Here is a 114,508-nt window from a genome sequence, read left to right as displayed (position 1 = left end):
CTCAACGCGGCGACCAAATCCCTGGCCATCGAATACGCCAAGCGTGGCATCCGTGTGAACGCGGTCAGCCCCGGCATCATCAAAACTCCGATGCATGGCGAAGAAACCCATGAAGCGCTGGGGAATTTGCACCCGGTCGGGCACATGGGTGAGATCAGCGATATCGCCCAGGCCGTGGTGTATCTGGACTCTGCCGGATTCGTTACTGGCGAAATCCTGCACGTCGATGGCGGTCAGAGCGCCGGTCACTAAGACCTGTGCGCAGCGTCGTCGATCAACATCGACGGCGCTGCGATAGTGGAGCGCGCACCATGAACACTCTGGTACACAAGGTTTTCCTGATCACCGGCGTCAGTTCGGGCTTGGGCCTTGCCTTTTCGCAAGCGGCGCTGGCGGCGGGGCATACGGTGGTTGGCACGGTGCGGCGCGAGGCCGAGCGTAGCGCGTTCGAAGCGCTGCACACCCATCGCGCCAAGGCGTTCGTGCTCGACGTCACCGATTATCCGGCGATCGAGCCGCTGGTGGCCGATATCCTGCGTGATGTGGGGCGGATCGACGTGTTGGTGAACAACGCCGGCTATGGTCATGAGGGCATTCTTGAGGAGTCGCCGCTGACTGACATACAGCGCCAGTTCGACGTCAATGTGTTTGGCGGGGTGGCAATGATCAAAGCAGTACTGCCCGGCATGCGTGAGCGGCGCAGCGGGCATATCGTCAATATCACCTCCATGGCCGGCTTCATCACCTTGCCAGGCATCGCTTACTACTGCGGCAGTAAATTCGCCCTCGAAGGCGTCAGCGAAGCGCTGGCCAAAGAAGTGGAAGTTTTGGGTATCAAGGTGACCGCCATGGCACCTGGCTCGTTTCGTACCGAATGGGCGGGTCGCTCAATGATCCGTTCGGCTCGCACCGTGAGCGACTACGACCCGGTTTTCGATCCGGTCCGCAAGGCGCGTGAAGAGAAGAGTGGCAAGCAGGCCGGCGATCCGCACAAGGCGGCGCAGGCGTTGTTGACCCTGGTCGCCGCTGAAAAGCCACCCGTTCATCTGTTGCTCGGCAAAGATGCGGTGAGGCTGGTGCGCGAAAAAATCGCGGGTCTTCAAGCGAAAATCGATGCTTGGGAACATCTGTCGGGATCGACGGATTTCGACTGATCGAACACGCTGCCGCATGATGATTCAGACGCCGATGGCGGGGATTTCCTCAATCGTGGCGAGGTGGTACACGTGTCATTTACTACAACACGCTTTCTGAAGGCTCTATCTGGTTGCTAATCGCCTATACCAAGGCGAAGTTCGACAATTTACCCGCAGCCTTCCTCAAGCAGCTGAAGGAGGAAATCAGCAATGGACAATGAACTGGAACAGTTCCAAAAGGACTTGCTGGGCTCTGTGCGTCAAATGAAAGCCGGTAAAGGCGCTCGCGTAACGGAAGTGCAGCTGTCCGCTGCTGCCGAAGCGCGGGCCAAAGTAGGCGTATCTCAAAATGCGTTCGCCAAGCTGCTTGGAGTCAGCTTGCGTACGTTGCAGGACTGGGAGCAAGGGCGTCGACAACCTACTGGAGCTGCGCAGACGCTGCTGCGCGTGGCAAGCCAACATCCTGAAGCATTGCGTGACTTACACGCGCTGTGAGATTGGAACAGGGAAGCATTATTGTCAGCTCGCTATAAACCCCATCTATCGGTAGGTGGGGTTGTAACGCACTTACAAATAGATGGTATCGATTTCAGTCTGAAAAAAACCTCGACTTGTTCGTAATGCCGTGGTTAAGGCGACGACGCGATCCGTAGCAGCTGGCGAAGCCTGCGTTCGGCTGCGCAGCAGTCGCAAATCATGCAACCACGGTCAACCTGTAACACCACAGAGCCTGATTTTACGACCGCTACGCAGCCGAACGCAGCCTTCGGCAGCTGCTACGGGAAATATGCGGAGCCAGAAATTCCTTAACTGAACAGCATTGCGACTTGTTCGAGGTTTTTTATGGGACGCAGGATCTGGCGAGCACAAATTTTCCAGCCAATAGAGACAACAAAGGCCTCGCATTTCTGCGAGCCTTTGCATCCGCTGTCAACAGCGAAGCTGCATGCCGTTCAGCGCCAATTCCACTGCGTGGGAACGACTAACTGCCTTTCTTTTGCGCGGGTGCGAGCGGAAGGCTGAGCACCTTCACCACGTCATCGATCACCGCCTTGCTCATCTCCTGCAAATAATGCGACGCCCAGGCATAGCGGTCCGAACCTCGCTCCATCGCCGCATCCTCCGCCAGCATCTTCGCGACATGGAGCAAGTCGGACACGTGGGACAGGGCTTCTCGAATCGGTACGCCGCCGTTGACGCAGAACAGGGCCTGATCCGAATGGATGGAGAAGGGTGTGAGGCCGATGGTTTTTAGGTCTTGTGGGTTGGTCATTGGGCATCTCCGGGGGATGGGAGATAGCGGATGAGGGGGATGCAGATTTCGGACGGATTTATGGTGTGCATGGTGGGGTCTAGCTCCTTGACTTGAGGAACTGCCACGAACCTTCTCACAGGTTTGGGTGGCAGCCGTGCGCGGGGTGAGAAACCGGCAATCAAGGCAACCGGTAGACCCGAAGGTCTCCCACGCACAGCCGCCATAAAACGATATCGCGGGCGAAAAAAAACGCCGCAATAGGTCTTTTGGCGCTTTTGCGCCTTGATTTTCTCGGGTTCTCACACCCGGTCGCTGAATTTGCAACGACGGGGCAAGGTTAGCGTGGTGGTGGGATAGCTGCAACCGCGTGTTGGCCAAAGCGGCAGAAACAGCGGGGAGAGATCAAGGTTTCCTGGAGGAAGCGCGGTTCACCGCTGCTCAAGAACCTTGATCAAGGTTGACTGACTTCCTCAGGGCATGAAGCAGTCACTCGATTTGTGGGGCTTTATCCAAATTAAATCACTACGCCCCGTATGTCTCTGAGCCCCCCGTCAATTTTGATAACTCCAAGTACTTAGTGGTACGTCACTGCGCCAAAAGAATCTAAATCCATCCTGTTGTTTCTACGATGTTTAAGAATTCATTGCTGGAGTCGTCCTGCTGCCGACTCTGGCATGGCTGCCAGCGAACTAAACTACTAGTTGTATCTCTGGAGCAGATACCTCCAGAGAAGCAAGGAGGTGTCAAATGGCCATTCGTGATACTTATCGGGAAATTGAACAGACCCTCGGTCAGGTACCGGAGTGGATTAAACAGATGCCGGAAGGCGGAGCGAGCGGATTTTGGGGCGTGGCCCGGGACTTCTGGCTGGCGGATACCAAGATTCCTAATAAGTACAAGGAGTTGATAGGTCTGGCGGTTTCCGGGGCGACCCGTTGTAAGTATTGCGCCCTGTTCCATACCGAAGCCGCGCGCTTGTTTGGCGCGAGCGACGAGGAAATTTCCGAAGCCAGCTTTATGGGCGCGCTGACCATGATGGGCAGCACCTTTATTAACGCCCAGCAGATCGACTACGAGCAGTTCCGGCAGGAGACGCTGAGTATCGTCCGGTATGTCAAAGATCACTCGCAAGCCAAGGCCGCTTAAGCCGTTGCGCGAACCTGCCCTTCGCCAGCTGACGAAGGATAAGTTGATTGCAATCACCAGCGATGGTCCAAGGACCACCGCTCGGTGGCAAGGGGCTGTGCTGCGAGCCATCGGCGAACTAATGCAATACAGCGATACCGCCCGCGAAGAAAACCAGGACCTGCGCATTCCCTTCGCCAAAGCACTCCATGACCTCTATGCGGGACAGAAGTCCGACGCCGAGTTGACGGAAATGGTGTTGCTGATGCTGGAAGTGGAAACCGCCCCCTTTCTCGGCAAAGGGCCCCAGGCGGGAGCAGCATCTGGGAGCAATGACCTCTGAGAAAACCTCTGAGAAGTGGACTTTTCCAGAATTTCCCTAGGATTTTTTTGGATAGTCGAGCGCCACTTGTGCGGGCTCGATCTCGCCGATTTCTGACCATGACTTGGCTTTGAACCTGAACTCGGCGACGGCGCACGTTGGCATGTCGGTGATCTCGCTGGAGAGCCGCTGCGCGAGTTCGACCAACGCGGGGTTATGACCAAAGATCATCACTGACTTCAGCCGGTCGCCCAGTGTGCGGATGACCTCGAGCAAGTCATTCGCCTCGGCGGTATACAGCCGATCGTCCACGACGATGTCCTTGCGCCGGTAATCGAGCTTCCTGGCGATAATCTGCGCCGTCTCAAGCGCACGCACGGCCGGGCTCGACAGGATCAGATCGGGCCTCAGATCGCGCTTGGCCAAGCGCTCACCGATCTTGGGCGCGTCGCGTCTACCGCGATCGTTCAATGGGCGGTCTTTGTCGGGCTGCGCAGCGTCATCCCAACTCGACTTGGCATGGCGAATGAGAAATAACATTTTCATACCGCCTCCGGTATCTGCGGAAAGTCCGACCAAAGGGGTCGTAGTGATTAATCTAAATTAAATCACCACACGGCCTTATCGGGGCGCTCCCTTTGGTGTGCCGACTCAGAAATATTGACTCGATGGCATGGACTCTGTGCGTCAAATGAAAGGTTCTTCACGGAATCCCGGGAAACACAGAAACAAGAACGCCGATTTGATTGCTGATGGTCGCTCGTATGGCGACTTCGACACGTTCGATGGCATCCATGGATATGCGTCGCAACGAACCATCGAAGCGGTAGATGTCGACGACGGCCTTCAGAAAAAACGGGGACAGACCACGATTAATTTAGCGTCTGCATATTCATTTAAGCCAGGAATTGTGGTCTGTCCCCGAATTACGAATTATCCCGGGTGGGAAAGGTCTGTCAGTCCGTAGAGGGTTCAGCCAGGTCCACAGGACTTGCTCTATAAGCCTGCTTCTCATGGGTGGGTTTGGAAGGGAATGCCAACTGAATTTTTCGGCTTTTAGCCATACCATTCAGGTACTGCTGGCGAAGGGCATCGGGATTGCGCCCTACCAGGCTCGCTAATGCACTCAAGGTCATGAATTGATCCCTGCACAATGTCAGCAAGATCTGTTGCATATGCCCTGCGGGTAGCTTGCGTTTTTGCCTGGGTTCTATCGCCATCTCTTCCAGTTGAGAAAGGAACTGAGGGTCCAATTGCTCCAGCGAGTCGATCAGTGGTGCCTGTAGATGCGAGCTGATAAGGCAACCACGTGCGTCGCGATAACCGTCGGTTTCTGAAATCGTCTCGACTGCTGAAGAACCCGGTTCCGTATTCTCCGTCGAGTCATTTGCATTCCATGGCAAATGTTCGGAGCTCAGTACCAAGTGTTCGGAGGTCGGACTCAAATGTGCGGAGCTCAATGCCATCTGTTCGGAGGTTGGCAGCAAATGTTCGGAGCTCGAAAGCAGGGGAGACGGCTCCTGAAAGACTTGTTCTGGAGTGGGAAGAAGCTCGCCAGGCAGGTGATAGACCATGCCGCGTGAGCGTCCTTCTGAGGCGAGTAGCCCGTCTTTGACCATCCTGGCCAATAGCAATGTCAAATCGCGGGGGTGGGCATCGCATATTTCCAGCAATCGGGTATGGCTAACTACACGTTCAATAGCAGCAGTGGCCAGTACCAACCTGCCAGTGTGGTCCAACGTATCGAATGCCGAACCGAAAAGTGCTCGCAGCTTTTGCACGACCGCCTCGGGAAGCAGGTCGAGCATGCGTAGCTCAAGCAATGTCTGCTCTGGATCAAGCTTTTCGTAGAGCGCAGGTGGTCGCCAATGCTGGCTTTTCCAGCCGCTATAGATCTTCGGAATTCCCGAGCCGGCTCGTTCGCCGAGACCAATGAGGAGAAACATTTGATGCAGGATCCGATTGCGGCAATCGCTTTCGCCGCCACGGGTGACTTGCTCTATAGGCAAACGCAAGCCACCTGGGTTGCGGAAGCCGAACATGTCTGGCCGTTTGACCACAAGTACTGAAAGTCGCCCTGTGTAATCGGCATGGACCAGCGTATTGACTAGTGCTTCTCGAAGAGCAACGTGAATAGGCGTGTCTTCCTGACGTTGTCCATCTTTAAGGGCGAATGGGACCTTGAGGTCAGTGACGAGTTTGCGGTAAACGCGCCGGTAAAAATCAAAGAGATTTCCAGACCATGTGCCATCAGGAACGATGCGATCAACCCAGCGCAGCTCTGTTTTTGCTTCTGGCCGTTCCTGATAGTCGACAAAGTAATGAGGCAGGCTTTCCTGTATGGCAGCCCAATTGCCGAACATTAGCAGGCCGGCTAGAGTCAGCCCGCTATCGCCGCTTTGTCGGTCACGCCGCCATCCCCTCAAGCTTTCCAGAAGGCCAAGGTCATCTTTCTCTAAATAGGGATGAGCCGGCTTCTCTGCTTTGAGTATTTGTCGATAGATTTGCAGGCTCTGCAGATCAATATCGTCGATGCCAAAACCAGGAAGAATGCGTGCATCGCGTTCATCCTCGACTTGTTCGGCGAGCATGCGTCGAACCGACTCATTATCGAGTCGAACATCGCCCTCATTTAGCCTGCGGTAGGTTTTCCCCAAGGGATTGCCGTCAAGGTAAACCGGCTTTTGTTTGCGCGTTGCAGCAGGGATTTGTATCTGCAAAACCGTCTTTCCATCCAGTTCGATGGCGTTGACATGGCTATCGTTCAGCAAGTTGATGCTTACTTTGCCTGGGTCATTAAGGGTACTGAATAGATCCTTGCGGACCTTCTCGATATTCTCGATGCCGGCCACGGAAAACACGCCATCTTTCTCGGCGATACCGAGCATGACGATGCCGCCTTGAGTGTTGGCAAAGGCAGAGTAGGTCGGCCAGAAGTCTTTCGGCAGTTCGCCTTTGCCGTCTCGGCCTTGAGCCAATTTGCATTCAAGCTCAACGGTTTCAGCGAGTTGAGAAAGAATCTCGACTGATGGCAGGTTGCTCATTAGGCGCAGTACCAGAGAAAGAAGAAAGCACGGGTTCGAACAGGCATCGTTTTTCGTAAAGATGAATGGTGAGTCTCGACCACGAATATTTACCTTTTTCCTGATCTGCCGGTAGGCGGTGCGAGCATTCAAAGAAATGCCAGGATAAGGACTTTCTAGTGAGCTGTGGAATATGGCGTAATTTTGGGCTTGGCGACAACCATGGAGATTTGCTGCTCAGATATTGCGCAGAAAGACTCGTATCCCCAGACTTTTTTAAGGCAAAAAAAAAGCCTCGCATTGCTGCGAGGCTTTTTAATATGGTGCCGGCACCAGGAGTCGAACCCGGGACCTACTGATTACAAGTCAGTTGCTCTACCAACTGAGCTATACCGGCGTGTTGGGCGACGATTATAGCGATTGGTTTGGTTCTGTAAACCCCTGAAATCTGACTATTTTTGCGTAGGGTGTGCTGACGCTTTGTGCTTGGGTGTGTGTGGGTTCTCCGCGCCCTCGAATAGTCGACTTTAAAAGCCTCTGGAACGCCCCTTGGCCTGTCTTCACAGGCCAGGGGGTCGTGTGAACCTAAGCCTCCCAGCCCGCCCCACTGACCGCCGCCTGCGCCAGTGGGTGCAAGTCTGCCCCCTGATGCTCCGTCTGCCAGGCCAGCAACTCCTTGCGCATGCCGGGCGTCCAGTACATCTGCAGGTGATTACGCACGCCGAGCACGGCCTGTTGCTGGTCCGGTTCGCCGGCGAAGTACTGGGCGATCTGGTTGGCCATTTTGATCAGGTTGGCGGTGCTCATCGGCGTACCTCGGCTTTTGTTCCGGCGGTGCGTGCCTGGCGGCGTTCGTCGAGCAGGCGTTGTTGATCGTCGCTGAATGCCTGGTAGCGTTTTTGCCACTCGGAAGGGTGGTAGACGCGGCTGACTTCCACGGCGGTGACCTTGTACTCCGGACAGTTGGTGGCCCAGTCGGAGTTGTCGGTGGTGATGACGTTGGCCCCCGATTCAGGGAAGTGGAAGGTGGTGTACACCACGCCCGGGGCTACCCGTTCGCTGACCCGCGCACGCAGTACGGTCTGTCCGGCGCGGCTGCCGATGCCGACCCAGTCACCTTCGTTGATGCCACGGCTCTCGGCGTCGGTCGGGTGGATTTCCAGGCGGTCTTCGTCGTGCCAGGCGACGTTCTCGGTACGCCGGGTCTGGGCGCCGACGTTGTACTGGCTGAGGATGCGTCCGGTGGTCAGCAGAAGGGGATAGCGACTGTTGACCTTTTCCTCGGTGGGCACGTAGCCGGTGAGCATGAAGCGCCCCTTGCCGCGCACGAATTCCTCGATGTGCATGGTCGGCGTGCCGTCCGGTGCTGCGGCGTTGCACGGCCATTGCAGGCTGCCGTGGCGCTCCAGTGAGTCGTAGCTGACGTTGCTGAAGGTTGGCGTCAGGCTGGCGATTTCATCCATGATTTCTGACGGGTGCTGGTAGTTCATGGGGTAACCCAAGGCGTTGGCCAGGGCCACTGTGCCTTCCCAGTCGGCCTTGCCGCCCAGTGGCTCCATGACCTTGCGCACCCGGGAGATGCGCCGCTCGGCGTTGGTGAAGGTGCCGTCTTTTTCCAGGAACGAGCAGCCCGGCAGGAACACATGGGCGAACTTGGCGGTTTCATTGAGGAAAATGTCCTGCACCACAATGCATTCCATGGCCGACAGCGCCGCGGTGACGTGCTGGGTATTGGGGTCGCTCTGGGCGATGTCTTCGCCCTGGCAATACAGGCCCTTGAAGCTGCCGCCCAGGGCTGCCTCGAACATGTTGGGGATGCGCAGGCCCGGGTCGGGTTGCAGGGTGACGTTCCAGGCCTGTTCGAATTGCGTGCGTACCACCTCGTTGGAGATATGTCGGTAGCCGGGCAGCTCGTGGGGAAAGGAGCCCATGTCGCAGGAGCCCTGAACGTTGTTCTGCCCACGCAGCGGGTTCACGCCCACGCCTTCGCGGCCGATGTTGCCGGTGGCCATGGCCAGGTTGGCGATGCCCATGACCGCGGTGCTGCCCTGGCTGTGCTCGGTGACGCCCAGACCGTAGTAGATCGCCGCATTGCCGCCGGTGGCATACAGACGGGCGGCGGCACGGATGTCGGCAGCGGCTACGCCGCAGATGGCGCCAAGGACTTCTGGCGAGTTTTCCGCGCGGCTGACGAACTCGCGCCAGTGGGCGAAATCGCTGTCCTCGCAACGGGCGTCGATAAAGGCCTGGTTGAGCAGGCCTTCGGTGACGATGACGTGGGCCAGGGCGTTGAGCATGGCGACGTTGGTGCCCGGGCGCAGGGCCAGGTGCAGTTCGGCGCGGGCATGCACCGTGTCCACCAGATCAATACGTCGTGGGTCGATGACGATCAGCCGCGCGCCTTCACGCAGGCGGCGTTTGAGCTGGGAGGCAAACACCGGGTGGGCGTCGCTGGGGTTGGCGCCCATTACCAGGATCACGTCGGCCTGCATCACCGAGTCGAAACTCTGGGTGCCGGCGGACTCGCCCAGGGTTTGTTTCAGGCCATAGCCGGTAGGCGAGTGGCAGACCCGCGCACAGGTGTCGACGTTGTTGTTGCCGAAGGCGGCGCGCACCAGCTTTTGCACCAGGTAGGTTTCTTCGTTGGTGCAGCGGCTGGAGGTGATGCCACCAATGGAGTCGCGGCCGTATTTTTGCTGCAGCCGGCGGAATTCGCTGGCGGCGTAGGTCACCGCTTCATCCCAGCTGACTTCCTGCCAAGGGTCGTTGATGTGCTTGCGGATCATCGGCTTGGTGATGCGATCCGGGTGGGTGGCGTAGCCCCAGGCAAAGCGCCCTTTGACGCAGGAGTGGCCGTGGTTGGCCTGGCCGTTCTTGTCTGGAACCATGCGCACCAGCTGGTCGCCTTTCATCTCGGCGCGGAACGAGCAGCCCACGCCGCAATAGGCACAGGTGGTGATCACGCTGCGTTCGGGCTGACCCAGTTCGACCACGCTTTTTTCCATCAGGGTCGCGGTAGGGCAGGCTTGCACACAGGCGCCGCAGGACACGCATTCCGAGTCGAGGAAGTCCTCGCCACCGGCGGCCGCGACCCGGGATTCGAAACCGCGCCCGGTAATGGTCAGGGCAAAGGTGCCCTGGGTTTCTTCGCAGGCACGCACGCAGCGGTTGCAGACGATGCACTTGCTCGGGTCATAGTCGAAGTAGGGGTTGGAGGTGTCCTTCTGGTCGGCCAGATGGTTGTCGCCTTCATAGCCGTAACGCACCTCCCGCAGGCCGACCTGGCCGGCGACGGTTTGCAGCTCGCAGTTGCCGTTGGCCGAGCAGGTCAGGCAGTCCAGCGGGTGATCGGAGATGTACAGCTCCATGACGTTGCGGCGCAGGGTCGCGAGCTTCGGCGTCTGGGTGTGCACGCTCATGCCTTCGCTGACCGGCGTGGTGCAGGACGCCGGGTAGCCGCGCATGCCGTCGATCTCCACCAGGCACATGCGACAGGAGCCGAAGGCTTCCAGGCTGTCGGTGGCGCACAGTTTGGGAATGGTGGTGCCCAGCAGCGCGGCGGCACGCATCACCGAGGTCCCTTCGGGCACACTGATGCTGCGGCCGTCGATGTTCAGGGTGACTTGCACCTCGCTGTTGCGAGCAGGGGTGCCCAGATCGATATCGGTGTTCGGGTCGAAGAGAGTGATCATTGCTCAGCCTCCGAAGGCTGCAGACCGAAGTCGGCGGGGAAGTGCTTGAGGGCGCTGGCTACCGGATAGGAGACCATGCCGCCCAACGCGCACAGCGAACCGTATTGCAGGGTGTCGCACAGGTCCTTGAGGATGATCACCTGCTCATCACGACCGCTCTGGTCAGGCGCGGCCAGCAGGCGGTCGATCACCTCCACGCCCCGGGTCGAGCCGATGCGGCATGGGGTGCATTTGCCACAGGATTCCTCGGCGCAGAACTGCATGGCGAAACGCGCCATGCGGGCCATGTCGAGGCTGTCGTCAGCCACCACTACACCACCGTGACCGAGCATGGCGCCGATGGCGGCGAAGGCTTCGTAATCCAGCGGCGTGTCGAATTGCCCTGGCGGCACCCAGGCGCCGAGAGGGCCGCCAACCTGGGCGGCTTTCAGCGGTCGGCCACTGGCGGTACCGCCGCCGTAGTCTTCCACCAGTTCCCGCAGGGTCAGGCCAAAGGCCCGTTCCACCAGGCCGCCGTGACGAATATTGCCCGCCAGTTGGAAGGGCATGGTGCCCAGCGAGCGGCCCATGCCGTAATCGCGATAGAACTGCGCGCCCTTGGCCAAAATCAGCGGCACCGAGGCCAGGGTCAGCACGTTGTGCACCAGGGTCGGCAGGCCGAACAGGCCCTGCAAGGCCGGGATGGGCGGCTTGGCGCGGACGATCCCGCGCTTGCCTTCGAGCGAGTCGAGCAGCGCGGTTTCCTCACCGCAGATATAAGCGCCGGCACCGACTCGCACTTCCATGTCGAAGGCCTGGCCGCTGCCGCCGACATTGGCGCCGAGGTAACCGGCGGACCGGGCGATCTCCAGCGCCTCGCGCAGGGTGGCCACGGCCTGTGGATATTCCGAGCGCACATAGATGTAGCCGTAGCTGGCCCCGACGGTGATTCCGGCAATGGCCATGCCTTCGATCAGCAGGAAGGGGTCGCCTTCCATCAACATGCGGTCGGCGAAAGTGCCGGAGTCGCCTTCGTCGGCGTTGCACACAATGTATTTCTGCGCAGCCTGAGTGCCGCGCACCGTGCGCCATTTGATCCCGGCCGGGAAGGCCGCGCCGCCACGGCCACGCAGACCTGAATCGAACACGGCGGTCGCAGTCTGCTCGCCGCCCAGGGCGATGGCCCGGGTCAAGCCCTCGAAGCCGCCGTGGGCCCGGTAATCCTCCAGGGACAGCGGCCGGGTAATGCCAGCGCGGGCGAACAGCAGGCGTTGTTGCGTCTTCAGATAAGGCAGCTGCTCCACCAGGCCCAAGGCCAGTGGATGAGCGGACGGCTCGCCTTGCAACGCATCGAGCAGCGACGGCACATCGGCAGCGGTCAGCGGGCCGAAGCCGATACGGCCTTGCGGGCTGTCCACTTCCAGCAGCGGTTCCAGCCAGTACAGGCCGCGAGAGCTGGTGCGTTGCAGGTCCAGCGGCAAATTGCGTTCCCGGGCCTGAGTGGCCAGGGCCACGGCCACCTCATCGGCACCCACGGCACGGGCAAGAGAATCACAGGGCAGATAGAGACTCGGCATCATGCGTCCTCCAGGCAAGCATCGAGCAGGGCATCCAGGCGCTCGGCGCTGAGCCGCGCATGCACCTGACCATCCAGCTCCAGGGCGGGCGAACAGGCGCAGGCGCCGAGGCAATACACCGGGCGCAGACTGATGTTGCCGTCGGCACTGCTGCCGTGGTCGTCCAGTTGCAGGCGTTCACGCAATTGCGCCGCGAGCTGCTCGGCGCCGCGGCTCTGGCAGGACTCGGCCCGGCACAGACGCAGGATATGCCGCGCCGGGGGCGCGGTGCGGAAGTCATGGTAGAAGCTGATCACCCCGCGAACCTCGGCCTGACTCAGGTTGAGGGCATGGGCAATCTCGGGGACGGCGGCATCGGGGATGTAACCGATGCCCTCCTGAATCTCATGAAGGATCGGCAACAGTGCGCCGGGGGAGCCCTTGTGGCGCTCCAGCAGGCTGTTGACCATAGGCAGGTGCAACATCTCATCAGGCATACAGCATTCCTCACGGTCACGGGCAAACCAGGCGGTTGTCGGTTGTCCGAAAGTGTCGGCTGCGGCACTCACACCACGTCACGGTATCGTGGCATTTTCAGGCCGTTGGCCAGGCACCCTGAGCGGGCATCTTGTTGGGCCCGGTGCGATCTTCGCCGCACCTGTTCAGGGCATAACAGGCAGCTTGCCACGCTGCCTTTGATTCATCTGCACCAAAGCGACGTGTTTGGTTCTTTCTGCGACTACCGGTTGAGTCTAGAAGAGTGGAGCCCAAGTGCCTCATCCCTGAAGGGGTGTTATGCCTTTTCGCTTGAAGGTTTATGCACAATGGATTGCCGTTGGGGGGGACGGTTGAGTTCACCGGGAGGATTTGGATGGTGGAGATTTTGAAACGGATTTCTCAGCATTTGCTTTTAGTAATTAAAAGCCCCGAAAACCTCGGGGCTAATCCAAAATTCCAGTCAGCACGCACAACCCCTGTGGGAGCGAGCCTGCTCGCGAAAGCGCCAGGTCAGCCAACATCAATGCTGAATGTACCGCTGCCATCGCAAGCAGTTCGCTCCCACAGGCTTCATTCCTTACCGACTGGCATCAGAACCACAATTTTCCAGCCACTACCCTTCAGACTTCGCCGCCGCCCGCTTAGGTGTCGGTGCTGAAGTACGATCCCGCGTAAGCACCTTCACCGCATCATCAACCACCGCCTTACTCATCGTCGTCAAATAATGCGCGGCCCAGGCGTGGCGGTCGGTGTCTTTGGCGTAGGCAGCATCTTCGGTAAGCGCCTTGGCGAGAAACAGAAAATCAGAAGCCATGGCTAACGCATCGCCGAGGGGGACGCCGTGAGTGACATGGAACAGTGCTTGATCTGAGCAGTAGACGGCGGGTGTTAAGCCGATGGTTTTCAGCTCTGTTTGTTCGGTCATTTGCCACCTCCGATGACGGAGAGGCGGTGGGAGAGAGGGGATGCTGAGGTGTTACTCGATTGGGAATTGCGTTGAGGGTAAAGCCAGGTTTTGTACGGATTTATGCTGCGCATTATCAGACTCCTTGATATGAGGAGCTGCCACGTTCGTTACCACACGAATGGGTGACAGCTGTGCGCAGGGTGGTAAACCGGGAATCAAGGAAACCGGCACCTCCGAAGACGTCCCACGCACAGCCGCCATAACTCAGATTGCAGGCGAAAAAAAAGGTGTACTTGCGTCATGAAGCGCATTGAAACAGGGCAATGCCATCTGTCTGCGGGTTACATATTTGCGCTTCGGGTCATTGCGAATTTACCTCATAATCGCGCTTCTACCGTCGGTAGCTCTGCTTCTCTACTAATCTGTAGTCGCTGCAACCAGACCTTTAATAGCCAAGGAGAAAGGCAATGCCAGATAACTGGAACCAGCGTCAGACGGATGCATCTACCAAGGATGCTCTCGAACGTTTACTGGCCCCATCTGATTTGCCTGCGACCCTATGAGCCAAGCCGCCTTCGTCAATCCAAGCCTGCTCACATGGTCTCGTGAGCGCGCGGGTCTCTCTACTGAGCAGGTTGCTAAAAAGCTGCCAGTGAAACCTGATCGAGTAGAGGAATGGGAGGCTGGCGAGACCAAACCAACATTCCTTCAGGCTCAAAAGTGGGCGAATGTCGCTCACATCCCTTTTGGCTTCTTGTTTCTTCAGCACCCTCCAGTCGAACAACTGCCTTTACCTGATCTACGGACAGTGGGAGGGATTGCTCCTCAACGCCCCAGCCTGGAACTGTTGGACACCGTAAGGGATGCCATACGTAAGCAGGACTGGTACTTGGAGTATCTGCAACGCCAGGAGCATCAGCCGCTGGCATTTGTAGGTCGTTTCAATAGCCGATCTCAAGTCAGAGAGGTGGTGGACGATATCCGCCGGATCCTCGGCGTGAACCCTGACATTGCTCGATTGGATTACGAAAAATACAGCCGTGCCTTGATTGAGGCTGCAGAAGCGGCTGGCATTTTGGTTATGCGCAGTGGCATTGCTCTAGGGAATACTCATCGCAAACTTGAAGTGAGCGAGTTTCGGGGTTTTGCCATCAGTAATGCCTATGCCCCCGTTGTATTTATCAACAGTTCCGACGCACCCACCGCCAGGCTGTTCACCTTACTTCACGAGCTGGCTCATATCTGGATCGGTCGCAGTGGAGTGTCTGACGGAAATACCCCAAATGGCCGAGATGAGGAACGTTTCTGCAATGCAGTTGCAGGTGAGTTTCTGGCTCCCGAAGCCCAATTCCGCGCCCTATGGAACGCAGATGTTAACTGGGAAGACAATTTAACTCCGCTAGCCACTCGGTTTCACATCAGTAAATTAGCTATCGGTCGCCGCGCATTGGATCTTGGTTATATAAGCCAAGCGCATTACAGCGCTTACTATCGAATGATCCTCAAGGCTTTCCAGGATGAAAAAGGTGGTGCTGGTGACTATTACCGTAACGCCACCGCGAAAAACAGCTCTCGCCTAAGCAAGGTAGTGCTGACCGAAGCAATGAGTGGCCGGATGCTCCTGCGAGATGCGGGACACTTGCTCGGTGTGCAACCTGCCAAATTAAGGACTCTCGCCAGCAAGATTACGGAATGAATCATTTACTCGACGCTAACACACTGATCGAAGCAAAGAACCGTTACTACGGGATGGCTATCTGTCCCGGATTTTGGCAATGGTTATTACTTAAAAATAAAGCATTAGCTTTAGCCAGTATTACACCTGTAATGGATGAGCTAACAAAAGGGCATGACGATCTGGCGGGTTGGGCGAAGGATAATTCTGATTTCTTTCACTCCATCGCCGATCAGGATGCGCAACTGGCATTCGCCCAGGTTGCGGGGCTTGTGGCTGGTCAAGCGCCTAAGATGAGAATAGGTGCTATGGAAGAGTTTTTAGCGGGTGCTGACCCTTGGTTAATTGCGAAAGCGATGACTACAGGGGCTACAGTCGTTACTCATGAAGTGCTGAATCTCGACGCTAAACGAAAATTCATCATTCCCAATATTTGCCAGGTACTTAATGTTCCTTTTTTGAATACGTTTGAGTTGTTGCATAGACTTGAAGCAAGATTTGTGTTGCCCGAATGAAAATAAGATGGCTTGCTCAAATCGCCCGGGGGTTGGAGTTTTTAGCAGAGTGCACTATGCGCTTTCCGTCTGATTTTCAACGGGTTTCTTCAAGAAAAAAATGGGGACACCCCCCTAATGCCAGTCAGTTAAGACATTACGCGAACCGTAGCAGCTGCCGAAGGCTGCGTCCGGCTGCGCAGCAGTCGTAAAACAGTCACTGCGGTATTCCAGACAAATCGTGGAAGCAGGATTTGCGACGGCTTCGCCGCCGGACGCAGCCTTCGGCAGCTGCTACGGGGGACAGTGCTGAACCTGAAATTCCTTAACTGACTGGCATTAGGGACACCCCCACGTTTTTCCTGAGCAGGCATTGGCTCTGGAAAGGGGGCAGATTTATTTTCGATTTCTCAGAAAGGCACTAGGGGAAGCTGCACGGCAAGCTCAATCAGGGCGAGGCCTCTGGGGCACAAGTGCAATCACATCAAACCCCAGAAACAACAAAGGCCCGCATTTCTGCGAGCCTTCGTTTTGTATGGTGCGGCACCAGGAGTCGACCCCGGGACCTACTGATTACAAGTCAGTTGCTCTACCAACTGAGCTATACCGGCGTGTCAGGGCGACGATTGTAACGATTGGTTTGGCTCTGTACCGCCCTGAAAACAGGCTATTTTTACACGAGGCTCAAGCGCGGCTGCGAACCAGCACATTCTTGAGTTTTTGAATAGCTCGCCATGACCGGCTGTTTCTCATGGCGTGCAGTTCTGCCTCGGCTTTTTCGGCCCGGCGCCGTTCGGCGATCAGGTCTTTTTCGGTGCCGGATACGGGGTGGCTGAATTTATGCCCGTAGCAAAACTGGAAGTCGTCCAGGTTGCATGGCGGGATGTCGAATGCCGGTTTGAGGTTCAGGTGTTCTTCGGCCAGGTAGAAGGTGTTGATGCCGTCGAACTGCACGGGGTGGTAGCGGGCGTCGGTGACGATTTTTTCCCAGGTCTGGTCGCGGTTCCATGGGGTTTCGATGAGGATGATCCAGGGCCGCCATTTGTTGAAGTCCATGCCGCGCAGGACGGTTTCTTCATGGCCTTCGACGTCGATTTTCAGAAAGTGGATCGGGCCGTTTACGTGTTCTTCGCAGATCGAGGCCAAGGTCCGCGACTGGACGGTTTGGCTGCGCACGTCCATGCCGGCGTCTTTGTGTTGCCTGGCGATGTTTGCATCCAGGGTCGAAAGCCCGGTGCCGGCGATCCCGTAGAAGGTGAGGTCTTGTACGGTTTCTCCGGCCACGCATTGAAGGTTTGTGTCCAAGGGCCGTTGCTGGCAAAGGGCGTCATAGTAGCCCTGGAGCGGCTCGATGTTGATGCCGTTCCAGCCGTGGTCGTAGAACGCCCGGGTGACCGAGTCCAGGGTGGGATCATTGGCCCCGACGTCAATGTAGAAACCGTTTTCGATGTACTTCAGCGCGCGCCACAACCGTATATCTTCGAAATTTTGTGCGTAAGAAATGAACGTCACTGTCTCTTCCTGATAGTCCGAACTGCGTTGGGATGGTGGCGCGCGCGCCAATCGCTTCAGTGCCTGTGTTGCAGGCCCGATGTCAGAGTTTAGCTATCTTGAGGCGGAACGTGTGGTGGCGAAGCGGCCAAATACGGGTGCGGGGCCGCAGGCCCGTTGATCGCACAACGGGCCTGGCCTTTGCAGGTTACTTCAGCGTGCTACACGCCGTTCTTGACCGCATTGATCAAGTCCTGGCTCAGGACCTGGGCCGGAGCCACTTGCACGCTTTGGGTGTAGAACGGTGGAAGGTCCTGGGCCAGTATCGACAGCGCCTGAGGCGTGACATTACCCGGCAGCAGTACGTATTGCAGGTTCGACGGGTAACTCTGGGGAACCGGGCCTTCCATGGTCGAACCGTAGGCACCGAGGGTCATCACCGCTTGCGCGGTGGTGGGGTCGGGAGCGTAGAGGAACACGAAGGTGCCGTATTTTGGGTGCGTCAGGTATTGCTCGGCTTGTTCGCGTACCAGTGGGTCCGGGTCATTCATCAAGGTCCAGCGCATGACGGCGTAGCCGCGGGTGGTTTCCATGAACGCGGTTCTAATCGGTGACTCGTTCTCTACCCCGCCCAGGCACACCAGCAAGTTGCCGAAGGGGTCGAGCAGGGCCACGGAGTTGAAGACCTCGGCTTGCTGTGCGGTCTTGAGCAGTGGCGGCGCCAGTTCGGCACCGGGGTCTCGCGGGTTGGTCGATTGAACGGTCAAGGCGTACGGGCTCAGCCTGGACAGCGCCTTGCGCACCGGGCTGTTGGCCGGGAGTGTCGCGGGGTTCTTCAGCTTTGAAGGTTCCACGCCACTGTTGTTGCTCGCTTCGCGCACTGTGTTGACGCTGGCGTCGAAGATCGAGCCGGTGAGGTAATAGGCTCGCGAATTGATGGTCTGGCCGGCGAACACCGGGCTTTTTGATCCTTGATAGGCACGATTGACCGGATCGCCGACGGCGTAATAGCCCCAGGTGTCTTGCGCCTGCTGACGAATCTGCGGCGGCAGGGACGGGAAGTTGAACTCGCTGTTGTAGTTGACCCCGGCATAGGTATCGATCGCGCTGACGGCGACGTTGAAACCGGCAGTGAGCAGGGCGCCGGCACACATGGCGCAAGGGTCCAGGGTGGTGACGATGGTCAGTTGGCCGGGCGTGGGAAGGTTCAGCGCCGCGACGTTTTCGTAGTACCAGTCGACCAGCTGCCGCTCGCCGTGGGCGGTCGGGTCGTGAGGCAGGAAGTAGGTGGTGCCGCTGCCCGGGAAAGGCATCAGTACGTTGTTGTGTAGTGCGGCGATGACCTCGCCGGTGGCGTTATCGATGATGGCGCCACCGACGGCGAAGGTTTTCTGCATGGCGGCGAGAATGGCCTGATCGGCGACGGTATCTACAGCTTCCTGCGCACTGTTCACTGTGCTCATGGTGTGCGAGCTCCTTGCTGTCCTCTCGCCAGACCATTCTGGCGTTTGAAGACGATAGCTCAGCTTTTCGAGCGCGTTTATGCCCTTTGGCTTGAACGTTTATGCACAACTGAGTGGTTGCAAGTCTGGACAATGCGCCATTTTGTGATCTGGTTCTCATTTGTGCGCAACTGGCTGTTTTTTCGGTTTTTTATTGGCTGGACGAAAATTGAACAGTTGTTGTTTCAGCTCTGAAATGGCTCTGGAATTGGATCCGCGAAAGTTTCATCAACAGAGTTATCCACAGGCTTGGGAGTAAAAGGGGGGGCTATTTGCGTTCGGCCAGCAGCATCAGGTTGCGGGGTGTCAGTGGGGTTTCGCAGAACACTCCGAGGCGCACGCGGTAGTTTTGCTCTTGCAGAAAAAGTGCCCGATCAAGCACCAGCCAGAGTTCCAGTGGCCGACGAAACAGGCCGCGTAGCAACTCCAGGTTGCGCACCTGCGCCAGGCGTTGCCAGCCAGCGGTTTCCAGTGCCGACCAATCCTGCTCGACGGTGGATAAATCTTTGAGTGCGGCGAGATCACGGCAGTAGTCGGCGAACGGCTTGTCCAGCCAGGCGCTGGGCAGTGAGGGTGTTGCCAGATACTCGTCGCACCCGCGCAGTTGCCGTTGCAGCAGGTCGAAGGCCAGCCGTCGGGCCATTGAGGTATCACGCTGGCGCCGTACGCGAGCGCCAGCAGTGACGGTTTCGCTGAGGGGCAGCGCCAGATCATCGAGCGATAGCTGTAGGCCAGATGCCTTGGCCGCGCCTGAAAGTGCCTGGTACTCGCTGCTCTGGATGCGGTTGTAGCAGCAAGGCGCGATTGCCAGTTGCTTGCAGCCCGCTCCGCTGGCCAGTTGCATCAGACGCACGTGCAGGTCGCCGCAGGCATGCAGCGCGACCGGGGTGTGTTCGGCGGTCAGGCGAGCAGCAGCGTCCGTTGCCAGGACGTCTTGCTGGACATGGGTAACCGGTAGCTGATGTCGCTGGCTGAGCTGTTCACCGGCATCGATCAACGCCGGGTCGTATTCCAGGCAGGTCAGCTGTTGTCCGGCGTGCAGCAGGCGGCGCCCCAAATGGCCTTTACCCGAGCACCAGTCGAGCCAGTGTCTGGGCTCCTCGGCAAATTGCAGGCACTGGGCAAAGGCCTCGATCTGCTGCCACTTGCGTCCGGGAACATCGACGTTCAAGCGTCGGGCGGCAGGATCGAGCGGATGGCTGGGCAGTTCGCCGACAGCGCTGAGTGCGGCGGACGTGGCGGCTAACGCTGAAAACGGAGCGGGGGCATCGAGGTGTTGTGGCTGGTTGTGGCTGGCTTCGGCGTCGTCCAGCGAACGTTGCCGTAGCCAGTTGGCCAGCTCGGGATGCTGCGCTTCCCACGGCAGCTGCCGATGGGTAAAAGGACGCGGTCGCCACAGCGCCTGATGCTCGATCAGAAACGCGTCCAGTGCCTTGAAACGGGCGAGCAGTTGCTCGCCCGTAAGCAGCGGCGGCAGATCAGCGTCCCTGAGAGGCATCGACGCGCAACCAGCGCTCCAGCAGCTTGAAGCCGCGCACCAGCACATAGGCCATCAGCAGGTAGAACATCCCTGCAGCGAAGAAAATCTCCACTGGCAGATAAGTCCGCGCAATGATGGTTCGGGCCATGCCGGTCAGTTCCAGCAAGGTCACGGTGCTGGCCAGCGCGCTGGCCTTGAGCATCAGGATCACTTCGTTGCTGTAGGCCGGTAAACCGATCCGCGCTGCACGCGGCAGCATGATGTAGAACAGCGCCTTGGGGCGCGACATGCCCAGAGCACGCGCCGCTTCGATTTCGCCGGGTGGAATGGCCTGGATCGCGCCGCGCAGGATCTCGGCGATGTAGGCCGCCGTGTGCAGGGTCATGGTGGCGGTGGCGCACCAGAACGGATTGCGCAGGTAAGGCCACATGGCGCTTTCACGCACCGCGTCGAACTGCGCCAGGCCGTAGTAGACCAGGAACAACTGCACCAGCAGCGGCGTACCACGGAAGAAGAAAATGTAGGCGTAAGGCAGGGCGCGTACGTACCTGCTCCGCGACGAGCGGGCGATACCCAGCGGAATAGCCAGCAGCAACCCGAGGATGACGGCGATAGCGACCAGTTCCAGGGTCAGGGTCGCGCCCTGCGCCAGTTTAGGCAGCCACTTGATGATCACTTCCCAGTTCATTGCGTGCTCCTGGCGAAACCGCGAGCGGCGCGTTTTTCCAAAAAGTGCATGCCGGTCATGGCAAGAATCGTCAGGCCCAGGTACATGAAGGCGGCAACCATATAGAAGGTGAACGGCTGCTTGGACACGGTTACGCCGATTTGCGCGTGGCGCATGATTTCTTCCAGGCCGATGACCGACACCAGCGCGGTGTCCTTCATCAGGATCATGAACAGGTTGCCCAGCCCTGGCAGGGCAATGCGCCACATTTGCGGCATGATCAGCCGGGTGAAAATCCGAAACTTCGACAGGCCAAGGGCCACGCCGGCTTCACGATGGCCTTTGGGGATCGCCAGAATCGCACCGCGAAAGACTTCGGTGGCATAGGCGCCAAAGCACAAGCCAAGGGCGATCACGCCGGCAGCGAAGGCATTGAGTTCCAGATCGGGGTTGCCGAAAAACTCACCCAGCGCCCGCATCAGGTTGACCGTGCCGAAGTAAATCAGCAGCACCCAAAGCAGTTCCGGGATGCCTCGAACCAGCGTCGAGTAAGTACCGCCAAGCCATTGCAACGGCTTGTACGGGGAAGTCTTGGCCAAGGCGCCGAGCAGACCGAGAACCAGCCCCAGGCACAATGCCGAGAGAGCCAGTTTGACGGTCATCAGCGCGCCGGCGGCGAGCGCCGGGCCGAATCCGTAGAGATCGATATTCATGGATTTTTATTCAAATCGCAGCAGGCTTTGCTAAGGACCGGCAACCGCCTGAGGCGGTGCCGGTCGGGCGCGTCAGTATCAATAGATGCTGAACGGGAAGTACTTGTCGTTGATCTTCTTGTAGGTGCCGTCAGCCACGATTTCTTTCAGCGCAGCGTTCAGCTTCTCGCGAATCGGGTCGCCTTTGCGTACAGCGATACCGATCTTGTCGCTTTCTTCCACCGGGTCGCCCTTGAACTCATAAGGCTTGCCGGCATCGCTTTTGAGCCACTCATAGTTGACGTACTTGTCTGCCAGGATCGCGTCGACGCGGCCGGAAGTCAGGTCCAGGTAGGCGTTTTCCTGGGTGTCGTAGAGTTTGATCTCGACCGCGTCACCCAGGTGGTCTTCCAGCCAGGTACCGGCCAGGGTCGCGCGTTGGGCACCGATGACTTTGCCTTTCAGAGAGTCTTTGTCGGTCTTGAAGTCGGTTTTGTCTTTGGCCGCGATGAATTGCAGCTTGTTCGAGTAGTACGGATCGCTGAAGTCGACGGCTTGCTTGCGTTCTTCAGTGATAGACATCGAAGAGATCAGGAAGTCGAACTTCTTCGCGTTCAAGGCCGGGATGATGCCGTCCCAATCGGAGGTGACAATGGTGCACTCGGCTTTCATCTTGGCGCACAGGGCGTTGCCGATTTCGACGTCGAAACCGACGACCTGGCCGCTGGCATCTTTATTGTTGAACGGCGGGTAGGCCGCTTCGATGCCCATCTTCAAAGTTTCGGCAGCCGCGGTGGCGCTGAAAGCCAGGGTAACGGCAGCGGCCAGGAGGAATTTTTTATAGCTCTGCATTGGGTGTTGCTCCGTTAGCGGTTGCTGGACATGAATTGTTTGCAGCGCGCCGAAAGCGGGTTTTCGAACACCTGCTGTGGCGATCCTTGCTCTTCGATCAGACCCTGATGAAGGAATACCACTTCACTGGAAACCTGTCGGGCAAAGCCCATTTCATGCGTGACCAGAAGCATGGTGCGGCCTTCTTCGGCCAGCGCGCGGATCACATTAAGTACTTCCTGGACCATTTCCGGGTCAAGGGCCGAAGTCGGCTCATCGAACAGAATGACTTTGGGTTGCATCGCCAGGGTGCGGGCGATGGCCGCGCGTTGTTGCTGACCGCCGGAGAGTTGCGCGGGGTAGGCGTGGCGTTTGTCGGCGATGCCGACCTTGGCCAGCAGGGCTTCAGCGATTTCGGTGGCTTCGGCCTTGCTCTGCCCGAGTACGCGGCGCGGCGCTTCGATGATGTTGTCGAGCACGCTCATGTGTGGCCAGAGGTTGAAGTTCTGGAACACGAAACCGATTTCGCTGCGCATGCGGTTGATCTGCCGGCCATCGGCAGCGATCAGCTCGCCGTTTTTCGCGGCTTTGAGCTTGAGCTCTTCGCCAGCCACCAGAATCTGGCCCTGGTGCGGGTTTTCCAGCAGGTTGATGCAACGAAGGAACGTGGACTTGCCGGAACCGGAGGAACCCAGGATCGAGATCACATCGCCGTCGCGTGCGGTCAGCGAGATACCTTTGAGTACCTCAAGCGTACCGTAGCGTTTATGCAAGTTGCGGATTTCAAGCGCGGGCGTGGCCTCAGCCATGTGCGGTCCTCATGTGTTCTATTGCGCTCCTGCTGTAGGCGGCCGTCCTGGCGAGGCGGCCAAGCTAGCATAGCGTTTGAATGACAGCCAACAGCGCTACGGGGCGCAAACGGGGGGCGTGTGGGGGGTTGTCGCATCGGTGCAGCAGACTGTCGCGCCATCAACAACCGAACACTCGTTTGAACCTTCATCCCGGCGGGTGTCGCGTAAAAAAGGGCGCGATGGTGCCAGCTTTGGCCGGGTGTTGGAAGCGCTATGCAACCAAACGGCCCCACATCCGCCCCTTAATTGTGCGTGGCGTGCTTTGAGAGTGTGTTTTTGGTGCGCCCATTCATTCTTTAAGTGGGTGGACAGGTAACGTTCTGGCTAAATGCCATTAATCTCAATGGGTTGTGATGATTGTCCGATTGCTCTACAGCTCCCGGAAACTGGCGCAATGAAACATTTTGGCGCAGAACTTGCGTAAAAAATAAGGAACGCTCCGTTGGATTCTTTTTACGAGAAAGTCTGCAGACGGAGTGGACTGAATCGCTCTTCATCGCAAAGGTAGTTTCAATGAGCAATACCCAAAGCTCTAATGGCCTCGAACAGGGGCTTAAACCGCGGCATGTGACCATGCTGTCGATCGCCGGAGTCATCGGCGCCGGCCTGTTTGTCGGCTCCGGACACGCCATCGCAGCCGCCGGTCCTGCGGTACTGCTGGCTTATGCAGCCGCCGGTACTCTGGTGGTATTGGTGATGCGCATGCTGGCCGAAATGGCCATTGCTTCGCCGGACACCGGCTCGTTCTCGACGTATGCCGATCGGGCGATCGGTCACTGGGCCGGCTTCACTATCGGCTGGCTGTACTGGTGGTTCTGGGTGTTGGTGATCCCGCTGGAAGCCAACGCTGCGGCAACTATTCTGCACGCCTGGTTTCCCGGCATGGCGATCTGGGCTTTCACCCTGGTCATTACGCTGCTGCTGACGGCGACCAACCTGTGCAGCGTTAAGAATTATGGCGAGTTCGAATTCTGGTTCGCACTGGTCAAGGTCGTAGCGATCATCGGCTTTATCATCCTTGGCGTGCTGGCGATTTTCGGCCTGCTGCCAGGCAGCCAGGTCAGCGGCGTCTCGCACCTGTTCGATACCCAAGGCTTCCTGCCTAACGGCATGGGTGCGGTTCTGGCCGCGATTCTGACCACGATGTTCTCGTTCATGGGCACCGAAATCGTCACCATCGCCGCCGCCGAATCGAAAAACCCGGGTCAGCAAATCTCCAAGGCCACCAACTCGGTGATCTGGCGGATTGGCTTGTTCTACCTGGTGTCGATCTTCATCGTCGTGGCGCTGGTGCCATGGAATGACACAAGTCTGGCGCAGGTCGGTTCCTACCAGACCGTGCTCGACCGCATGGGTATTCCTAACGCCAAGCTGATCGTTGATCTGGTGGTATTGGTTGCTGTAACCAGCTGTCTGAACTCGGCGCTGTACACCGCTTCGCGCATGCTCTTCTCTCTGGGCAAGCGCGGCGATGCGCCGGCAGTCTCCAAGCGCACCAACAACAGCGGCACGCCTTACTGGGCGGTCATGCTGTCTACCGCAGCAGCGTTCCTCGCGGTATTCGCCAACTATGTGGCCCCGGCTGCAGTGTTCGAATTCCTGCTCGCCAGCTCCGGTGCCATCGCTTTGCTGGTGTACCTGGTTATCGCCATATCCCAGCTGCGTATGCGCCAGAAGCGCATGGCCGCCGGTGAGAAGATTGCCTTCAAGATGTGGCTATTCCCGGGGCTGACCTACGCGGTGATCGTGTTTATCGTCGGCGTGCTGACCATCATGCTGTTCCAGGAAGAGCATCGCGTGGAAATTCTCGCCACGGGTCTGCTGAGCGTTCTGGTGGTCGCAGCGGGCCTGCTGGTGGCGCGTCGTCGCAAGCTCGAGAAGCGTGGGGCGACGGTGTTGAATTGATGGTTTGATTCATCGCTTAATGAAAACGGCCGCTGTCATTCCTGACAGCGGCCGTTTTTGTTACTGGGTGCTTTAACGAATGGGTTTACTCGTTCGTTTCCATAAGCACATCGAGTGCCTTTTTGTAGCTGTCCAGCGCAGTCCCGAAATCGCTTATGACTTCAGGATCTTCGAGCCAGCGCTGGGCTTGCTCGCGATCAATACCGTCGGCCCACATGCGGTAATCAATCAGCATATCCGCGGCCAGGTGAGTGGCGGCCATTGCCTCGTTCTCGGCATTTTCCATGTCCAGCAGTTCCGGCTGGTCCTCGATGATTTTGCTGAGCGAGTGGAGCATGTTCACCAGCATCTCTACGCGACCGGTCTTTTCCGTTTCCTGCATAAGACCGAACATCGTCAAGATGTCTTTCGGAATTTGCTCATCGCCGATGTCGGTCGGATCGTCGTGCATTGCCGTGGGTCTTCTGATCCCCATGCGCAGTTGCTTGGCTTTGGTCTTCGCGCGTTTGGCGCGTTTCTGTTGTTTGTTCAGTGATGCCATGGGTTTCGGTCGTTTTCAGGAGGGAGATTGCTGAGCATTAAAGCGCAAAGTGAAGGAGTGATAAATCATTCCGATAGCGGACTCTGACTGAGCAGACGCTCCTCCAGTACCGCCCGCTCGCGATCCAGTTCGGCGCGAAGCTCTTCTTCACTCGGCAGCACTAGTTTGTATTTACTGGCGAACAGCTGTTCGTTGCCCTGGAGTACCGAGTAGCGCACCACCGACTCATCTTTCTGCGCACAAAGAATAATGCCCACCGTAGGCCCGTCATCCGGCCCGCGCTTGAGGTCGTCGTACATACTCACATACATGTCCATCTGGCCGATGTCTTGATGGCTCAGTTCGCCACGTTTGAGATCGAAGATCACGAAGCATTTGAGCAGGTAGTTGTAGAACACCAGATCCAGGTAAAAGTCTTTGCTATCGGTGCTGATGCGTTGCTGCCGAGCGATGAAGGCGAAGCCTTTGCCAAGCTCCAGCAAGAATCCTTGCAGCTGATTGATCAGTGCTTGTTCGAGGTCGTTTTCCAGAAGGGTTCCGGCGTTAGGCAGGCCAAGGAACTCCAGCACCACAGGGTCGCGTACGAACTCTCGTGGGCTTTTGTTGAGCGTCTGAAGATGGGTGACTGCTTCTTGCTCGACCAGAGGGCGATCCTTGCTGGCCAGCAAGCGCTCGTAATAGAGCGTTGCGATTTGTCGTTCCAGCGCGCGTGTTGACCAGTTAAGCGTGGCGGTTTCGTCCATGTACCACTGGCGGGCGTTGTTGTTTTCAACTCGTAGCAGAGTGCGGTAGTGGGTCCAGCTCAATTCGGTACGCACTGCGTTCCACATTGGGAATGTTCGGTAGAAGTCTCGCATGTGGCGCAGGTTTCGCTCATCGAAGCCTTTTCCAAACTCTTCAGTTAGCCGCTTGGCCAGTGTTGGCAGCAATCGCTTGCCATAGGCGGCCCGCTCAGCGCCCCCCTGCTCGAATTCAACAATATGCCTACCGATATGCCAGCAGGTTTGCACTTGCAGCGTATCCACCGCCCGCAGGGCTTTCTGGCGTGCCTGGCGGATCAACTCGCCGAGACTGCCGAGCAGTGGCGCGAGTTGTAGATTTTGATCGTGGGTTGAAGAGAGGGTGCTCATGGAGTCTTCCGCAGTGAGGGCTGGTGCGCGGTCGTTGACCGAAGCAGGCAGAAGAGGATGCCTGCAAGCGCTGATCTGGCTTTGCGGGAAGGGTCTGATTAATCGGCAGGAAAAGGCGGTAAACGACAACGGCCGCCGTCAGTGATGACGGCGGCCGTTTTTTGTCGATTCGAAAAAGTTAGCGTTACGACTTCAGCAATGCGTCCGAGGCCGCCACATAGTCAGCCTGGAAGGCTGGAGATTCGATCCAGGCAAGAGCCGTTGCCTCGTCCGCCTCCGTGGACCACTGGCGATACTCGATGAGTGCCGCGAGTATGAAGTCGGTCGCGCCGTCTTCGCCTTCCTGTTCGTACACCAGTTCCAACAGCGGGTCTTCCAGGAAGGTCGTGCACATCGCTTGCTGACTGGTTTTTTCGGCGTCGATCATTTTTTTGAACAGTTCGGTCAGATCCACCGATTCGAAGTCGATGCGATCGTCGTTCGGGTCCAACTCGACCGGCGCGGCGGCTCGTTGAGTGCGGTTCTGCTTGGCTTTCGCTTTAGCGCGGGTAGCGCGTTTGTGTTGTTTGTTCGCGGATGCCATGGGCGTCGTTCCGTATTCCGTTGAGAGGGCAGGCCACTCAGCTGCGTGGCACTCGACGCCCGGGGGTGTCGGGTGTCAGCTCGCCGTTTTGCAGCCAGGACAATGCAATGGGCCATAGTGTGGCTTGGTAAGGGCTGCGAAAAAAGGCGAAATGTCCGACTTCCACTTCGCCGATGTCTTCTGGGGCGATTCGCAGGTGGGTGTTTGTACTGCCGGTGAAGTAGCCGAGCAGGCGTTCGATGGCAGCAATTGTGCCATAGGGATCGTCGCTGAGGCTGATGGCCAGCGTTTGTGCGGTGACGCTGGCGAAGGGCAGTCGGCCGTTTCTGGCGTGGATGGCGCGACCGCTGGGGCGCCTCTCGTAGTGGGCGGTGGGCGTGCTCCAGTCGCGAACCACGCCGGCGGGCGTGTCTTCCAGCCAGCCGAGGCGTTTGCCGGGGAAATATCCGCAAACCAGCGTCACCAATGGCATCAGCAGGTGCCACTTGCCGAACATCCGCCAGCGATGGGCAGGCGCATAGTCGCGCCAGTAGGCGAACTGCGCACCGACTGTCACCAGGCGTCGGATCACGTGCCCGGAAGCGCCTAACCCCGCCGCACAGCCGCCGAAGCTGTGGCCGACCACGTCGATGGGTTGGCCGGGAAACTCCCGTTGAGCGAGTTTGAGTATCGCTTCGAAATCCAGCGCGCCCCAGTCGGTCCATGAAGCCTGAAGTCCTTTCAGCGATGTCGGACGAGACTCGCCGATGCCGCGGTAGTCATAGGTGATGACGTCGAAACCATTGGCGAACAGGTAATCGGCGAAGCGCGAGTAGTGTCGGCAGCGCACTGAGGTGGCGGCGTTGATGATGACTACCGGTCGCATTGCGTCCACGAGGGCGTGTCGCCAGGTGAAGCCGCCAAGGATAAAGCCGTCGGCGGCAGGTTCCTTGAAGGGCTCGCTTTGCGTTTCTGTGGCTGACGATTCTGGCCTGAGCGTGGAGGGTACGCTGTGTAGATTCATGGGGCTGAGCCCTGGCGATGACGAGCCCAAGAATGAACTTCAACGTTCGCGTTGCGCAACGTTTTGGAGTCGGCGGTCGCGCGCGCGACGCAATGCAGTGCGTCACTTACCGGAGGGTCTGATTCGGGTGTACTGAATGTTTGGTTCGATTCGCACTGAGCTCAAGTTCGAATCGATCTAAAACCCTGATCCTCGGTCAGCAATCAACAATGGTGTAACGGATAGGGTTCTGTGGAACCCGGGAGTCGTCATCATGAGGTACGTCCATTCATTCATGCTACCCCTCGCCGCTGCCGGCTTACTGGTGTTTCCAGTCATGTTGCGGGCTGCCAGCGTTGAGCCGATCGACAGTTCAGCTGTGCAAGTCCAGCAGCAACAGCAAAACGGGATCACCTACCTGTCTGGCGGTATCGGCGAGGATGAGTCAAAGGCCATTCAGCAAACCAAGGGCTACAACCTGCACATGACCTTCTCCACCGGGACGGAGAATAAATATGTTCCCGACGTAGATGTGGTCATTCAGAGCGCCCCGGGGAAAACCGTGCTGACCCTGAGTCAGGCCGGTCCTCTGGTTTACGTTCAGCTACCTGCTGGCAAGTACACCGTTGTCGCGACGCGTAATGGTGAAGTACGACGTGATACCGCCGAGGTCGGCAAAGGCGCTGCACGCAATCTGGTCTTCCACTGGAACGCTGCAAACTAGGCGTTTCGGTTTGGCGTGTTGGCTTGTCCGGTTGTCGTGATCAAGATTCGATGCAGGCAGAGGCGCCAGCGCCCAAGGTGAACAGCGCCAAGGGCGCTGGCGCTGTGAGGTATGACTGTTGGTAGCTGGTCGGCGCCGGTCCAGATCATGACGATGCCAATGAGTGGAGGACCGCAACGCGTAAAGGATTGGTTTCCACGCTCAACAGCTTCATGGCTAATGCGCAGCAGACTACGATCAACATGGGTTTGATTAACCGGGGGCCGACCCGAACAGCGGCTCGTGCGCCAAGCTGCGCACCGATGAAGGCCGCCAAAGCCATGGCTATGGCAATCGGCCAGATAATCACCCCTTTGGTGATAAAAACCGACAGAGAACCCAGGTTGCATGAGGCATTGGCAAGCTTGGTGAAACTCATGGCCCGCATCATGCCCAGGCCGCAGAGAAGGACAAACCCGACAATAAAGAATGAGCCTACACCGGGGCCGAATATGCCGTCGTAAAAGCCCAGGATCGGCGCCACGGTAAACGAGAAAAGCAGAATGCCGATTCTCTTGCGCCGGTCTTCATTGGCCAGTTTGGGAGAGAAGGCAAAATAGACGGCCACCAGAATCAGCATGATGGGCACACACACTTCCAGATAGCGCTTATCAATAGAACTGACCAGCAAGGCACCGCTGGCACCGCCAATGAATCCGCAGACAACCAGGAAGCGGCCTTCGCGCCACTCGATCATGCCCTTGCGAGCAAAAGTTACGGTTGCCGAAATAGTTGCCGAAGCGGCCTGGAACTTGTTCGTTGCAATGGCGCTGATCGGATCTACACCGGCCAGAAACAATGCAGGCAAGGTGATCAAACCGCCGCCACCGGCAATAGCATCAAAAAAGCCGGCGCAAAAAGCGACGAGCGCCAACATGCCAATGACATCCCAAGACATTACATTCTCTCTTTTATAGTTATTGGCCAGTCATCACATGACTGGTCGTTCAACAGCCTGAACACTTGAAGAATCAGCCCTGCAGCAGTAACGGGTCCTCTGAAATAACGATAGGGGAAGAAAATTTTGAAAGTCCGAAAAGACGAACCAAAACCCGTCTGTTGTCTTTGATGACATCGCGACAGTGCAGAGCCCGGGTGTTATTGATGGCCATGGCCGATTCCTGGGTCAGCGTGTATTCAGCCGGAGTTGCTTCGCCCACACCTGCGCAAAGGGCGGTGTAAGCCGTTTTGACAAAGGTCGAAGTGTTGTCATTGACCGAAAAGCGATACGAATTGAAGCGGGCTGCGAACCCGACCTTGTCGTCGAACTCCAGAATCGAAACGTTGCGACCATCTTCCCCTTTGCCACTGACAAAGGAGTCACTACGAGTGAACTGGAAGTTACCCGTGGTCAGTGCGAGGCAGTTGGTGATGCCAATTTTTTCGAGTATGGGAGGCAGTGGAATGACCCGTGTGGGTTCCAGGCTCGGGTTCCACAGGGCGGAAAGTATGAGCGACGAAGGGGAGGGCGAGTGCCCGTCTTTCGCGTTCACAGCGCACCAGTAAGGCGCCTCGGTATGCGGGCCGAGCGCGAGGCCGAAATGGGAACTCAGTTCTTTGACTTGCAGTTCGGCATTGATTTTGGTGAGTCCGCCACCCTTGAAGTTGGCCACCAATCGAACCAGTTTTCCTTCGTTGTCTATGTCATAGGCAAAGGCATTGTTATCTACCAGTTCCAACAAAATCTGATTTCGGGCGGCCAGGCAAAGGACTTCGTATCGATTTTCCAGGGATGTCAGGTCTGGTAGTTCATTTGGAGGGCTGATATCGGTGATTTTTTGCAGCCCTTCAAAGATCAACAGGGAAACAAGGCCATCGGAGTAGGCACCCAGCAGTTCGCATTGGTCTTTCGAAAACGAGAACTTCAATTCGGTGGCTGCCAGAGAGGCCCTGGACTTGGCTCCTGGTGCCTGCGGCCCGCCGATGGCGGCCAGTTCTTCGGCGAACGTGTGAAGCAATGTTGACTGCCGAGCATCAAAGCTGAAGGTTCTGACTTCTTGTTCAGTAAAAAGCTCGGCGGCTTCGATGTCTTGTTTAACGGCTTCCGTCATTGTCTACATTCCTGTTGTGTATCTGCTCCCGGTGATGCGGTAGCTCGTCTTCCAATTCTGCCCAATGAAATAATCAGCGTATGTCATCCATTTCCGCTAAAGCATGCGGACGGTTCTGTCAGGCACCAAGGAAGTCTGATTACCAGGCGCTTGCTGGCGTAGCGAGAGGGGGGAAGGCACCTCGATGGTGACGGGAACAGTTCCTCACCAAATCGCGGGCATAAAAAAACCCTGAATCTTGCGATTCAGGGTTTTCGGTATTTGGTGCCCAGAGACGGAATCGAACCGCCGACACGGGGATTTTCAATCCCCTGCTCTACCGACTGAGCTATCTGGGCAACGGGGCGCATTAAACGGGTTTTTCAGGGGGTCGTCAAGCACGATTTGAAAAAATGTTTAATTATTACCGTCGCTTACAGCCTAAACCTTCTGCGACGGGTTTATTCAGCGGGTGGAACGTAGCCTTCGGCCTTGGCGTAATCCTCGCCGGAAAAGAACTTGTCCATTTCGCCCTGCAGATATTTGCGGTCTTCGGCGTTCATCATGTTCAGGCGTTTTTCATTGATCAGCAGGGTCTGGTGCTTCTGCCAGTCGGCCCAGGCTTTCTGGGAAACGTGGTTGAAAATGTCTTCACCTTTGGCGCCTGGAAACGGAGCGCGTTCGAGGGCGGGCAGTTCTTCTTTGTACTTGCGGCACATGATGGTGCGGGTCATGACAACTCTCCTGCGTTCAATACATCGGCCGCGCGTTTCAGCAGCTTTTTCACCGGGGCGGCAAGGCCCAGGCGCGGCGGGTTGGCGAGGTTATACCAGAGCCAGTCGGCCTCGGCCACGTGATGGCCGAACGTATGGACCTGAACCAGCCAGGGTTCGATAGCCAACTGGAAATGGCTGAAGGTGTGAATCAGGCTCTGCAGTTCGTGATGCTTGCCCAGTTCCAGCGAGTGTTGCAGCGCCAGATGTTCCAGGTCGCCGAGGTCATCCAGCTCCGGCAAGCTCCAGAGACCGCCCCACAGGCCCGTGGAGGGGCGCCGATAAAGCAGAATGGCACCTTCGCGGTTGGCCAGCATCGGCATCAGGGTGCGCTTCTGAGGGACGCTCTTGCGCGGCTTGGGGACCGGGTAGCGAGTCTCCAGGCCAAGCATGTGCGCTTGGCAGCCGCTTTCCAGCGGGCAAAGCAGGCAACTGGGCTTGCTGCGGGTACAGAGCGTCGCGCCAAGGTCCATCATTGCCTGGGTGTAGTTGTTGACCCGGGTGTGGGGTGTAAAGCGCTCAGCGTTGGCCCACAGCTGTTTGGCGACCTTGGGTTCGCCCGGGTAGCCCTCTTGCGCAGTAAAGCGCGCCAGCACCCGTTTGACGTTGCCGTCGAGGATCGGCGCGCGCAGGCCCATGCTCAGGCTGGCGATGGCGCCAGCAGTAGACAAACCGATACCGGGCAGCTCGATGAGCTTTTCGACGTCGCGGGGAAACTCTCCAGCGTAGTCGGCAACGATGATTTTCGCGGTCTTCTGCAGATTACGGGCGCGGGTGTAGTAACCCAGGCCGGTCCACAGGTGCAGCACTTCGTCTTCGGGGGCGGCAGCCAGGGCTTCGACCGTTGGCAAGGACGCCATGAAACGGTCGAAGTAGTTCAGCACGGTGCTGACCTGAGTCTGCTGCAACATGATTTCCGAGACCCACACCCGATACGGGGTGATGCCTTGCTGCCAAGGCAAATCGTGGCGGCCGTGGCGGTCGTACCAGTCCAGTACCGCCGTTGAAAATTGCTCGGATTTCATCGTTTGAATAGCCCCTTGAGGGCGTCTTTCAGTTCTGGACTGACTTTATCGCCGAATTTCTCTTCAAGTTTTTCGTTGAGCTTGTCGCCGGCCAGTTTGCTCGCGACCTGGCCCAGGCGATCGTTGTCCAGGCGGCAGGCTTTGGCGCCGAGCTCCAGCGGACCACGGCAGCGCAGTGGCCACTCGATGCCGGCGTAGCGTTGATTGACTTCGCAGGCAGGGTCCGGCATGTCGCTCTTGTCGCCTTCGATGATGACGCCGACGCGGTAATCCATGCCGAGTACCCGCAGATCGATGTCACCGTTACCGTTGACGGTCAGGCCGGGGATGCGCACTTTCAGGTCCGGGTTGCTGGCCACGCCGTTATGCAAGGTCAGGCTGCCCTGGAACTCCCGGAACGGTGTGTCCTTGCCCCGCGGTGCACTGCTGAGGGTTTTGTGATTGAGCGTGGCAATGCCGTGGCAGAGCTGTTGCTCGAGGTTGGCGTTGAGCAGTACGCCATTGTTGATGAGGAAGCTGGTGGTGCCGTTGAGGCTGTCGATCAGCGCCTTCTGGCTGTTACCGCTGCCAGTCAGGTTGCTGTTCAACGTGACCAGACCTTTGACCGGTGTTGTTTTTCCCTGGCTTTCGAGGAGGCGTTCGACCGGTATTTTGTTGATGCGTGTCTGCATGCTCAACAGCGGCACTGGCTGACGTACGTCAAGGTTGCCATCGGCTTCGAAGTTGCCGTTGTAGAGGTCGCCGCGCAGGTTCTCGAGTTTGAGCAGACCGCCCTGGCCGGAAGCCTTCAGCGCTGCGTTCTGGATCGGCAATTTGTCGAGAGTCAACAGGCCGAAGTTCAGGTCAGCGTCGATATCCAGTTTGCTCAGGCGTTCGACCGGCAGCAGTTTTTCAGTGCTCCAGGCGTCTTTGGTCGGTGCGGCGGGCAGTGGTGAGTTACCAGCCATGGCGGCGGCTTCGCTGCTTTTCACTTCGGCCTGGCGGGTCACCGCGGCGCTATTGGCCTCTGCGGATTTCGGCGGCAGGTAGCGATCGGCGTCGAAGGTATCGCCCTTGAGCTGTACGCGCAGGGACTGTTTGGCGAAATCGTCGACCGCGATGCGCCCGGTGAAGGTGCTGCCGTCGAGTTTCAGACTCAGGTCTTCGAGGGCGATACTGGTCGGCGTGCCAGTTAGACGGCTGACCAGTTCGACTTTGCTCAGGCTGCCTTCTGCCATGGCTGGAAGCTTCTGGTCGATGCTGTCGACAAATTTTGCCAGGTCGAACTGGGCAATCGACAGTCCGCCGCTGATTTGCGGGGTCTTGTCCAGATCATTGACCTTGAGCTCGCCCAGTGCACGCAGTTGGTTGGCCGACAGCTTCAGGCCGTTCCATTCGGCAATGTTCGCCGCCATGTCCAGCAGCAACTGGCCCTGGGCGGCGAAGGTCACGATCTTGCCTTGCAGTGGATCGCCAGAAGCTTCGCCGGACAGTTTCATGTCTTCAAACTGATAACGCTTGAGCGCGCGGTCGAAGCGCAGGTCACCGTTGAGTTCGGTCCTGACCCGCAGCACAGGTTGGTTGCTGCCCAGAAATGCGGTCAGCTTGACCGGGATGTTCGTTCCATCGTGGATCGCGCCGGTGCTCAGCTGAATACTTTCGGCACTGAATTGTTTGCCACTCTGCTCATCAACGTACTCAACGCGAGCGTTGTTCATGGTCAGGCTGTCGATATCCAGGCGAGCCGGCTGGGCAGACTTGTCGGGCGTTGCAGGCTTGGCTTGCGCGGGCTCGCTGGCTGTCGTTGCGCCAGCGTCAGCCGGTGTGGCGACCGGCACGGTCTTGCCAATATCTTCCCAATTGCCGTGGCCGTTCTTGTCGCGACTCAGGCGCAGGTTCAGACCTTCGACGCGGACATCGCTCATTTGCACTTCGCGGCGCAACAGCGGCAACACTCGCACCGACAGACCGAGCATCTGCAGATCGGCGAAAGGTTTGGTCGGGTTGGCCAGAGTCGCGACGCCGGCTTCGTGCAGTTCCAGACCCAGCCAGGGGAACAGGCTCCAGCCGATATCGCCATTGAGCGTCAGCTCAATATGGGCCTTATCGCGGGCAATCTGGCGAATCTCGTCTTTGTAGTCGTTGGGATCGAAGAAATGGGTCAGAGCGAAGCCCAGAGCCACAATGATCAGCAACAGCCCGAGAATTACCAGACCCAGGATTTTGCCAAACGCTTTCATGGGCGAGTCCTTGTAGTGTGTCGAAATTCGTAAATTAGCCGGGGAGTATAGCGCTCCGATTCTGACGACTGGTCATGGATCGCGACTAGAGCACATCCAGCGGCAGGTGCAGCTTGGCCGCCAGCGCTTGCGCTTCCAGATGCCCGGCAGGTGCCAGTAGACGCAGTTTTGCACCGGTTTGTTCAACCATTCGTTGTGCTTCGCTCACCAGGCGCTCGGCCACACCGCGACGTCGGGTGATTTTTCGTACGCACAATTGAGATAAATGCCAGACATCTTGCTGTCGTTGCAGGCGCGCGGCCCCCAGCAGCCGGTCATTGAAGCGCCCGACGATCAGGGTGCCATCGCGCAAGTTGCTTTCGATCAGTTGCAGATAGTCCTGGAACGGCGCCAACAGCCAGTCCGGGGCGTCGCGATAGATCTTCTGCAGGTCCTGTTGATCCTGATAGGTGGCTTCGTTTAGCGACTCGACAATGATGGGCATGGGATTTCCTTGAGCAGTACAGGAGCAGATGACGCAGAAAAGGTGATGTCAGTTTGGTTTTTCTGTCATGGGCAAATGGTAACCTTTCGCAGTTCGTCCGTCCTTCTGCGACTTGATGTCGCATTCTAGAAGTTTCACCCGATAAAACGGTCATGCCTGCGTGCACCAAGGCTGTGGGTGAAGGGTGGCTGACGGACCCTATTAATCATTGGGGGAAATATAAATGAGCTCCAGCTCCGAGGCGGGCATTCTCGCCGCCCAGCCAGCGTTTCTGTCTAAAGAACGCATCATTGCCAGGCCCGGTTTCAACCGCTGGCTGGTACCACCGGCCGCGTTGGCCATCCACTTGTGCATCGGTATGGCCTACGGCTTCTCGGTGTTCTGGTTGCCGCTGTCCAAAGCCTTGGGCATCAGCGCTGCGGTGGCGTGCGCGCCGGACATGAGTTTTATCGCACAGGTCTTTTCGGCCAAGTGTGACTGGCCGATCTCTATGCTGGGCTGGATTTTCACGTTGTTCTTCATCTTCCTCGGCTGTTCCGCGGCTATTTGGGGCGGTTGGCTGGAACACGCCGGCCCGCGCAAGGCTGGCGTCGTTTCGGCGTTGTGCTGGTGCGGCGGTCTGATGATTTCTGCGTTGGGTATCTATACCCACCAGATATGGCTGATGTGGATCGGCTCCGGGGTCATTGGCGGTATCGGGTTGGGATTGGGTTATATCTCGCCTGTCTCGACGCTGATCAAGTGGTTCCCGGACAAGCGCGGCATGGCGACTGGCATGGCGATCATGGGGTTCGGTGGCGGCGCGATGGTGGGGGCTCCGCTGGCGGCAGCCTTGATGAGTCATTTCGCTTCGTCAACGGGTGTCGGCGTGTGGCAGAGCTTTCTGGTGATGGCCGCGATTTACTTCGTATTCATGATCGGCGGTGCGCTGTCCTATCGCGTTCCGCCAACCGGCTGGAAACCTGAAGGCTGGACCGCGCCGGCGAAAAAAACGGCCAACGCGATGATTACCCATCGCCATGTGCACGTTAGCGTCGCGTGGAAAACCCCGCAGTTCATTCTGGTCTGGCTGGTGCTGTGCCTGAACGTATCCGCCGGTATCGGCATCCTTGGCATGGCTTCGCCGCTGCTGCAGGAAGTTTTCGCCGGTCAGCTGCTCGGCAATGGCCTGGCATTCGGCCAGCTGGACGCCGCTCAGTTGGGGCAGATCGCGGTCATCGCGGCTGGTTTTACCGGATTGCTGAGCCTGTTCAACATCGGTGGCCGTTTCTTCTGGGCGACCTTCTCGGACTATCTGGGTCGTAAAAACACTTACTTTGTGTTCTTCGCTCTGGGTTTTGCACTGTACGCGTTGATCCCGAACCTCGGTCATCTGGGCAATATTGCGCTGTTTGTGGCGGCGTTCTGCATCATCCTGTCGATGTATGGCGGCGGTTTTGCGACGGTTCCGGCTTATCTGGCGGACCTGTTCGGCACGCAAATGGTCGGCGCAATCCATGGTCGTCTGCTCACCGCCTGGGCAGCAGCCGGCGTACTCGGTCCGGTTCTGGTGAACTACCTGCGTGAGTATCAGCTGAGCATTGGCGTCGAGCGCGCGGCGGCTTACGACATCACCTTGTACATTCTCGCGGGCCTGCTGGTGCTGGGTTTACTCTGTAACCTGCTGGTGCGTCCGGTGGCCGACAAGCACTTCATGACCGACGCCGAGCTTGCCGCGGAACAGGCGCTGGGTCATGACAAGGGCGCAAACAGCACCACCGTGCTGGAGTGGAAAGCTTCGCCGGGCAGCGTACCGTTGGCAGTTGCTGCGTGGCTGGTGGTGGGCATCCCATTGGCGTGGGGTGTCTGGGTAACTCTGCAAAAGACCGCGGTGTTGTTCCACTAACACCAACCTGTAGGAGCCGAGCTTGCTCGCGATGAACGATGACGGGGTGTGTCAGACGCGTCGCCTCGCGGGCAAGCCTCGCTCCTACAAAAGCTCGCTCAGCGATGAGTGACAGCTTGTCCTGACATGTATATCACTGACAGCACTGTTTTCAGCTCGTCAGTGATATCGTCCTTCGTGTTTCTGTTTGGCGTCCGCAAGCCTATAATGACTGCCTTTTTCGCCCAATGATTTTGCGGAGCTGGTGATGGCCGAACGTAAGGCGTCCGTCGAGCGCGACACTCTGGAAACCCAGATCAAAGCCTCGATCAACCTGGATGGCACCGGAAAGGCCCGATTTGATATCGGTGTTCCTTTTCTTGAGCACATGCTTGATCAGATCGCCCGTCACGGGTTGATCGACATTGATATCGAAAGCAAGGGCGACCTGCATATCGACGACCACCACACCGTGGAAGACGTTGGTATCACTCTGGGTCAGGCCTTCAGCAAAGCCATCGGCGACAAAAAAGGCATCCGTCGTTACGGCCATGCCTACGTGCCGCTCGATGAAGCGCTGTCGCGCGTGGTGATCGACTTCTCCGGCCGTCCAGGCCTGCAGATGCACGTGCCCTATACTCGCGCTACTGTCGGCGGCTTCGATGTCGACCTGTTCCAGGAATTCTTCCAGGGCTTCGTCAACCACGCCAATGTCTCCTTGCACATCGACAATCTGCGTGGGCACAACACCCACCACCAGATCGAGACCGTGTTCAAGGCGTTCGGTCGCGCGCTGCGCATGGCCGTCGAGCTGGATGAGCGCATGGCCGGGCAAATGCCTTCGACCAAGGGCGTGCTCTGATGCAGACGGTCGCGGTTATCGATTACGGCATGGGCAACCTGCACTCGGTGGCCAAGGCCCTCGAGCACGTCGGTGCCGGCAAGGTGCTGATCACCAGCGATGCCAGCGTGATTCGCGAAGCCGACCGGGTGGTATTCCCCGGCGTGGGCGCGATTCGCGATTGCATGGCGGAAATCCGTCGCCTGGGCTTCGACTCGCTGGTGCGCGAAGTCAGCCAGGACCGTCCGTTTCTCGGCATCTGTGTCGGCATGCAAGCCTTGCTCGACCATAGCGAAGAGAACGATGGCGTTGACTGCATCGGTCTGTTTCCAGGCCAGGTGAAGTTCTTCGGCAAAGGCCTGCACGAAGATGGCGAACACCTGAAAGTCCCGCACATGGGCTGGAACGAAGTGCAGCAGACGGTGGATCACCCGCTGTGGCACAACATTCCCGACCTGGCGCGGTTCTACTTCGTGCACAGCTACTACATCGCTGCCGGCAATCCGCGGCAGGTGGTTGGTGGCGGTCACTACGGCGTCGACTTCGCCGCAGCGCTGGCTGATGGCTCGCGTTTCGCCGTGCAGTTCCACCCGGAGAAGAGCCATACTCATGGCCTGCAACTGCTGCAGAACTTCGCTGCATGGGATGGTCGCTGGTAAATGGCCGTCAAGAAGAAGCCGCCGATCCTGACCCTCACTCCCGAACAGGAGAACGAGGCGAATCACAAGATCAAGCGCTTCATGGAAGATCGCTTCGAACTGAATCTGGGTTCGTTCGAAGCGGCTGAAATCCTTGAGCTGTTTACCCGCGAAATTGCGCCACACTATTACAACAGGGCGATTTTCGATGTGCAGGCGCACCTCAAAGAGAGGTTCGAAAGCATCGAAAGCGACTTGTGGGCGCTCGAGAAAAGCTGATTTCCGAGCGAAGCTGAAAAATCGAATTTTAAGGTTTGCCAGATGCTGATTATTCCCGCTATCGATCTCAAAGACGGTGCTTGTGTACGTCTGCGCCAGGGCCGCATGGAAGACTCCACGGTGTTCTCCGATGATCCGGTGAGCATGGCTGCCAAGTGGGTGGAGGGTGGTTGCCGCCGTCTGCATCTGGTCGATCTGAACGGCGCTTTCGAAGGCCAGCCGGTCAACGGCGAAGTGGTCACCGCGATTGCCAAGCGTTACCCGAACCTGCCGATCCAGATCGGCGGCGGTATCCGCTCGCTGGAAACCATCGAGCACTACGTCAAGGCGGGCGTGAGCTACGTGATCATCGGCACAAAAGCCGTGAAAGATCCGGCGTTCGTTGCCCAGGCTTGCCGCGCCTTCCCGGGCAAGGTGATCGTCGGTCTGGACGCCAAAGACGGCTTCGTCGCCACCGACGGCTGGGCTGAAATCAGCACCGTGCAGGTCATCGACCTGGCCAGGCAGTTCGAGGCCGACGGCGTGTCCGCCATCGTTTATACCGATATCGCCAAAGACGGCATGATGCAGGGTTGCAACGTGTCGTACACCGCAGCGCTGGCCGCGGCCACGCGGATCCCGGTGATCGCCTCCGGCGGTATCCACAATCTGGGCGACATCAAGTCGCTGCTCGATGCCAAGGCGCCGGGGATCATCGGCGCCATCACCGGCCGGGCGATCTACGAAGGCACTCTCGATGTTGCCGAGGCGCAAGCCTTCTGCGACAGCTATCAAGGCTGAGGACTCACCATGGCGCTGGCCAAACGCATTATCCCTTGCCTGGACGTCGACAACGGTCGTGTGGTCAAGGGCGTCAAGTTCGAGAACATCCGTGATGCCGGCGACCCGGTGGAAATCGCCCGTCGCTATGATGAGCAGGGTGCCGACGAGATTACCTTTCTCGACATCACCGCCAGCGTCGATGGTCGCGATACCACGTTGCATACCGTCGAGCGTATGGCCAGCCAGGTGTTTATCCCGCTGACCGTCGGTGGCGGTGTGCGTACCGTGCAGGACATCCGCAACCTGCTGAATGCCGGCGCGGACAAAGTCTCGATCAACACTGCAGCGGTATTCAATCCTGAGTTTGTGGGCGAGGCCGCGCAGCATTTCGGCTCGCAATGCATCGTCGTCGCTATCGACGCGAAGAAGGTGTCAAAGCCTGGCGAAACCCCGCGCTGGGAAATCTTCACCCACGGTGGGCGCAAGCCGACAGGCCTGGATGCGGTGGAGTGGGCGAAGAAAATGGAAGGCCTCGGTGCCGGTGAAATCCTGCTGACCAGCATGGATCAGGACGGCATGAAAAACGGCTTCGATCTGGGCGTCACCCGGGCCATCAGCGATGCCTTGGGGATCCCGGTGATTGCGTCCGGCGGTGTCGGTAACCTGCAGCATCTGGCGGATGGCATTCTTGAAGGCCACGCCAGCGCGGTACTGGCGGCGAGTATCTTCCACTTTGGTGAATACACCGTACCGGAAGCCAAGGCCTACATGGCGCATCGCGGCATCGTGGTTCGATAAGCTGGACAGCATGGCGGGCTCACGGCACTCTTGGGCACGCCATGGATTCCGGTAGCTCGTCATGTTTAAACGTCTTTTCCTCGTACTCGCCAGCGCTTGGGTGTTGCTCACCGGCGCCGCTCACGCAGCAGACAATACCGACACCTCTCTGGTGTTGCTGACGGAAAACTTCCCACCGTACAACATGGCGAAGAACGGTAAAAACTTCGCTCAGGACGAGAACATTAACGGTATCGCGGTGGATATCGTCCGCGAAATGTTCAAGCGCGCCGGAATCAACTACAGCCTGACCCTGCGCTTCCCCTGGGAGCGAATCTACAAGCTCGCTCTGGAAAAGCCGGGATACGGTGTGTTCGTCATGGCGCGTCTGCCGGATCGCGAAAAACTCTTCAAATGGGTTGGCCCCATCGGCCCGGACGACTGGATCATGCTGGCCAGGGCCGACAGCAAGATCACCCTGGAGTCGCTCAGCCAGGCGCGCAAATACAAGATTGGCGCCTATAAGGGTGACGCGATTGCCGAGACCCTGACCAAGCAAGGTATAGCTCCCGTGTTGGTCCTGCGCGATCAGGACAACGCGAAGAAGCTGGTTCACGGCCAGATCGACCTCTGGGCCACCGGCGACCCGGCCGGTCGCTACCTCGCGCGACAAGACGGGGTGACCGGGCTCAAGACGGTATTGCGCTTTAACAGCGCCGAACTTTATCTGGCGCTGAACAAGAGCGTTTCGGATGAGGTGGTGGAAAAGCTTCAGGCTGCGCTGGATCAGTTACGTAAGGAAGGCGTGGTCGACGACATCATGGCGCGGTATCTCTAACCTTCACGCTGATCGTTCCCACGCTCTGCGCGGGCATGCATCCCGTGACGCTGCGCGTCACAGTGGGCGCGGAGCGCCCATGGCTGCGTTACCACGCGGAGCGTGGGAACGATCTATTAGCGATACACCCCATCTTTCCCATGCCCCACCGTCGCCTTGTTCCCGCGCAGGCTGATCATCAACTTGATATCGATCCACTCGATGCCCTGGGCCTTGAGCTTGGGCAGTTCGCGTTCGAGTACGGCGAGGGTTTGCGGGTAGGGGTGGCCGATCATCACCGCCGAGCCCTGTTTGCGGGCCAGGCTGATTGCTGTCTGCAACTGGGTAGTGATGGCTTGTTCGGTGCGCTCATCGTCGAGAAACACGTCTCGTGAAACGCTCGCCAGTCCAATCTTCTGCGCCTCGGCGGCGGCCACGGTTTTAGCGCTGGTGCGGCTGTCGACGAAGAATTTGTGCCGACGCTGCAATTCGGCCATCAGCCAGGCCATGGCCTTGGTTTCTGCGGTCATGCGGCTGCCCATGTGGTTATTGATACCACTGGTATAGGGAACGGCGCTGAACGCGGCATTCAAGCGCTTTTCAAGCTCTTCTATGGGGAGGTCGGGATGCCAGGCAAACGGGCCGGTGGCCGGGTCCATGGGCATGTGCAACATGACGATCTTGCCAGCGCGGTGAGCTTCGCGGGCAAATTCGGCAGCATGGGGAGTGTCGGGCATGATCGCAGTGGTCACCGGCCCTGGAAGCGCCAGCACTCGGCGATCCCTTGGCAGGTTTTGCCCGAGGTCGTCGATGATCAGGCTCAGGTAAGCCTTGTGCGGGGCTGCCGTCGTTTCGGCGGTTGCTGCATGAGCAGCACCCGCCAGACCCCACAGCAGACTGAGGATGAGCGCAAAGCGCATCTCAGTGGCCGCGGGTGATGCTCAGGCCTTTGAGCAGGCTCAGGGCCTGGGCCAGCTGGTAGTCATCGTCCTGCAGCGATGGCTGCTTGGCTTTTGCGGAGGCGCGGGTTGGCTTGTCGGCGCCGCCGTTGCCATTGCCCAGGTGACCTTGCAGATCAGCTTCCTTGAAGTATTCGCCGTCTTGCTCGTTGGTGATTTTGGCTTTGCGCACTTCGATGTCCGGCACGATGCCTTGAGCCTGGATCGAACGACCGTTCGGGGTGTAGTACAGCGCGGTGGTGATTTTCAGCGCGCGGTCATTGTTCAGCGGCAGTACGGTTTGCACCGAGCCTTTACCGAAGCTGGTGGTGCCCATCAACACAGCACGTTTTTGATCTTGCAGGGCGCCGGCGACAATTTCCGAAGCCGAGGCGCTGCCACCGTTGATCAACACCACCATTGGTACGGCTTCGCTTTCGTCTTTACCGGTCGCGGAGAAACGCAGTTCGGAGTTGGCGATGCGGCCCTTGGTGTAGACAATCAGGCCCTTGGTGATGAAGTGGTCGACCACTTCAACAGCCGATTGCAGCACGCCGCCCGGGTTGTTGCGCAGGTCCAGGACGATACCGCTGAGCCGCTTGCCGTTATCCTTGCGCAGCTTGGCCAGGGCCTTGGAGACCTCCTCGCCGGTTTTTACCTGGAACTGGGTGATGCGGATGTAACCGTAGCCGGACTCGAGCAATTGGCTCTTCACGCTTTTGACCTGAATGGTGGCGCGAGTCAGCGTCACGTCGAACGGTGTGCCGCCGTCGCGAACCAGGGTCAGGGTGATTTTCTGGCCGATCTTGCCACGCATTTTGTCGACCGCTTCGGTCATGCTCTGGCCGCGAGTCGGCTGGCCGTTGATCTTGACGATAAAGTCGCCGGCCTGAATGCCTGCTTTGGACGCTGGAGTATCGTCGATCGGCGAAACGACCTTGATGAAGCCGTCTTCGGCGCCGACTTCGATGCCCAGGCCACCGAATTCGCCGCTGGTGCTTTCCTGCAAATCAGCGAAGTCTTCCGGGCCGAGATAGGCCGAGTGCGGGTCAAGGTTGCTGAGCATGCCCTTGATGGCGTTTTCCAGCAGGGTCTTGTCGTCTACGGGTTCGACATAGGCGGCCTTGATCCGGTCCATGACTTCGGCGAAAGTGCGCAGCTCATCGAGTGGCAATGGAGCCTTGGTGGTCGCGGCCGTTGCCACCGCAGCGGCTTGGGCGGCAAACGCGTGAGGCGCACCGATCACAATGGCGATCGTCAGGGCCAGCGAGGTTAGGCGGGACAAATGCAGCATGTCGAACAAACTCCTGAGATTAGGTAACGCGCTTATCCTTGCGCACGGCACCATTGTGCCGGATCACTCGGGTGACCCTGCTGACGAATAGCGAAATACAGCGCTGGCGTGTCTTGCCCGCCACTGTTGCCGACAGTGGAGATCGACTCACCGGCTTTTACAACATCACCAGCGGCTTTAAGCAGCGTCTGGTTGTGACCATAAAGGCTCAGAAACCCGTTGCCATGGTCGAGAATGACCAGCAACCCAGCCCCTCGCAACCAGTCGGCGAATACCACGCGACCGCCATGTACGGCGTGCACCTGGCTGCCGGCGGAGGCGCTGATCATCACGCCGTCCCACTTGGTGCGGGCATCATCGCCACGGGTTTCACCAAAACGCGCAAGCAGTCGACCATCAACCGGCCATGGAAGTTTGCCGCGCGCTGACGCAAAAGGGCCGCCGTAGGAGGCTCCAGCACTGGAAACCAAGGGGCCGGGCGCGGCTTTAGCCGGTTTGTGCGGGCTCTCGTCGGCAGCCGCCTGGGCCTCACGCAAGCGCTTTTTTTCGGCTTCTTGCTGGGCGATCAACGCTTTTTGCCGCGCTTCTTCTGCCTCGCGGGCCTGACGGGCCAGAGTTTCTTCGATGGTTTTGAGTACTTTAGACAGGTCCGCTTGATCCTGCTCGCGGGCTTGAAGCTTCTGGTCGCGAGCCTTCACATCGTCGTTGAGTCTGGCCAATGCCAATTGGCGTTCTTTGCGGACTTTGTCGAGTTCGTCGCGCTGGCTGTCGAGGCTGCTTTTCTGCACCAGCAGTTGGGCTTGCTGCATGGCGATGTCCTGCTCGACGTTGGCCAGTTGGCGCAGGGTTTCGTTGAAATTCTTTAGCTGCTCCAGGCGTGCCTGGCTCAGGTAGTCGTAATAGGTCAGGGTCCGGGCGAACTTTTCCGGGTTTTGTTGATTCAGCAGCAGCTTCAAGTATTCCTGACGGCCGTTCTGGTAGGCGGCTCGGGCCTGAATAGCGATCAGTCGTTGCTGTTCAATGCGCGCGCTCTGGAGTTTTTTTTTCTCTTCATCGAGTCGCTGCAGCTCGGATTCGCTTTTTTTCAGCTCTTTCTGCAGGGTTTCGACCTGTTTCTCCAGTTTGCCCATCTCGGTTTCGGTGCCGCGCAGTTCTTTCTGCACGCCGGATTTTTCCTCCTGCAGTTTGCCGAGGAGTTTTTTCAGCTCAGTAATATCCTGACGCGTGGCGTCCAACTGTTGTTGGGTTTGCGCGCGCTCATCGGCAAAGGCCGGTTGGAGCAGGCAGGTCAGAGCTAGGGCAATCAGGGCGCGAAGCATAGAGGCGGGCGACACCAGGGAAAGGGACAGCCTAGTATGCCCGCCGCGGACCGCAAAAAAAACGCCCCGAAGCTAACTGCTTTGAGGCGTTCGTCATAAAAAGCCGTTTATGGCCTTTGATTGAGTCGTTTTACTATCAGACTAGTATCGAAGTGCCAGTCATTTCTTCAGGTTGCTTGAGACCCAGCAGTTTGAGCATGGTCGGCGCCACGTCGGCCAGTACCCCGCCTTCGCGGACTTTAAGGTCGCGTTTGCCGACATAGATGAACGGTACCGGCTCAGTCGTGTGAGCGGTATGGGCTTGACCTGTGGTCTCGTCCGACATCTGCTCGACGTTGCCGTGGTCAGCCGTGATCAGTGCCTCGCCGCCGACCTTTTCCAGTGCCTCGACAATCCGCCCAACACATAGATCCAGGCATTCAACGGCCTTCACTGCTGCCTCGAACACGCCGCTGTGACCGACCATGTCGCCGTTGGCATAGTTGACGATGATGACGTCGTAACGCTGGTTTTCGATGGCGTCGACGATTTTGTCGGTGACTTGCGGCGCGCTCATTTCAGGTTGCAGGTCATAAGTCGCGACTTTCGGCGACGGGATCAGGATGCGCTCTTCGCCCGGGAAAGGTTCTTCACGGCCGCCAGAGAAGAAGAAGGTCACGTGGGCGTACTTCTCGGTCTCGGCAATGCGCAGCTGAGTCTTGCCGTTTTTTGCCAGGTAATCGCCCAGCACGTTTTCCAGGCTGCCCGGCGCAAACGCCGACGGTGCTGGAATGCTTGCCGCGTATTGAGTGAGCATGACGAAACCGGCCAGTTTCGGCTGGCGGGCGCGTTCGAAGTCGTTGAAGCCGTCTTCGACAAACACCCGGGTGAGCTCGCGAGCGCGGTCGGCGCGGAAGTTCATGAAGACCACGGCATCGCCGTCTTCGACCTTGACCGGCGTACCAATGGTTGTGGCTTTAACGAATTCGTCGCTCTCGCCGCGTTCGTACGCAGCTTGCAGGCCTTGCTGAGCAGTGGCCGCGTTGAATTCACCCTTGCCGTCGACGATCAGCTCGTAGGCCTGGGACACACGGTCCCAACGGTTGTCGCGGTCCATGGCGAAGTAGCGGCCAATGATGCTGGCGATCCGGCCCTTGCCAAGGGTTCTGAAGGTTTCATCAAGCAGTTCGATTGACGATTGGGCGCTTTTTGGCGGAGTGTCACGGCCGTCGAGAAAGGCGTGCAGGTAGATTTTCTCCGCGCCACGCTTGAACGCCAGCTCGGCCATGGCCACCAGGTGGTCCTGATGACTATGCACGCCGCCTTCGGACAAGAGTCCGAGCAGATGCACCGCTTTGCCAGCGGCCACGGCTTTATCTACCGCCGCGCAGATGGTCGGATTTTCGAAAAACTCGCCGTCGCGGATCGATTTGGTCACTCGGGTGAAGTCCTGGTACACCACGCGGCCGGCGCCAAGGTTCATGTGGCCGACTTCCGAGTTGCCCATTTGGCCGTCCGGCAGGCCGACGTCCATGCCTGAGCCCGAGATCAAACCGTTCGGGACAGTGGCGCACAGACGGTCAAGGACTGGCTTTTTGGCCGAATAGACGGCGTTGTGTTCTTGGCTTTCACTGTAACCGAAGCCATCCAGAATCATCAGGACCAAAGGTTTAGGCGTGGTAGTCATAGATTCCACTCGTGGCTGGATTAAAAGAGGCGATGGAAAAGGGAGTGGCAGTTTAAAGCTAAGTTCCGACCGCGTCACCGCCGGGCGGGGTGTGGTCGGCCAAGGCGGCTGTGTATACTGGCCGACATTTTAACGCCCTGGAACCTCCTTCGATGGTTGCTCACCTGATTGAATTTGCCACTAACCACTATCTGCTCGTCGGTATCTTCGTCGTACTGCTGGCGTTGCTGATCGCTTATCAGATGCAAGGCGGCGGCCGCAGCCTGAGCACCGGTGAACTGACCGGGCTAGTCAACAAAGACGCAGGCGTGGTAATTGACATTCGTCCGACCAAGGATTTCGCCGCCGGTCACATCGTAGGCGCGTTGAACATTCCTCAGGACAAACTGACCGCTCGCGTCGGTGAACTGGAAAAGCACAAGGCCAAGACCATTATTCTGGTCGACGCCATGGGCCAGACTGCCGGCACTCATGCCCGCGAACTGATAAAGGCCGGCTTCACCGCCGCCAAGCTGTCCGGTGGTATTTCCAGCTGGAAAGCCGACAATCTGCCGCTGGTGAAGTGATATGAACAACGTCGTCGTCTATTCCAGCGATTACTGCCCTTATTGTTCGCGAGCCAAGTACCTGCTCGAGAACAAAGGCGTAGCCTTCGAAGAGATCAAGGTCGATGGCAAGCCGCAGGTGCGTGCCGCGATGGCTCAGAAGGCCGGGCGTACGTCCGTGCCGCAGATCTGGATCGGCAGCACCCACGTTGGCGGCTGTGATGATTTGTTTGCCCTGGAGCGCGCCGGCAAGCTCGACGCCATGCTCAAGGCTTGAATTCCTTACCCTACAAGACCCGAGATCAGAAAGGATCCGAGATGACTGACCAACAGAACACTGCAGCTAGCGAAGAAGAAACCGCACCGCAATTCTCCCTGCAGCGCATCTACGTGCGTGACCTGTCCTTCGAAGCCCCGAAAAGCCCGGCGATCTTTCGCCAGCAGTGGGAGCCGACCGTCGGCCTGGATCTGAACACCCGTCAGAAAGCTCTGGAAGGTGACTTCCACGAAGTCGTGCTGACCCTGTCGGTTACTGTGAAGAACGGTGAAGAGGTCGCGTTCATCGCTGAAGTGCAACAGGCCGGGATCTTCCTGATCAAGAACCTGGACGACGCTTCGATGAGCCACACCCTGGGCGCGTTCTGCCCGAACATCCTGTTCCCGTACGCTCGCGAAACCCTGGACAGCCTGGTGACTCGCGGTTCGTTCCCGGCCCTGATGCTGGCTCCGGTGAACTTCGACGCACTGTACGCGCAAGAACTGCAACGCATGCAGGCCGCCGGCGAATCGCCGACTGTGCAATAAGCGTTCGATGTTGACGAAAAAAGCGCCGTTACAGGCGCTTTTTTCATGGGGCTGGAATACGTGGCTCGATCATTCCCATGCTTTGCGTGGGAATGCCTCAAGGGACGCTCCGCGTCCAGTGACGCAGAGCGTCACGGGCTGCATTCCCACGCAGGAGCGTGGGAACGATCAGGTTGTGTAGTTATTTGAAACCGAGCTGCCGCCAGCCTTCGTAAACCGCCACGGCGACGGTGTTAGACAGGTTGAGACTGCGGCAGCCTTCACGCATCGGCAGGCGCAGTCGTTGTTCGGCCGGTAGGGCGTCCAGTACGTCGGCGGGCAGGCCACGGCTTTCCGGGCCAAAGAGAAAAGCATCACCTTCGGCAAAGCTGGCATCGTGAAACGGCCGCGAACCTTTGGTGGTAAAGGCGAACAAGCGCGGCTGGCCGAGGCTTTCCAGGCAGCTGGCGAGGTCGGCATGGCGTTGCAGGGTGGCGTACTCGTGATAATCGAGACCGGCCCGGCGCAGGCGCTTGTCGTCCATCTCGAAGCCCAGGGGCTCGATCAAATGCAGGTGGCAGCCACTGTTGGCGCACAGCCTGATAACGTTGCCGGTATTCGGCGGAATTTCTGGTTGAAATAGGATGACGTGAAACATGCACGGCTCCGAAGGTAAAGATGGGCTGCATTCTACGCCTGAAGCAGACCCGCAGCCGAAGCTATTACTGCGGGTGCTCGGCTCTTTGGCGATTGTCGGCATGATGGTCGGGCTGATGATCGGTCGCCTGGCGGCGCCGGATCCCACTGAGTTGCAGCAGGTGGAGGTTGTCGCTGACGGCCTGGTGGTGTGGTTCAACAATGAGCCGAAGATCCACGGTGAACATATCGACGGGACTGTCGCGCTATTGTTCGACGCGACGGGCAGGGCTCAGAACGGCCGTCTGAAGGTCAACGACAGGAGTGCGAACTGGCGGGTAAGGGCTGCGGATGCGGGGTTGTTACTGAGTCTGGTGGCGGCCCGACCGTTGCGTGGTGAGTGGGCTGGTGCTGAGGTGGGCGGGCGCTGGCGGCTGGAGATCCATCTCCGGGAGGAATAAAAGAGGGAATCCCCGGCCTGCCTGTACCAAGGTTCCCGAAACCGGGTGGGGCTCGTCGCTGTCTGCGTCATGAGCCCCAGGTGTAAAGAGGGGAATCCCCGGCCTGCCTGTACCAAGGTCCCCGAAACCGGGCGGGGCTCGTCGCTGTTTGCGTCGTGAGCCCCAAGTGTAAAGAGGGGAATCCCCGGCCTGCCTGTACCAAGGTCCCCGAAACTGGGTTGTGCTTGGGCTATTGCAGGGGGCGTGCCAGTTTTTGATAAAACGAGTTGAAAACCCTTTGGATGCCGCTGAAAGCCCCGTATTTCGGGGCTTTTGCGTTTTAGGGGATTTTGTTTTCAGAGAGAAAAACTGAGTTTTTCAGGTTTTTGTTTCTGCTCGATCGCAGCTCACGATGCGTTGAGGCAGTGCACGCACACCATTGCGGTGCACGAAAGCCCAAAAGCATCGCGGGCAAGCCTCGTTCCTACAGGGCATTGATTGTGCCCACGCTCCGCGTGGGCATGCATCCCGTGACGCTCTGCGTCACAGTGGGCGCGGAGCGCCCATAGAGGCGTTACCACGCAGAGCGTGGGAACGATCGGGGATCAGGACTTGTCATGCCCACGCTCCGCGTGGGCATGCCTCCCGTGACGCTCTGCGTGACAGTGGGCGCGGAGCGCCCATAGAGGCGTTACCACGCAGAGCGTGGGAACGATCTGGGGGGCAGGACTTAACCCTCATCTCCCTCGTCATCATCACCGCCATCGACCTTCATCCCCAGTTCCTTGATCTTGCGGGTCAAGGTGTTGCGGCCCCAGCCCAGCAGCACGGCGGCGTCGCGGCGGCGGCCGGCGGTGTGTTTGAGGGCTGTTTCGATCATGATCCGCTCGAAGCTCGGCACTGCGCTGTCGAGCAGGCTCGATTGACCGCGTGCCAGCGCCTGATCGGCCCATTGGCGTAGCGCCTGCTCCCAGTTGGTCACCGGTGCAGAGTCTTGTGGCAGGTTCAGCAGTTCAGGTGGCAGGTCGCTGATATGCACTTCGCGACCCGAAGCCATCACCGTGATCCAGCGGCACGTGTTCTCCAGTTGACGCACGTTGCCGGGCCACGGCAGGTTTTTCAGGTATTCCTCGGTTTCGCTCTTCAGCAGTTTTGGCTCGACTGCCAGCTCTTGCGCGGCGCGGCTGAGGAAGTGCTTGGCCAGGGTCGGAATGTCTTCGCGGCGGTCCGACATGCGCGGGATGTGGATACGAATCACATTGAGGCGGTGGAACAAGTCTTCACGGAATTTCCCGGCATGAACCAGGGTTTCCAGATTCTGGTGAGTCGCGGCGATGATGCGTACATCGACCTTGACCGGCGTGTGACCGCCGACCCGGTAAAACTCGCCATCGGCCAATACCCGCAACAGACGCGTCTGGGTGTCGGCCGGCATGTCGCCGATCTCATCGAGAAACAACGTGCCGCCATCGGCTTGTTCGAAGCGTCCGCGGCGCAGGTTGGCTGCACCGGTAAACGCGCCTTTCTCGTGGCCGAACAGCTCGGATTCCATCAGATCCTTGGGGATCGCGGCCATGTTCAGGGCAATGAACGGTGACGCCGCCCGTGGGCTGTGACGGTGCAAGGCGTGGGCCACCAGTTCTTTACCGGTGCCGGATTCGCCGTTGATCAATACGGTGATGTTGGAGTGGCTGAGACGACCGATAGCGCGAAACACTTCCTGCATCGCCGGTGCTTCGCCAATGATTTCCGGGGTGCGGGTCAGGGTCGGCACCACTTCCAGGCCTTGCTGTTCCTGGGCGTGCTGGTTGGCGCGTTTGACCAGGGAAACGGCTTCGTCAACATCGAACGGCTTGGGCAGGTACTCGAAAGCACCACCCTGATAGGACGCGACAGCGCTGTCCAGGTCGGAGTGAGCCGTCATGATGATCACTGGCAACCGTGGGTGCTGTTCGCGAATCCGCGCCAACAGGTCCAGACCGCTGGTGCCCGGCATACGGATGTCGGAGATGATCACATCCGGTTGCTGGCGAGCCAGGCGGCTCATCACGCCATCGGCACTGTCGAAGCTTTGGGTGGTCATGCCTTCTTGTTGCAAGGCCTTTTCCAGAACCCAACGGATAGAACGGTCGTCATCGACGATCCACACGGTTTCACTACGGCTCATGTCGATGGGGCTCCTTGTTCCAGTGGCAGAAAGATCGAGAACGTGGTGTGGCCAGGATGGCTGTCACATTCGATCAGGCCCTGGTGCTGGCTGATGATGTTCTGAGTAATGGCAAGGCCCAGCCCGGTACCGTCCGGACGGCCGCTGACCATCGGGAAGAAGATGGTTTCTTGCAATTCGGCGGGGATGCCCGGGCCGTTGTCGATGATTTCGATCTTGGTCACCAACCGATGGCGCACATGGCCAATGGTGAACTGACGCATCGCGCGGGTGCGCAGGCTGATCCGGCCCAGGCGCAGTTCGTTCTGGCTGCTGATGGCCTGCATGGCGTTGCGCACGATGTTGAGTACTGCCTGGATCATCTGTTCGCGGTCGATCAATACGTCAGGAATGCTCGGGTCATAATCGCGCACCAAGGTGATGCAGCCCTGGCTTTCTGCTTCCACCAGACTGCCCACGCGCTCGAGCACTTCATGGATGTTGGTCATCGCCAGTGACGGCAGTTTGTTCGAGCCGAGCATGCGATCCACCAGGTTGCGCAGGCGATCGGCCTCTTCGATGATGACGTTGGTGTAATCCTTGAGGCTTTCTTCCGGTAGCTCGCGGGCCAGCAACTGTGCGGCGCCGCGAATCCCGCCCAGAGGGTTCTTGATCTCATGGGCCAGGCCGCGCACCAGCATCTTGCTGGTTTCCTGTTTGGACAGCTGAGCCTCTTCCTTGGTGATTCGCAGCAAGCGGTCACGCGGGTGGACTTCCAGCAGCAGCAGGGTGTTGCCATTGCTGAGGATCGGCGTCACGGCGTAATCGACGGTCAGGGTCTGGCCGGTCAGCGCAGTGAGCATCGCTTCGCGCTTGGTGAACGGGTGAGCCTGCTCGACGGCCTGGCGCAAGGAGTTCAGGGCTTCGGCCGATTCGGTGAACAGCTCGCTGATGAATTGCCCATGACTGCGCTGGCCGCTGATGGCCAGCAGCATTTCCGCCGCGGGGTTCATGTACTCAAGGCGCAGGTCCGCGTTGAGCAGAATGGTCGCGGTGGTCAGGTTGTCGAGTAGCAAGCGGTGCAGTGTGTCGCTGATGGTCATGAGTATATGGTGACCTCTTTTGAAGCAATACAACCCGAGGCCGGTCCCGGATTGCGCGCGCGGATATAGCGCTGATATGAGGAAAATGCAAAAACCAAACCAAGGCTCCGAAAAGAAGCGTTAAACCCCTGAAACAGGCGTTTGAAGCTCGATTGCGTGGCGTTCTGCCAGCTTCTCCGGGTATTTTCGAACCAAAATGGGTTGATAAGTGGGTGGGGTGCAATTCATTGCACCAATATAGTGCGCAAACCTGGGCGGCGTTTAGAAGAATGAAAAGATGCTGCTCTTTTTTTCTTTGGCTTTCCTTGTCATTGGCTGTGGGGTGGTATCGCTCGGTTTCACTGGCTTGGGATTACCCTGTGTCAATTGGACACGTTTTTGCGTTACCTGACTGGGGGTGATCGATGAGGGCCCGATTTCCCGGCGCTTGGACTTCCGTTTGATGAAGGCATCACGGTGCGATGTCAGTATGAGCTCTCTGGCGTGTATCGCGCCCACAAAAAAGGCCTCCCGAAGGAGGCCTCTGTTACGCCGCTTGCGCGAGCGCTACCGGATTAGCAGCTGTAGTACAGCTCGTATTCCAGTGGGTGTACGAAGGTACGTACTTTGATTTCTTCTTCGCTTTTCAGGGCGATGTAAGCGTCGATGAAGTCGTCGCTGAAAACGCCGCCTTTGGTCAGGAACGCACGACCTTTGTCCAGCTCTTCCAGGGCTTCTTTCAGGCTGCCGCAAACTTGTGGGATCTCTTTAGCCTCTTCAGGCGGCAGGTCGTACAGGTTTTTGTCAGCAGCATCGCCTGGGTGGATCTTGTTCTGGATGCCGTCCAGGCCAGCCATCAACAGTGCAGCGAAGCCCAGGTACGGGTTGGCTGCTGGATCCGGGAAGCGAGCTTCGATACGGCGAGCTTTAGGGCTGGACACGTAAGGAATACGGATCGAAGCGGAACGGTTGCGAGCCGAGTAGGCCAGCATTACTGGAGCTTCGAAGCCTGGGACCAGACGCTTGTAGGAGTTGGTCGACGGGTTGGTGAAGCCGTTCAGGGCCTTACCGTGCTTGATGATACCGCCGATGAAGTACAGGGCGGTGTCGGACAGGCCGGCATAACCTTCGCCAGCGAAGGTGTTCTTGCCATCTTTGGAGATGGACATGTGAACGTGCATACCCGAGCCGTTGTCGCCGTACAGCGGCTTAGGCATGAAGGTCGCGGTGCGGCCGTAAGCGTCGGCAACGTTGTGTACGCAGTATTTCAGGGTCTGAACTTCGTCAGCCTTGGCTACCAGGGTGTTGAACTTGACGCCGATTTCGTTCTGGCCGGCAGTCGCCACTTCGTGGTGGTGAACTTCGATGACCAGGCCCATTTCTTCCATGGCATTGCACATGGAGGTACGGATTTCGTGGTCGTGGTCGAACGGAGGAACCGGGAAGTAGCCGCCTTTGACGCCTGGACGGTGGCCTTTGTTACCGCCTTCGACGTCCTGGTCAGACATCCACGAACCTTGTTCGGAGAAGATCTTGAACATGGAGCCGGAGATGTCGGACTTGAACTTCACTTCGTCGAAGATGAAGAATTCTGGCTCTGGACCAACGAATACGGTGTCGCCGATGCCGGTGGACTTCAGGTATTCCTCGGCACGGTGGGCAATGGCGCGTGGGTCGCGGTCATAGCCTTGCATGGTCGAAGGTTCGATGATGTCGCAGACCAGGATCAGGGTCGGCTCTTCGGTGAACGGATCGAGAACGGCGGTAGAGTCGTCCGGCAGCAGGATCATGTCGGAGGCTTCGATGCCTTTCCAGCCGGCGATGGAGGAGCCGTCGAACATTTTGCCGATTTCGAAGAAATCTTCATCCAGCGCATCACGGGCCGGCATGGTCACGTGGTGCTGAGTGCCTTTTGTGTCAGTGAAGCGCAGATCAATCCATTTGACGTCATGATCTTTGATGAGTTGAACCGACTTCGACATAGTGTCCTCCGGGTGGCTTCGGGCTGGTAGTGGAGTGCCCTTAGAATGTGGGTGATGCCGGCGCGAATACTCTGCCAAGGCAACCTGCCTCACAAGGGAGCAAATTGCATGCCAGTGCCCCGACTTGGGTTTTTCGCCCCAAACTCACGCATATATAGGTGAGCGCGGGAAATTCCGCGGGTTTTTCGCACTGCAATGTGGCGTCAAAAAGCCTTAACGCCCCGTTTTAGTGCGTCAATGGCCATCTGTATATTAACTGGTTAAACCTTGAGCAATTTCCGCTATAATCCGCGCCCCCCTTTTTCGGCTGGCCCCTCGCGCGCTGTTTTCATGAAACTAATCGTAAAAGTTTTCCCCGAAATCACTATCAAGAGCCGCCCGGTACGGATGCGTTTCATCCGCCAGCTGGCCAAGAACATCCGTGCCGTGCTCCGCGATCTGGACCCGGCGGTGGTGGTGAACGGTGTGTGGGACAATCTTGAGCTGGAAACACAGGTCAGCGAGCCGAAAGCCTTGAAGGATATGACTGATCGCCTGAGCTGCATGCCGGGCATCGCGCATTTCCTGCAGGTCGACGAGTACCCGTTGGGCGACTTCGACGACATCGTCGCCAAGTGCAAACAGCACTTCGGTGATGCCTTGCCGGGCAAGATCTTTTCAGTGCGCTGCAAGCGCGCCGGCAAGCACGAATTTACCTCGATGGACGTCGAGAAATACGTCGGTAGCCAGCTGCGTCGTCAGTGCGGCGCCGCCGGGATTTCCTTGAAAACGCCGGCAATCGAAGTGCGGATGGAAATTCGCGACCAACGGTTGTTTGTGATTCACAGCCAGCACAACGGCATCGGCGGTTATCCGTTGGGCGCCCTCGAACAGACCCTGGTGTTGATGTCCGGCGGTTTCGATTCGACGGTGGCGGCCTACCAGATCATGCGCCGCGGGCTGATGAGCCATTTCTGCTTCTTCAATCTCGGTGGGCGTGCCCACGAATTGGGCGTGATGGAAGTCGCGCACTTCATCTGGAAGAAGTACGGCAGCTCCCAGCGCGTGTTATTTGTCAGTGTGCCATTCGAGGAAGTGCTGGGAGAAATTCTCGGCAAAGTCGATAACAGTCATATGGGCGTAGTATTGAAGCGTATGATGTTGCGCGCTGCGTCCCGAATCGCTGATCGGCTGGACATCGATGCGCTGGTGACCGGCGAAGCGATTTCCCAGGTTTCCAGCCAGACGCTGCCGAACCTGTCCGTGATCGACTGCGTGACCGACAAGCTGGTGTTGCGCCCGCTGATCGCCAGTCACAAGCAGGACATCATTGACCTTGCCAACGAAATCGGCACCGCCGACTTCGCCAAGCACATGCCGGAGTATTGCGGGGTCATTTCGGTGAACCCCAAGACCCACGCCAAGCGTCCGCGCGTGGAGCATGAAGAGAAAGAATTCGATATGGCGGTGCTCGAGCGTGCGCTCGAGAACGCCAAACTGGTGCCGATCGATCGGGTGATCGACGAATTGGGCCAGGATGTGCAGGTTGAAGAAGTCAGTGAGGCGCTGGCCGGTCAGATCATCATCGACATCCGTCACCCGGATGCCGCCGAAGACGATCCGCTGGAGCTCGCTGGCATCGAGGTACAAGCGATGCCGTTTTATGCATTGAACGCTCGTTTCAAGGAACTGGACCCTACTCGCCAGTACCTGCTGTATTGCGACAAAGGCGTGATGAGTCGCCTGCATGCCCACCATTTGCTCAGTGAGGGGCATGCCAATGTGCGCGTTTATCGACCGAGCTAAGAGCCCGGGGCTGTATGCCTGTGGCCTGCGTCACCGGCCCCCCGACGCCGCCGTCAAGCTGTAACGGCAAGGCCTGACTCTACTGTAAATCGCTGCCAAGACTTGTCAGCACACCGAATCCTCTGATCGAGATACACAAGTGATCGAAAATCTACGCAACATCGCCATCATTGCTCACGTTGACCATGGTAAAACCACCCTGGTAGACAAACTCCTGCGTCAATCCGGCACCCTGGAGCGCAACGAGCTCAACGACGAGCGCGTGATGGACTCCAACGACCAGGAGAAAGAGCGCGGTATTACCATTCTGGCGAAAAACACCGCCATCAACTGGAACGGCTACCACATCAACATCGTGGACACCCCGGGCCACGCCGACTTCGGCGGCGAAGTTGAACGCGTAATGTCGATGGTTGACTCCGTTCTGCTGCTGGTTGACGCTCAAGACGGCCCTATGCCGCAAACCCGTTTCGTGACCAAGAAGGCTTTCGAAGCCGGCCTGCGTCCAATCGTGGTGATCAACAAGGTTGACCGTCCAGGCGCGCGTCCGGACTGGGTTCTGGACCAGATCTTCGATCTGTTCGACAACCTGGGTGCCACCGAAGAACAGCTGGACTTCAAAGTCGTCTACGCTTCGGCCCTGAACGGTATTGCCGGTCTGGACCACACCGACATGGCTGAAGACATGACCCCGCTGTACCAGTCGATCGTCGACAACGTACCTGCGCCGAAAGTCGACCGTGACGGTCCGTTCCAGATGCAAATTTCCGCTCTGGACTACAACAGCTTCCTGGGTGTTATCGGCGTTGGCCGTATCGCTCGTGGTCGCATCAAGCCGAACACTCCGGTTGTCGCTATCGACGCCGACGGCAAGAAGCGTACCGGTCGTATCCTGAAGCTGATGGGTCACCACGGTCTGCACCGTATCGACGTTGAAGAAGCAGCTGCCGGCGACATCGTCTGCATCAGCGGCTTCGAGCAACTGTTCATCTCCGACACCCTGTGCGACCCACTGAACGTCGAAGCGATGAAGCCGTTGACCGTCGACGAGCCAACCGTTTCCATGACCTTCCAGGTAAACGACTCGCCTTTCTGCGGTAAAGAAGGCAAGTTCGTGACCAGCCGTAACATCAAGGAGCGTCTGGACAAAGAGTTGCTGTACAACGTGGCACTGCGCGTTGAAGAAGGCGACTCGGCTGATAAGTTCAAAGTATCCGGCCGTGGTGAGCTGCACCTTTCGGTACTGATCGAAACCATGCGTCGCGAAGGCTTCGAAATGGGTGTTGGTCGTCCGGAAGTGATCATCCGTCTGGTTGACGGCGTGAAGCACGAACCGTACGAAAACGTGACCATCGATCTGCCGGAAGAATCCCAGGGTTCGATCATGGAACAAATGGGTATCCGTAAAGGCGACCTGACCAACATGGTTCCGGATGGCAAGGGCCGTGTGCGCCTTGAGTACAACATCCCGGCCCGTGGCCTGATCGGTTTCCGTAACGAGTTCCTGACCCTGACCTCCGGTGCTGGCATCCTGACCTCGATCTTCGACCGTTACGACGCGATGAAGTCCGGCGACATGTCCGGCCGTCAAAACGGCGTGCTGGTATCGGTAGCTACCGGTAAGGCGCTGACCTACTCGCTGGAAACCCTGCAGTCGCGTGGCAAGCTGTTCATCGAACACGGCCAGGACATCTATGAAGGTCAAATCGTTGGTCTGAACAGCCGCGACAACGACCTGGGTGTTAACCCGACTAAAGGCAAGAAGCTCGACAACATGCGTGCTTCGGGTAAAGACGAAACCATCGCTCTGGTTCCGCCTGTACGTTTCACTCTGGAGCAAGCTCTGGAATTCGTACAAGAAGACGAGCTGTGTGAAGTCACTCCTAAGTCCATCCGTCTTCGCAAGAAGATCCTGGGCGAAAGCGAGCGTACCCGCGCTGCCAAGAAAAGCGGCAACTGATTCGTTAGTTAGCTGTTAAAAAAACGCCCCCGACCGCAAGGTCGGGGGCGTTTTTTTTGTCTGGGTTTTTTTGCGGTGTTTGTCAGGGCCTCATCGCGGGCAAGCCTCGCTCCTACGGGGGGCGCGTGATTCTTTAGGAGCGAGGCTTGCCCGCGATAGCGGTCTGTCAGGTAACGACGATGTTGATCAAAACTTGTCCAGTGTCTTGCGGCTTGTATCGCGCTCGACTTCTTTAGGCTTGTACGCGCAATACCCCGGCCGCGGCCCGATCTTCGGGTGATTGCGGCAGGTGTCCGGGCGTTTTTCGTAAATGGTGCACAGGCGGCTCTTGCGGTCCAGATAAAGGCAATCGTTGTTGCTCATGCGCTGGAGGGTAAAAATTTCCGACTTCTGGTTGTAACGCTCGACGATGCCTTCTTTCTGCAAGCGTTTGGCGATGTTCTTTGGCGGGTCGCCGCGCTCGAATTCATCGACGATGCCGATGCGGATCAAGTCTTTGATCTTCACTTCGACCGGCAGGGTGCAGCAGCTGGAAACACAGCCACCGCACATATGACTGGAGTATTTCGCCCAGGTATCGAGTCGGTCGATTTCCGCGGCGGCGATCAGTTGGGGCTTCATCAGGTGTGTTTCCAGGGGGTGTATCAGGGCGCGCGATGATACCGGGGTTGGTGGATGTGTGAACAACCATTTGCCGGTTTTTCACCCGCTCAGGGCATTTAGGCCGGATCGGCACGGCTTCTGCATCTTTTCAGGGCGTACCGGCCGTGGCAAAAGGTTGACTCGGGCAATTGAAAAAAACGCCGAACCAGAACCTTTGCCTCCTGTCAGACCGACTAGGCTCAGACAATTCCATGCCGTCTATCTCGTTCGAGGTCGTATCGATGACTCAGGAACTGCTTGTTCGTGACGCAGAGGTGGTGGCCGCATTTCGCGCCGCTGTCTTGAACAAACTCACCTACGCGGTAGGCAAGGACCCGGATCACGCGTTTGACCATGACTGGTTCGAAGCCATTGCTTTGGCAGCGCGGGACCATATGGTCGAACACTGGATGGACCACACGCGACAGATCTACCGCAAGGTTCAGAAGCGTGTGTACTACCTCTCCCTGGAATTTTTGATCGGTCGTCTGCTCTACGACAGCCTGAGCAATCTCGGCCTGCTGGACGTGGCGCGCGAAGCCTTGGCCGAATTGGGTGTCGACCTTGAGCGCATTCGCCTGCTGGAGCCGGATGCGGCGTTGGGCAATGGTGGTCTTGGTCGATTGGCGGCGTGTTTCATGGAAAGCATGTCGACCCTCGGTATCGCCGGCCATGGTTATGGTATTCGTTATGAACACGGCTTGTTCCGCCAGGCAGTTGTCGATGGCTGGCAGCAGGAACAGACCGAGAACTGGCTGGATTTCGGCAATCCTTGGGAGTTCGAGCGCCCTGAGGTGATCTACCCCATCGGCTTTGGCGGCAGCGTCGATACGGTGACCGATGAAACCGGCAAGGCCAAGCAAGTCTGGTGGCCGGTGGAAACCGTCCGGGCGGTGGCTTACGACACGCCGGTGGTCGGTTGGCGCGGTGCCAGCGTCAACACCCTGCGTCTGTGGCGGGCGCGGGCGATGGAAGACCTGCATCTGGAGCGTTTCAATGCTGGCGACCACTTGGGCGCGGTGGCCGAAGTCGCGCGGGCGGAAAGTATTTCCCGTGTGCTCTATCCGGCGGACAGCACCGAGGCCGGGCAGGAATTGCGGTTGCGTCAGGAGTATTTCTTCGTCTCGGCATCCCTGCAGGATTTGTTGCGTCGGCACAAGAACATGCATGACTCGGTGCTGAGCCTTGGCGAGCACGCCGCGATCCAGCTCAACGACACCCATCCCTCGATTGCCGTGGCCGAGCTGATGCGCCAGTTGGTCGATTTGCACGGTATCGAGTGGGACGCGGCCTGGAAGGTCACCGTCGACACGCTGTCCTACACCAACCATACGTTACTGCCCGAAGCGCTGGAAACCTGGCCGGTGGGGCTGATGGAGCGGATGCTGCCGCGGCATATGCAGATCATTTACCTGATCAACGCCCAGCACATCGATTCGCTGCGGGCAAAGGGCATTCACGATTTCGACGTGTTGCGCGCGGTATCGCTGATTGAAGAGGACAACGGCCGCCGTGTTCGCATGGGCAACCTGGCGTTCCTGGGCTCTCACAGTGTCAACGGTGTATCCGCTCTGCATACCCAATTGATGCGCAGCACGGTGTTTTCCGAGCTGCACAAACTTTATCCGGAGCGGATCAACAACAAGACCAACGGCATCACCTTCCGCCGTTGGCTGTACCAGACCAACCCGGAACTGACGGCGATGATGGTCAAGGCGTTGGGTCATGATGTGCTGGACAACCCCGAGCAACGCCTGGTTGAACTGGAGCCGTTCGCTGAGAAAACGGCGTTCCGCAAGCAGTTCGCCGAGCAGCGCCTGCACAGCAAAAGAGCCTTGGCCAACATCATTCATGAGCGGTTGGGGATCGCGGTAAACCCGGAAGCGATGTTCGATGTGCAGGTCAAACGGATTCACGAATACAAGCGTCAGTTGCTCAACCTGCTGCACACCGTGGCGCTATACCAGGCAATTCGCGCCGAGCCTGAAATCGATTGGGTGCCGCGGGTGAAACTCTTCGCCGGTAAGGCCGCGGCCAGTTATCACCAGGCCAAGTTGATCATCAAGCTGACCAATGACATCGCTCGCACCGTGAACCACGACCCGACCGTGCGTGGCCTGCTCAAGGTAGTGTTCCTGCCTAACTACAACGTGAGTCTGGCGGAGAGCATCATTCCGGCAGCCGACCTGTCAGAGCAGATTTCCACCGCCGGTTTCGAGGCGTCGGGCACCAGCAACATGAAATTTGGCCTCAACGGTGCGCTGACCATCGGTACGATGGACGGTGCCAACGTGGAGATGTGCGAGCGTATCGGGGCTGAGCACATGTTTATCTTTGGTCTCAGCGCCCAGCAGGTTGAAGCGCGCAAACGTAATGGCGAGTTCAACGCAACTCCCGATATCGCGGCCTCCCATCGGCTCAACGATGTACTGGAAGCGATTCGCGGCGGAGTGTTCTCGCCGGACGATCCTGCCCGTTATACCAGCATGATCGATTCGTTGATCGACTATGACCGCTTCCTGGTCTGCGCCGACTTCGATTCATACTGGAACGCTCAAGCACGGGTGGAGGCCCATTGGCACGATTCCAAAGAGTGGTGGCGTTCGGCGGTGCTAAGCAGCGCCCGGATGGGCTGGTTCTCATCCGACCGGACGATTCGTGAGTACGCCACCGAAATCTGGAAAGCGCTGGAGTAGTCCACTTCTTGTAATATTTAGCGACAAATGCGAGCAAGGCCCAACTCCTGTTGGGCCGCACCGATATACTAGACGGTAGTTTTGCCAGGTTTGAACGACCTGGATCTGTCCGTCTGCGCGTTTGGTATCTACTCGGCTGCGGGCTGAAACACCTTGCGTAGCAGTTGCTGTCAGTCTGCTGCTACGTGAGTGAGTGTCTTCGGCGCAAAGTAGTGCAGGTATTGGCACCCTTAACGGACCATGAGCCGCTTAGGGATATCGACCATGCAATGGATTTTCATGTTGATAGGGCTGGTGCTGGGCTGGGTACTCGATGAGTCCTTCAGCGATGCGCTGCTCGGTGCTCTGATCGGGCTTGGCGTGGGGCAGGCTATCCGTCTCGGGCGTTTGAGTTCGCAAGCGGCGCAGCAGCGCCAGCAACTGGAACTGGCGCAGAAGGCTTTAGCGGCTGTCGAGCAACGGCTGGTGCAGCTTGAAGTGTCTGCTGACAAAGCTGCCGGGCAGCCTGCGCCAACGGCGGCCAGCGAATCTGTCCGGCCAGATCAACCCGACTTGAGCGAAGCGCCGGAACCGATAGCGGCGCCTTTGCGAGCGGTTCCTGAATTGGTCTGGGAATGGCCGGTCGAGTTTGAACCCGAGCAATTTTCTGTTGTGCCAGAGCCGGGCACGCCACCGCCTGTCGATGCCTGGAAGCCGGAGTCCGGTGCCAACGCACCAGGAAAACCGGCCATCCCGGCCGGCCCCCGCGAGCCGAATCTGATCGAGCGCGCCTTTGCCGGTGCACGCAATTGGTTGTTTGGCGGCAACACGGTGCTGCGAGTCGGTGTGGTGCTGTTGTTCCTCGGTTTGGCGTTCTTGTTGCGCTACGCCACCGAAGGCATGGTTGTGCCGATCGAGCTGCGTTACGCCGGGGTCGCCGCTTGCGCGCTTGGCCTGCTCGGGGTGGGTTGGTGGCTGCGTCTGCGCAACAGCAACTTCGCGTTGATGCTGCAGGGGACCGGGATCGCGGTGTTGTACCTGACGGTGTTCGCCGCAATGCGCCTGCATCCGCTGCTCGATCCGACTGCCGCCTTGAGTTTGTTGGTGGCCGTCACGGTGTTCTCGGCGATTCTGGCGATCACTCAGGACGCCTTGGGCCTGGCTGCAGCGGCGGCCCTCGGTGGCTTTGCCGCGCCGATCCTGACCTCCACTGGCGCGGGCAACCATGTTGCGTTGTTCAGCTACTTCGCCTTGCTCAACGCTGGCATTCTGGGCATCGCCTGGTTCAAGGCCTGGCGGTTGCTCAATCTGATCGGTTTCGTCGGCACCTTCGGCATTAGCTTCGCCTGGGGCCTGCGCTCTTACACACCGCAGCTGTTGTGGAGCACCGAGCCGTTTCTGATTCTGTTCTTCCTGATGTACCTGGCGCTAGGGCTGCTGTTCGCGCGGCGCAAGTTACTCGAGATGAGCGATGCGCCAGAAGACGACGGCCGCGAGGCGCTGCTGCGTTGGTCGGCCCGCAAGGGCGACTATGTTGATGGCTCGATGCTGTTCGGCCCACCGCTGGTTGGTTTCGGTTTACAGTTCGCGCTGGTCCAGCATCTGGAGTTCGCGACGGCGTTCAGCGCGCTGGCGCTGGGCATCGTCTACATGAGTCTGGCCCGTTTGCTCGCTGGCGGGCGAGCGCTGTTGCTGGGGGAAACCTGCCTGGCGCTGGGGGTGATATTCGCCAGCCTGGCGATCCCGCTTGGGCTGGATGCCCGGTGGACCGCAGCGGCCTGGGCGGTGGAAGGCGCGGGGATTTTCTGGCTCGGCCTGCGTCAGCAACGACCTTTGGCCCGGGCATTTGCCTTGCTGCTGCAAGTGGGCTCTGCGCTGGCGTTCCTCAGTGAACTGCGTATTGGCGAGGCGAGCCTGCTGGACGGCGCGCCGTTGGGGGCTTTGCTGCTGGGTGCGGCCTTGCTGTTCAGTTTTTATCAACTGCGCAACGCCTTGCCCGAGCAAGCGTCGAACCGGGAGCGCAAGGCGTTGCCAGTACTGGCCTGCGGTGGCCTGGGGTTCCTCTATCTGTTGGCACCGTTGTTTTTCTTTACTCACGGTACGGCTATCAGTTGGGCGCTGGCGGGGCTGGTGACCTTGTTTGTCGGTCTGCGCCTGCAATCGCGGACATTCCTGTTTAGCGCTTTCGCTGTGCAACTGCTGGGCGGCGCGTTGTTCCTGCTACGGCTGCAAGGCGCGCGGGGCGACTCTGCGGTATTGAGCGCTGGCTGGAGTGGTTTGCTCAGTGCGTCCTTGATCGGTCTGGCGTTGATTGGTGGCATGTTGCTGGCGGCACGCGATGACATGGTGCGCAGCGACGTACGGCTGTTACGTGGTCTGTCGGTGGTGTTGCTGGCGGGTCTGGTGCTGATCAATCTGGCTGTGCTGTTTGTCCTGCCGTGGCAAACCGCGAGCGCGGTGTGGGCTGCCAGTGGTCTGTTGATCATCTGGTTGAGTCTGTACTTGCAGCAACGCGTGAGTTTTGTCTTTGGTCTGCTGTTGCAGGTCATCGGCGGCGCGGCGTTCCTGATTGCCGGCCCCGATCTGCTGGGTCCGTTGTCCAGCGAAGGCTTGCGCCCATTGGCCCACGGCGGTTTCTGGACGCCGATGGTATTGGGTCTGGCGGCGATGGTCGGGGCCTGGCGCTTGCAGCTGGGTAATCATGCGACGGCGTTTGATACCTTGAGTTTGCGGCGTTTGTCCGAACTGCTGCTGGTGTGGGGGGCGGCCTGGTGGGCGCTGGCGTTGGTCAGCGAAGTGTTGCGCTTCGCACCGGCGGATCTGCACGCCGCGCTGTTGCTGGCCGTTGCGGCGCTGAGTGTCGCAGTGTGGGCCGTGCTGGCTTTGCGCCTGAGGTGGTCGGCGTTGGGCTTGCTCTGTACCTTGCTGGTGCCGGCTGCGGGTCTGGTATTGGTCGCGGCCTGGCATGCTCGCTATCACCCGGCGGCGAACTTCGGCTGGCTGGCGTGGGCGGCGGTGTTCGCTGTGCACTTTGTGTCTGTGCGGCGATTGGCGCCAATGCTCTCGGCCAGGGCCTTGAGCACTGCCCATGTGCTGGGTTGCTGGCTGCTGATTGGCGTGCTGGCGCTGGAACTGCGTTACAGCCTGCTGCTGTTGTCCGAGCAGTACAACGCCTGGCGCTGGTTGGGCTGGGCGATTCTGCCGAGCCTGTATCTGGTGTTGATGGCCGCACCACGCACCTGGCCGTGGCCGGTCTCGAGTTATTCCCGTGAATACCGTCTGTACGCGGCGCTGCCGTTGGCATTGCTGATGCTCGGTTGGGTCTGGCTGGCCAATATCGCCAGTGACGGCACCGCCGAGCCGTTGCCTTACGTGCCGCTGTTCAATCCGCTGGAGCTGGGCCTGTTGTTCGCGTTGTTCGGGGCCTGTGTCTGGTTCCGCAGTGCAGTCTCGCAATTGGCGATCCGCGCCGACTATGCCGAACGCGCTATGCAACTGGTGGCGGGTGTCTCGCTGTTCGCCTTCTTCACCGCACTGGTGATGCGCAGCGCTCACCATTGGGGCGGCGTGCCATTTGAGCTTGATGCGCTGCTCGAGTCGATGCTGGTACAGGCTGGTCTGTCGATCGTCTGGACGCTGATTGCCCTGAGTCTGATGATCGGCGGTCATTTGCGTCACCGTCGCGAAATCTGGCTGATCGGCGCTGCGTTGATCGCGGTGGTGGTCGCCAAACTGTTCTTTATCGAGTTGAGCAACCGCGGCGGACTGGCGCGGATCGTGTCGTTTATCGGCGTGGGTGTGTTGCTGCTGGTGGTGGGCTATTTCGCGCCGCTGCCACCCAAGCGTGCCGAAGCTGAGCCGGGTGCTGAAAAACCGGCCAATGAATCTGAAGGAGTGTCGTCTTGAGTCAGAAAGTGAGCCTGGGTTGGTTGGGGGCTGTCGGATTGTGTGTGGCACTGTCGGCCAATGCCCAGGAGAAGCCGGGGGATTTCACCACTCAAGTGCCGTTGACCCTCAGCGGTGAAGGCCCTTGGTATCGCCTCGAGTTACCGCTGGCGGTGCAACTGGGCGCGCGTCAGACCGATCTGAGCGATGTGCGGGTGTTCAACGCTGCAGGTGAAGCCCAGGCCTATGCGCTGGCCCGTGAGCAGGCGCAAACCACCGAAAATCGCACGCTGACCGACGTGAAGTGGTTCCCGTTGTACAGCTCGGCGGACGCCAGCGAAGCCACGCCGAGTATTCGGGTGCAATCGAACGCCAACGGCGCCTTGGTCGAAGTTCAGCCTTCCAGTCAGCTGGAGGCCGGTGAAGAAATCCTGCGCGGCTGGCTACTGGATGTCAGTGCGATCAAGGCGCCATTGCAACAGTTGATCCTCGACTGGACCAGCGAGCGTGACGGCTTCCAGCGCTTCAGCATCGAAGCCAGCGATGACTTGCAGCATTGGCAGTCGTGGGGTGAGGGGCAGGTGGCGCGCCTGTCGTTTGCCGACGAGCGGGTCGAGCAGCATGAAGTCGGTTTGCCTGGGCAGTCGGCGCGGTATCTGCGCTTGCTTTGGAATACCCCGCAATCTGCACCGGTCCTCACCTCGGCCCAATTGGAGAGCGCCAGCATCAACAGCCTGCCGCTACCATTGGTCTGGTCGCAGCCGTTGGCTGGCAGCAGCGTCAAGGCGGGTGAATACACCTGGCAACTGCCGATGGGCCTGAGCATCGAGCGGTTGCGGGTTGAACTCAGCCAAGCCAATAGCCTGGCTCCGGTGACCCTGTATGGCCGTCGTGAAAGTAGTCTGCCGTGGCAATCGCTAAGCGGTGGTTTGCTCTATCGCCTGACCCAGAACGGTCAGGACGTCGTGCAGGACGAATTAAAGCTACCCGGTCAGACCGTTCAGCAGTTGAAACTGACGGTGGATGAGCGTGGCGGAGGCCTGGGCGCTGAAGCCCCGGCGTTGCGCTTTGCCGTGCGGGCGACGCAGCTGGTGTTCCTGGCTCGCGGTGCAGGACCTTACACGCTGGCGCTGGGCAGCCCGACGGTGAAAGCGGCGAATTTGCCGCTGTCGACGCTGATTCCGGATTACAGCGCCAAGCGCTTGGCTGCACTGGGCCAGGCCAGGGTCGACGGTGGTTCGGCGGCGACTCAGCCGACCACAACGACGCCTGTTGCCTCTGGCGCCGACTGGAAGAAAATCGGTCTTTGGGCTGTGCTCTTGCTGGGTGTGGTTCTCCTCGCGGCAATGGCGCTCAGCCTGTTGCGCAAACCAACAGCGAAAATCTGAACCTCGCGCCAAATCGCAGGCAGGGACGCTCTGTCAGTCACAGAGGATTGCTGAAATCGTGAGGAATCTTCAGGCTCATTCGTCCGGTTTCGGGCTACGCTGAGCCCGGCGCATGAACTCTATCTCCCTTAACTGGGTCTGACAGGAGGAAATGCGCCTCGACTCGCGCTAAACTGCGCGGGTTTTTAGCCCCCCCATCCTCCGGAGCCATCCATGTCCCGCGTTACCCTGAGTCGCTATTTGATTGAGCAGACCCGCAGCAACAACACTCCTGCCGATCTGCGCTTCCTGATTGAAGTGGTGGCGCGTGCTTGCAAGGAAATCAGCCACGCCGTCTCCAAAGGCGCCCTGGGTGGTGTTCTGGGCAGCATGGGCACCGAAAACGTGCAAGGCGAAGTGCAGAAGAAGCTCGACGTGATTTCCAACGAAATCCTGCTCGAAGCCAACGAATGGGGCGGTCACCTGGCCGGCATGGCGTCCGAAGAAATGGACAATGCCTACCAGATTCCGGGCAAATACCCGAAAGGCGCCTACCTGCTGGTTTTCGACCCGCTGGACGGTTCGTCGAACATCGATATCAACGCGCCGGTCGGTACTATCTTCTCGGTGCTGCGTTGCCCGAACGAATACCTGAGCCAGAACGAACCCTTGAACGAAAAGGCGTTCTTGCAGCCAGGTACCCAGCAGGTAGCCGCCGGTTATGCTATCTACGGCCCGCAGACCATGCTGGTGCTGACCCTGGGCGATGGCGTGAAAGGCTTTACCCTGGACCGTGAAATGGGCAGCTTCGTGCTGACCCATGAAGACATCAAGATTCCGGAGTCCACTCAGGAATTCGCGATCAACATGTCCAACCAGCGTCACTGGGAAGCGCCGGTACAACGCTACGTCGGCGAACTGCTGGCTGGCGAAGAAGGCCCGCTGAAGAAGAACTACAACATGCGCTGGGTCGCTGCGATGGTGGCCGACGTGCACCGCATCCTGACCCGTGGTGGCCTGTTCATGTACCCACGTGACAGCCGCGAGCCCTCCAAGCCGGGCAAACTGCGTTTGATGTACGAAGCCAACCCGATGTCGTTCCTGGTTGAACAGGCCGGCGGCGCTTCCACCGACGGTCACCAGCGGATCCTCGACATCAAGCCGGAAGGTCTGCACCAGCGTGTGGCGGTATTCCTGGGCTCGAAAGAAGAAGTTCAACGCGCCACGGCTTACCACAAGGAATAAACCATGACTGCGCCGCCCTGGCAGCCGTTGCTCGAATGGTGGTTCGGTTCAGCCGAAGCACCTAATGATGTAGCGGCTGACAAGGGCACATTGTGGTTCGGTAAGCGTGACAGCCAGGACCTCGAAGCGCGCACGCGTTTCGGGGATCTGGTGGAACAGGCACTGGCCGGCGGATTGACCGAGTGGACGCAATGTCCCGAAGGTTGGCTGGCCCTGGTGTTGTTACTCGATCAGTTACCGCGAATGATCTTTCGCGAAACCGCCAAATCCTTTGCAGGCGACTTGAGAGCCCAGGCTCTGGTGGCGCAAGGCATTGCCGCGGATTTCGATCGGCAACTGCTGCCTATCCAGCGGGTGTTCATCTACCTGGTGTTCGAGCATTGCGAGCATCTGGCGGTACAAAACGAAGCCATCTCACGTTTTGCCGACTTGCTGGCTCAGCAACCCGAGGCGGATCGTGCGGTGTTTGCCGATAACCTCGATTACGCCGAACGGCATCAGAAAATCATCGCAAGGTTTGGGCGCTTTCCCCATCGCAATGCGATTCTTGGGCGGGAGAGTACGCCTGAAGAGTTGGCGTTTTTGAGCAGGCCTGGGTCGCGGTTCTAGCCACAGATCGTTCCCACGCGGAGCGTGGGAACGATCATTGGCGTTGTTTAAATCCTGAAACTACCCACCAACTGCTTCAGCCGCGCGGCCTGCTGCTCAAGGTCGGCACACGCGCGCAAGGTCGATTGCAGGTTTTCCACGCCTTCCTGGTTGAGGGTGTTGATCTCGGTGATGTCGACGTTGATCGACTCGACCACGGCCGTTTGCTCTTCGGTGGCGGTGGCTACCGACTGGTTCATGCCGTCGATCTCGCCGATGCGCTGGGTCACGCTGCTCAGGCGCTCGCCGGCCTGGTTGGCGATACCGACGCTGCTTTCGCTCTGGCGCTGACTGTCGGTCATGGTGACGACGGCTTCCCGCGCGCCGACCTGCAACTCTTCGATCATGGTCTGTACTTGCTGCGCTGAATCCTGAGTACGGTGGGCGAGGTTGCGTACCTCATCGGCGACCACCGCAAAACCACGTCCGGCCTCACCGGCACGGGCGGCTTCGATGGCAGCGTTGAGGGCCAGCAGGTTGGTTTGTTGCGAGATGCTGGTGATCACTTCGAGGATTTGCCCGATGTTCACCGTGTTGCTGTTCAGCGTCTCGATATTGCCGCACGAATCGCTGATGTTGGCCGACAGCTGCTGCATGGCTGCGATGGTTTTATCCACCACTTGCTGACCGTCCTCGGCCAGGCTGCGTGCATCGCTGGAATGCTGCGAGGCGAGGGCGGCGTTCTGGGCGATTTCCTGCGCCGCAGCGCCGAGCTGGTTGATTGCCGCGGCAACGCTGCTGGTACGCGAAGCCTGCTGGTCGGAGTTGAACATCGACGAGTTGGAAGCGCTGACCACCCGCAAGGCCACTTCGTTGACCTGACCGGTGGCCGAGGCGACTTCACGAATCGAGGTATGAATTCGCTCGACGAAACGGTTGAAGGACATGCCCAGCGCGCCGAATTCGTCGTGGCCATGAATGGTCAGGCGCTTGGTCAGGTCGCCTTCACCTTCGGCAATATCGTGCATGGCGCGGCCCATGGTCAGCAGTGGCTGCATCAACACGCGGATCAGCATGCCGAGCAGGGCGATGATGATCACCACGGCTATCGCCATGGCGATGATTGCCGAGGTGCGGAATTCGCTGAGCATCGAGAACGCGGTGTCCTGGTCGAGCACCAACGCCACATACCAGTCCGCCGATGGCACCCCGTTGACGTGGGTGAAGGAGATGAACTGGGACTTGCCGTCCAGATCAACTTCTTTCATGCCCGGGCTGATCTTCGGTGCGCCGTTTGGATAAGCGTCAGCCAGGTTTTTGAGCACCAGTTTGCTGTTCGGGTGGATCAGGATCTTGCCGTCGGCGCTGACGATAAAGGCATGGCCATGGCCGCCGAAGTTCAGCGAGTTGATGATCGCGCTGACGCTGGACAGGTCGATGTCGGCACCGGCCACACCGATGAATTGGTTCTGATGCTGCACCGGGGTAGCGATGGTGATCACCAGCTTGCCTGACGACGCAGCGATGTAGGGCTCGGTGACAATGGTCTGCTGGGCGCTGTTGGCCGCTTTGTACCAGCCACGGGAGCGCGGGTCGTAGTCCGCCGCCCGATTACCGGCCGGAACCGAAAACATCACGCCGTCCTGGCCGCCGAAGTAGCTCAGCTGGAAATTGCTGGTGTAGGCCGGCAGGCCGACGCTGCGCTTGAGGTTGTCAGGCGTGCTGCCGTCGATGGCGATCTGTTGGGCGAGCGACTGCAGCAATTGCATGCGGCTTTCCAGCCAGGTCTGGATGTTGCTGGTGGTCAGGCTGCCAAGTTCCTGCATTGAGGATTCGGTGCTGTTGCGCAAGGTTTGACGCTGTCGATAGTCATTGAACAGGATGAAGCAGGCAAACGCGACAGCGACCACAAGAGCGGCTGCAAGCAGAATCTTGTGGCTGAATTTCATATTTCTGGTCATTAAATGAACTACCGCGATGGGCTGGTCAACGAAAGGCGTCAATTTGCCAGGTGTCAGGGGCTTTTGCGCTGCCTCTATGTCGACTCGCCAGCGCCAAAGATTAGGCCGCTTTTGAGATATCCGACGAAATACCTGTTTGCGTAGGAAAATGGCTGATTTCAGGGGGGATTAGAGAGTTTTACATGTAAGAAATAGCCCGTGGCTTGGGGAACCAGATGGCACTTTTCTCTTCTAAGCTTCTGGTTGGCAGCCATGCCTTCCCCCTTCCGTCCAGGAGTTTCACCATGTCGCTGCGTTCTCTCGCTCTGTTGTCGTTCTGCGTGCTGTTGGCTGCGTGCAGCAAGGTCAATCAGGAAAACTACTCGAAAATTTCGACCGGCATGCCCAAGGCCGAAGTCGAAAAACTCTTGGGTACTCCTTCCGATTGTTCCGGCGCCCTGGGCATGTCCAGCTGCACCTGGGGCAACAAGAACAGCTTTATCAGCGTGCAGTACGCGGGTGACAAAGTGCTGATGTTTTCCGGGCAAGGCCTGAAGTAAACCGGGGCCAGGCGCTCACGGGAGAAAAATAATGATGCGGTTCGTAATAGCTCTTTTGGCCAGCCTGGTATTGGCTGGCTGCGCCACTTCTGGCAATGACCCATTGGCACCCAAGACCGCCAACAGCGTCAATCTCAAGCGTTACCAAGGAAAATGGTATGAGTTGGCCCGCCTGCCAATTTACTTCCAGCGTAACTGCGCGCAATCCGAAGCCCATTACATCCTTAAGGCTGATAGCAATGTCCTGATATTGAACCGCTGCCTGACCCCTGACCGGCAATGGGAAGAGGTCAAAGGTACGGCAACGCCGCAGATTCCCGGCAAAACCGACAAGCTGTGGGTCGAATTCGATAATTGGTTGACCACCCTGTTACCAGGCGTTTCCAAGGGCGAATACTGGGTGTTGTACGTCAGCGACGACTACAAGACGGCCATCGTCGGTAGCCCGAGCCGTCGCCACCTTTGGCTGTTGTCCAGAACGCCAGAGCTTGATGCGGTGAAGCGTGAAGAACTGCTGAGCAGGGCGCGTCAGCAGGGTTACGACACGACCCGCCTGATCTGGCGAGTGTCGGATACGAAGATGGCCCAGACGTCGAAATAGCGACACCGGGTTTGATCGTTCCCACACGCGTGGGAACGATCGTCAGTCAGACCTTACTTAGCCCAACAACTCGCGCAACACTTGGGTGAATGCCCGGCTGCTGTCTTCTTCTCCGGCATGATGGCCGTTGCGGATCACCCATTGACCGTTGACCAGTACGTCCCGCACCTGGCGATCGCCACCGGCGAATAGCCAGCGGTTGAGTATCGCGTCGCCATTTGCCGTTGCCAGATATGGATCGTTGCCGTCGAGTACCAGCCAGTCGGCGCGCTTGCCGACTTCCAGAGCGCCGATCGGCTGCCCCAATGCCTGGGCCCCGCCGTCCAGTGCGGCGTCATACAAGGTGCGGCCGACCATTGGCTGATCGCCGCGATACAAGCGATTACGCCTTTGATCGCGCAGACGCTGACCGTATTCCAGCCAGCGCAGTTCTTCCACCACACTGAGCGACACATGGCTGTCGGAGCCAATGCCCATCCGTCCGCCCTGGGCGAGGAAGTCCACCGCCGGAAAAATCCCGTCACCAAGGTTGGCTTCAGTGGTCAGGCAGAGGCCGGCGATGGCCTTGCTCCTGGCCATCAACGCGACTTCTTCAGGATTGGCGTGGGTCGCATGGACCAGGCACCAGCGCTGATCGACCTCGGTATTTTCGTAGAGCCATTGCAGCGGACGGCGACCGCTCCAGCTCAGGCAGTCGTCGACTTCCTTTTGCTGCTCGGCGATGTGGATATGTACCGGGCACTGTTTATCGCTGGCCGCCAGTACTTCGCTGATCTGCTGTGGCGTCACTGCGCGCAGCGAGTGGAAGCACAAGCCCAATTGTTGCGCCGGTTGTTGTGCCAGCAGCGGCTGCAGACGCGCCTGTAAATTCAGATAGTTTTCGGTGCTGTTGATAAAGCGCCGCTGGCCTTCATTGGGCGCCTGGCCACCGAAACCGGAATGGCTGTAAAGCACTGGCAGCAGGGTCAGGCCGATTCCGGCAGCGCTGGCGGCCTGGCTGATCTGCAATGACAACTCGGCCGGGTCGGCGTAGGGCTGGCCATTGGTGTCGTGATGCACATAATGGAATTCGGCGACTGAGGTGTAGCCAGCCTTGAGCATTTCGATGTAAAGCTGACGGGCGATGATCCCGAGTTGTTCCGGACTGATTTTTCCGACGAGGCGATACATCAGGTCGCGCCAGGTCCAGAAGCTGTCGTTCGGATTGCCGGCGACTTCCGCCAGTCCGGCCATCGCCCGCTGGAACGCGTGGGAGTGCAGATTCGGCATCCCCGGCAGCAGCGGACCGCTTGATATTTCGGCGCCATCTGCACTGGCATCGGCCTGGATGTGGGTCAGTACGCCATCGGCGTTGACCTCAAGACGTACATTGTTGGCCCATCCACTAGGCAGCAGTGCGCGTTCGGCAAAGAAAGCGGACATGGTTCAGCACCCCATCGTGTGTTATTTGTATATACATATACAGACGTTTGCCTGCCCGGTAAACTCCGGCAAGCTATCAACCTTTATTAACGAACAAGGATTTCCCGTGCCGACTCCGCCTGCCGTCTCCCCGCTGGCTGCCCATATGGGCGACAGTCCGGCGCCCTTGTACGCCCGCGTCAAACAGATGATCACTCAGCAAATCGAGAGTGGGAACTGGCCGCCGCACTATCGCGTTCCGTCGGAAAGCGAGCTGGTCAGCCAGTTGGGCTTCAGTCGTATGACCATCAATCGCGCCTTGCGCGAGATGACCGCCGACGGTCTGCTGGTGCGTATGCAGGGTGTCGGTACATTCGTCGCCGAACCGAAGAGCCAGTCGGCTCTGTTCGAAGTGCATAACATTGCCGACGAAATCGCCTCCCGTGGCCATCGCCACACGTGCAAAGTGATCACCCTCGAAGAAGAGGCTGCCGGCTCCGAGCGCGCTTTGGCGCTGGATATGCGTGAAGGCCAGAAGGTCTTCCACTCGCTGATCGTGCATTTCGAGAACGATATTCCCGTGCAAATCGAGGACCGTTTCGTCAACGCGCTGGTGGCGCCGGAATACCTCAAACAAGACTTCACCTTGCAAACGCCTTACGCCTACCTGAATCAGGTTGCCCCATTGACCGAAGGCGAACACGTGGTCGAAGCGATTCTTGCCGAGCCTTCCGAATGCAAATTGCTGCAGATCGAAAAAGGTGAGCCGTGCCTGCTGATTCGCCGTCGGACCTGGTCCGGGCGTCAGCCAGTGACGGCCGCTCGTCTGATCCACCCCGGTTCCCGTCATCGTCTGGAAGGGCGGTTTCATAAATAAAGAGCCATAAACAAGAGGCATAAATGAGTCAGTTGAACGTTTTGCGTGCCGCCGATTATCCGCGCATGCCCTGGAAAAACGGCGGCGGCAGCACCGAGGAAATCACCCGTGATGCGGGCACCGGCCTGGACGGTTTCGGCTGGCGCCTGTCGATTGCCGATATCGGTGAGTCGGGCGGCTTCTCCACCTTTGCCGGTTATGAGCGGGTCATCACCGTGCTGCAGGGTGATGGCATGACCTTGACGGTCGATGGCCAGAAAACGCGGCCACTGTTACCGCTGGACCCGTTTGCGTTCAGCGGCGAAAGCCAGGTTTCCTGCACGCTGCTTGGCGGTGCGATTCGCGACTTCAACCTGATTTATGCGGCGAATCGTTACCAGGCGCGGTTGCAGTGGGTCAGTGGCGAGCAGCGGTTCTTCAGCTCGACCGCAACGCTGCTGGTGTTCAGCGTGACCGATGCACTCCAGGTGCAGATCGATGGCGGCGCGGTCCATGTATTGGGTCGTCATGATTGCCTGCAACTGAACGGTAACACCGGGTTGCTGGATGTTTCCGTCCGCGGCCAGTGCTGTGTGATCGAACTGACAGCGCTCTGATTCAACCGTCTTAAAAGAATCGCAACGTGCGGCCGCTCTGAGAGCTGTCGTCAGTTGCGATTTTTTGCTTTCTGGCTTCCGGTAACCCGTTTCCCTACGCGCACCAATTTGTTACCGAACGCCCCAGCGTGGCGCAAAATCGCGCTCAGGTAACAGATCTCACGCTTCGAAAAAATCCTCCCCAAAAAAATCTCCAGTGGCCAAACCCTTGCCCCAAGGGCTTTTCAGCCAGATTCAACACTTTATTGAATGTCCATCCAGCAAGTTGGCCGCTTGATTGCATATGCTTGTATGTACAAGTAAAGACGTATGTGTATGAGTCGCGGAGACTCGACCATCGTCCACTGATTCGCCGGTGTGCACCGTTTGCACATTGGCTTGCTCGCCCACTGCCTGGGTTAGTTTGGATTGATCGCTGAGGAGTTTTTTTCGTGACCGAGAATAAGCCTACTAAATACCGTGACGTCGAAATCCGCGCTGCTCGCGGCAACAAGTTGACCGCCAAGAGCTGGTTGACCGAAGCGCCGCTACGGATGCTGATGAACAACCTCGACCCGGAAGTGGCCGAGAACCCCAAGGAGCTGGTGGTTTACGGTGGTATCGGTCGTGCGGCACGTAACTGGGAGTGCTACGACAAGATCGTCGAAAGCCTGACCAATCTGAATGACGACGAAACCCTGCTGGTGCAATCCGGCAAGCCGGTCGGCGTATTCAAGACCCACAGCAACGCCCCGCGCGTACTGATCGCCAACTCCAACCTGGTGCCACACTGGGCGAACTGGGAACACTTCAACGAACTGGACGCCAAAGGCCTGGCCATGTACGGCCAGATGACTGCCGGCAGCTGGATCTACATCGGCAGCCAGGGCATCGTTCAGGGCACCTACGAAACTTTCGTCGAAGCCGGTCGCCAACACTACAACGACAACCTCACCGGTCGTTGGGTCCTGACTGCCGGTCTGGGCGGCATGGGCGGCGCTCAACCGCTGGCCGCGACCCTGGCCGGCGCGTGCTCGCTGAACATCGAATGCCAACAAGTGAGCATCGATTTCCGTTTGAACAGCCGCTATGTCGATGAGCAAGCCACCGACCTCGACGACGCGCTGGCCCGCATCGCCAAATACACCAGGGAAGGCAAGGCGATTTCCATCGCCCTGCTGGGTAACGCGGCTGAAATCCTGCCGGAACTGGTCAAGCGCGGCGTGCGCCCGGACATGGTCACCGACCAGACCAGCGCCCACGACCCGCTCAACGGTTACCTGCCAGCCGGCTGGACCTGGGACGAATACCGCGCTCGCGCCAAGACCGAGCCGGCTGCCGTGGTCAAAGCCGCCAAGCAATCCATGGCCGTGCACGTCAAAGCGATGCTGGACTTCCAGAAAATGGGCATTCCGACCTTCGACTATGGCAACAACATCCGTCAGATGGCGCAAGAAGAAGGCGTCGAGAACGCCTTCGACTTCCCGGGCTTCGTACCGGCTTACATCCGTCCGCTGTTCTGCCGTGGCATCGGCCCGTTCCGTTGGGCGGCACTGTCGGGCAACGCTGAAGACATCTACAAGACCGACGCCAAGGTCAAAGAGCTGATCCCGGACGACGCCCACCTGCACAACTGGCTGGACATGGCGCGCGAGCGCATCAGCTTCCAGGGTCTGCCGGCACGTATCTGCTGGGTGGGCCTGGGTCTGCGCGCCAAGCTCGGCCTGGCGTTCAACGAGATGGTTCGCAGCGGCGAGCTGTCGGCACCGATCGTGATCGGCCGCGACCACCTGGACTCCGGTTCGGTGGCCAGCCCGAACCGCGAAACCGAGTCGATGCAGGATGGCTCCGACGCCGTGTCCGACTGGCCACTGCTCAACGCCCTGCTCAACACCGCGAGCGGCGCGACCTGGGTGTCCCTGCACCACGGCGGCGGCGTCGGCATGGGCTTCTCCCAGCACTCGGGCATGGTGATTGTCTGCGACGGTACGGACGAAGCGGCCGAGCGTATCGCTCGCGTGCTGCACAACGACCCGGCCACCGGCGTCATGCGTCACGCCGATGCCGGTTACCAGATCGCGATCGACTGTGCCAACGAGCAGGGCCTGAACCTGCCGATGATCAGCGGTTGAGAAACTGACCCAACGCAAACCCTGTAGGAGCCGAGCTTGCTCGCGATAAACGATGACGCGGTTTGTCAGGTACACCGTCATCGCGAGCAAGCTCGGCTCCTACAGGGGTCGAGTGAATTACTGGAACAATCCATAGAGGTTGAACAATGGCTGTTAATGACGATCGTGCAAGCAGTAAACCGTTGATCGAAAAGCGTTCGATCGACTACATCCCGGAAGCGGAAAGACACGGTCGTCTGTTCAGTCAATTCACCTTGTGGCTGGGTGCCAACCTGCAAATCACCGCGATTGTTACCGGTGCATTGGCGGTAGTGCTCGGTGGGGATGTGTTCTGGTCGTTGATTGGTTTGCTGGTCGGGCAGTTGCTCGGCGGTGGCGTCATGGCGTTGCATGCGGCCCAAGGCCCGCAGTTGGGGTTGCCGCAGATGATTTCCAGCCGCGTGCAGTTTGGCGTGTATGGTGCGGTGATTCCGTTGGTGCTGGTGTGCCTGATGTACATCGGGTTTTCCGCCAGCGGTTCACTGCTTGCGGGGCAGGCGATTGCCCAGTTGCTGAATGTCGATGACTGGATCGGGATCGTGACCTTTGCCGGTCTGATCGTGGTCCTGACCATCTTCGGCTATCGGGTCATTCACGGGATTGGCCGGGTGGCCAGTGTGCTGGGTGTGATCGCGTTCGCTTACCTGTTCTACAAACTGCTCGCCGGCAACGATATCGGCGCGCTGTTGGGTAACAAGCATTTCTCCCTGAGCAGTTTCCTGCTGGCGATTTCGCTGTCGGCGTCCTGGCAGATTGCTTTTGGTCCGTACGTCGCGGACTACTCGCGCTACCTGCCGCGCACGACCTCGGCGTCGAAGACGTTCTGGGCGGTGGGCCTGGGTTCGATGATCGGCGCGCAGACCTCGATGGTCTTCGGGGTGTTCGCGGCGGCATTGGCCGGTTCGCAGTTCGCCCATCACGAAGTGTCGTTCATCGTCAGCCTCGGCGGTACCGGCATCGTCGCGGCCCTGCTGTACTTTGCCGTGGCCTTTGGCAAGGTGACCGTCACCACGTTGAACGCCTATGGCAGCTTCATGTCGATTGCCACCATCATCAGTGGCTTTCGCGGCAGCCGGAAGATTTCCAGCACGGTTCGCCTGCTGTACATCTTCGCCATGGTCGTGATCGCTACCTTGCTGGCAGTGCTTGGCAAGGACTCGTTCCTCAAGGAATTCTCCGCGTTCATCCTGTTTCTGCTGGCATTCTTCACGCCGTGGAGCGCGATCAACCTGGTGGACTTCTACTGCATTACCAAAGAGCGTTATGACATCCCTGCACTGTCCAATCCCGACGGTCGCTACGGGCGCTGGAACATCATGGGGATCACCATTTATGTGTTCGGTGTGCTGATTCAGATGCCGTTCATTTCCACGCATTTCTACACCGGTCCATTGGTCGCGAGCCTCGGTGATACCGATATCTCCTGGATCATTGGTCTGGTGGTACCTGCAGGGATGTATTACCTGGCGGCCAAGAAGTGGCATGGCGCAGTACCTGACCGTTTGATCCTGCCGGTAGAGCAGGGCGCGGTAACAGCACACAAGCTGAGTGGGGCAGGCCGCGCTACTGCGGTCTAGACCTTGATTGGACGTGGACAGGGCTGGATGCCTTTTGACTGCCGTAATCCATTTCATGTTTAGGAGTGTCACACAATGAAAATGAATAAGACCCTGCTGACCACTATGCTTTCATTGGGTGTACTCGCCAGCGCGGGCGCCACTCAGGCAGCCAGTTGGTGCGAATCCGGCAAGCCGGTGAAATTCGCCGGGTTGAACTGGGAAAGCGCCATGCTGCTCACTGACGTGCTGCAGGTCGTGCTGGAAAAAGGTTACGACTGCAAAACCGACAGCCTGCCGGGCAACTCCATCACCATGGAGAACGCCCTGAGCAGCAACGACATCCAGGTTTTCGCCGAGGAGTGGGTTGGCCGCAGCGAAGTCTGGAACAAGGCCGAGAAGGCCGGCAAGGTCGTTGGTGTCGGTGCGCCAGTGGTTGGTGCGATCGAGGGTTGGTACGTGCCGCGCTACGTGGTTGAAGGTGACGCCAAGCGTAAACTGGAAGCCAAGGCCCCGGGCCTGAAAAACATTGCTGATCTGGGCAAGTATTCCGCCGTGTTCAAAGACCCGGAAGAGCCAGGCAAGGGCCGTTTCTACAACTGCCCGGCCGGTTGGACCTGTGAGCTGGACAACAGCGAAATGCTGAAAAGCTACGGCCTGGAAAGCAGCTACACCAACTTCCGCCCAGGTACCGGCCCGGCACTGGATGCTGCGGTGCTGTCGAGCTACAAGCGTGGCGAGCCGATCCTGTTCTACTACTGGTCGCCAACGCCGCTGATGGGCCAGGTTGACCTGGTGAAACTGGACGAAAAACCAGGCGTGGATAAAAGCGTGAGCATCAAGGTCGGCCTGTCCAGGACCTTCCACGACGAAGCCCCGGAACTGGTCGCCGTGCTGGAAAAGGTCAACCTGCCAATCGACCTGCTGAACCAGAACCTCGGGCGCATGACCAAAGAGCGGATCGAATCGCCAAAACTGGCCAAGATCTTCTTGAAGGAACATCCTGAAGTCTGGCACGCATGGGTGAGCGAAGACGCAGCCAGGAAAATCGACGCGGCCTTGTAGGTTGAGCCTTTCCGACTGCCCCAAAGGGCAGTCGCAAGCTTGATCGCAACCCCTTGATTGAGAGTCTCTTATGTTTCCCGAAAGCTTTACCTTTTCCATCGCCGACTGGGTCAACGGTTGGGTCGATTCGCTGGTCACCAACTATGGTGATGTGTTCCGGCACATCTCCGACACCCTGCTCTGGGCCATCGTCAACCTCGAAGGCCTGCTGCGTGCGGCGCCGTGGTGGTTGATGCTGGCGATCGTGGCGGGCGTTGCCTGGCACGCGACTCGTAAACTGGTAACCACCGCGGTCATCGTTGGCTTGCTGTTCCTGGTGGGCGCTGTCGGCCTTTGGGACAAGCTGATGCAAACCCTGGCGCTGATGCTGGTGGCAACGGTCATCTCGGTGTTGATTGGCGTTCCGTTGGGCATTCTGTCGGCGCGCAGCAACCGTCTGCGTTCGGTGCTGATGCCGATGCTGGACATCATGCAGACCATGCCGAGCTTCGTGTACCTGATCCCGGTGCTGATGCTCTTCGGTCTGGGCAAGGTTCCGGCGATTTTCGCCACGGTGATCTACGCCGCACCGCCGCTGATTCGTCTGACCGATCTGGGTATCCGTCAGGTCGACGGCGAAGTGATGGAAGCGATCAACGCCTTCGGCGCCAACCGCTGGCAGCAACTGTTTGGTGTGCAACTGCCGTTGGCCCTGCCGAGCATCATGGCCGGGATCAACCAGACCACCATGATGGCCCTGTCGATGGTAGTGATTGCCTCGATGATCGGTGCCCGTGGCCTGGGTGAAGATGTATTGGTGGGTATCCAGACCCTCAACGTCGGACGCGGCCTGGAAGCCGGCCTGGCGATCGTGATTCTCGCAGTGGTCATCGACCGCATTACTCAGGCCTATGGTCGGCCACGGCATGAGGTGAGCAAATGAGTAGCGCAGCCATCAGCAAGATCGAAGTCAAAAACGTCTTCAAGATTTTCGGTAATCGTTCGGCCGACGCGCTGAACATGATTCGCCAGAACAAGACCAAGGACCAGGTGCTGGCCGAAACCGGCTGCGTGGTCGGGGTCAACAACCTGTCGCTGAGCATCGGCACCGGCGAGATCTTCGTGATCATGGGCCTGTCCGGCTCCGGTAAATCGACCTTGGTGCGGCACTTCAATCGCCTGATCGATCCCACCAGCGGCGCGATTCTGGTGGACGGCGTGGACATTCTGCAATACGACATGGAAGCCCTGCGCGAATTCCGTCGGCACAAGATCAGCATGGTGTTCCAGAGCTTCGGTCTGCTGCCGCACAAGAGCGTGCTGGATAACGTCGCCTACGGCCTGAAAGTACGCGGTGAAACCAGGCAAGTGTGTGCCGAGCGCGCGCTGCACTGGATCAACACCGTGGGCCTCAAGGGCTACGAAAACAAATACCCGCATCAGCTGTCCGGCGGTATGCGTCAGCGTGTGGGCCTGGCCCGCGCCTTGGCGGCGGACACCGACATCATCCTGATGGACGAAGCCTTCAGTGCACTCGATCCGCTGATTCGCGCCGAAATGCAGGACCAGTTGCTCGAGCTGCAAAAGACTTTGCACAAGACCATCGTGTTCATCACCCACGACCTCGACGAAGCCGTGCGCATCGGCAACCGCATTGCGATCCTCAAGGATGGCCGGTTGATCCAGGTCGGCACGCCGAAAGAGATCCTGCACTCTCCAGCGGATGAATACGTCGATCGTTTCGTTCAGCGACGGGCAGCGGTGGTTTAAGAGATTTGCAGTGAGTTTGTTGGCCTCATCGCGAGCAAGCTTGCTCCCACATTGGATTTTCAGTGTTCACATAACCCCTGTGGGAGCGAGCTTGCTCGCGATAGCGTCGCAAAGGCTGCACAAAAATTCAGGTTTGTACGGTGAGGTTGAAGATGTCCCAGGCTGAAAAAATCGTTATCGCCGATGCCCCGTTGCGTTGGCAGGATGTGGTTGCGGTCGCACGTGGTGGCGCGGTGCTTGAGTTGTCGGCTGGCACCTGGGCGCGGATCGAGAACGCTCAAGCCATCGTCCAGCGCATCGTCGTCAGCGGCGAGCGTGCCTATGGCGTCAATACCGGCCTGGGTGCGCTGTGCAACGTATCCTTGCAAGGCGAACAACTGAGCCAGCTGTCGCGCAATACCCTGCTCAGTCATGCCTGCGGCGTCGGTGCGCCTCTGGCCGACGAACAGACCCGGGCGATCATGTGCGCGGCGATCATCAACTACAGCCATGGCAAATCCGGCGTGCATCGGCAAGTGGTCGAAGCGCTGCTGGCTTTGCTCAACCGCGGTATCACCCCGCAAGTGCCGTCCCAGGGTTCGGTGGGCTACCTGACCCATATGGCCCACATCGGTATCGCCCTGCTGGGTGTCGGCCAGGTCAGCTATCGCGGGCAGATCGTTTCCGCGCAGCAGGCCCTGGCCGAAGAAGCTCTGAAACCTGTGCAACTGGGTGCCAAGGACGGTCTGTGCCTGGTCAACGGCACGCCGTGCATGACCGGCCTGAGCTGCCTGGCGATTGCCGACGCCACCCGACTGGTGCAGTGGGCCGATGTGATCGGCGCCATGAGCTTTGAGGCCCAGCGCGGGCAGATCGCCGCGTTCGACGCCGAAATCATCGCCCTCAAGCCGCACCCGGGCATGCAGCAGGTCGGTATCAACCTGCGCAGCCTGCTCGATGGCAGTGAAGTGATTGCCAGCAGCAAGGGCATTCGCACCCAGGACGCATTGAGCATCCGCTCGATTCCGCAGGTGCACGGCGCGGCGCGGGATCAGCTGGACCACGCCACCCGTCAGGTCGAAATTGAACTCAATTCCGTCACCGATAACCCGATGCTGCTGGGCACTGCGGACAACTTCCGGGTGATGTCCCAGGCCAACCCGCACGGCCAGTCGGTGGCTTTGGCTGCTGACCTGCTGGCGATTGCCATGGCGGAAATCGGCTCGATTGCCGAGCGTCGCCTCGACCGTTTGATCAACCCGCACGTGAGTGGTTTGCCGGCATTCCTGGTGGCTAACCCCGGCGTGAACTCCGGGATGATGATCGTCCAGTACGTTGCGGCTTCCCTGTGCGCAGAAAATCGCCAGTTGGCGCAACCGGCAGTACTCGACAACTACGTCACCTCGGGCCTGCAGGAAGACCATCTGAGCATGGGCACCAACGCAGCACTGAAGCTGCATCGGGCGCTGGAAAACTGCACGCAGATTCTCGCTATCGAATATCTGCTGGCCGCCCAGGCCTTCGAATTTCTCAAGGAGCAACGCTTCGGTGCCGGCACTGACGTCGCGTGGAGACTGTTGCGTGAGCGCGTTCCGGCCTATGACCAGGACCGCTGGCTGGCGCCGGATATCGCCAGCGCCGCAAGCGTTTTGAAAGACCCGATGTTGCTGCAAACCGCTTTACCGAACCTGCACTGAAACCGATTTCCACAAAAGCCAGCGTGCCAAGGCGCCACCCCCTCAAAAAGTGGGCAGCGACGGACAACGGAATCATCCGGAGCGACTGGCTAGTTAATAAAACTCTCAAAAGGAGCATAAATATGAATGCGCTAAACCTTATTCCAGGTCAACTGACCCTTGCCCAACTGCGTGCTGTCTATCAGCAGCCAGTAACTATCAGCCTTGACGAAAGCGCCTCGGCGCAGATCGAAGCCAGCGTCGCCTGCGTGGAACAAATCCTCGCCGAAAACCGCACCGCCTACGGCATCAACACCGGTTTCGGTCTGCTGGCTTCAACCCGCATCGCCAGCGAAGACCTGGAAAACCTCCAGCGCTCCCTGGTGCTGTCTCACGCTGCCGGTGTGGGCGTGCCAATCAGCGACGCGCTGGTGCGACTGATCATGGTCCTCAAGGTCAACAGCCTGAGCCGTGGTTTCTCCGGGATCCGTCGCAAGGTGATCGATGCGCTGATCGCACTGATCAACGCCGAGGTGTACCCGCATATTCCTCTCAAAGGTTCGGTCGGTGCTTCCGGCGACCTGGCGCCACTGGCCCATATGTCGTTGGTGCTGCTGGGCGAAGGCAAGGCGCGCTACAAAGGTGAATGGCTGGACGCTGTGAGCGCCTTGAAGCAAGCCGGTCTGCAACCGCTGACTTTGGCAGCCAAAGAAGGTCTGGCGCTGCTCAACGGTACCCAGGTGTCCACCGCCTACGCACTGCGCGGCCTGTTCGAAGGCGAAGATCTGTTTGCTGCGGCAGTGGCTTGTGGCGGCTTGAGCGTCGAAGCAGTGCTGGGCTCGCGCTCGCCGTTCGATGCACGGATTCACGACGCTCGCGGTCAACGCGGTCAAATCGACGCGGCTGCCGCTTATCGCGACCTGCTGGGTGAGCGCAGCGAAGTCTCCGACTCCCACCAGAATTGCGAAAAAGTTCAGGACCCGTACTCCCTGCGCTGTCAGCCACAAGTCATGGGCGCCTGCCTGACCCAGTTCCGTCAGGCTGCCGAAGTGCTGAGCATCGAATCCAACGCAGTGTCGGATAACCCGTTGGTGTTCGCTGCTGAAGGCGACGTGATTTCCGGTGGTAACTTCCACGCTGAGCCAGTGGCCATGGCCGCTGACAACATAGCGCTGGCTATCGCTGAAATCGGCTCGCTGAGCGAACGCCGCATCTCGCTGATGATGGACAAGCACATGTCGCAATTGCCGCCGTTCCTGGTGGCCAACGGCGGGGTTAACTCCGGCTTCATGATCGCTCAGGTGACTGCTGCGGCATTGGCCAGCGAAAACAAAGCACTGGCGCACCCGCACTCGGTCGACAGCCTGCCGACTTCGGCCAACCAGGAAGACCACGTTTCCATGGCGCCTGCCGCCGGTAAACGTCTCTGGGAAATGGCCGAGAACACCCGTGGCGTCCTCGCTGTGGAATGGCTCGCCGCTTGCCAGGGCCTGGACCTGCGCGACGGTCTGAAGACGTCGAGCAAACTTGAAGAAGCCCGTGGCATCCTGCGCAGCAAAGTACCGTTCTACGAGAAAGACCGTTTCTTCGCTCCGGACATCAACGCTGCGAGCGAGTTGTTGGCGAGCCGTTGCCTGAACGAGCTGGTGTTGGCGAAATTGCTGCCTAGCCTCTGATGGTGCTGATTGTTCCCACGCTCTGCGTGGGAATGCAGCCCGTGATGCTCTGCGTCACAAGAGCGGACGCAGAGCGTCCAATGAGGCATTCCCACGCAGGAGCGTGGGAACGATCTTTTCCGACAAAAACAATTAAGGACGAGAAATGCAGCAGCAAGCAAAAGGCTTGAAACGCGGGCTATCGGCTCGCCATATTCGTTTCATGGCGCTGGGGTCGGCAATCGGCACCGGGCTTTTTTACGGTTCTGCCTCGGCCATTCAAATGGCCGGTCCTGCGGTATTGCTGGCGTACCTGATTGGTGGCGCGGCGGTGTTCATGGTCATGCGCGCCCTCGGTGAGATGGCCGTGCATAACCCTGTTTCCGGTTCTTTCGGTCAGTACGCCAGTACTTACCTGGGGCCGATGGCGGGCTTTATTCTCGGTTGGACCTACGCGTTTGAAATGGTCATCGTCGGGCTTGCCGACGTAACGGCCTTCGGCATCTACATGGGCTTCTGGTTTCCGGAAGTCGCGCGCTGGATCTGGGTGCTCGGCATTGTGTTCCTGATCGGCGGGCTGAACCTGTGCAACGTCAAAGTCTTCGGTGAAATGGAGTTCTGGCTGTCGCTGCTCAAAGTCGGCGCCATCATCGCGATGATCCTCGGCGGACTCGGCATTATTGTGTTCGGCATCAGCAGCTCGCCGAGCTCGCAGATCACGGGAATCAGCAATCTCTGGACCCAGGGCGGCTTTATGCCCAACGGTGTCGGCGGCTTGATCGCTTCGTTCGCGGTGGTGATGTTTGCGTTCGGCGGCATCGAAATCATCGGCGTGACCGCCGGTGAAGCGAAAGACCCGCAGCATGTCCTGCCAAAGGCGATCAACGCCGTTCCCTTGCGGATTCTGCTGTTCTACGTGCTGACCATGTTCGTGCTGATGGCGATCTACCCATGGCAGCAGATCGGTAGCCAGGGCAGTCCGTTCGTGCAGATTTTTGACCATCTGGGGATCAGCTCGGCCGCAACTATCCTCAATATCGTGGTGATCTCGTCGGCGGTCTCGGCCATCAACAGTGACATCTTTGGTGCGGGCCGCATGATGTACGGTCTGGCCCAGCAAGGTCAGGCGCCGAAGGGCTTTGGCCAGTTGTCGCGCCATGGCGTGCCATGGATGACGGTGGTGGTTATGAGCGCAGCCTTGCTCGGTGGTGTGCTGCTGAACTACCTGATTCCGGAAAACGTGTTCATGCTGATCGCCTCGATTGCGACCTTTGCCACGGTCTGGGTCTGGTTGATGATTCTGGTCACTCAGGTGGCAATGCGTCGCTCCATGAGCCCGGCTGAAGTCGCACAACTGAAGTTCCCGGTGCCGTTCTGGCCGTATGCGCCGATGGCGGCGATCGTCTTCATGGCGTTTATATTCGGTGTGCTTGGCTACTTCCCGGATACTCAGGCAGCCTTGATCGTCGGCCTGGTGTGGATTGCCCTGCTGGTACTGGCCTACCTGTTGTGGGTCAAGCCAGCCGCAGGGCAGGCGGTACAGGTTTCCAACGACCTTTCTTTGTCTCATCGATAACCTAACGGAGGCCTGGGATGAAAACTCTCTGGCAACACTGCCACGTCGCAAGCATGGCGCAGGGTAACTACTCGATCATCGAGGATGCCGCCATCGTGACGTCAGGAGCGCACATAGAGTGGATCGGCCCGCGCAGTGAACTGCCGGCCGGTGAATACCCCGAGGTGCATGACCTCGCGGGTGCCTGGGTCACGCCGGGTCTGATCGACTGCCACACCCACACAGTGTTCGGTGGCAATCGCAGCGGCGAGTTCGAGCAGCGCTTGCAAGGCGTTAGCTATGCCGAAATCGCCGCCGCTGGCGGTGGCATTGCCAGCACCGTGCGTGCGACCCGGGCGGCCAGCGAGGATGAATTGTTCGCCAGCGCGCATAAACGCTTGAAGAGCTTGCTGCGCGACGGCGTCACCAGTGTCGAGATCAAGTCCGGCTATGGCCTGGATCTGGCCAGTGAGCGCAAGATCCTGCGGGTGATCCGCCGTCTCGGTGCCCAATTGCCGGTCAGTGTGCGCAGCACCTGTCTGGCTGCCCACGCCTTGCCACCGGAATATGCGGACCGTGCCGACGATTACATCGAGCACATCTGCAGCGAAATGCTTCCGGCGCTCGCCGCCGAAGGGTTGGTGGATGCGGTTGACGCGTTTTGCGAATACCTGGCGTTTTCGCCGGAACAGGTCGAGCGGGTGTTCATCGCCGCGCAGAACCTCGGTTTGCCGGTGAAATTGCATGCCGAGCAGTTGTCCTCCCTGCATGGGTCGAGCCTGGCGGCGCGCTATCACGCGTTGTCGGCTGACCATCTGGAGTTCATGACCGAAGACGACGCCATCGCCATGGCCAAGTCTGGCACTGTCGCAGTGCTGTTGCCGGGAGCGTTCTACTTCCTGCGCGAAACCCGGCTGCCGCCGATGGACGCCTTGCGCAAACACGGCGTGAAAATCGCCATCGCCAGCGACCTCAACCCCGGCACCTCGCCGGCGCTGTCGGTGCGGCTGATGCTGAACATGGCTTGCACGTGCTTTCGCATGACCCCGGAAGAGGCTCTGGCGGGTGCGACCATTCATGCGGCCACTGCGCTGGGCATGGATCAGACCCATGGCTCGCTGGAAGTCGGCAAAGTGGCGGATTTCGTCGCTTGGCAGATCGATCGTCCGGCAGACCTGGCGTATTGGCTGGGCGGTGACCTGGATAAACGCGTCGTGCGTCACGGCGTTGAAGTCACGTTTTAGGAGAATGGCAGTGGATAAGGTTCTGAACTTCAAACAAGGCCGAGTGCCGTTGCTGATCAGCATGCCCCATGCTGGCGTGCGTCTGAGCCCGGCAGTAGAAGCCGGGCTGATTCCCGAGGCGCAAAGCCTGCCGGATACCGACTGGCATATCCCGCAGCTCTACCAGTTCGCGCAAGAGTTGGGCGCCAGCACCCTGGCCGCCGAGTACTCACGGTTCGTTATCGACCTGAACCGGCCTTCCGACGACAAGCCTTTGTATGTCGGCGCTACCACCGGTTTGTATCCGGCGACGCTGTTCGACGGCGTGCCATTGTTCCGCGAAGGACTTGAGCCGTCCGCCGAGGAACGTGCGCGTTATCTTGAGCAGGTCTGGACGCCGTATCACAGCACCTTGCAACAAGAGCTGGCGCGGCTGAAAGCCGAGTTCGGTTATGCACTGTTGTTTGATGCGCACTCGATCCGCTCAGTGATCCCGCATTTGTTCGAAGGGCAACTGCCGGACTTCAACCTTGGCACCTTCAATGGCGCCAGTTGCGATCCACAGTTGGCTACGCAACTGGCAGCCATCTGCGCCCGGCATCCGGACTACAGCCATGTGCTCAACGGGCGCTTCAAGGGTGGGCATATCACAAGGCATTACGGTAACCCGGCCGAAAACATCCATGCCGTGCAACTGGAGCTGGCGCAGTGCACTTATATGGAAGAGGTCGAGCCGTTCCGCTACCGCCCTGATCTGGCCGTGCCGACTCAGGTGGTGCTCAAGCAATTGTTGCAAGGATTGCTGGATTGGGGGCAGAAGCACTACCGCGGATAGATTTGAAAGATCGTTCCCACGCTCTGCGTGGGAACGATCGGTCGAGTCAAACACCCCCCCCAATTTCTCCAAGGACATGCTCATTGCACAATTCGGGTTTATGATGCCGGACGGCAGAATAATAGAAGTCCCCCCAGGGATGACCTCGACCCCATACGGAGTGCGCAATGCAGACTTTGTACCCGCAGATCAAACCCTACGCCCGGCACGATCTGGCCGTCGATAAGCCACATGTACTGTATGTCGACGAAAGTGGTTCACCGGAAGGTTTGCCGGTGGTGTTCATCCACGGCGGGCCAGGGGCCGGATGCGATGCGCAAAGCCGTTGTTTTTTCGACCCGAACCTGTATCGCATCGTCACCTTCGATCAGCGCGGTTGCGGTCGTTCGACACCTCACGCCAGCCTTGAAAACAACACTACCTGGGATCTGGTCGCTGACCTTGAGCGGATTCGCCAGCATTTAGGTATCGAAAAATGGGTGTTGTTCGGAGGCTCCTGGGGCTCGACCCTGGCGCTGGCTTACGCGCAAACTCATCCGGAGCGGGTCCACGGGCTGATTCTGCGCGGGATCTTTCTCTGCCGTCCGCAGGAAATCGAATGGTTCTACCAGGCCGGTGCCAGCCGCATGTTCCCGGATTACTGGCAAGACTACCTGGCGCCGATTCCATTGGATGAGCGCGACGACCTGCTCGGCGCTTTCCATAAACGTCTGACCGGCAATGACCAGATCGCCCAGATGCACGCGGCCAAAGCCTGGTCGACATGGGAAGGTCGTACTGCAACCTTGCGTCCCAACCCGATGGTAGTCGAGCGCTTTTCCGAACCGCAGCGCGCGCTGTCGATTGCCCGGATCGAGTGCCACTATTTCACTAACAATGCCTTCCTTGAGCCCAACCAGTTGATCCGCGACATGCAGAAGATCGCTCACTTGCCGGGTGTGATCGTCCATGGCCGCTACGATGTGATCTGTCCGTTGGATAACGCCTGGGAACTGCATCAAGCCTGGCCGAACAGCGAATTGCTGATCATTCGCGATGCCGGTCACGCGGCATCCGAATCGGGAATTACCGATGCGCTGGTGCGCGCGGCCAACAAAATGGCCCGTCGCTTGCTCGACCTGCCGCCTGAAGAAGCATGAAGGGCCTGCTCCAGCGCGTGCGTGGTGCGCGAGTCGAAGTGGCGGGGGAAATCGTTGGCGCGGTCGACCAGGGTTTGCTGGTGCTGGTGGCGGTCGAACCCGAGGATACCCGGGCCAGCGCCGACAAATTGCTGCATAAGCTGCTCAACTATCGGGTGTTCAGTGATGCCGAGGGCAAGATGAACTTGTCGTTGGCCGATGTCGGCGGCGGTTTGCTGCTGGTGTCGCAGTTCACCCTGGCTGCCGATACCAAAAACGGTTTGCGCCCGAGCTTTTCTACCGCGGCCTCTCCGGCATTGGGAGAAGAGCTTTTTGGCTATTTATTAGCCAAGGCGCAACAATTGCATAGCAATGTGGCATCGGGAAGATTTGGCGCAGACATGCAGGTGCATTTGGTCAATGATGGCCCGGTAACCTTCCTGTTACAGACCTGAAAGCGCTTGAAATATCTCTTTAAGCTCTTTTTGGCCGAAAACAGGGGTTTTTCGCGATAAATACTTTGTTACCCCTGATGCGTTGTAACGCGGCCTACTAGATAATCGCGCGCTACGGGGATCAGCGTTCGTTGGTCCATTTTGACTTAGGTAGAGACTTGTCCTGGACCGTTTGGGGAATCATTTCGCCCCTGCGGAGTCGGAATAATGCTCGCCAACCTGGCATGAGTGGCTTGTACGGTTAGTTTGTTAGCAATATTTCGGATGTCAGGGAGTCAGAGACAAGGCGTTGCGACCAGTCATAGCCCGCTATGGCGAGGAGCAGCAACGCAGTATCTGGATTCCTGGCGCCGAAATAGGCAAACGAGACTGACCACACAGGCCACCTGGTCTGGCCGTTGGTTTTTTGATCTGTTTTCGGCGAGGGTTGCTCGTGATTGTTAGTCCCTGTAATGCACCAAAATTGTCTGCCAAACGGTTACGTAACGCACTGATGACGGGCTCTGCACTGCTTTGCCTGCTCAGCGCCGGCCAGCTTTGGGCATTCAATCTGGATGATGTATCGGCCAAGGCCAAAGAGCTGGCCGGGCAGAAGTACGAAGCCCCGCGCAGTAACCTGCCGAACGAATTTCGGGAAATGAAATTCGCGGATTACCAGAAAATACGTTTCCGCACCGAAAAAGCCGAATGGGCCGATCAGAAAACCCCGTTCAAGCTGTCGTTCTATCACCAGGGCATGCACTTCGATACGCCGGTGAAAATCAACGAAATCGGCGCCAACTCCGTCGAAGAGATCAAGTACGACTCGAGTCGTTTCGATTTCGGCGACGTCAAAGTCGATCCAAAGGCCACCGAGCAACTGGGTTATGCCGGTTTCCGTGTGCTGTATCCGATCAACAAGGCCGAAAAGCAAGACGAAATCATGACCATGCTCGGCGCGAGTTACTTCCGCGTCGTCGGTAAAGGGCACACCTACGGCTTGTCCGCCCGCGGCATGGCCATCGACACTGCGCTGCCGTCCGGTGAAGAGTTCCCGCGCTTCACCGAGTTCTGGATTCAGCAGCCCAAGCCGACCGACAAGCACCTGGTGATCTACGCCCTGCTGGATTCGCCTCGCGCGACCGGTGCCTACCGGCTGATCCTGCGTCCGGGCAGCGACACTATCGTCGACGTCAAGGCGCAGATGTTCCTGCGTGACAAGGTCACCAAGCTCGGTGTTGCGCCGCTGACCAGCATGTACCTGTTCGGTGCCAACCAGCCGTCGAAAGTACTTAACTATCGTCGCGAACTGCACGACTCCAGCGGTCTGTCGATCCATGCCGGTAATGGTGAATGGATCTGGCGTCCACTGAACAACCCGAAACATCTGGCCGTGAGCAATTTCTCGGTTGAGAACCCGCGTGGTTTTGGCTTGCTGCAACGTGGCCGTGACTTCAGCCACTACGAAGACCTCGATGACCGCTACGACAAGCGCCCAAGTGCCTGGATCGAGCCAAAAGGCGACTGGGGCAAAGGCACTGTTGACCTGGTCGAAATTCCGACCGCGGACGAAACCAACGACAACATCGTTGCTTTCTGGAGCCCGGAAAAGCTGCCTGAGCCAGGCCAGCCGCTGGACTTCGCCTACCGTCTGCACTGGACCATCGACGAAGCTGCATTGCACTCGGCCGACAGTGCCTGGGTCCAGCAGACCCTGCGCTCTACCGGTGACGTGAAGCAGTCCAACCTGATCCGTCAGCCAGACGGCAGCGTCGCTTATCTGGTGGACTTCGTCGGCCCGACCCTCAAGGCTCTGCCTGAAGATGCACCGGTTCGCAGTCAGGTCAGCGTCGGCGATAATGCCGAGCTGGTGGAAAACAGCGTTCGCTACAACCCGGAGACCCAAGGCTGGCGCCTGACCTTGCGCATGAAAATCAAGGACCCGAACAAGTCCACTGAAATGCGCGCCGCTCTGGTCAAGAACATCGTGGCTGCCGAGCCGGTCAAGGCTTCGGCTGCGACGGCTAACTCTTCCGTTGCCAAGGCCGACAAAATCGCCGCCAGACAACAAGAGAAAGTCGAGAAGAAAGAAAAAGACGCCAAGCAGCCAGCGGCTGCCGAAGCGGCCCCTGCCACACCGGAATCGGTAAAAACCGAACAAGTCTTGACCGAGACCTGGAGCTACCAGTTGCCTGCCGATGAGTAATTCTCAAATACAACCAGAGACACTTGCCGAGTACCTGGCGCACCTGCCGATGAACGATGCGCAGCGCGCGGAACTTGCGGGCTGCAAATCATTCACCGAGTTGCATGAACGTCTGTCGTCCTCGACTTTCGACGCGCCTGCCGGGGCTGCACAAGCCTCGGTGGGTCGCCGCTTGACCTTGAATTCCGCGCAAGAACTGGAGGAGGCCGAGATGTTGGCGGTCGACGCCAGCGGTCGGGTGTGCCTCAAGGCGACTCCGCCGATTCGCCGGACCAAGGTCGTACCGGAGCCGTGGCGCACCAATATTCTGGTGCGCGTCTGGCGTCGTCTGACCGGGCGCACCAACCCGCCGGCACCCAAGATCGACGAGCGTGTGTTGCCGGCTGCCCGCTGGCGCACGGTGGGTTCGATCCGTCGCTACATTTTGCTGACACTGATGCTCGGCCAGACCATCGTCGCCGGCTGGTACATGAAAGGCATCATGCCGTACCAAGGCTGGTCATTCGTCGATCTGAACGAAGTCTTGCATCAACCGCTTATCCAAACCGCCACCCAAGTGCTGCCGTACGCGCTGCAAACCAGCATCCTGGTTCTGTTCGGGATTCTGTTCTGCTGGGTATCGGCGGGTTTCTGGACTGCACTGATGGGCTTCCTCGAGTTGCTCACCGGGCATGACAAATACCGTATATCCGGCGCCAGTGCTGGTGACGAGCCGATTCCCAAAGAAGCCCGCACCGCGCTGGTCATGCCGATCTGCAATGAAGATGTGCCGCGTGTATTTGCCGGTTTGCGAGCGACTTTCGAGTCGGTTGCAGCGACTGGTGACCTGGATCGCTTCGACTTCTTCGTCCTCAGCGACAGTAACGACAGCGACATCTGCGTTGCCGAACAGCAGGCCTGGCTAGACGTCTGCCGCGAAGCCAAAGGCTTCGGGCGGATCTTCTATCGCCGCCGTCGCCGTCGGGTCAAACGCAAGAGCGGCAACCTCGACGACTTCTGCCGTCGTTGGGGCGGTGATTACAAGTACATGGTGGTGCTCGACGCCGACAGCGTAATGAGTGGCGAATGCCTGACCAGCCTGGTGCGCTTGATGGAAGCCACGCCGGACGCCGGGATTATTCAGACCGCGCCGCGTGCTTCGGGCATGGACACGCTGTATGCACGCATGCAGCAGTTCGCGACCCGCGTTTATGGCCCGCTGTTTACCGCTGGCCTGCACTTCTGGCAGTTGGGTGAGTCCCACTACTGGGGGCACAACGCAATCATCCGCATGAAACCGTTCATCGAGCATTGCGCCCTGGCGCCATTGCCCGGTAAAGGCGCGTTCGCGGGTGCGATCCTCTCTCACGACTTCGTCGAAGCTGCGCTGATGCGCCGTGCCGGCTGGGGCGTATGGATTGCCTACGACTTGCCCGGCAGTTATGAAGAACTGCCGCCGAACCTGCTGGACGAACTCAAGCGTGATCGTCGCTGGTGTCACGGCAACCTGATGAACTTCCGGCTGTTCCTGGTCAAGGGCATGCACCCGGTGCACCGTGCGGTGTTCCTGACCGGCGTGATGTCGTACCTGTCGGCGCCGTTGTGGTTTTTCTTCCTGGTGCTCTCGACGGCCTTGCTGGCGGTCAACACGCTGATGGAACCGCAGTACTTCATGGAGCCTCGACAGCTCTATCCGCTGTGGCCGCAATGGCACCCGGACAAGGCCGTCGCGCTGTTCTCGACGACGATCGTGCTGCTGTTTCTGCCGAAGTTGCTGAGCATCATCCTGATCTGGGCCAAGGGCGCGAAAGAGTTCGGTGGCAAGTTCAAGGTCACCCTGTCGATGCTGTTGGAGATGCTGTTCTCCATGCTGTTGGCACCGGTGCGGATGATTTTCCACACTCGCTTTGTTCTCGCCGCGTTCCTCGGTTGGGCTGCGACCTGGAACTCCCCGCAACGTGACGACGATTCCACGCCGTGGAGCGAAGCGGTGCGCCGTCATGGTCCGCAAACCTTGCTGGGCTTTTTCTGGGCATTGCTGGTGGTTTGGCTAAACCCAAGCTTCCTCTGGTGGCTGGTGCCGATTGTCGGTTCGCTGATGCTGTCGATTCCGGTCTCGGTGATTTCCAGCCGGGTCAAGTTGGGCCTCAAGTCCCGTGATGAAAGCCTGTTCCTCATCCCTGAGGAATACGCACCGCCACAGGCCTTGCTGGCGACTGATCGGTACACCCACGAAAACCGTTGGCATGCGCTGAACGACGGCTTTGTTCGGGCAGTGGTCGACCCGCAGCAGAATGCCCTGGCTTGCGCCCTGGCCACTGCCCGTCACGGTCAGGCCGAGCCGATCGAGTGGTTGCGTATCGAGCGAGTGCGTCACGCGCTGAAAGCCGGCCCTGCGGCGCTCAATAATAACGAGCGTGTGGCGCTGCTCAGCGATCCGGTTGCGTTGGCTCGCTTGCATGAGCAGGTCTGGAGCGAAGGTCATGCCGAATGGCTTGGCGCCTGGCGCCAGTCGATCGAAGCCGATCCGCATGCTCCGTTGCTACCGTTGAAACCGCTGTCTGCTGAAGTGCAGCCGGCCTGATGAAAAGCCCCGCTCCTGAGAAGAAGCGGGGTTTTTTGTTGTGCGCCCAGCATGGGCGCAATCTTGATCGTTCCCACGCTCCCGCGTGGGAACGCCTCACCGGACGCTCCGCGTCCGCTCTTGAGGTGACGCGGAGCGTCACAGGCGGCAACGATCATTGCGCTCAGCATCTCTTCCCGCGTCTTTCCTGTTTCTGCCAACCTGCGACAACAAATCCTCCTTAAACCCTTGTGCAAACAAACGAGTGAGTTAGGATCGCTCCCCGAATTGGTGCGCCCGGACAGCTTATTGTTCGTATCTGCCGGTTTTCTAACGAAAATCTGCTTTTTGCGCGCCTCAAAAAAAGGGTTCAGGGGACTTGATGATGAAGAAGTATCTATCGATGCTGCTGCTTGGCGTCACGGCAATGGTGTCAGTCAACGCCGCTCATGCCGGTGCCATCGATGACGCGGTCAAGCGCGGCACGCTGAAAGTCGGCATGGACCCGACTTACATGCCGTTCGAAATGACTAACAAGCGCGGCGAGATCATCGGCTTCGAGGTCGACCTGCTCAAAGCCATGGCCAAGGCCATGGGAGTCAAGCTGGAGATGGTTTCCACCGGCTATGACGGCATCATCCCGGCCCTGCTGACCGACAAGTTCGACATGATCGGCAGCGGCATGACCCTGACCCAGGAACGCAATCTGCGCCTGAACTTCAGCGAACCCTTCATCGTGGTTGGCCAGACCCTGCTGATCCGCAAGGAGCTGGAAGGCACCATCAAGTCCTATAAAGACCTGAACACTGCCGACTACCGCATCACCTCCAAGCTGGGCACTACTGGCGAATTGGTCGCCAGGAAGCTGATCTCCCAAGCCAAATACCACGGCTACGACAACGAGCAAGAAGCGGTACTCGACGTGGTCAACGGCAAGGCTGACGCCTTCATTTACGACGCGCCTTACAACGTTGTCGCGGTGAGCAAAGTCGGTAACGGCAAACTGGTATTCCTCGATAAGCCGTTCACCTACGAGCCGCTGGCCTTCGGTCTGAAGAAGGGTGATTACGACAGCATCAACTTCATCAACAACTTCCTGCACCAGATCCACGAAGACGGCACTTACGATCGCATCCATGACAAGTGGTTCAAAGAGACCGCCTGGCTCAAGGATATGGAATAACACCCAGTCGATGATCGTTCCCACGCTTTTGCGTGGGAATGCATCCTGTGACGCTCCGCGTCACGCCTGCGAAAGGACGCTGAGCGTCCTGAGCGGTGTTCCCATGCAGCGTGGGAACGATCAATCAGAGTCGAGTCTCAGAATGAAACAGAAAAAAGCCCAATGGCCCTGGCACGTATTGACCGTGCTGGTGCTGATCGGCCTGGCCGGCGCGTTGTACTATGCCACCTCGCTGATGTCCTATGAATGGCGCTGGAACCGCGTACCGCAATACTTCGCCTACCACGCCGAAGAGCCCCGGCGGGCGGCGGACATCTCCACCGTCAGCGAACTGGTGCGTACAGGCGACAAGGCTCAAGTCACCCTGCGCAACGACGCAGGTGAAGAACAGCAGCTGACCGTCGACGACAACAGCCTGCAATTCGCCCGCGGCGATGACGTGGCCGAAGGCGACGTGATTGGTGTCACCCGCCATTGGACGGCCGGGCCGCTGCTGTGGGGCTTGTGGACCACTTTGTGGCTTTCGCTGGTCTCAGGTCTGCTTGGGCTGTTGATCGGCCTGGCTACCGGCCTCTGCCGGCTGTCGAACAACCCGACCCTGCGCGATCTGTCGACGATTTATGTCGAACTGGTGCGCGGTACGCCGTTGCTGGTGCAGGTATTCATCTTCTACTTCTTCATCGGTACGGTGCTGAACCTCTCCCGCGAGTTCGCCGCAATTGCGGCGTTGTCGCTGTTCACCGGCGCCTATGTGGCTGAAATCGTCCGTTCGGGCGTACAGTCGATTGCCCGTGGCCAGAATGAAGCCGCACGTTCGCTGGGTTTGAGCGCTGGTCAGTCGATGCGCCATGTGGTCTTGCCGCAGGCCTTCAAACGCGTTCTGCCGCCGCTGGCCGGGCAGTTCATCAGTCTGGTCAAGGACACCTCGCTGGTGTCGGTGATCGCCATTACCGAGCTGCTCAAAAGCGGTCGGGAAGTTATCACGACCTCGTTCTCGCCATTTGAGATTCTGTTCTGCGTGGCGGGCCTGTATTTGTTGATCAACCTGCCGCTGTCGAAAGTCGCCAGCCGGCTTGAGCGGAGGCTCGCGCAAAGTGATTGAAGTCCGCGATCTGGTTAAAGTCTTCGACACCCGTGGGCAAGTGGTCCGCGCGGTGGATAGCGTCACCACCCGAGTGGCCAAGGGCGAAGTGCTGGTGGTGATTGGCCCGTCCGGCTCCGGCAAATCGACCTTCCTGCGCTGCCTGAACGGTCTGGAGGCGTTCGACTCGGGCTCCGTCAGCATCGACGGCCTGGAACTGTCCAACCCGAAAACCGACGTCAACGCCTACCGCCGTGAAGTCGGCATGGTCTTCCAGCATTTCAACCTGTTCCCGCATATGACCGTGCTGGAAAACCTTTGCCTTGCGCAGAAAGTCGTGCGCAAGCGCGGCAAGCAAGAGCGCGAGGCCAAGGCTCGGGTGTTGCTGGAAAAGGTCGGCATCGCGCAGAAGGCCAACGAATTTCCGTCACGCCTTTCCGGCGGCCAGCAACAACGCGTGGCGATAGCCCGGGCGTTGGCCATGGAGCCCAAGGTGATGTTGTTCGATGAGCCAACCTCGGCGCTCGACCCGGAAATGGTCGGCGAAGTCCTCGACGTAATGAAAACCCTGGCCCTGGAAGGCATGACCATGGTCTGCGTGACCCACGAAATGGGCTTCGCGCGGGAAGTGGCAGATCGGGTGCTGTTCTTCGACCACGGCAAACTGCTGGAAGATTCCCCGCCTGAGGAGTTCTTTGCTTTGCCGAAGGATTTGCGGGCTCAGGCGTTTTTGCGACAGGTGTTGTAGATCCATGTCACGCGCTTAACCTTTGGGTGACATGCAGGTTCTGTCATCTTCTTCAGACTGATAATGAACGTCTCCTAAGGGTTTCTTAGCGGCTGTTTCTTCGGATCGAGGTGGAGTTTTGAACTACTCCCGATCCGGACCTGGAGCCACGCGAATCAAAATTCAGCCACCAATCGAATTTATGAAAGCTCGTAATCGGGACGGGAGATTCACCCCAAGTTATGCCTGATATTGGGTAGAGACGTTGAACGTGCCCGGTGCGGGGATGAAGTCTGCGTTCCCGTCTGGGCTACTCGCGAGATTGAAGTCTGCGTTCCCATATGGGCGACACGCGATGGTCGGGCAAGTTTGTGCAGGACGACGCCGGCACCACTGATAAAAGCAACTGCCGAAAGCGCTGCCATAGCGAGCATGAATCGATCATTTGCCGATGATTCAGGGTTTTTAATTTCAAAGGCGGTCATGACCGGAAAAAGTACCGTCGCAGCAAGCCCGCTTATTGTTGCTATTCCCTTGGAGGCCTGCCCAAAGCCAGTGCGTCCGACTACCGGGATCCGCTGTGCTGCCCGTTGCAATGGCGCCACCCTGGGTAGGTGGGGGAGCAGGTAACTGCCCACGAAATCCGCAACACCCATCCCAAACCATGTCCATCCCTGCCAATATTTTCCTGTGGGATCGATACGATTAACGGGATCTCCCTGGCAATACGCATAGCCATTCAAGCCGCCTTTTCCAAAGGGACTCAAACTATCCAGACTGTTAAAACGCATAAGTACCGGATTGAACGCCCGGTGTCCGTTCCCCAATAAATAATGGCCAGTAACCGGGTCAGGACGCTCGCCATTGAAACTCAGAAGGCTGGCTAATCCCCCTTCAACCGGACGATGACCGTAAGGCGTATAGGCGGACTTGCTATCGGTAGTTTGTAACACCGAGCGTTGTTTATCGGTCATTAGTAACGAAGTGCGCCTGGTTTCCTCCTCCTGCTGCAGTTCCGCCAATAACATGTCTGCGCATTGAAATATCTGACGTTGTACGGGACCTTGAATTTCTGTAATTAATCGGTCTTTTTGATAGAGGCGATCTACACGAGACTGACCGCTGGGGGTGCAACTTACCAACCGATCAAGCGCATCGTATTGGTAGCGGATTAATAAGCTGTCATGTGAGTTGGGCATTGATCGTCTTCAGGTGGCCAGGCTATTGATCCAGCTTCTACCGACGAGAAAACGATGTCTACCTGGCAGAACTGCCAGGTAGTGGTGACAGCAGCTCGTTCATCAGGTCCTGAACCGCCCGACCAACATCTGCAGATGAGTCCCCAAGCGAGCCAGCTCAACGCTGGAAGCAGCGGTCTCTTCACTGGCGGCCGAGGTCTGTTCCGAGACATCGCGCACGTTCAGCACGCTGCGGTTGATCTCTTCGGCCACGGCGCTTTGTTGCTCGGCAGCGGCGGCGATCTGCTGGTTCATCGCCTGAATCGCTGACACGGTGCGGGTGATGTTTGTCAGCGAACTCCCCGCGCGTCGGGTCAGTTCGACGCTGCTGTCGGTCAGGCTGCGGCTGTTGTCCATGATGTTGGCGACTTGCTGGGTGCCGCTTTGCAGACCGACGATCAGCTCTTCGATTTCTTCGGTGGACTTCTGGGTGCGCTGGGCGAGGCTGCGCACTTCATCGGCCACCACGGCGAAGCCACGTCCTGCTTCACCGGCGCGGGCGGCTTCGATGGCAGCGTTGAGGGCCAGCAGGTTAGTCTGTTGTGCCACCGACTTGATCACGTCGAGCACACTGCCGATTTTGTCGCTTTCGCGCTTGAGATGGCTCATTGCTTCAGTGGAGTTGCCGACCTCGGTTGCCAGGCGTTCGATTTGAGCGATCGCCTCGCCCACCACTTTATCGCCTTCACGGGCCTGTTGGTCGGCGGCGACGGCAGCTTCTGAGGCCTCTTCGGCGTTGCGCGCGACTTCCTGCACGGTGGCGGTCATTTCGTGCATTGCGGTGGCAACCTGATCGGTTTCGACTTTCTGGCTGTTGACCCCGGCGCTGGTCTGTTCGGTAACGGCTGACAGCTGCTCGGCGGCGCTGGCGATCTGCGTCACGCCATCGCTGATGCCGCCGATCAGATCCCGAAGGCCCATGGTCATGCTTTGCATGGCCCGTTGCAGCTGGCCCAGTTCGTCGCGGCGCTCGGATGTGAGGTTGTGGGTCAGGTCGCCGGCCGCAACGTGCTCGGCGATTTTCAGCGTCTGGTTTAACGGAATGACGATCTGGCGGGTGATAGCCCAGGCGGCAATCAGGCCGAACACCAACGCCAGCACAGTCACCAGGAGCAGGGTGTTCTTGGCCTGTGCGGCTTCGGCATCACGTACCAGGTTTTGAGAGCTGGTCAGTTGCTTGCTCAGCTCCATCAGGCGCTCGCCTTGCGCGGCCATGCGCTTGAGGGCGTCGGCGCTGGCCACTTGGGAGTCGCGAAACTGGCTGACGGCGGCGCGGTAGCCGATGAGCGAGTCGGTGGCCTGTTGCAGGTTGGCGGTGTGCTGTTCCGGCAGTTTCCCCGGCAGGCTTTCGAGGTTTTTCAGGGCGTTGTCGATGGCGTCCAGCGCCGGTTGTTCGGCGTCGGCCTTGCCACTGTAGGTGTAACCGCGCACCTGGAAGCGTGCCTGCTGAATCAGCTTGCTCAGGTCTACCACGCTGTTGAATTGAGCAACGCTGTCACCCTGCAGCAGGGATTTTTCGACTTCCGCCACGCGGGCCGCGGCGTTGTCGGCGGTGGCGCCGAGCCGGGCGCGGGCCGCTTCGCGATTGGCGGTGGCCTGGATCAGGTCGGCAAAAGCGTGCCTGTACTCGCTGACGGCTTCGATCTGCTGGTTGAGCATCGCCACATTTGTCGGCTTTATGATCACCTTGAGGGCGCTTTGCAGGCCTTCGTCGAGCTTGCCCAGCAGATCGTTGACCGCCGCCGGGCCTTGTTCGCCACGGCGCATTTCATAGTCCAGGCGGGCAATACGCAGGTCCTTGGTCAGTTCGTTCAGGCTGGAGATGTAGCCGAGCTTGTCGCCACGACTGATCACCCCACTCAGGCCAGTCCAGCCAGTCACGGTGATCAGCAGCGTCAACAGAAGTACCAGGCCGAAGCCTGCGCCGAGTTTGCGATTGACACTCACATTTCCAAGGTTCCGGGCTAACCAACGGTACATGCTGTTCACTCCCTTTAGAGCATGAATGGGTCTATTGGGGGTGTATCGGCAGGCTTGCCGGAAACTGGAGCAGGCGGTCGACGTTTGATTGCCCGCGAGGCGATATTTCTGGCACACCGTGGTGCGCCGATCGCCGGCAAGCTCTGCTCCTGCGGGTGTGCGGGGCGATAGATCAGAACAGTCGGGAAAGGAGGGCAGTCACGGCAGTCTCAACCCGCAGGATGCGGTCACCGAGCTGCACCGGTTGCAGGCCGGCCTTGGCCAACAGGTCGATTTCGTAAGGGATCCAGCCGCCTTCCGGGCCGATGGCCAGCGTCACCGGCTCATCCAGCCCGCGCGGGCAGGGCGGGTAATTACCGGGATGACCGACCAGCCCGAGGGTGCCGTCGGCCATCGCTGGCAGGCGGTCTTCGACGAAGGGTTTGAAGCGTTTCTCAATGATGATTTCCGGCAGCACGCTGTCGCGTGCCTGTTCCAGGCCGAGGATCAGTTGCTCGCGAACCGCTTCGGGTTCAAGAAACGGTGTTTGCCAGAAGCTCTTTTCGACCCGGTAGCTGTTCACCAGCACCACGCGCGGCACGCCCATCGCCGCGACGGTTTGCAGCACGCGGCGGAGCATCTTCGGTCGTGGCAGGGCCAGCAGCAGCGTCAATGGCAGCTTGGCCGGCGGCGGCTGATCAAGGCTGACCTGCAACTCGGCTTCGTGAGCCTCCAGGCGCAGCAACTCGGCCGAGCCCATCAATCCGCCGATACGCCCGACTCGCAGGCTGTCACCGACGGCGGCGCGATGGACTTCCTGCATATGGGTCAGGCGGCGATCACGCAGGATCACCCGGTCGGCCGCAATGAAGTCGGCCTCTTCGAGGAGGAGCAGATTCACGCTTGGGTCGCTGGCGGCTGGTCGTTATGGTCGTTGTCGGCGGGCTGATCGTCCGGGTGTTCGCCGCGCTTGCTGACCAGGCTGCCAAAGAGAATGCCGATTTCAAACAGCAACCACATCGGTACCGCCAGCAATGTCTGCGAGAAGATGTCCGGTGGGGTGAGGATCATGCCGACCACGAAGCAACCGATGACCACATATGGGCGGATTTTCTTCAGGTATTTGACGTCGACCACGCCGATCCACACCAGCAACACCACGGCTACCGGGATTTCGAACGCGACGCCGAAGGCGAAGAACAGCGTCATGACGAAATCGAGGTAGCTGGTGATATCGGTCATCATTTCCACGCCGGCCGGGGTGGCGGAGGCGAAGAATTTGAAGATCAGCGGGAACACCAGGAAGTAGGCGAAAGCCATCCCGGTATAGAACAGCAGGATGCTCGAGACCAGCAATGGCACGGCGATGCGTTTTTCGTGCTTGTACAGGCCTGGCGCGATAAAGCCCCAGATCTGATGCAGGATTATCGGAATCGCTAAAAACAGCGAGACCATCATCGTCAGCTTGAGCGGTGTGAGGAACGGTGAGGACACATCGGTGGCGATCATCGTCGCGCCCGCCGGCAGGTACTGGCGTAACGGTATGGAAACGAAGGTGTAGATCTGCTGGGTGAAGGCGAAAAGCCCGGCGAAGATCACGAAGATCGCCGCTACACAGCGCAGCAGGCGGGTGCGCAACTCGGTGAGGTGCGAAACCAGCGGCATGTGCTGGTCGTTTTCCGGTTTATCAGCGCTCATGGGGCTCGCGGCGGCAAAGTTGAGTCGTGGGGGGCTGGCGTACTGGGTACCGCCGCAGGAGAAACGGGTTCTGTCAGTGTTGAGGGGGCAACCGGTTCAGCAGGGCTGAGGGCTGTCACCGCAGGCGCTGCCTGGGTCTGGTTCGCAACCGCCGCAGGCGCGGCAATCGTCTGCTCCGCCACCGGTTCGGTAGTTGTCGGCGTCTGCTGCTGCGGCGCGAGGATCTTCCGCGCTTCTTCTTCAAGCGACAGAATGTGTTCGTTATGCAGTTGCCGACGAATTTCGTCGGCACCGATTTCACGTTCAACTTCCTGTTTGATCGCGTTGAAGCTGCGTTTCAAGCGCCCTATCCAAAGGCCTGCCGTGCGCGCAGCACCCGGCAGACGCTCGGGGCCGAGCACCAGCAGGGCAACGAGACCGACGAGCAACAGTTCAGAGAAGCTGATACCAAACATTAGTCAGTGCTCACGAGTCTTTGCGGATCGGCTCTTCGACTTTATGCGCCTGCACGTCGATGGTATGCGGCTCGTTCAGTGGCGAAGCCTGTGGCTGCACCGGCGGTACCGGTTGGCCCGGTGTTGCGGATGGATCTGCAGGTTTTTCATCGTCGTTCATGGCCTTGCGAAAGCCCTTGATCGACTCGCCGACGTCAGTGCCGAGGTTTTTGAGTTTCTTGGTACCGAACACCAGCACCACGACAACCAGGATGACGATCCAGTGTTTCCAGTCAAAAATGCCCATGCTGCAACTCCTCTTATAATCGTTTTCAAGCGGATGGACGCGAAGCCTTCTCGACGTGCCCGGACGTACCGATGCGCCGCTCCAGCTCGTCCAGCACAGCCTGTGGATGCTGCCCCAGTTGGGCGAGCATGACCAGACTGTGGAACCACAAATCGGCGGTTTCGTATATTACATCGCTGCAATCACCGCTGATGGCGGCATCCTTGGCGGCGATGATGGTTTCAACTGATTCCTCGCCGACTTTTTCCAGAATCTTGTTCAAGCCCTTGTGGTACAGGCTGGCGACATAGGACGTGTCGGCCGCTGCGCCTTTGCGCTCTTCGAGCACCAGGGCGAGACGGTTCAGGGTATCGCTCATGATCAGTGTCCTGCCGAATAGATGGCGTGCGGGTCTTTGAGTACCGGGTCGACAGTCTTCCAGTCGCCGTTTTCATAGACGCGGTAGAAGCAGCTTTGGCGGCCGGTGTGGCAGGCGATGTCGCCGATCTGTTCGACCATCAGAATGATCACATCGGCGTCGCAGTCCAGGCGCATCTCATGCAGTTTTTGCACATGGCCGGACTCTTCACCCTTGCGCCACAGCTTGCCACGGGAACGGGACCAGTAGATGGCGCGGTTTTCGGCGGCGGTCAGCTCCAGCGCTTCGCGGTTCATCCAGGCCATCATCAGCACGCGCCCGGTTTTGTGGTCCTGGGCAATCGCCGGCACCAGACCATCACTGTCCCATTTGATCTCATCCAGCCAATCTTTCATCTTCGACTCCGACAACCGTGCTCAGCGCTTGTTGCTGTGCCTTGGCGATGTGAAACAGTGTGCCAGCAGCGCGCGTTGCTGGCTATCGGCGCATGACCAGATACAAGCCGACGGCGACCATGATCCCGGCCGGCCAATGCCCCAATTCATTCAACGGTCCGCCGGCAGCGAGTATCGTACCGCCGGCCAGATGTGCGGTACCGAGCAGACGCAGGAACCAGTCGTCCTTGCGCCTGTGCCACGGTGGTGGCGTATCGGAGATATGGGGTTGCGACATGCGTTCGAGCAAGTCTCGGGTCATGTTGGCCAGGTGCGGCAGTTGTTCTACCTGGCTCTGCAGGTTGCCCAGCAGGGCTTTGGGGCTGATCCGCTCGCGCATCCAGCGTTCAAGGAACGGCTGGGCGGTGTTCCACAGATCCAGCTCCGGATACAGCTGACGACCCAGGCCTTCGATGTTCAGCAGGGTTTTCTGCAAAAGAACAAGCTGGGGCTGCACTTCCATGTTGAAACGCCGTGCGGTCTGGAACAGGCGCATGAGCACCTGACCGAAGGAGATGTCTTTTAATGGTTTTTCGAAAATCGGCTCACAAACCGTACGGATCGCCGCTTCGAATTCATTGAGTTTGGTTTCCGCCGGCACCCAGCCCGAATCGATGTGCAGCTGGGCGACGCGGCGGTAGTCGCGCTTGAAAAAGGCGAACAGGTTGCGCGCCAGATAATCCTGGTCTTCCGGGGTCAGGCTGCCGACGATGCCGCAGTCGATGGCAATGTACTGTGGGCTCCACGGCTGCACGGTGCTGACAAAAATATTGCCAGGGTGCATGTCGGCGTGGAAGAAACTGTCGCGGAACACCTGGGTGAAGAAGATCTCCACACCGCGCTCGGCGAGCATTTTCATGTCGGTGCGCTGGTCGGCCAGGGTTGCCAGATCGGTGACTTGAATACCGTAGATGCGCTCCATCACCAGTACTTTCGGCCGGCACCAGTCCCAGTAGACCTGCGGCACGTAAAGCATCGGCGAGCCGTCGAAATTACGCTTCAACTGGCTGGCGTTAGCCGCTTCGCGCAACAGATCGAGCTCGTCGTAGATGGTTTTTTCGTAGTCCTGGACTACGTCCACCGGGTGCAGCAGGCGGGCATCGGCGGAGAGTTTTTCGGCCGCACGGGCGAGGATGAATAACCAGGCCAGGTCTTGGGCGATCACCGGTTTGAGGCCTGGACGTATCACCTTGACCACCACTTCTTCACCGCTTTTCAGTTGCGCGGCGTGAACCTGCGCCACTGAAGCCGAGGCCAGCGGTTCGAAGTCGAAACGGCTGAAGACTTCGCTGATCTTCTTGCCAAGCTGGCTTTCTATCAGATCCACCGCCACTTGAGAGTCGAACGGCGGCACCCGGTCTTGCAACAGCATCAGCTCGTCGGCGATGTCTTCGGGCAGCAGGTCACGGCGAGTGGAAAGAATCTGGCCGAACTTGATGAAAATCGGCCCCAGATCCTGCAGCGCAAGGCGCAGGCGAGCGCCACGGCTAAGCGCCAGCGTCTTGCGCGGGAACCAGCGCCATGGCAAGGCATAACGCAGCGCCAGGAGAAACCAGGGCAATGGCAGGGCGAACAGCATGTCATCGAGGCGGTAGCGGATCACGACGCGCTGGATGCGCAACAAACGGCGGACGGCAAGCAGCTTCATGCGTTATCGCTTGAATCAAGGGATCGGGAAAGACGCTCGAAACGCGCCTCAAGACGTTCCAGATCGAGTTTGATCTGGTCTAGTTCGCTAAAGCGGGCTTCGGCTTCGCGTTGGCCTACCAGTGTGCGCGATTCTTCGCTGAGGTACTCGGCGAGGTTCTGGTTCAGGCTGGCGAAACCTTGCTGATACCAGCGCGCGCGGCTGCGCAAATGGCCACCGAGCAACTGCGTGGCGACCGGGCCGAGCCAGCGCGAGAGTTCGTACTCCCAGTCCAGTTCGAGGTCCTGCAGTATCATCGCGAGCTCCAGCAGTACCGCGCTGTCACCTACAAGCTCGACTTCAGGGCTGTGGAGGACCGCGGTCTTGTCTTTGTTCAGCGCCAGGCTCAGCAGGCTCGACGCCGGAGCGCGCAAGGTGCAATCGGCATCGGCCGCCCAATGGGCGGCCAGCATCAGGCCTTCATTGCTGGGGATGATGAACAGCTGCAACGCCGGGCTGCGACAATCGACGGCAATCACCTTGCCGTCCAGATGCTGCAAGCGCGGCAGGGCCGTGCTGTCGAGACGCAGCACGCGATTGAGGCCGTGTTCGACGCCGGCGAGCAGGCCGCTGAGCAACATCAGGGTTTGATGCCGCGATGCAGGGCGACAATGCCTGCGGTCATGTTGTGGTAGGTCACGCGGTCGAAACCGGCCTCGACCATCATCGACTTCAAGGTTTCCTGATTCGGGTGCATGCGGATCGACTCGGCCAGATAGCGGTAGCTTTCCGAGTCATTGGTGATCAGCTTGCCCATCAGTGGCATGAAGGCGAACGAATAGGCGTCGTAGGCTTTGGACATCAGTGCGTTGGTCGGCTTGGAGAACTCCAGCACCAACAGACGACCACCGGGCTTGAGGACGCGCAGCATGGAGCGCAGGGCGTCTTCCTTGTGCGTGACGTTGCGCAGGCCGAAGGCGATGGTCACGCAGTCGAAATGGTTGTCCGGGAACGGTAGTTTTTCGGCGTCGGCCTGGACAAACTCGACGTTGCCGGCCACACCCAGATCCAGCAAGCGATCGCGACCAACCTTGAGCATGGATTCGTTGATGTCAGCCAATACCACCTGACCGGTCGGACCTACCAGGTGCGAGAACTTTTTGGTCAGGTCGCCGGTACCGCCAGCGATGTCCAACACGCGATTGCCGGTGCGGACGCCGGACAGTTCGATCGCGAAACGCTTCCACAACCGGTGCATGCCACCCGACAGCAGGTCGTTCATCAAGTCGTACTTGGCGGCTACCGAGTGGAAAACTTCGGCGACTTTTTCCGCCTTCTGGCTTTCCGGGACGTTTTTGAAGCCGAAGTGAGTGGTGGGTTCGGCATCGCTGCCTTTGCGCTGATCAGTCATATCGCTGTCACCAAAAGAGAATGCGCGACATTCTAATCCCGGTGGCGGTCTTTGTCTTGGCAAGGCTGAATGTAAGATAGGCAACCGCCGAGTGGTTTTGACGCAGCTAGTGGCCCACACCGGCCGCTTGTGTCAGATGCTCCAGGCAAGTCCCGATAAAACAGGAGTCATTCAATGGCCCGTATCAGTGTTGAGCGTGCCCATGGCCTGGGTCTTGAAGCTGCCCGCGAAAAGACCGGAAGCCTTGTGCAAAAACTGGCCGATCAATATGGGCTCGTGCCCCAATGGGTGGGCGACACCGTGAAACTCAAACGCTCCGGCGTGAATGGGGCGGTCGAGATCGGCGAAAAAACGATCAGGGTGAATGTCGAATTGGGCCTGTTGATGTCGGCCATGAGCGGCACGATCAAGTCGGAAATCGAAAAGGCGCTGGATAAAGCCCTGGCCTGAAGCGCTTTTGTTTTTGTGTAGCAGGTTGGTGGTATTTCTTAGGGTGCCGTTTCTAATTTTTCTCACTACTTTGTGCCTAAGCCCTCATTCCTGCGGGCAGTTCCTCAAACCTTTTGCGCATGAGGTGCACCATGGCCAAAGTTAGTCTGAAGAAAAAAACCGACGTTGAGTCAACCACGCTGAGCGAAGTGAAAGTGTATGCCCGCAAGATCTGGCTGGCTGGCCTGGGTGCCTACACCAAGGTCGGTCAGGAAGGCAGCGAGTACTTTCAAGAGTTGATCAAGGCTGGTCAAACTGTTGAAAACAAAAGCAAAAAAGCGGTGACGGAACAACTTGAAGCCGCTAACAGTCAGATTGATAACGACAAGAGCGACGTCACCAGCTTCAAGGGCAAAGTCGAAGTGCAACTGGATAAAGTCGAGAAGGCTTTCGACACGCGTGTCGCAAGTGCCTTGAATCGCTTCGGCATTGCGTCTAAACATGATGTTGAAACACTCTCTGCTAAGCTCGATGGGCTGACGGCATTGCTTGAACGTGTCGCGCGTAAACATTAAGGAGAACGGGATGGCTGGTAAAAAGAATACTGAAAAAGAAGGCAGCTCGTGGATTGGGAAAGTCGAAGACTACTCCCGCAAAATCTGGCTTGCTGGTTTAGGCGTGTACTCGAAGATTGATACTGACGGCAGCAAGCTCTTCGATACCCTGGTCAAAGATGGCGAGAAAGCCGAGAAACTCACCAAAAGTGCTGTCGGCAAAAAAGTCGATGCCGCCAAGGACTCCGCCCAATCGGCCAAGTCCCGTGTCGGTGATGTCAAAGATCGCGCACTGGGCAAATGGGGCGAGCTGGAAGAGGCTTTCGACAAGCGTCTGAACAGTGCCATTTCGCGTCTGGGCGTGCCTAGCCGCAATGAAGTGAAAGCGCTGCACAGCAAGGTCGATACCCTGACCAAGCAGATCGAGCGCCTGACCGGTGCTTCGGTCACGCCAGTCTCCGCCAAAACTGCAGCGGCTAAACCATTGGCAAAAGCAGCCGCTAAACCTGCAGCCAAGCCAGCGGCTAAACCGGCTGCGAAAACCGCCGCGGCTAAACCTGCAGCGGCCAAGCCAGCTGCAGCTAAACCAGCAGTCAAGGCAGCAGCGAAACCTGCCGCCAAGCCTGCCGCTGCGAAGAAGCCGGTTGCCAGGAAACCAGCTGCGCCAAAGGCTGCCGCACCCAAGCCTGCAGTTGCCGAAAAACCCGCGGTAGCCGTCAGCGCAGCGAACTCCGCTGCTGCACCGGCCCCTGTGGTCGCCCCGACTGTTGCGCCGACTTCACCGACGCCAACCAGTCAGTCCTGATTTTTTCAGGACTCACAAAAACGCCCGACCGGCACAGGTCGGGCGTTTTTGTTTCTGCTGGGAAATTTCGCAGTGTCTGACAGAGCGGAAAAGATCGTCCTGCTCACTCATGCTCTTCCAGATACCGCAACGCCATTTGCTCAGTCGCCAGTTTCACTGGTGCCAGCAAGTGCGGTGCAACCAGCATCATGACTTGGTACACCACGACCCGCACTTCACCCTCACGATCAAGGATCCGTTGATAGTCGAGGGAGAACAGGAGCGTCATGGTGATTTGCTCGACCAGTTGCCCCAACGCCTGCGTGTCGCTGACCAACTGTCCCTGTGCCTTCAAACGTGCCAATAGAGAAGCCAGGGTTCGCTTCAAGGCGTTGAGCAGATTACGAATACCTTTGGCTAGTTTTGGCAAGCGTCCGGCCAGGTTGGACAAGTCCTGGAACAGAAAACGATAGTGCGCCAGGCGTTCAACGATCAGGTGCAGGAACAGCCAATAATCTTCAGCGGCCAGTTGTGCATCCACCGGCGGATCGAGCAGCGGGGTCAGTTCGCTCTGGAAACGCTCGAACAAGCCAAGGATCAGCGGCTCCTTACCATGAAAATGGTAATAGAGATTGCCAGGGCTGATGCCCATCTCATTGGCAACTTCCATGGTGGAGACATTCGGTTCGCCCTTTTGGTTGAACAGTTGCAGGGCACATTCGAGGATCCGGTCGCGGGTTTTCATCCAGTCTTCTTGGTTATTGAGTCATGCCACGGCCAATAGCCCGACCGTGGTGCAGAGAAATTTCAGCGTACGCGTACATAGGTACCTGGCGCCGCCTCCATTGGTGGATAGTTCTGGTTACCGAGGGCCATCAGGGTTTCTCGCTGGGCACCGGAGCGTTGCTGAATCCAGCTCAGCCACTGGGGCCACCAACTGCCTTCGACATGGGTGCCGTCGTAATACCAGGCGCGTGGATCACTACTGAGCTTGGGGTTCTCGATGTAATTGGCCTTGGGGTTGCTCGGTGGGTTGAGGATGCTCTGGATGTGCCCGCTGTTGGACAGCACGAAGCGCCGTTCGCCGCCCAGCAACAATGTCGAGCGGTACACCGCATCCCACGGGGTAATGTGGTCGTTGATACCGGCCACGTTGAAACTGTCCACGTTAACCTTCTGTAGATCGATAGGCGTGCCGCATACCTCCAGCCCTCCAGGGTGGCTCAGCGGGTTGTGCTTGAAGAAGTCCAGCAGATCACCATGAAATGCCGCTGGCAGGCGCGTGTTGTCGTTGTTCCAGTACAAAATGTCGAAGGCAGGCGGTTCCTTGCCCAGCAGGTAATTGTTGACCCAGTAGTTCCAGATCAGGTCATTGGGGCGCATCCATGCGAAGACTTTCGCCATGTCCCGGCCGTCGAGCACGCCTTGTTGGTAGGAGCGACGCTTGGCCGCTTCCAGCGTCTGCTCGTCGGCGAACAACATGGCCGGGCTGTCGATCTGGCTATCGAGCAGACTGACCAGGTAGCTGGCGCTGGAGACCCGCCGCAGTTGCCGCTTGGCTTGCAGGTGGCCTTGAAGCGCGGCGATGGTCAGGCCCCCGGCGCAGGCACCCATCAGATTGACTTCGCGTGCGCTGGTGATGGCGCGGCAAACATTCAGTGCTTCCTCCGCCGCCTCAACATAGCTGGACAGACCCCATTCGCGGTGGCGAACATCCGGGTTGCGCCAGCTGATCACGAACACTTGCAGGCCATTCTTCAGCGCGTACTGGACGAAGCTGTTACCCGGGCTGAGGTCGAAAATGTAGTACTTGTTGATTTGCGGAGGCACGATCAGCAGTGGCCTGGCGTACTGCTTTTCGCTCATCGGCTTGTATTGCAAAAGCTCAAGCAGTTCGTTGCGAAACACCACCGAGCCTGCAGTGGTTGCCACGGTCTTGCCGACCTCGAAGGCGTGTTTGCCGACTTGGCTGGGCAGCCCGTGGTTGTGCATCAGGTCGTCGAATAAATGGTTGAGACCGCGGACTATGCTGCTACCGCCGGAGTTGAACAGCTCCTTGATCGCCAGCGGGTTGAGCAGGGTATTGGAGGGGGACACGGCGTCATTGAGCAGCGCGAAGATGAAATGCGCGCGGGCGCGGTCATCGTCGCTCATGCCGCTTTCATCAATCCAGCGTTTTACCTGTTTCTGCCAACTCAGGTAGGCCTGCAGGCCGCGACGATAAAACGGATTCAGTCTCCAGGTCGGGTCCGTAAAGCGTTGGTCCTGCGGGCTCGGCGTGTGCAGCGTTTCGCCCAACAACACGCGACCCAGCTGGCCTCCCAGGGCCAGGGCATGGCGGGCGCTGGTCACCGGGTGGCGCAAGCCATGGGCGGCCACGCTGCGCAGAGTCGAGAACAGGTCGCGGCCGCGCAGGCCGGTAATCGCACTCTGAGCGTTGATGAACGTGGCCCGTGTGGGCAACATGCCCGGTGTTGCTTTGTCTCTCATGAGTCAACACTCCTTCGTCAAGCCATCAACAAGCACATCAATCCAAGACTGACAACATAGTCGGTCCGGGCCTTTCTTGCGCAGGCGATCATCCTGTCGACATGCGCAAGACGCTATGTCCTGCCGAACGGAGCCGGGTGCGGGTGCATTACTGCCCGCTGACGCTCTTCCTCGAGAAATTCCATGATGATCGGCGCGACGGCTTCGGCGCGGGTAATCAGGAACAAATGACCGTCGTCGATTATGTGTAGCTGGGCATTGGGAATGCGCCAGGTCAGGATGCGCATGTTGATCAGCGGGATCAGCGGATCGTCGTCACCGGCCAGTATCAGGGTGGGCTGATGGACCTTGTGCAACCAGTGAATGCTGGTCCAGCCAAGGCCCGCGAACAGCTGCCAGTAGTAACCCAGTTTGCCGGCCGAACGCACTTTACTGGCGTATTCGGCAGCCAGATTGGGATCGCGGCGAAAGGCTCCGCCGTAGATCAGTGGAGCGATGCGAATCACATGGGACGGCTGGATGTAGCGCCGTGGGCTTGCCATCATCCAGAGTACTTTCGGCTTGCCCGGCACCATAAACGCGCCTGCTGCGGTCGCAGCCAGAACAAGCTTTTTGCAGCGCTCCGGGTAGTCGTAGGCAAACTGCTGGGCCAGCGCACCACCCCAGGACACGCCCACGATGTTGACTTGCCCATAGTCCAGGTAGTCGAGCATGCGCGCGGTCAGTTTGGCCAGCCCCGGGAAGCGGTAGGGCATGCTGGGCGTCGACGAACCGCCGACACCGGGAACGTCGAAGGCAATTACCTCCAGGTCCGGGTCAAGCGCATGGACGAACGGAAACACCAGCTCCAGGTTCGCGCCGATGCCATTGAAGATAAGCAAGGGCGTCAAATGAGGCTTGCCTGGGCGTACCGCGGTTCGGATGGTTTGGCCATCCAGGTCGACAGTACGGAATATGAACGGTTGCGGCATCTCAGAAGCCCTGTGGGTTAAAACGCTGAGCAAGCCGTCCTGAGCTTGCTCCAGATTATTCGAGGTATGGCCTCGGCTGTATTGGTAGGGCTCGCGGCACCTCCGAGTGCCGCGGACTTCGTGACTGCCTACAGCTTAACGTTCATGCACATAGGTGCCCGGTGAGGCTTCCCCGGACGGATAGGCTTTGTTGCCCAGGTTGGTTGGGGACTTCTTCAGTTTGCCCGAGCGCTCGGCCTGCCAGGCCTGCCAGTGCAGCCACCAGGAGTCGGTGTGTTTGGTTGAGTTTTCTTGCCAGTCGGTGGCGGTGGCCGGCATATCGGTACTGGTCATGTAACGTGATTTCGGATTGCCCGGCGGGTTCAGAATGCTCTGGATATGTCCGCTGCTGGACAGCACGAATTCGACCTTGCCGCCGAATAGCTGCGCCGACTTGTAGCAAGACTTCCAGGGCGTGATGTGATCGTTGGTGCCGGCCAGAGAGTAGATGTCGGCAGTGACCTGCTTGAGGTCGATCGGCGTGCCGCTCACTTCCAGTGCATTGGCGCGGGTCAGTGGATTATTTTTGAACATTTCGATCAGGTCGCCGTGGAACGCAGCCGGCAATCGTGTGGTGTCGTTGTTCCAGAACAGAATGTCGAAGACCGGAGGCTCGTTACCCAGCAGGTAGTTGTTGACCCAGTAATTCCAGATCAGATCGTTGGGGCGCATCCAGGCGAAGACTTTGGCCATGTCGCGACCTTCCAGCACGCCCGCCTGATAGGAGTGGCGCTTGGCGGCTTCCAGGGTCTGTTCGTCGACGAACAGCGCAACCTGGGAGTCGAGGGTGGTGTCCAGCACGCTGACCAAAAGGGTCAGGGCGTTGACCTTCTTCTCGCCGAGGGCGGCGTAGTGGCCCAGCAACGCGGTGCAGGTGATGCCGCCGGAGCAGGCGCCGAGCATGTTGATGTCTTTGCTGCCGGTGATGGCGGAGACCACGTCGACGGCTTCTTTCAGCGCATCGATGTACGTCGACAGGCCCCACTCACGCTGAGCCTTGGTCGGGTTGCGCCAGCTGACGATAAAGGTCTGCTGATTGTTGCGCAGGCAGAAGCGCGCCAGGCTTTTGTCCGGGCTCAGGTCGAACACATAGAACTTGTTGATCTGTGGCGGGACCACCAGCAGCGGGCGCTCATGCACTTGTTCTGTGATCGGCCGGTACTGGATCAATTCAAGTACGTCGTTGCGGAAAACCACAGCACCTTCAGTGGTCCCCAGACTCTTGCCGACTTCGAAGGCACCCATGTTCACCTGGCTCGGCATGCCGCCGTTGTTTACCAGATCTTTGGCCAGATGTGAGAGGCCGTCGAGCAGGCTTTTGCCGCCGGTCTCGAAGAAGCGTTTGACCGCTGCCGGGTTGGCCGCACTGTTGGTCGGGGCCATGGCTTCGGTCATCAGGTTGATCACGAAGTGAGCGCGACTGATGTCCTGTTCGGACAAATTACTGTTGCCGATCCAGTCGTGGAGTTCTTTGCGCCATGCCAGATAGGTTTGCAAATAGCGTCTGTAGAGCGGGTTCTGGCTCCAGGCCGGGTCGGTGAAACGACGGTCATCGCTTTCCGGTTGCAGCGCCGATTTACCGAATATCACGTTCTTCAGCTCGACGCCAAAATGCGCGACGTGCTTGACGCTGTGAATGGGTTGTTTGATGGCCTGGGTTAAGACCATTCGAGCAGAAGTAAGCAGATCTTTCCTGCGCAAGCCGATGACGGGATTAAGCCCCAGCGTATTTTCCGAGGCTTGAAACTTCAGGTCATCGTTATTCTTGTTACTCATCTACGACGCTCCATTGTCCTGAGGCGAGTACCGGGACCAGCTGTGTAGTCACACAGCAATTGCCAGGTACTACTGCTCGGGTGACCGTTAATTACGCACCGCTGCTTTCTGGTTCAGAGAGCACTGCAGGGAACTTGCCAGCTCCATTGGTTACCCGAGTTTAATTTTTTTCGCAAGCCGGCCTGTCGTTGGCCGCACAGCGGAGCATTCAAACAGATGAAATTAGAAAATGCCCTCTAAACAGCGAGACGCTTGAGTTAGAGCATCAGCTTGACGATGGACTCGCTAGGGTCGCGGGATTTCCCGGCGGCTTTGAGCTCTGCAAGATAATCCGCCCAAAGTGCTTCCTGTCGAAGTGCCAGTTGGTACAGATAATCCCAGGTGAAAAGGCCGCTGTCGTGACCATCGTCGAAGGTCAATTTCAGTGCGTATTGGCCGGCCGGCTCGACCTTGGACAGGCCTACGCCGATCTTGCCAAATTGCAGGATGGGTTTGCCGTGGCCCTGGACTTCGGCGGAAGGAGAGTGCACGCGAAGGAATTCGGCGGGCAGGTGGTACACCTCATCCGGCGCGTATTTCAGTGTCAGGGTTTTCGAGGCTTTGTGCAGTTCGATGGCGATGGGGAGTTTGCTCATGACCTGTAGTCCGTCTATATGGCGCGTGGTCTGACCCCCCGTAGGAGCACGGCTTGGGGGGGGGGGGAGGGGTGAGGGGTGAGGAGGA

The 114,508-nt window shown here is 58.7% G+C and carries 104 protein-coding genes, 3 tRNA genes and 2 pseudogenes (1 of these 109 cut by a window edge); 52 read left to right on the top strand and 57 right to left on the bottom strand.

Annotated elements, in window-relative coordinates:
• The 4 genes and pseudogenes from AC07UI_RS21455 to AC07UI_RS21440 all read left to right on the top strand — a co-directional run.
• Positions 1–252, top strand: partial view of an SDR family NAD(P)-dependent oxidoreductase gene (locus AC07UI_RS21455; protein ID WP_494994391.1) — the 3' portion only. It extends 459 nt beyond the left edge of the window; the window shows 252 of its 711 coding nt (coding positions 460–711); its start codon lies beyond the left edge, outside the window; the stop codon is at positions 250–252.
• Between the two features lie 59 nt (positions 253–311).
• Positions 312–1,154, top strand: a complete 843-nt coding sequence (locus AC07UI_RS21450) for an oxidoreductase (protein ID WP_494994390.1) — start codon at positions 312–314, stop codon at positions 1,152–1,154.
• Between the two features lie 56 nt (positions 1,155–1,210).
• Positions 1,211–1,357, top strand: a pseudogene (locus tag AC07UI_RS21445) (transcriptional regulator); the annotation flags it as partial.
• Positions 1,347–1,631, top strand: a complete 285-nt coding sequence (locus AC07UI_RS21440) for a helix-turn-helix domain-containing protein (protein ID WP_494994389.1) — start codon at positions 1,347–1,349, stop codon at positions 1,629–1,631. The pseudogene AC07UI_RS21445 and the gene AC07UI_RS21440, both read left to right, overlap by 11 nt.
• 487 nt (positions 1,632–2,118) lie before the next feature.
• On the opposite strand, the gene AC07UI_RS21435 is transcribed toward AC07UI_RS21440, so the two are convergent.
• Complete coding sequence (locus AC07UI_RS21435; protein ID WP_494994388.1) at positions 2,119–2,409, bottom strand: DUF3077 domain-containing protein; 291 nt, start codon at positions 2,407–2,409, stop codon at positions 2,119–2,121.
• A 729-nt stretch (positions 2,410–3,138) separates the two neighbouring features.
• On the opposite strand from AC07UI_RS21435, the gene AC07UI_RS21430 reads away from it, so the two are divergent.
• Positions 3,139–3,537 carry a carboxymuconolactone decarboxylase family protein gene (locus AC07UI_RS21430; RefSeq protein WP_494994387.1) on the top strand — a complete coding sequence of 133 codons (399 nt, stop codon included), beginning with the start codon at positions 3,139–3,141 and terminating at the stop codon, positions 3,535–3,537.
• Entirely contained in the window at positions 3,503–3,859 is a 357-nt protein-coding gene (locus tag AC07UI_RS21425; RefSeq protein WP_494994386.1) for a hypothetical protein, read from the top strand. Before AC07UI_RS21430 ends, AC07UI_RS21425 begins: the two co-directional genes overlap by 35 nt.
• A gap of 36 nt (positions 3,860–3,895) precedes the next feature.
• On the opposite strand, the gene AC07UI_RS21420 is transcribed toward AC07UI_RS21425, so the two are convergent.
• The 9 genes from AC07UI_RS21420 to AC07UI_RS21380 all read right to left on the bottom strand — a co-directional run bounded on the left by AC07UI_RS21420 (position 3,896) and on the right by AC07UI_RS21380 (position 13,511).
• Entirely contained in the window at positions 3,896–4,384 is a 489-nt protein-coding gene (locus AC07UI_RS21420) for a SixA phosphatase family protein (RefSeq protein ID WP_494994385.1), read from the bottom strand.
• A 157-nt stretch (positions 4,385–4,541) separates the two neighbouring features.
• A complete protein-coding gene (locus AC07UI_RS21415; protein WP_494994485.1) occupies positions 4,542–4,688 on the bottom strand; it encodes an Abi family protein in 147 nt (48 codons plus the stop codon).
• A gap of 106 nt (positions 4,689–4,794) precedes the next feature.
• A complete protein-coding gene (locus AC07UI_RS21410) occupies positions 4,795–7,014 on the bottom strand; it encodes an RNA/DNA-binding domain-containing protein (RefSeq protein WP_494994384.1) in 2,220 nt (739 codons plus the stop codon).
• Positions 7,015–7,182: 168 nt separating this feature from the next.
• Positions 7,183–7,258: transfer RNA gene (locus tag AC07UI_RS21405), tRNA-Thr, on the bottom strand.
• A 188-nt stretch (positions 7,259–7,446) separates the two neighbouring features.
• Positions 7,447–7,668: a formate dehydrogenase subunit delta gene (locus AC07UI_RS21400; protein WP_494994383.1), complete on the bottom strand. Its 222-nt coding sequence runs from the start codon at positions 7,666–7,668 to the stop codon at positions 7,447–7,449.
• On the bottom strand, positions 7,665–10,553 hold the full coding sequence (gene fdhF, locus AC07UI_RS21395; RefSeq protein WP_494994382.1) for a formate dehydrogenase subunit alpha: 2,889 nt from the start codon (positions 10,551–10,553) through the stop codon (positions 7,665–7,667). The genes AC07UI_RS21400 and fdhF overlap by 4 nt, the downstream gene beginning before the upstream one ends.
• Entirely contained in the window at positions 10,550–12,112 is a 1,563-nt protein-coding gene (locus AC07UI_RS21390) for a formate dehydrogenase beta subunit (RefSeq protein WP_494994381.1), read from the bottom strand. Before AC07UI_RS21390 ends, fdhF begins: the two co-directional genes overlap by 4 nt.
• Positions 12,109–12,585 (bottom strand): formate dehydrogenase subunit gamma, encoded by a 477-nt coding sequence (locus AC07UI_RS21385; protein WP_494994380.1) that lies wholly within the window; start codon positions 12,583–12,585, stop codon positions 12,109–12,111. Before AC07UI_RS21385 ends, AC07UI_RS21390 begins: the two co-directional genes overlap by 4 nt.
• Before the next feature lie 614 nt (positions 12,586–13,199).
• Positions 13,200–13,511, bottom strand: a complete 312-nt coding sequence (locus tag AC07UI_RS21380; RefSeq protein WP_494994379.1) for a DUF3077 domain-containing protein — start codon at positions 13,509–13,511, stop codon at positions 13,200–13,202.
• A 541-nt stretch (positions 13,512–14,052) separates the two neighbouring features.
• Here AC07UI_RS21380 and AC07UI_RS21375 point away from each other — a divergent pair.
• Both AC07UI_RS21375 and AC07UI_RS21370 read left to right on the top strand, forming a co-directional pair.
• Positions 14,053–15,189, top strand: coding sequence for an ImmA/IrrE family metallo-endopeptidase (locus tag AC07UI_RS21375; protein ID WP_494994378.1), 1,137 nt, complete (start codon positions 14,053–14,055; stop codon positions 15,187–15,189).
• A complete protein-coding gene (locus tag AC07UI_RS21370) occupies positions 15,186–15,683 on the top strand; it encodes a DUF4411 family protein (protein ID WP_494994377.1) in 498 nt (165 codons plus the stop codon). Before AC07UI_RS21375 ends, AC07UI_RS21370 begins: the two co-directional genes overlap by 4 nt.
• 515 nt (positions 15,684–16,198) lie before the next feature.
• On the opposite strand, the gene AC07UI_RS21365 is transcribed toward AC07UI_RS21370, so the two are convergent.
• The 8 genes from AC07UI_RS21365 to AC07UI_RS21330 all read right to left on the bottom strand — a co-directional run bounded on the left by AC07UI_RS21365 (position 16,199) and on the right by AC07UI_RS21330 (position 23,134).
• Positions 16,199–16,273: transfer RNA gene (locus AC07UI_RS21365), tRNA-Thr, on the bottom strand.
• 73 nt (positions 16,274–16,346) lie between these two features.
• A complete protein-coding gene (locus AC07UI_RS21360; protein ID WP_494994376.1) occupies positions 16,347–17,174 on the bottom strand; it encodes an FkbM family methyltransferase in 828 nt (275 codons plus the stop codon).
• Positions 17,175–17,374: 200 nt separating this feature from the next.
• The gene (locus AC07UI_RS21355) at positions 17,375–18,616 is read right to left on the bottom strand and encodes a nucleoside deaminase (protein ID WP_494994375.1); all 1,242 of its coding nucleotides are present in this window, start codon (positions 18,614–18,616) and stop codon (positions 17,375–17,377) included.
• Between the two features lie 307 nt (positions 18,617–18,923).
• Positions 18,924–20,153 (bottom strand): methyltransferase, encoded by a 1,230-nt coding sequence (locus AC07UI_RS21350; protein ID WP_494994374.1) that lies wholly within the window; start codon positions 20,151–20,153, stop codon positions 18,924–18,926.
• Complete coding sequence (locus AC07UI_RS21345; RefSeq protein ID WP_494994373.1) at positions 20,134–20,823, bottom strand: ABC transporter permease; 690 nt, start codon at positions 20,821–20,823, stop codon at positions 20,134–20,136. Before AC07UI_RS21345 ends, AC07UI_RS21350 begins: the two co-directional genes overlap by 20 nt.
• Complete coding sequence (locus AC07UI_RS21340; protein WP_494994372.1) at positions 20,820–21,515, bottom strand: ABC transporter permease; 696 nt, start codon at positions 21,513–21,515, stop codon at positions 20,820–20,822. Before AC07UI_RS21340 ends, AC07UI_RS21345 begins: the two co-directional genes overlap by 4 nt.
• A gap of 78 nt (positions 21,516–21,593) precedes the next feature.
• On the bottom strand, positions 21,594–22,346 hold the full coding sequence (locus AC07UI_RS21335) for an ABC transporter substrate-binding protein (RefSeq protein WP_494994371.1): 753 nt from the start codon (positions 22,344–22,346) through the stop codon (positions 21,594–21,596).
• Between the two features lie 14 nt (positions 22,347–22,360).
• Positions 22,361–23,134, bottom strand: coding sequence for an ABC transporter ATP-binding protein (locus tag AC07UI_RS21330; protein WP_494994370.1), 774 nt, complete (start codon positions 23,132–23,134; stop codon positions 22,361–22,363).
• 555 nt (positions 23,135–23,689) lie between these two features.
• Here AC07UI_RS21330 and gabP point away from each other — a divergent pair.
• Positions 23,690–25,081 carry a GABA permease gene (gabP, locus tag AC07UI_RS21325; RefSeq protein ID WP_494994369.1) on the top strand — a complete coding sequence of 464 codons (1,392 nt, stop codon included), beginning with the start codon at positions 23,690–23,692 and terminating at the stop codon, positions 25,079–25,081.
• Positions 25,082–25,166: 85 nt separating this feature from the next.
• Here gabP and AC07UI_RS21320 read toward each other — a convergent pair whose 3' ends face one another.
• The 4 genes from AC07UI_RS21320 to AC07UI_RS21305 form a co-directional block, all read right to left on the bottom strand.
• Positions 25,167–25,622: a hypothetical protein gene (locus AC07UI_RS21320; protein ID WP_494994368.1), complete on the bottom strand. Its 456-nt coding sequence runs from the start codon at positions 25,620–25,622 to the stop codon at positions 25,167–25,169.
• A 65-nt stretch (positions 25,623–25,687) separates the two neighbouring features.
• Entirely contained in the window at positions 25,688–26,752 is a 1,065-nt protein-coding gene (locus AC07UI_RS21315) for a PDDEXK nuclease domain-containing protein (protein WP_494994367.1), read from the bottom strand.
• A gap of 184 nt (positions 26,753–26,936) precedes the next feature.
• Positions 26,937–27,335 (bottom strand): hypothetical protein, encoded by a 399-nt coding sequence (locus tag AC07UI_RS21310; protein WP_489076552.1) that lies wholly within the window; start codon positions 27,333–27,335, stop codon positions 26,937–26,939.
• A gap of 37 nt (positions 27,336–27,372) precedes the next feature.
• A complete protein-coding gene (locus AC07UI_RS21305; RefSeq protein ID WP_494994366.1) occupies positions 27,373–28,338 on the bottom strand; it encodes an alpha/beta hydrolase family protein in 966 nt (321 codons plus the stop codon).
• A 253-nt stretch (positions 28,339–28,591) separates the two neighbouring features.
• Between AC07UI_RS21305 and AC07UI_RS21300 the strand changes: the two genes are divergently transcribed.
• Positions 28,592–29,041 (top strand): carboxypeptidase regulatory-like domain-containing protein, encoded by a 450-nt coding sequence (locus AC07UI_RS21300; protein ID WP_494994365.1) that lies wholly within the window; start codon positions 28,592–28,594, stop codon positions 29,039–29,041.
• 145 nt (positions 29,042–29,186) lie between these two features.
• Here the strand turns inward: AC07UI_RS21300 and AC07UI_RS21295 are convergent, their stop codons facing one another.
• The 7 genes from AC07UI_RS21295 to AC07UI_RS21265 all read right to left on the bottom strand — a co-directional run bounded on the left by AC07UI_RS21295 (position 29,187) and on the right by AC07UI_RS21265 (position 35,611).
• A complete protein-coding gene (locus AC07UI_RS21295) occupies positions 29,187–29,978 on the bottom strand; it encodes a TSUP family transporter (protein ID WP_494994364.1) in 792 nt (263 codons plus the stop codon).
• Between the two features lie 73 nt (positions 29,979–30,051).
• Positions 30,052–31,131, bottom strand: coding sequence for a hypothetical protein (locus AC07UI_RS21290; protein ID WP_494994363.1), 1,080 nt, complete (start codon positions 31,129–31,131; stop codon positions 30,052–30,054).
• A 262-nt stretch (positions 31,132–31,393) separates the two neighbouring features.
• Positions 31,394–31,469: transfer RNA gene (locus AC07UI_RS21285), tRNA-Phe, on the bottom strand.
• Between the two features lie 102 nt (positions 31,470–31,571).
• Positions 31,572–31,844 (bottom strand): oxidative damage protection protein, encoded by a 273-nt coding sequence (locus tag AC07UI_RS21280; RefSeq protein ID WP_494994362.1) that lies wholly within the window; start codon positions 31,842–31,844, stop codon positions 31,572–31,574.
• Positions 31,841–32,908: an A/G-specific adenine glycosylase gene (mutY, locus tag AC07UI_RS21275; protein WP_494994361.1), complete on the bottom strand. Its 1,068-nt coding sequence runs from the start codon at positions 32,906–32,908 to the stop codon at positions 31,841–31,843. The genes AC07UI_RS21280 and mutY overlap by 4 nt, the downstream gene beginning before the upstream one ends.
• Positions 32,905–35,127 (bottom strand): AsmA family protein, encoded by a 2,223-nt coding sequence (locus AC07UI_RS21270; RefSeq protein WP_494994360.1) that lies wholly within the window; start codon positions 35,125–35,127, stop codon positions 32,905–32,907. The genes mutY and AC07UI_RS21270 overlap by 4 nt, the downstream gene beginning before the upstream one ends.
• Positions 35,128–35,212: 85 nt before the next feature.
• Positions 35,213–35,611, bottom strand: coding sequence for an acetyl-CoA sensor PanZ family protein (locus AC07UI_RS21265; RefSeq protein WP_494994359.1), 399 nt, complete (start codon positions 35,609–35,611; stop codon positions 35,213–35,215).
• Positions 35,612–35,834: 223 nt separating this feature from the next.
• On the opposite strand from AC07UI_RS21265, the gene AC07UI_RS21260 reads away from it, so the two are divergent.
• The 7 genes from AC07UI_RS21260 (at position 35,835) to AC07UI_RS21230 (ending at position 41,610) form a co-directional block, all read left to right on the top strand.
• Positions 35,835–37,496 carry an OFA family MFS transporter gene (locus AC07UI_RS21260; RefSeq protein ID WP_494994358.1) on the top strand — a complete coding sequence of 554 codons (1,662 nt, stop codon included), beginning with the start codon at positions 35,835–35,837 and terminating at the stop codon, positions 37,494–37,496.
• A 247-nt stretch (positions 37,497–37,743) separates the two neighbouring features.
• A complete protein-coding gene (hisB, locus tag AC07UI_RS21255; protein ID WP_494994357.1) occupies positions 37,744–38,337 on the top strand; it encodes an imidazoleglycerol-phosphate dehydratase HisB in 594 nt (197 codons plus the stop codon).
• Positions 38,337–38,975: an imidazole glycerol phosphate synthase subunit HisH gene (gene hisH / locus AC07UI_RS21250; RefSeq protein WP_494994356.1), complete on the top strand. Its 639-nt coding sequence runs from the start codon at positions 38,337–38,339 to the stop codon at positions 38,973–38,975. Before hisB ends, hisH begins: the two co-directional genes overlap by 1 nt.
• The gene (locus AC07UI_RS21245) at positions 38,976–39,233 is read left to right on the top strand and encodes a DUF2164 domain-containing protein (protein WP_494994355.1); all 258 of its coding nucleotides are present in this window, start codon (positions 38,976–38,978) and stop codon (positions 39,231–39,233) included.
• A 42-nt stretch (positions 39,234–39,275) separates the two neighbouring features.
• Positions 39,276–40,013: a 1-(5-phosphoribosyl)-5-[(5-phosphoribosylamino)methylideneamino]imidazole-4-carboxamide isomerase gene (hisA, locus tag AC07UI_RS21240; protein WP_494994354.1), complete on the top strand. Its 738-nt coding sequence runs from the start codon at positions 39,276–39,278 to the stop codon at positions 40,011–40,013.
• Between the two features lie 9 nt (positions 40,014–40,022).
• Positions 40,023–40,793: an imidazole glycerol phosphate synthase subunit HisF gene (gene hisF / locus AC07UI_RS21235; protein WP_494994353.1), complete on the top strand. Its 771-nt coding sequence runs from the start codon at positions 40,023–40,025 to the stop codon at positions 40,791–40,793.
• A 61-nt stretch (positions 40,794–40,854) separates the two neighbouring features.
• Entirely contained in the window at positions 40,855–41,610 is a 756-nt protein-coding gene (locus tag AC07UI_RS21230) for a substrate-binding periplasmic protein (protein ID WP_494994352.1), read from the top strand.
• A 116-nt stretch (positions 41,611–41,726) separates the two neighbouring features.
• Here AC07UI_RS21230 and AC07UI_RS21225 read toward each other — a convergent pair whose 3' ends face one another.
• The 4 genes from AC07UI_RS21225 to gpmI all read right to left on the bottom strand — a co-directional run bounded on the left by AC07UI_RS21225 (position 41,727) and on the right by gpmI (position 46,806).
• Positions 41,727–42,509: a divergent polysaccharide deacetylase family protein gene (locus AC07UI_RS21225; RefSeq protein WP_494994351.1), complete on the bottom strand. Its 783-nt coding sequence runs from the start codon at positions 42,507–42,509 to the stop codon at positions 41,727–41,729.
• Position 42,510: 1 nt separating this feature from the next.
• Positions 42,511–43,821, bottom strand: a complete 1,311-nt coding sequence (locus AC07UI_RS21220) for a S41 family peptidase (protein WP_494994350.1) — start codon at positions 43,819–43,821, stop codon at positions 42,511–42,513.
• Between the two features lie 32 nt (positions 43,822–43,853).
• On the bottom strand, positions 43,854–45,140 hold the full coding sequence (locus tag AC07UI_RS21215; protein ID WP_494994349.1) for a murein hydrolase activator EnvC family protein: 1,287 nt from the start codon (positions 45,138–45,140) through the stop codon (positions 43,854–43,856).
• 136 nt (positions 45,141–45,276) lie between these two features.
• Positions 45,277–46,806: a 2,3-bisphosphoglycerate-independent phosphoglycerate mutase gene (gpmI, locus tag AC07UI_RS21210; RefSeq protein WP_494994348.1), complete on the bottom strand. Its 1,530-nt coding sequence runs from the start codon at positions 46,804–46,806 to the stop codon at positions 45,277–45,279.
• Between the two features lie 152 nt (positions 46,807–46,958).
• Here gpmI and AC07UI_RS21205 point away from each other — a divergent pair, with 152 nt between their 5' ends.
• Genes AC07UI_RS21205 through secB form a run of 3 tightly spaced genes read left to right on the top strand, consistent with a single transcriptional unit; the run spans position 46,959 to position 48,155 of the window.
• A complete protein-coding gene (locus AC07UI_RS21205) occupies positions 46,959–47,372 on the top strand; it encodes a rhodanese-like domain-containing protein (RefSeq protein ID WP_494994347.1) in 414 nt (137 codons plus the stop codon).
• Between the two features lies 1 nt (position 47,373).
• A complete protein-coding gene (grxC, locus tag AC07UI_RS21200) occupies positions 47,374–47,628 on the top strand; it encodes a glutaredoxin 3 (protein ID WP_007939440.1) in 255 nt (84 codons plus the stop codon).
• A gap of 41 nt (positions 47,629–47,669) precedes the next feature.
• Positions 47,670–48,155: a protein-export chaperone SecB gene (gene secB / locus AC07UI_RS21195; RefSeq protein WP_494994346.1), complete on the top strand. Its 486-nt coding sequence runs from the start codon at positions 47,670–47,672 to the stop codon at positions 48,153–48,155.
• Positions 48,156–48,336: 181 nt separating this feature from the next.
• On the opposite strand, the gene trmL is transcribed toward secB, so the two are convergent.
• On the bottom strand, positions 48,337–48,792 hold the full coding sequence (gene trmL / locus AC07UI_RS21190) for a tRNA (uridine(34)/cytosine(34)/5-carboxymethylaminomethyluridine(34)-2'-O)-methyltransferase TrmL (RefSeq protein ID WP_494994345.1): 456 nt from the start codon (positions 48,790–48,792) through the stop codon (positions 48,337–48,339).
• Between trmL and AC07UI_RS21185 the strand changes: the two genes are divergently transcribed.
• Positions 48,791–49,231, top strand: a complete 441-nt coding sequence (locus tag AC07UI_RS21185; RefSeq protein WP_494994344.1) for a hypothetical protein — start codon at positions 48,791–48,793, stop codon at positions 49,229–49,231. The genes trmL and AC07UI_RS21185 overlap by 2 nt on opposite strands.
• Before the next feature lie 709 nt (positions 49,232–49,940).
• Here AC07UI_RS21185 and ntrC read toward each other — a convergent pair.
• From ntrC to glnA, 3 genes are all read right to left on the bottom strand, one after another.
• Positions 49,941–51,377, bottom strand: a complete 1,437-nt coding sequence (gene ntrC / locus AC07UI_RS21180) for a nitrogen regulation protein NR(I) (protein ID WP_494994343.1) — start codon at positions 51,375–51,377, stop codon at positions 49,941–49,943.
• Positions 51,374–52,459: a nitrogen regulation protein NR(II) gene (gene glnL, locus AC07UI_RS21175; protein WP_494994342.1), complete on the bottom strand. Its 1,086-nt coding sequence runs from the start codon at positions 52,457–52,459 to the stop codon at positions 51,374–51,376. The genes ntrC and glnL overlap by 4 nt, the downstream gene beginning before the upstream one ends.
• 554 nt (positions 52,460–53,013) lie before the next feature.
• Positions 53,014–54,420, bottom strand: coding sequence for a glutamate--ammonia ligase (glnA, locus tag AC07UI_RS21170; RefSeq protein ID WP_494994341.1), 1,407 nt, complete (start codon positions 54,418–54,420; stop codon positions 53,014–53,016).
• 330 nt (positions 54,421–54,750) lie between these two features.
• Between glnA and thiI the strand changes: the two genes are divergently transcribed.
• On the top strand, positions 54,751–56,205 hold the full coding sequence (thiI, locus tag AC07UI_RS21165; RefSeq protein WP_494994340.1) for a tRNA uracil 4-sulfurtransferase ThiI: 1,455 nt from the start codon (positions 54,751–54,753) through the stop codon (positions 56,203–56,205).
• 139 nt (positions 56,206–56,344) lie between these two features.
• Entirely contained in the window at positions 56,345–58,165 is a 1,821-nt protein-coding gene (gene typA, locus AC07UI_RS21160; RefSeq protein ID WP_494994339.1) for a translational GTPase TypA, read from the top strand.
• A gap of 186 nt (positions 58,166–58,351) precedes the next feature.
• Here the strand turns inward: typA and AC07UI_RS21155 are convergent, their stop codons facing one another.
• Positions 58,352–58,786: a YkgJ family cysteine cluster protein gene (locus AC07UI_RS21155; RefSeq protein WP_494994338.1), complete on the bottom strand. Its 435-nt coding sequence runs from the start codon at positions 58,784–58,786 to the stop codon at positions 58,352–58,354.
• A 263-nt stretch (positions 58,787–59,049) separates the two neighbouring features.
• On the opposite strand from AC07UI_RS21155, the gene AC07UI_RS21150 reads away from it, so the two are divergent.
• From AC07UI_RS21150 to AC07UI_RS21130, 5 genes are all read left to right on the top strand, one after another.
• Positions 59,050–61,503: a glycogen/starch/alpha-glucan phosphorylase gene (locus tag AC07UI_RS21150; protein WP_494994484.1), complete on the top strand. Its 2,454-nt coding sequence runs from the start codon at positions 59,050–59,052 to the stop codon at positions 61,501–61,503.
• Positions 61,504–61,767: 264 nt separating this feature from the next.
• Positions 61,768–65,388, top strand: a complete 3,621-nt coding sequence (locus AC07UI_RS21145) for a DUF2339 domain-containing protein (RefSeq protein ID WP_494994337.1) — start codon at positions 61,768–61,770, stop codon at positions 65,386–65,388.
• Positions 65,385–66,755 carry a DUF3999 domain-containing protein gene (locus AC07UI_RS21140; protein ID WP_494994336.1) on the top strand — a complete coding sequence of 457 codons (1,371 nt, stop codon included), beginning with the start codon at positions 65,385–65,387 and terminating at the stop codon, positions 66,753–66,755. Before AC07UI_RS21145 ends, AC07UI_RS21140 begins: the two co-directional genes overlap by 4 nt.
• 213 nt (positions 66,756–66,968) lie before the next feature.
• Positions 66,969–67,979 carry a class 1 fructose-bisphosphatase gene (locus AC07UI_RS21135; protein WP_494994335.1) on the top strand — a complete coding sequence of 337 codons (1,011 nt, stop codon included), beginning with the start codon at positions 66,969–66,971 and terminating at the stop codon, positions 67,977–67,979.
• 3 nt (positions 67,980–67,982) lie between these two features.
• Entirely contained in the window at positions 67,983–68,588 is a 606-nt protein-coding gene (locus AC07UI_RS21130; protein WP_494994334.1) for a DUF924 family protein, read from the top strand.
• Between the two features lie 47 nt (positions 68,589–68,635).
• Here AC07UI_RS21130 and AC07UI_RS21125 read toward each other — a convergent pair whose 3' ends face one another.
• Entirely contained in the window at positions 68,636–70,528 is a 1,893-nt protein-coding gene (locus AC07UI_RS21125; protein ID WP_494994333.1) for a methyl-accepting chemotaxis protein, read from the bottom strand.
• A 284-nt stretch (positions 70,529–70,812) separates the two neighbouring features.
• On the opposite strand from AC07UI_RS21125, the gene bamE reads away from it, so the two are divergent.
• Both bamE and AC07UI_RS21115 read left to right on the top strand, forming a co-directional pair.
• The gene (gene bamE / locus AC07UI_RS21120) at positions 70,813–71,067 is read left to right on the top strand and encodes an outer membrane protein assembly factor BamE domain-containing protein (protein WP_419113747.1); all 255 of its coding nucleotides are present in this window, start codon (positions 70,813–70,815) and stop codon (positions 71,065–71,067) included.
• Positions 71,068–71,098: 31 nt separating this feature from the next.
• Positions 71,099–71,668, top strand: a complete 570-nt coding sequence (locus AC07UI_RS21115) for a lipocalin family protein (protein ID WP_494994332.1) — start codon at positions 71,099–71,101, stop codon at positions 71,666–71,668.
• Between the two features lie 57 nt (positions 71,669–71,725).
• On the opposite strand, the gene AC07UI_RS21110 is transcribed toward AC07UI_RS21115, so the two are convergent.
• Complete coding sequence (locus AC07UI_RS21110; protein ID WP_494994331.1) at positions 71,726–73,090, bottom strand: formimidoylglutamate deiminase; 1,365 nt, start codon at positions 73,088–73,090, stop codon at positions 71,726–71,728.
• A gap of 145 nt (positions 73,091–73,235) precedes the next feature.
• Here AC07UI_RS21110 and hutC point away from each other — a divergent pair, with 145 nt between their 5' ends.
• The 19 genes from hutC (at position 73,236) to AC07UI_RS21015 (ending at position 97,297) form a co-directional block, all read left to right on the top strand.
• Positions 73,236–73,946: a histidine utilization transcriptional repressor HutC gene (hutC, locus tag AC07UI_RS21105; RefSeq protein WP_494994483.1), complete on the top strand. Its 711-nt coding sequence runs from the start codon at positions 73,236–73,238 to the stop codon at positions 73,944–73,946.
• A 23-nt stretch (positions 73,947–73,969) separates the two neighbouring features.
• The gene (locus tag AC07UI_RS21100; RefSeq protein ID WP_494994330.1) at positions 73,970–74,542 is read left to right on the top strand and encodes a HutD/Ves family protein; all 573 of its coding nucleotides are present in this window, start codon (positions 73,970–73,972) and stop codon (positions 74,540–74,542) included.
• Positions 74,543–74,973: 431 nt separating this feature from the next.
• Positions 74,974–76,653, top strand: a complete 1,680-nt coding sequence (gene hutU / locus AC07UI_RS21095) for a urocanate hydratase (protein WP_494994329.1) — start codon at positions 74,974–74,976, stop codon at positions 76,651–76,653.
• Between the two features lie 146 nt (positions 76,654–76,799).
• On the top strand, positions 76,800–78,269 hold the full coding sequence (locus AC07UI_RS21090; protein WP_494994328.1) for a purine-cytosine permease family protein: 1,470 nt from the start codon (positions 76,800–76,802) through the stop codon (positions 78,267–78,269).
• A gap of 75 nt (positions 78,270–78,344) precedes the next feature.
• Positions 78,345–79,313 carry an ABC transporter substrate-binding protein gene (locus AC07UI_RS21085; protein WP_494994327.1) on the top strand — a complete coding sequence of 323 codons (969 nt, stop codon included), beginning with the start codon at positions 78,345–78,347 and terminating at the stop codon, positions 79,311–79,313.
• A gap of 70 nt (positions 79,314–79,383) precedes the next feature.
• On the top strand, positions 79,384–80,235 hold the full coding sequence (locus AC07UI_RS21080) for an ABC transporter permease (RefSeq protein ID WP_494994326.1): 852 nt from the start codon (positions 79,384–79,386) through the stop codon (positions 80,233–80,235).
• The gene (locus AC07UI_RS21075) at positions 80,232–81,062 is read left to right on the top strand and encodes a quaternary amine ABC transporter ATP-binding protein (protein ID WP_494994325.1); all 831 of its coding nucleotides are present in this window, start codon (positions 80,232–80,234) and stop codon (positions 81,060–81,062) included. Before AC07UI_RS21080 ends, AC07UI_RS21075 begins: the two co-directional genes overlap by 4 nt.
• 152 nt (positions 81,063–81,214) lie before the next feature.
• Positions 81,215–82,738 (top strand): histidine ammonia-lyase, encoded by a 1,524-nt coding sequence (gene hutH, locus AC07UI_RS21070; protein ID WP_494994324.1) that lies wholly within the window; start codon positions 81,215–81,217, stop codon positions 82,736–82,738.
• Positions 82,739–82,860: 122 nt separating this feature from the next.
• On the top strand, positions 82,861–84,393 hold the full coding sequence (gene hutH, locus AC07UI_RS21065) for a histidine ammonia-lyase (RefSeq protein ID WP_494994323.1): 1,533 nt from the start codon (positions 82,861–82,863) through the stop codon (positions 84,391–84,393).
• A 145-nt stretch (positions 84,394–84,538) separates the two neighbouring features.
• Positions 84,539–85,948, top strand: a complete 1,410-nt coding sequence (locus tag AC07UI_RS21060; protein WP_494994322.1) for an amino acid permease — start codon at positions 84,539–84,541, stop codon at positions 85,946–85,948.
• Positions 85,949–85,965: 17 nt separating this feature from the next.
• A complete protein-coding gene (hutI, locus tag AC07UI_RS21055) occupies positions 85,966–87,171 on the top strand; it encodes an imidazolonepropionase (protein WP_494994321.1) in 1,206 nt (401 codons plus the stop codon).
• Positions 87,172–87,181: 10 nt separating this feature from the next.
• Positions 87,182–87,985: an N-formylglutamate deformylase gene (gene hutG, locus AC07UI_RS21050; RefSeq protein WP_494994320.1), complete on the top strand. Its 804-nt coding sequence runs from the start codon at positions 87,182–87,184 to the stop codon at positions 87,983–87,985.
• A gap of 167 nt (positions 87,986–88,152) precedes the next feature.
• A complete protein-coding gene (gene pip / locus AC07UI_RS21045; RefSeq protein ID WP_494994319.1) occupies positions 88,153–89,124 on the top strand; it encodes a prolyl aminopeptidase in 972 nt (323 codons plus the stop codon).
• On the top strand, positions 89,121–89,558 hold the full coding sequence (gene dtd, locus AC07UI_RS21040; RefSeq protein WP_494994318.1) for a D-aminoacyl-tRNA deacylase: 438 nt from the start codon (positions 89,121–89,123) through the stop codon (positions 89,556–89,558). The genes pip and dtd overlap by 4 nt, the downstream gene beginning before the upstream one ends.
• 433 nt (positions 89,559–89,991) lie before the next feature.
• On the top strand, positions 89,992–91,743 hold the full coding sequence (locus AC07UI_RS21035) for a glucan biosynthesis protein G (protein ID WP_494994317.1): 1,752 nt from the start codon (positions 89,992–89,994) through the stop codon (positions 91,741–91,743).
• Positions 91,736–94,306 carry a glucans biosynthesis glucosyltransferase MdoH gene (gene mdoH / locus AC07UI_RS21030; protein WP_494994316.1) on the top strand — a complete coding sequence of 857 codons (2,571 nt, stop codon included), beginning with the start codon at positions 91,736–91,738 and terminating at the stop codon, positions 94,304–94,306. The genes AC07UI_RS21035 and mdoH overlap by 8 nt, the downstream gene beginning before the upstream one ends.
• A gap of 364 nt (positions 94,307–94,670) precedes the next feature.
• Positions 94,671–95,468, top strand: coding sequence for a transporter substrate-binding domain-containing protein (locus AC07UI_RS21025; protein WP_494994315.1), 798 nt, complete (start codon positions 94,671–94,673; stop codon positions 95,466–95,468).
• 142 nt (positions 95,469–95,610) lie between these two features.
• Positions 95,611–96,570, top strand: coding sequence for an amino acid ABC transporter permease (locus AC07UI_RS21020; RefSeq protein WP_494994314.1), 960 nt, complete (start codon positions 95,611–95,613; stop codon positions 96,568–96,570).
• Positions 96,563–97,297 carry an amino acid ABC transporter ATP-binding protein gene (locus AC07UI_RS21015; RefSeq protein ID WP_494994313.1) on the top strand — a complete coding sequence of 245 codons (735 nt, stop codon included), beginning with the start codon at positions 96,563–96,565 and terminating at the stop codon, positions 97,295–97,297. The genes AC07UI_RS21020 and AC07UI_RS21015 overlap by 8 nt, the downstream gene beginning before the upstream one ends.
• 209 nt (positions 97,298–97,506) lie before the next feature.
• On the opposite strand, the gene AC07UI_RS21010 is transcribed toward AC07UI_RS21015, so the two are convergent.
• The 12 genes and pseudogenes from AC07UI_RS21010 to ubiE all read right to left on the bottom strand — a co-directional run bounded on the left by AC07UI_RS21010 (position 97,507) and on the right by ubiE (position 106,742).
• Positions 97,507–98,475: an RHS repeat-associated core domain-containing protein gene (locus tag AC07UI_RS21010; RefSeq protein WP_494994312.1), complete on the bottom strand. Its 969-nt coding sequence runs from the start codon at positions 98,473–98,475 to the stop codon at positions 97,507–97,509.
• A gap of 102 nt (positions 98,476–98,577) precedes the next feature.
• Positions 98,578–99,291 carry a methyl-accepting chemotaxis protein gene (locus tag AC07UI_RS21005; protein ID WP_494994482.1) on the bottom strand — a complete coding sequence of 238 codons (714 nt, stop codon included), beginning with the start codon at positions 99,289–99,291 and terminating at the stop codon, positions 98,578–98,580.
• Between the two features lie 141 nt (positions 99,292–99,432).
• Positions 99,433–100,494: pseudogene (locus tag AC07UI_RS21000) on the bottom strand (methyl-accepting chemotaxis protein); the annotation flags it as partial.
• A gap of 172 nt (positions 100,495–100,666) precedes the next feature.
• Complete coding sequence (locus AC07UI_RS20995; protein WP_494994311.1) at positions 100,667–101,374, bottom strand: 16S rRNA (uracil(1498)-N(3))-methyltransferase; 708 nt, start codon at positions 101,372–101,374, stop codon at positions 100,667–100,669.
• Positions 101,371–102,171 (bottom strand): twin-arginine translocase subunit TatC, encoded by an 801-nt coding sequence (gene tatC, locus AC07UI_RS20990; protein WP_494994310.1) that lies wholly within the window; start codon positions 102,169–102,171, stop codon positions 101,371–101,373. Before tatC ends, AC07UI_RS20995 begins: the two co-directional genes overlap by 4 nt.
• The gene (tatB, locus tag AC07UI_RS20985) at positions 102,168–102,626 is read right to left on the bottom strand and encodes a Sec-independent protein translocase protein TatB (RefSeq protein ID WP_494994309.1); all 459 of its coding nucleotides are present in this window, start codon (positions 102,624–102,626) and stop codon (positions 102,168–102,170) included. Before tatB ends, tatC begins: the two co-directional genes overlap by 4 nt.
• Before the next feature lie 10 nt (positions 102,627–102,636).
• On the bottom strand, positions 102,637–102,912 hold the full coding sequence (locus AC07UI_RS20980; protein WP_494994308.1) for a twin-arginine translocase TatA/TatE family subunit: 276 nt from the start codon (positions 102,910–102,912) through the stop codon (positions 102,637–102,639).
• A 25-nt stretch (positions 102,913–102,937) separates the two neighbouring features.
• Entirely contained in the window at positions 102,938–103,270 is a 333-nt protein-coding gene (locus tag AC07UI_RS20975) for a phosphoribosyl-ATP diphosphatase (RefSeq protein WP_494994307.1), read from the bottom strand.
• Positions 103,271–103,272: 2 nt separating this feature from the next.
• Positions 103,273–103,665: a phosphoribosyl-AMP cyclohydrolase gene (gene hisI, locus AC07UI_RS20970; RefSeq protein WP_494994306.1), complete on the bottom strand. Its 393-nt coding sequence runs from the start codon at positions 103,663–103,665 to the stop codon at positions 103,273–103,275.
• Positions 103,666–103,747: 82 nt separating this feature from the next.
• Positions 103,748–105,352, bottom strand: coding sequence for a ubiquinone biosynthesis regulatory protein kinase UbiB (gene ubiB / locus AC07UI_RS20965; protein WP_494994305.1), 1,605 nt, complete (start codon positions 105,350–105,352; stop codon positions 103,748–103,750).
• The gene (locus AC07UI_RS20960) at positions 105,349–105,972 is read right to left on the bottom strand and encodes a ubiquinone biosynthesis accessory factor UbiJ (protein ID WP_494994304.1); all 624 of its coding nucleotides are present in this window, start codon (positions 105,970–105,972) and stop codon (positions 105,349–105,351) included. The genes ubiB and AC07UI_RS20960 overlap by 4 nt, the downstream gene beginning before the upstream one ends.
• Positions 105,972–106,742 carry a bifunctional demethylmenaquinone methyltransferase/2-methoxy-6-polyprenyl-1,4-benzoquinol methylase UbiE gene (gene ubiE / locus AC07UI_RS20955; RefSeq protein ID WP_007948968.1) on the bottom strand — a complete coding sequence of 257 codons (771 nt, stop codon included), beginning with the start codon at positions 106,740–106,742 and terminating at the stop codon, positions 105,972–105,974. Before ubiE ends, AC07UI_RS20960 begins: the two co-directional genes overlap by 1 nt.
• 174 nt (positions 106,743–106,916) lie before the next feature.
• Here ubiE and AC07UI_RS20950 point away from each other — a divergent pair, with 174 nt between their 5' ends.
• From AC07UI_RS20950 to AC07UI_RS20940, 3 genes are all read left to right on the top strand, one after another.
• Positions 106,917–107,192, top strand: a complete 276-nt coding sequence (locus AC07UI_RS20950) for a polyhydroxyalkanoic acid system family protein (RefSeq protein WP_494994303.1) — start codon at positions 106,917–106,919, stop codon at positions 107,190–107,192.
• A gap of 131 nt (positions 107,193–107,323) precedes the next feature.
• Positions 107,324–107,746 carry a phasin family protein gene (locus AC07UI_RS20945; RefSeq protein ID WP_494994302.1) on the top strand — a complete coding sequence of 141 codons (423 nt, stop codon included), beginning with the start codon at positions 107,324–107,326 and terminating at the stop codon, positions 107,744–107,746.
• 10 nt (positions 107,747–107,756) lie between these two features.
• A complete protein-coding gene (locus AC07UI_RS20940) occupies positions 107,757–108,530 on the top strand; it encodes a phasin family protein (RefSeq protein ID WP_494994301.1) in 774 nt (257 codons plus the stop codon).
• 103 nt (positions 108,531–108,633) lie between these two features.
• Here AC07UI_RS20940 and AC07UI_RS20935 read toward each other — a convergent pair whose 3' ends face one another.
• From AC07UI_RS20935 to AC07UI_RS20915, 5 genes are all read right to left on the bottom strand, one after another.
• Positions 108,634–109,254 carry a TetR/AcrR family transcriptional regulator gene (locus AC07UI_RS20935; RefSeq protein ID WP_494994300.1) on the bottom strand — a complete coding sequence of 207 codons (621 nt, stop codon included), beginning with the start codon at positions 109,252–109,254 and terminating at the stop codon, positions 108,634–108,636.
• A 62-nt stretch (positions 109,255–109,316) separates the two neighbouring features.
• The gene (gene phaC / locus AC07UI_RS20930) at positions 109,317–110,999 is read right to left on the bottom strand and encodes a class II poly(R)-hydroxyalkanoic acid synthase (protein ID WP_494994299.1); all 1,683 of its coding nucleotides are present in this window, start codon (positions 110,997–110,999) and stop codon (positions 109,317–109,319) included.
• Between the two features lie 113 nt (positions 111,000–111,112).
• On the bottom strand, positions 111,113–111,970 hold the full coding sequence (gene phaZ / locus AC07UI_RS20925) for a poly(3-hydroxyalkanoate) depolymerase (protein ID WP_494994298.1): 858 nt from the start codon (positions 111,968–111,970) through the stop codon (positions 111,113–111,115).
• 135 nt (positions 111,971–112,105) lie between these two features.
• On the bottom strand, positions 112,106–113,785 hold the full coding sequence (gene phaC / locus AC07UI_RS20920; RefSeq protein WP_494994297.1) for a class II poly(R)-hydroxyalkanoic acid synthase: 1,680 nt from the start codon (positions 113,783–113,785) through the stop codon (positions 112,106–112,108).
• 257 nt (positions 113,786–114,042) lie between these two features.
• Positions 114,043–114,420 carry a gamma-butyrobetaine hydroxylase family protein gene (locus tag AC07UI_RS20915; protein ID WP_494994296.1) on the bottom strand — a complete coding sequence of 126 codons (378 nt, stop codon included), beginning with the start codon at positions 114,418–114,420 and terminating at the stop codon, positions 114,043–114,045.
• Between the last annotated feature and the right edge of the window lie 88 nt (positions 114,421–114,508).

This window comes from Pseudomonas sp. GW821-FHT04C07, assembly GCF_059420325.1.
The sequence above is the reverse complement of the archived record's forward strand: the minus strand, read 5'-3'. Positions and strand labels throughout refer to the sequence as shown.

Coding starts and splice junctions, on each gene's coding strand:
- AC07UI_RS21450 (WP_494994390.1), top strand. CDS start 312: ATGAACACTCTGGTACACAAGGTTTTCCTGATCACCGGCGTCAGTTCG.
- AC07UI_RS21440 (WP_494994389.1), top strand. CDS start 1,347: ATGGACAATGAACTGGAACAGTTCCAAAAGGACTTGCTGGGCTCTGTG.
- AC07UI_RS21435 (WP_494994388.1), bottom strand. CDS start 2,409: ATGACCAACCCACAAGACCTAAAAACCATCGGCCTCACACCCTTCTCC.
- AC07UI_RS21430 (WP_494994387.1), top strand. CDS start 3,139: ATGGCCATTCGTGATACTTATCGGGAAATTGAACAGACCCTCGGTCAG.
- AC07UI_RS21425 (WP_494994386.1), top strand. CDS start 3,503: ATGTCAAAGATCACTCGCAAGCCAAGGCCGCTTAAGCCGTTGCGCGAA.
- AC07UI_RS21420 (WP_494994385.1), bottom strand. CDS start 4,384: ATGAAAATGTTATTTCTCATTCGCCATGCCAAGTCGAGTTGGGATGAC.
- AC07UI_RS21400 (WP_494994383.1), bottom strand. CDS start 7,668: ATGAGCACCGCCAACCTGATCAAAATGGCCAACCAGATCGCCCAGTAC.
- fdhF (WP_494994382.1), bottom strand. CDS start 10,553: ATGATCACTCTCTTCGACCCGAACACCGATATCGATCTGGGCACCCCT.
- AC07UI_RS21390 (WP_494994381.1), bottom strand. CDS start 12,112: ATGATGCCGAGTCTCTATCTGCCCTGTGATTCTCTTGCCCGTGCCGTG.
- AC07UI_RS21385 (WP_494994380.1), bottom strand. CDS start 12,585: ATGCCTGATGAGATGTTGCACCTGCCTATGGTCAACAGCCTGCTGGAG.
- AC07UI_RS21380 (WP_494994379.1), bottom strand. CDS start 13,511: ATGACCGAACAAACAGAGCTGAAAACCATCGGCTTAACACCCGCCGTC.
- AC07UI_RS21375 (WP_494994378.1), top strand. CDS start 14,053: ATGAGCCAAGCCGCCTTCGTCAATCCAAGCCTGCTCACATGGTCTCGT.
- AC07UI_RS21370 (WP_494994377.1), top strand. CDS start 15,186: ATGAATCATTTACTCGACGCTAACACACTGATCGAAGCAAAGAACCGT.
- AC07UI_RS21355 (WP_494994375.1), bottom strand. CDS start 18,616: ATGAGCACAGTGAACAGTGCGCAGGAAGCTGTAGATACCGTCGCCGAT.
- AC07UI_RS21350 (WP_494994374.1), bottom strand. CDS start 20,153: ATGCCTCTCAGGGACGCTGATCTGCCGCCGCTGCTTACGGGCGAGCAA.
- AC07UI_RS21345 (WP_494994373.1), bottom strand. CDS start 20,823: ATGAACTGGGAAGTGATCATCAAGTGGCTGCCTAAACTGGCGCAGGGC.
- AC07UI_RS21340 (WP_494994372.1), bottom strand. CDS start 21,515: ATGAATATCGATCTCTACGGATTCGGCCCGGCGCTCGCCGCCGGCGCG.
- AC07UI_RS21335 (WP_494994371.1), bottom strand. CDS start 22,346: ATGCAGAGCTATAAAAAATTCCTCCTGGCCGCTGCCGTTACCCTGGCT.
- AC07UI_RS21330 (WP_494994370.1), bottom strand. CDS start 23,134: ATGGCTGAGGCCACGCCCGCGCTTGAAATCCGCAACTTGCATAAACGC.
- gabP (WP_494994369.1), top strand. CDS start 23,690: ATGAGCAATACCCAAAGCTCTAATGGCCTCGAACAGGGGCTTAAACCG.
- AC07UI_RS21320 (WP_494994368.1), bottom strand. CDS start 25,622: ATGGCATCACTGAACAAACAACAGAAACGCGCCAAACGCGCGAAGACC.
- AC07UI_RS21315 (WP_494994367.1), bottom strand. CDS start 26,752: ATGAGCACCCTCTCTTCAACCCACGATCAAAATCTACAACTCGCGCCA.
- AC07UI_RS21310 (WP_489076552.1), bottom strand. CDS start 27,335: ATGGCATCCGCGAACAAACAACACAAACGCGCTACCCGCGCTAAAGCG.
- AC07UI_RS21305 (WP_494994366.1), bottom strand. CDS start 28,338: ATGAATCTACACAGCGTACCCTCCACGCTCAGGCCAGAATCGTCAGCC.
- AC07UI_RS21300 (WP_494994365.1), top strand. CDS start 28,592: ATGAGGTACGTCCATTCATTCATGCTACCCCTCGCCGCTGCCGGCTTA.
- AC07UI_RS21295 (WP_494994364.1), bottom strand. CDS start 29,978: ATGTCTTGGGATGTCATTGGCATGTTGGCGCTCGTCGCTTTTTGCGCC.
- AC07UI_RS21290 (WP_494994363.1), bottom strand. CDS start 31,131: ATGACGGAAGCCGTTAAACAAGACATCGAAGCCGCCGAGCTTTTTACT.
- AC07UI_RS21280 (WP_494994362.1), bottom strand. CDS start 31,844: ATGACCCGCACCATCATGTGCCGCAAGTACAAAGAAGAACTGCCCGCC.
- mutY (WP_494994361.1), bottom strand. CDS start 32,908: ATGAAATCCGAGCAATTTTCAACGGCGGTACTGGACTGGTACGACCGC.
- AC07UI_RS21270 (WP_494994360.1), bottom strand. CDS start 35,127: ATGAAAGCGTTTGGCAAAATCCTGGGTCTGGTAATTCTCGGGCTGTTG.
- AC07UI_RS21265 (WP_494994359.1), bottom strand. CDS start 35,611: ATGCCCATCATTGTCGAGTCGCTAAACGAAGCCACCTATCAGGATCAA.
- AC07UI_RS21260 (WP_494994358.1), top strand. CDS start 35,835: ATGAGCTCCAGCTCCGAGGCGGGCATTCTCGCCGCCCAGCCAGCGTTT.
- hisB (WP_494994357.1), top strand. CDS start 37,744: ATGGCCGAACGTAAGGCGTCCGTCGAGCGCGACACTCTGGAAACCCAG.
- hisH (WP_494994356.1), top strand. CDS start 38,337: ATGCAGACGGTCGCGGTTATCGATTACGGCATGGGCAACCTGCACTCG.
- AC07UI_RS21245 (WP_494994355.1), top strand. CDS start 38,976: ATGGCCGTCAAGAAGAAGCCGCCGATCCTGACCCTCACTCCCGAACAG.
- hisA (WP_494994354.1), top strand. CDS start 39,276: ATGCTGATTATTCCCGCTATCGATCTCAAAGACGGTGCTTGTGTACGT.
- hisF (WP_494994353.1), top strand. CDS start 40,023: ATGGCGCTGGCCAAACGCATTATCCCTTGCCTGGACGTCGACAACGGT.
- AC07UI_RS21230 (WP_494994352.1), top strand. CDS start 40,855: ATGTTTAAACGTCTTTTCCTCGTACTCGCCAGCGCTTGGGTGTTGCTC.
- AC07UI_RS21225 (WP_494994351.1), bottom strand. CDS start 42,509: ATGCGCTTTGCGCTCATCCTCAGTCTGCTGTGGGGTCTGGCGGGTGCT.
- AC07UI_RS21220 (WP_494994350.1), bottom strand. CDS start 43,821: ATGCTGCATTTGTCCCGCCTAACCTCGCTGGCCCTGACGATCGCCATT.
- AC07UI_RS21215 (WP_494994349.1), bottom strand. CDS start 45,140: ATGCTTCGCGCCCTGATTGCCCTAGCTCTGACCTGCCTGCTCCAACCG.
- gpmI (WP_494994348.1), bottom strand. CDS start 46,806: ATGACTACCACGCCTAAACCTTTGGTCCTGATGATTCTGGATGGCTTC.
- AC07UI_RS21205 (WP_494994347.1), top strand. CDS start 46,959: ATGGTTGCTCACCTGATTGAATTTGCCACTAACCACTATCTGCTCGTC.
- grxC (WP_007939440.1), top strand. CDS start 47,374: ATGAACAACGTCGTCGTCTATTCCAGCGATTACTGCCCTTATTGTTCG.
- secB (WP_494994346.1), top strand. CDS start 47,670: ATGACTGACCAACAGAACACTGCAGCTAGCGAAGAAGAAACCGCACCG.
- AC07UI_RS21185 (WP_494994344.1), top strand. CDS start 48,791: ATGCACGGCTCCGAAGGTAAAGATGGGCTGCATTCTACGCCTGAAGCA.
- trmL (WP_494994345.1), bottom strand. CDS start 48,792: ATGTTTCACGTCATCCTATTTCAACCAGAAATTCCGCCGAATACCGGC.
- ntrC (WP_494994343.1), bottom strand. CDS start 51,377: ATGAGCCGTAGTGAAACCGTGTGGATCGTCGATGACGACCGTTCTATC.
- glnL (WP_494994342.1), bottom strand. CDS start 52,459: ATGACCATCAGCGACACACTGCACCGCTTGCTACTCGACAACCTGACC.
- glnA (WP_494994341.1), bottom strand. CDS start 54,420: ATGTCGAAGTCGGTTCAACTCATCAAAGATCATGACGTCAAATGGATT.
- thiI (WP_494994340.1), top strand. CDS start 54,751: ATGAAACTAATCGTAAAAGTTTTCCCCGAAATCACTATCAAGAGCCGC.
- AC07UI_RS21155 (WP_494994338.1), bottom strand. CDS start 58,786: ATGAAGCCCCAACTGATCGCCGCCGCGGAAATCGACCGACTCGATACC.
- AC07UI_RS21150 (WP_494994484.1), top strand. CDS start 59,050: ATGACTCAGGAACTGCTTGTTCGTGACGCAGAGGTGGTGGCCGCATTT.
- AC07UI_RS21145 (WP_494994337.1), top strand. CDS start 61,768: ATGCAATGGATTTTCATGTTGATAGGGCTGGTGCTGGGCTGGGTACTC.
- AC07UI_RS21135 (WP_494994335.1), top strand. CDS start 66,969: ATGTCCCGCGTTACCCTGAGTCGCTATTTGATTGAGCAGACCCGCAGC.
- AC07UI_RS21130 (WP_494994334.1), top strand. CDS start 67,983: ATGACTGCGCCGCCCTGGCAGCCGTTGCTCGAATGGTGGTTCGGTTCA.
- AC07UI_RS21125 (WP_494994333.1), bottom strand. CDS start 70,528: ATGACCAGAAATATGAAATTCAGCCACAAGATTCTGCTTGCAGCCGCT.
- bamE (WP_419113747.1), top strand. CDS start 70,813: ATGTCGCTGCGTTCTCTCGCTCTGTTGTCGTTCTGCGTGCTGTTGGCT.
- AC07UI_RS21115 (WP_494994332.1), top strand. CDS start 71,099: ATGATGCGGTTCGTAATAGCTCTTTTGGCCAGCCTGGTATTGGCTGGC.
- AC07UI_RS21110 (WP_494994331.1), bottom strand. CDS start 73,090: ATGTCCGCTTTCTTTGCCGAACGCGCACTGCTGCCTAGTGGATGGGCC.
- hutC (WP_494994483.1), top strand. CDS start 73,236: ATGGGCGACAGTCCGGCGCCCTTGTACGCCCGCGTCAAACAGATGATC.
- AC07UI_RS21100 (WP_494994330.1), top strand. CDS start 73,970: ATGAGTCAGTTGAACGTTTTGCGTGCCGCCGATTATCCGCGCATGCCC.
- AC07UI_RS21090 (WP_494994328.1), top strand. CDS start 76,800: ATGGCTGTTAATGACGATCGTGCAAGCAGTAAACCGTTGATCGAAAAG.
- AC07UI_RS21085 (WP_494994327.1), top strand. CDS start 78,345: ATGAAAATGAATAAGACCCTGCTGACCACTATGCTTTCATTGGGTGTA.
- AC07UI_RS21080 (WP_494994326.1), top strand. CDS start 79,384: ATGTTTCCCGAAAGCTTTACCTTTTCCATCGCCGACTGGGTCAACGGT.
- AC07UI_RS21075 (WP_494994325.1), top strand. CDS start 80,232: ATGAGTAGCGCAGCCATCAGCAAGATCGAAGTCAAAAACGTCTTCAAG.
- hutH (WP_494994324.1), top strand. CDS start 81,215: ATGTCCCAGGCTGAAAAAATCGTTATCGCCGATGCCCCGTTGCGTTGG.
- hutH (WP_494994323.1), top strand. CDS start 82,861: ATGAATGCGCTAAACCTTATTCCAGGTCAACTGACCCTTGCCCAACTG.
- AC07UI_RS21060 (WP_494994322.1), top strand. CDS start 84,539: ATGCAGCAGCAAGCAAAAGGCTTGAAACGCGGGCTATCGGCTCGCCAT.
- hutI (WP_494994321.1), top strand. CDS start 85,966: ATGAAAACTCTCTGGCAACACTGCCACGTCGCAAGCATGGCGCAGGGT.
- pip (WP_494994319.1), top strand. CDS start 88,153: ATGCAGACTTTGTACCCGCAGATCAAACCCTACGCCCGGCACGATCTG.
- dtd (WP_494994318.1), top strand. CDS start 89,121: ATGAAGGGCCTGCTCCAGCGCGTGCGTGGTGCGCGAGTCGAAGTGGCG.
- mdoH (WP_494994316.1), top strand. CDS start 91,736: ATGAGTAATTCTCAAATACAACCAGAGACACTTGCCGAGTACCTGGCG.
- AC07UI_RS21025 (WP_494994315.1), top strand. CDS start 94,671: ATGAAGAAGTATCTATCGATGCTGCTGCTTGGCGTCACGGCAATGGTG.
- AC07UI_RS21020 (WP_494994314.1), top strand. CDS start 95,611: ATGAAACAGAAAAAAGCCCAATGGCCCTGGCACGTATTGACCGTGCTG.
- AC07UI_RS21010 (WP_494994312.1), bottom strand. CDS start 98,475: ATGCCCAACTCACATGACAGCTTATTAATCCGCTACCAATACGATGCG.
- AC07UI_RS21005 (WP_494994482.1), bottom strand. CDS start 99,291: ATGCACGAAATGACCGCCACCGTGCAGGAAGTCGCGCGCAACGCCGAA.
- tatC (WP_494994310.1), bottom strand. CDS start 102,171: ATGAGCGCTGATAAACCGGAAAACGACCAGCACATGCCGCTGGTTTCG.
- tatB (WP_494994309.1), bottom strand. CDS start 102,626: ATGTTTGGTATCAGCTTCTCTGAACTGTTGCTCGTCGGTCTCGTTGCC.
- AC07UI_RS20980 (WP_494994308.1), bottom strand. CDS start 102,912: ATGGGCATTTTTGACTGGAAACACTGGATCGTCATCCTGGTTGTCGTG.
- AC07UI_RS20975 (WP_494994307.1), bottom strand. CDS start 103,270: ATGAGCGATACCCTGAACCGTCTCGCCCTGGTGCTCGAAGAGCGCAAA.
- hisI (WP_494994306.1), bottom strand. CDS start 103,665: ATGAAAGATTGGCTGGATGAGATCAAATGGGACAGTGATGGTCTGGTG.
- ubiB (WP_494994305.1), bottom strand. CDS start 105,352: ATGAAGCTGCTTGCCGTCCGCCGTTTGTTGCGCATCCAGCGCGTCGTG.
- AC07UI_RS20960 (WP_494994304.1), bottom strand. CDS start 105,972: ATGTTGCTCAGCGGCCTGCTCGCCGGCGTCGAACACGGCCTCAATCGC.
- ubiE (WP_007948968.1), bottom strand. CDS start 106,742: ATGACTGATCAGCGCAAAGGCAGCGATGCCGAACCCACCACTCACTTC.
- AC07UI_RS20950 (WP_494994303.1), top strand. CDS start 106,917: ATGGCCCGTATCAGTGTTGAGCGTGCCCATGGCCTGGGTCTTGAAGCT.
- AC07UI_RS20945 (WP_494994302.1), top strand. CDS start 107,324: ATGGCCAAAGTTAGTCTGAAGAAAAAAACCGACGTTGAGTCAACCACG.
- AC07UI_RS20940 (WP_494994301.1), top strand. CDS start 107,757: ATGGCTGGTAAAAAGAATACTGAAAAAGAAGGCAGCTCGTGGATTGGG.
- AC07UI_RS20935 (WP_494994300.1), bottom strand. CDS start 109,254: ATGAAAACCCGCGACCGGATCCTCGAATGTGCCCTGCAACTGTTCAAC.
- phaC (WP_494994299.1), bottom strand. CDS start 110,999: ATGAGAGACAAAGCAACACCGGGCATGTTGCCCACACGGGCCACGTTC.
- phaZ (WP_494994298.1), bottom strand. CDS start 111,970: ATGCCGCAACCGTTCATATTCCGTACTGTCGACCTGGATGGCCAAACC.
- phaC (WP_494994297.1), bottom strand. CDS start 113,785: ATGAGTAACAAGAATAACGATGACCTGAAGTTTCAAGCCTCGGAAAAT.
- AC07UI_RS20915 (WP_494994296.1), bottom strand. CDS start 114,420: ATGAGCAAACTCCCCATCGCCATCGAACTGCACAAAGCCTCGAAAACC.